General features: G+C 39.4%; 84 protein-coding genes, 6 tRNA genes, 1 riboswitch and 1 other annotated feature. Of the genes, 37 read left to right on the plus strand and 53 right to left on the minus strand.

What is annotated here, in order from left to right; translation table 11 throughout:
* Positions 1 to 104: 104 nt before the first annotated feature.
* The 7 genes from EDC37_RS07560 to EDC37_RS07590 form a co-directional block, all read right to left on the minus strand.
* Positions 105 to 1,217, minus strand: a complete 1,113-nt coding sequence (locus tag EDC37_RS07560; protein ID WP_132549853.1) for a [Fe-Fe] hydrogenase large subunit C-terminal domain-containing protein — start codon at positions 1,215 to 1,217, stop codon at positions 105 to 107.
* Between the two features lie 354 nt (positions 1,218 to 1,571).
* On the minus strand, positions 1,572 to 2,879 hold the full coding sequence (locus EDC37_RS07565; RefSeq protein ID WP_132549856.1) for an amidohydrolase: 1,308 nt from the start codon (positions 2,877 to 2,879) through the stop codon (positions 1,572 to 1,574).
* Positions 2,880 to 2,908: 29 nt separating this feature from the next.
* On the minus strand, positions 2,909 to 3,364 hold the full coding sequence (locus tag EDC37_RS07570) for a hypothetical protein (protein WP_196589807.1): 456 nt from the start codon (positions 3,362 to 3,364) through the stop codon (positions 2,909 to 2,911).
* A gap of 13 nt (positions 3,365 to 3,377) precedes the next feature.
* Positions 3,378 to 4,151, minus strand: coding sequence for a DUF3100 domain-containing protein (locus tag EDC37_RS07575; protein ID WP_132549859.1), 774 nt, complete (start codon positions 4,149 to 4,151; stop codon positions 3,378 to 3,380).
* Between the two features lie 394 nt (positions 4,152 to 4,545).
* On the minus strand, positions 4,546 to 5,829 hold the full coding sequence (larA, locus tag EDC37_RS07580; RefSeq protein WP_132549862.1) for a nickel-dependent lactate racemase: 1,284 nt from the start codon (positions 5,827 to 5,829) through the stop codon (positions 4,546 to 4,548).
* A gap of 197 nt (positions 5,830 to 6,026) precedes the next feature.
* Positions 6,027 to 7,751, minus strand: a complete 1,725-nt coding sequence (locus EDC37_RS07585; RefSeq protein ID WP_132549865.1) for a purple acid phosphatase family protein — start codon at positions 7,749 to 7,751, stop codon at positions 6,027 to 6,029.
* 102 nt (positions 7,752 to 7,853) lie between these two features.
* Positions 7,854 to 8,210: a winged helix-turn-helix transcriptional regulator gene (locus EDC37_RS07590; protein WP_132549868.1), complete on the minus strand. Its 357-nt coding sequence runs from the start codon at positions 8,208 to 8,210 to the stop codon at positions 7,854 to 7,856.
* A 140-nt stretch (positions 8,211 to 8,350) separates the two neighbouring features.
* Here EDC37_RS07590 and EDC37_RS07595 point away from each other — a divergent pair, with 140 nt between their 5' ends.
* The 4 genes from EDC37_RS07595 (at position 8,351) to gpmA (ending at position 11,640) form a co-directional block, all read left to right on the plus strand.
* Positions 8,351 to 8,884: a nitroreductase family protein gene (locus tag EDC37_RS07595; RefSeq protein WP_132549871.1), complete on the plus strand. Its 534-nt coding sequence runs from the start codon at positions 8,351 to 8,353 to the stop codon at positions 8,882 to 8,884.
* A gap of 167 nt (positions 8,885 to 9,051) precedes the next feature.
* Positions 9,052 to 9,660 carry a flavodoxin family protein gene (locus EDC37_RS07600; protein WP_132549874.1) on the plus strand — a complete coding sequence of 203 codons (609 nt, stop codon included), beginning with the start codon at positions 9,052 to 9,054 and terminating at the stop codon, positions 9,658 to 9,660.
* A 181-nt stretch (positions 9,661 to 9,841) separates the two neighbouring features.
* Positions 9,842 to 10,864 (plus strand): NADPH dehydrogenase NamA, encoded by a 1,023-nt coding sequence (namA, locus tag EDC37_RS07605; RefSeq protein ID WP_132549877.1) that lies wholly within the window; start codon positions 9,842 to 9,844, stop codon positions 10,862 to 10,864.
* 35 nt (positions 10,865 to 10,899) lie between these two features.
* Positions 10,900 to 11,640 (plus strand): 2,3-diphosphoglycerate-dependent phosphoglycerate mutase, encoded by a 741-nt coding sequence (gpmA, locus tag EDC37_RS07610; protein WP_132549880.1) that lies wholly within the window; start codon positions 10,900 to 10,902, stop codon positions 11,638 to 11,640.
* 147 nt (positions 11,641 to 11,787) lie between these two features.
* On the opposite strand, the gene EDC37_RS07615 is transcribed toward gpmA, so the two are convergent.
* The gene (locus tag EDC37_RS07615) at positions 11,788 to 13,632 is read right to left on the minus strand and encodes a carbon starvation CstA family protein (RefSeq protein ID WP_132549883.1); all 1,845 of its coding nucleotides are present in this window, start codon (positions 13,630 to 13,632) and stop codon (positions 11,788 to 11,790) included.
* A 209-nt stretch (positions 13,633 to 13,841) separates the two neighbouring features.
* On the opposite strand from EDC37_RS07615, the gene EDC37_RS07620 reads away from it, so the two are divergent.
* On the plus strand, positions 13,842 to 14,771 hold the full coding sequence (locus EDC37_RS07620; protein ID WP_132549886.1) for an NAD(P)-dependent oxidoreductase: 930 nt from the start codon (positions 13,842 to 13,844) through the stop codon (positions 14,769 to 14,771).
* Positions 14,772 to 14,902: 131 nt separating this feature from the next.
* On the opposite strand, the gene EDC37_RS07625 is transcribed toward EDC37_RS07620, so the two are convergent.
* From EDC37_RS07625 to EDC37_RS07640, 4 genes are all read right to left on the minus strand, one after another.
* Positions 14,903 to 16,900, minus strand: a complete 1,998-nt coding sequence (locus EDC37_RS07625) for a TonB-dependent copper receptor (RefSeq protein ID WP_231040005.1) — start codon at positions 16,898 to 16,900, stop codon at positions 14,903 to 14,905.
* A 526-nt stretch (positions 16,901 to 17,426) separates the two neighbouring features.
* A complete protein-coding gene (locus tag EDC37_RS07630) occupies positions 17,427 to 18,764 on the minus strand; it encodes an L-cystine transporter (protein WP_132549889.1) in 1,338 nt (445 codons plus the stop codon).
* A gap of 159 nt (positions 18,765 to 18,923) precedes the next feature.
* Positions 18,924 to 20,312 (minus strand): class II fumarate hydratase, encoded by a 1,389-nt coding sequence (gene fumC / locus EDC37_RS07635; protein ID WP_132549892.1) that lies wholly within the window; start codon positions 20,310 to 20,312, stop codon positions 18,924 to 18,926.
* 271 nt (positions 20,313 to 20,583) lie between these two features.
* The gene (locus EDC37_RS07640) at positions 20,584 to 20,943 is read right to left on the minus strand and encodes a helix-turn-helix domain-containing protein (RefSeq protein WP_132549895.1); all 360 of its coding nucleotides are present in this window, start codon (positions 20,941 to 20,943) and stop codon (positions 20,584 to 20,586) included.
* 661 nt (positions 20,944 to 21,604) lie between these two features.
* Between EDC37_RS07640 and EDC37_RS07645 the strand changes: the two genes are divergently transcribed.
* Positions 21,605 to 24,511 carry an EAL domain-containing protein gene (locus EDC37_RS07645; RefSeq protein ID WP_165874482.1) on the plus strand — a complete coding sequence of 969 codons (2,907 nt, stop codon included), beginning with the start codon at positions 21,605 to 21,607 and terminating at the stop codon, positions 24,509 to 24,511.
* 429 nt (positions 24,512 to 24,940) lie between these two features.
* On the opposite strand, the gene EDC37_RS07650 is transcribed toward EDC37_RS07645, so the two are convergent.
* The 6 genes from EDC37_RS07650 to EDC37_RS07675 form a co-directional block, all read right to left on the minus strand.
* Positions 24,941 to 26,518 (minus strand): ClC family H(+)/Cl(-) exchange transporter, encoded by a 1,578-nt coding sequence (locus EDC37_RS07650; RefSeq protein WP_132549901.1) that lies wholly within the window; start codon positions 26,516 to 26,518, stop codon positions 24,941 to 24,943.
* Between the two features lie 547 nt (positions 26,519 to 27,065).
* On the minus strand, positions 27,066 to 28,403 hold the full coding sequence (locus tag EDC37_RS07655) for a GntT/GntP/DsdX family permease (protein WP_132549904.1): 1,338 nt from the start codon (positions 28,401 to 28,403) through the stop codon (positions 27,066 to 27,068).
* 16 nt (positions 28,404 to 28,419) lie between these two features.
* Complete coding sequence (locus EDC37_RS07660) at positions 28,420 to 29,289, minus strand: class II fructose-bisphosphate aldolase (protein ID WP_132549907.1); 870 nt, start codon at positions 29,287 to 29,289, stop codon at positions 28,420 to 28,422.
* Positions 29,290 to 29,307: 18 nt separating this feature from the next.
* Entirely contained in the window at positions 29,308 to 30,732 is a 1,425-nt protein-coding gene (locus EDC37_RS07665; RefSeq protein ID WP_132549910.1) for a four-carbon acid sugar kinase family protein, read from the minus strand.
* Positions 30,733 to 30,769: 37 nt separating this feature from the next.
* Positions 30,770 to 31,663, minus strand: a complete 894-nt coding sequence (garR, locus tag EDC37_RS07670; RefSeq protein WP_132549913.1) for a 2-hydroxy-3-oxopropionate reductase — start codon at positions 31,661 to 31,663, stop codon at positions 30,770 to 30,772.
* Positions 31,664 to 31,745: 82 nt separating this feature from the next.
* Positions 31,746 to 32,420, minus strand: coding sequence for a GntR family transcriptional regulator (locus tag EDC37_RS07675; RefSeq protein WP_132549916.1), 675 nt, complete (start codon positions 32,418 to 32,420; stop codon positions 31,746 to 31,748).
* 248 nt (positions 32,421 to 32,668) lie between these two features.
* Here EDC37_RS07675 and EDC37_RS07680 point away from each other — a divergent pair, with 248 nt between their 5' ends.
* Entirely contained in the window at positions 32,669 to 32,872 is a 204-nt protein-coding gene (locus EDC37_RS07680; protein ID WP_132549919.1) for a beta/alpha barrel domain-containing protein, read from the plus strand.
* Between the two features lie 295 nt (positions 32,873 to 33,167).
* Positions 33,168 to 33,818, plus strand: coding sequence for a TerC family protein (locus tag EDC37_RS07685; RefSeq protein ID WP_132549922.1), 651 nt, complete (start codon positions 33,168 to 33,170; stop codon positions 33,816 to 33,818).
* A gap of 113 nt (positions 33,819 to 33,931) precedes the next feature.
* Here EDC37_RS07685 and EDC37_RS07690 read toward each other — a convergent pair whose 3' ends face one another.
* The 3 genes from EDC37_RS07690 to EDC37_RS07700 form a co-directional block, all read right to left on the minus strand.
* Complete coding sequence (locus EDC37_RS07690; protein ID WP_132549925.1) at positions 33,932 to 34,744, minus strand: hypothetical protein; 813 nt, start codon at positions 34,742 to 34,744, stop codon at positions 33,932 to 33,934.
* 150 nt (positions 34,745 to 34,894) lie between these two features.
* Positions 34,895 to 38,050, minus strand: coding sequence for an efflux RND transporter permease subunit (locus EDC37_RS07695; RefSeq protein ID WP_132549928.1), 3,156 nt, complete (start codon positions 38,048 to 38,050; stop codon positions 34,895 to 34,897).
* Between the two features lie 13 nt (positions 38,051 to 38,063).
* Positions 38,064 to 39,278 (minus strand): efflux RND transporter periplasmic adaptor subunit, encoded by a 1,215-nt coding sequence (locus EDC37_RS07700; protein WP_231040004.1) that lies wholly within the window; start codon positions 39,276 to 39,278, stop codon positions 38,064 to 38,066.
* 444 nt (positions 39,279 to 39,722) lie between these two features.
* Here EDC37_RS07700 and EDC37_RS07705 point away from each other — a divergent pair, with 444 nt between their 5' ends.
* Positions 39,723 to 40,154 carry a MarR family winged helix-turn-helix transcriptional regulator gene (locus tag EDC37_RS07705; RefSeq protein WP_132549931.1) on the plus strand — a complete coding sequence of 144 codons (432 nt, stop codon included), beginning with the start codon at positions 39,723 to 39,725 and terminating at the stop codon, positions 40,152 to 40,154.
* A 34-nt stretch (positions 40,155 to 40,188) separates the two neighbouring features.
* On the plus strand, positions 40,189 to 41,142 hold the full coding sequence (locus tag EDC37_RS07710; protein ID WP_132549934.1) for an L-lactate dehydrogenase: 954 nt from the start codon (positions 40,189 to 40,191) through the stop codon (positions 41,140 to 41,142).
* Positions 41,143 to 41,227: 85 nt separating this feature from the next.
* On the opposite strand, the gene EDC37_RS07715 is transcribed toward EDC37_RS07710, so the two are convergent.
* Complete coding sequence (locus tag EDC37_RS07715) at positions 41,228 to 42,097, minus strand: NAD(P)-dependent oxidoreductase (RefSeq protein WP_132549937.1); 870 nt, start codon at positions 42,095 to 42,097, stop codon at positions 41,228 to 41,230.
* A 162-nt stretch (positions 42,098 to 42,259) separates the two neighbouring features.
* On the opposite strand from EDC37_RS07715, the gene EDC37_RS07720 reads away from it, so the two are divergent.
* From EDC37_RS07720 to EDC37_RS07740, 5 genes are all read left to right on the plus strand, one after another.
* Entirely contained in the window at positions 42,260 to 43,918 is a 1,659-nt protein-coding gene (locus EDC37_RS07720) for an acetolactate synthase large subunit (protein ID WP_132549940.1), read from the plus strand.
* A 456-nt stretch (positions 43,919 to 44,374) separates the two neighbouring features.
* Positions 44,375 to 44,562, minus strand: a riboswitch (cobalamin riboswitch).
* 110 nt (positions 44,563 to 44,672) lie between these two features.
* Positions 44,673 to 44,987: a thioredoxin family protein gene (locus EDC37_RS07725; RefSeq protein ID WP_132549943.1), complete on the plus strand. Its 315-nt coding sequence runs from the start codon at positions 44,673 to 44,675 to the stop codon at positions 44,985 to 44,987.
* Between the two features lie 181 nt (positions 44,988 to 45,168).
* Positions 45,169 to 46,050, plus strand: a complete 882-nt coding sequence (locus EDC37_RS07730; protein ID WP_132549946.1) for an amidohydrolase family protein — start codon at positions 45,169 to 45,171, stop codon at positions 46,048 to 46,050.
* Positions 46,051 to 46,089: 39 nt separating this feature from the next.
* Positions 46,090 to 46,695: a DUF2284 domain-containing protein gene (locus EDC37_RS07735; protein ID WP_165874483.1), complete on the plus strand. Its 606-nt coding sequence runs from the start codon at positions 46,090 to 46,092 to the stop codon at positions 46,693 to 46,695.
* Positions 46,696 to 46,812: 117 nt separating this feature from the next.
* Positions 46,813 to 46,886, plus strand: a tRNA-Gly gene (locus EDC37_RS07740).
* Positions 46,887 to 46,947: 61 nt separating this feature from the next.
* Here EDC37_RS07740 and EDC37_RS07745 read toward each other — a convergent pair.
* The 9 genes from EDC37_RS07745 to EDC37_RS07785 all read right to left on the minus strand — a co-directional run bounded on the left by EDC37_RS07745 (position 46,948) and on the right by EDC37_RS07785 (position 56,630).
* The gene (locus EDC37_RS07745; RefSeq protein ID WP_132549952.1) at positions 46,948 to 47,622 is read right to left on the minus strand and encodes an energy-coupling factor ABC transporter ATP-binding protein; all 675 of its coding nucleotides are present in this window, start codon (positions 47,620 to 47,622) and stop codon (positions 46,948 to 46,950) included.
* On the minus strand, positions 47,610 to 48,470 hold the full coding sequence (locus EDC37_RS07750; RefSeq protein WP_132549955.1) for an energy-coupling factor transporter transmembrane component T: 861 nt from the start codon (positions 48,468 to 48,470) through the stop codon (positions 47,610 to 47,612). The genes EDC37_RS07745 and EDC37_RS07750 overlap by 13 nt, the downstream gene beginning before the upstream one ends.
* A complete protein-coding gene (cbiM, locus tag EDC37_RS07755; protein ID WP_132549958.1) occupies positions 48,448 to 49,443 on the minus strand; it encodes a cobalt transporter CbiM in 996 nt (331 codons plus the stop codon). The genes EDC37_RS07750 and cbiM overlap by 23 nt, the downstream gene beginning before the upstream one ends.
* Positions 49,444 to 49,632: 189 nt before the next feature.
* Complete coding sequence (locus EDC37_RS07760; protein WP_132549961.1) at positions 49,633 to 49,848, minus strand: DUF2905 domain-containing protein; 216 nt, start codon at positions 49,846 to 49,848, stop codon at positions 49,633 to 49,635.
* A 43-nt stretch (positions 49,849 to 49,891) separates the two neighbouring features.
* Positions 49,892 to 52,306 carry a DNA gyrase subunit A gene (gene gyrA / locus EDC37_RS07765; protein WP_279388547.1) on the minus strand — a complete coding sequence of 805 codons (2,415 nt, stop codon included), beginning with the start codon at positions 52,304 to 52,306 and terminating at the stop codon, positions 49,892 to 49,894.
* 255 nt (positions 52,307 to 52,561) lie between these two features.
* Positions 52,562 to 53,350, minus strand: a complete 789-nt coding sequence (locus tag EDC37_RS07770) for a polysaccharide deacetylase family protein (RefSeq protein ID WP_132549964.1) — start codon at positions 53,348 to 53,350, stop codon at positions 52,562 to 52,564.
* A gap of 171 nt (positions 53,351 to 53,521) precedes the next feature.
* On the minus strand, positions 53,522 to 54,817 hold the full coding sequence (locus EDC37_RS07775) for an amino acid permease (RefSeq protein ID WP_132550092.1): 1,296 nt from the start codon (positions 54,815 to 54,817) through the stop codon (positions 53,522 to 53,524).
* Positions 54,818 to 54,897: 80 nt separating this feature from the next.
* Positions 54,898 to 55,815 carry a Ppx/GppA phosphatase family protein gene (locus tag EDC37_RS07780; protein ID WP_132549967.1) on the minus strand — a complete coding sequence of 306 codons (918 nt, stop codon included), beginning with the start codon at positions 55,813 to 55,815 and terminating at the stop codon, positions 54,898 to 54,900.
* A 56-nt stretch (positions 55,816 to 55,871) separates the two neighbouring features.
* Positions 55,872 to 56,630 carry a TSUP family transporter gene (locus EDC37_RS07785; RefSeq protein ID WP_132549970.1) on the minus strand — a complete coding sequence of 253 codons (759 nt, stop codon included), beginning with the start codon at positions 56,628 to 56,630 and terminating at the stop codon, positions 55,872 to 55,874.
* Positions 56,631 to 56,862: 232 nt separating this feature from the next.
* Here EDC37_RS07785 and EDC37_RS07790 point away from each other — a divergent pair.
* Positions 56,863 to 56,939 (plus strand) — tRNA-Pro (locus EDC37_RS07790).
* A gap of 78 nt (positions 56,940 to 57,017) precedes the next feature.
* Here EDC37_RS07790 and EDC37_RS07795 read toward each other — a convergent pair.
* The 5 genes from EDC37_RS07795 to EDC37_RS07815 form a co-directional block, all read right to left on the minus strand.
* Positions 57,018 to 57,806 (minus strand): HAD-IIB family hydrolase, encoded by a 789-nt coding sequence (locus EDC37_RS07795; protein ID WP_132549973.1) that lies wholly within the window; start codon positions 57,804 to 57,806, stop codon positions 57,018 to 57,020.
* Between the two features lie 9 nt (positions 57,807 to 57,815).
* The gene (locus EDC37_RS07800; protein WP_132549976.1) at positions 57,816 to 59,075 is read right to left on the minus strand and encodes a diaminopimelate decarboxylase family protein; all 1,260 of its coding nucleotides are present in this window, start codon (positions 59,073 to 59,075) and stop codon (positions 57,816 to 57,818) included.
* A 357-nt stretch (positions 59,076 to 59,432) separates the two neighbouring features.
* Positions 59,433 to 60,755, minus strand: coding sequence for an L-fucose:H+ symporter permease (gene fucP, locus EDC37_RS07805; protein WP_132549979.1), 1,323 nt, complete (start codon positions 60,753 to 60,755; stop codon positions 59,433 to 59,435).
* A gap of 83 nt (positions 60,756 to 60,838) precedes the next feature.
* A complete protein-coding gene (locus EDC37_RS07810) occupies positions 60,839 to 61,831 on the minus strand; it encodes an aldo/keto reductase (protein ID WP_165874484.1) in 993 nt (330 codons plus the stop codon).
* Positions 61,832 to 61,920: 89 nt separating this feature from the next.
* Positions 61,921 to 62,778 carry an amidohydrolase family protein gene (locus tag EDC37_RS07815; RefSeq protein ID WP_132549985.1) on the minus strand — a complete coding sequence of 286 codons (858 nt, stop codon included), beginning with the start codon at positions 62,776 to 62,778 and terminating at the stop codon, positions 61,921 to 61,923.
* Between the two features lie 961 nt (positions 62,779 to 63,739).
* On the opposite strand from EDC37_RS07815, the gene EDC37_RS07820 reads away from it, so the two are divergent.
* The 10 genes from EDC37_RS07820 to EDC37_RS07865 all read left to right on the plus strand — a co-directional run bounded on the left by EDC37_RS07820 (position 63,740) and on the right by EDC37_RS07865 (position 69,829).
* Entirely contained in the window at positions 63,740 to 64,927 is a 1,188-nt protein-coding gene (locus EDC37_RS07820) for an LCP family protein (protein WP_231040003.1), read from the plus strand.
* A gap of 143 nt (positions 64,928 to 65,070) precedes the next feature.
* A tRNA-Glu gene (locus tag EDC37_RS07825) sits at positions 65,071 to 65,145 on the plus strand.
* Positions 65,146 to 65,151: 6 nt separating this feature from the next.
* Positions 65,152 to 65,227: transfer RNA gene (locus tag EDC37_RS07830), tRNA-Val, on the plus strand.
* Between the two features lie 8 nt (positions 65,228 to 65,235).
* A tRNA-Asp gene (locus EDC37_RS07835) sits at positions 65,236 to 65,312 on the plus strand.
* 48 nt (positions 65,313 to 65,360) lie between these two features.
* Positions 65,361 to 65,436 (plus strand) — tRNA-Phe (locus EDC37_RS07840).
* Positions 65,437 to 65,556: 120 nt separating this feature from the next.
* Entirely contained in the window at positions 65,557 to 66,849 is a 1,293-nt protein-coding gene (gene purB / locus EDC37_RS07845; RefSeq protein ID WP_132549988.1) for an adenylosuccinate lyase, read from the plus strand.
* A 79-nt stretch (positions 66,850 to 66,928) separates the two neighbouring features.
* Positions 66,929 to 68,215, plus strand: a complete 1,287-nt coding sequence (locus tag EDC37_RS07850; RefSeq protein WP_132549991.1) for an adenylosuccinate synthase — start codon at positions 66,929 to 66,931, stop codon at positions 68,213 to 68,215.
* 54 nt (positions 68,216 to 68,269) lie between these two features.
* The gene (locus tag EDC37_RS07855) at positions 68,270 to 68,785 is read left to right on the plus strand and encodes a YcxB family protein (RefSeq protein WP_132549994.1); all 516 of its coding nucleotides are present in this window, start codon (positions 68,270 to 68,272) and stop codon (positions 68,783 to 68,785) included.
* 4 nt (positions 68,786 to 68,789) lie between these two features.
* Complete coding sequence (locus EDC37_RS07860) at positions 68,790 to 69,263, plus strand: YcxB family protein (RefSeq protein ID WP_132549997.1); 474 nt, start codon at positions 68,790 to 68,792, stop codon at positions 69,261 to 69,263.
* A gap of 20 nt (positions 69,264 to 69,283) precedes the next feature.
* Positions 69,284 to 69,829 (plus strand): beta-class carbonic anhydrase, encoded by a 546-nt coding sequence (locus EDC37_RS07865; protein WP_132550000.1) that lies wholly within the window; start codon positions 69,284 to 69,286, stop codon positions 69,827 to 69,829.
* Between the two features lie 62 nt (positions 69,830 to 69,891).
* Here EDC37_RS07865 and EDC37_RS07870 read toward each other — a convergent pair whose 3' ends face one another.
* From EDC37_RS07870 to EDC37_RS07880, 3 genes are read right to left on the minus strand one after another with little or no spacing between them, the layout of a single operon-like run.
* Positions 69,892 to 71,292, minus strand: coding sequence for an FAD-binding oxidoreductase (locus EDC37_RS07870; RefSeq protein WP_132550003.1), 1,401 nt, complete (start codon positions 71,290 to 71,292; stop codon positions 69,892 to 69,894).
* Positions 71,289 to 72,485 (minus strand): electron transfer flavoprotein subunit alpha, encoded by a 1,197-nt coding sequence (locus EDC37_RS07875; protein WP_132550006.1) that lies wholly within the window; start codon positions 72,483 to 72,485, stop codon positions 71,289 to 71,291. The genes EDC37_RS07870 and EDC37_RS07875 overlap by 4 nt, the downstream gene beginning before the upstream one ends.
* 10 nt (positions 72,486 to 72,495) lie before the next feature.
* A complete protein-coding gene (locus EDC37_RS07880; protein ID WP_132550009.1) occupies positions 72,496 to 73,290 on the minus strand; it encodes an electron transfer flavoprotein subunit beta/FixA family protein in 795 nt (264 codons plus the stop codon).
* A 353-nt stretch (positions 73,291 to 73,643) separates the two neighbouring features.
* Here EDC37_RS07880 and EDC37_RS07885 point away from each other — a divergent pair, with 353 nt between their 5' ends.
* The 5 genes from EDC37_RS07885 (at position 73,644) to dnaB (ending at position 80,596) form a co-directional block, all read left to right on the plus strand.
* Positions 73,644 to 74,600, plus strand: a complete 957-nt coding sequence (locus tag EDC37_RS07885) for a YybS family protein (protein WP_132550012.1) — start codon at positions 73,644 to 73,646, stop codon at positions 74,598 to 74,600.
* Between the two features lie 15 nt (positions 74,601 to 74,615).
* Positions 74,616 to 76,649, plus strand: a complete 2,034-nt coding sequence (locus EDC37_RS07890; protein ID WP_132550015.1) for a DHH family phosphoesterase — start codon at positions 74,616 to 74,618, stop codon at positions 76,647 to 76,649.
* Entirely contained in the window at positions 76,600 to 77,046 is a 447-nt protein-coding gene (rplI, locus tag EDC37_RS07895; RefSeq protein ID WP_132550018.1) for a 50S ribosomal protein L9, read from the plus strand. Before EDC37_RS07890 ends, rplI begins: the two co-directional genes overlap by 50 nt.
* Before the next feature lie 152 nt (positions 77,047 to 77,198).
* A complete protein-coding gene (gene lonC, locus EDC37_RS07900) occupies positions 77,199 to 79,154 on the plus strand; it encodes a Lon family ATP-dependent protease (protein WP_132550021.1) in 1,956 nt (651 codons plus the stop codon).
* A 98-nt stretch (positions 79,155 to 79,252) separates the two neighbouring features.
* A complete protein-coding gene (dnaB, locus tag EDC37_RS07905; RefSeq protein WP_132550024.1) occupies positions 79,253 to 80,596 on the plus strand; it encodes a replicative DNA helicase in 1,344 nt (447 codons plus the stop codon).
* Positions 80,597 to 80,807: 211 nt separating this feature from the next.
* Here the strand turns inward: dnaB and EDC37_RS07910 are convergent, their stop codons facing one another.
* Both EDC37_RS07910 and EDC37_RS07915 read right to left on the minus strand, forming a co-directional pair.
* Positions 80,808 to 81,557 (minus strand): DeoR/GlpR family DNA-binding transcription regulator, encoded by a 750-nt coding sequence (locus tag EDC37_RS07910; protein WP_132550027.1) that lies wholly within the window; start codon positions 81,555 to 81,557, stop codon positions 80,808 to 80,810.
* 216 nt (positions 81,558 to 81,773) lie between these two features.
* Positions 81,774 to 82,112 (minus strand): PTS sugar transporter subunit IIB, encoded by a 339-nt coding sequence (locus EDC37_RS07915; RefSeq protein WP_132550030.1) that lies wholly within the window; start codon positions 82,110 to 82,112, stop codon positions 81,774 to 81,776.
* A 260-nt stretch (positions 82,113 to 82,372) separates the two neighbouring features.
* On the opposite strand from EDC37_RS07915, the gene EDC37_RS07920 reads away from it, so the two are divergent.
* Together EDC37_RS07920 and EDC37_RS07925 are read left to right on the plus strand one after the other, a co-directional pair.
* On the plus strand, positions 82,373 to 83,080 hold the full coding sequence (locus tag EDC37_RS07920) for a DUF554 domain-containing protein (RefSeq protein ID WP_279388548.1): 708 nt from the start codon (positions 82,373 to 82,375) through the stop codon (positions 83,078 to 83,080).
* 61 nt (positions 83,081 to 83,141) lie between these two features.
* On the plus strand, positions 83,142 to 83,555 hold the full coding sequence (locus EDC37_RS07925; protein ID WP_132550036.1) for a C-GCAxxG-C-C family protein: 414 nt from the start codon (positions 83,142 to 83,144) through the stop codon (positions 83,553 to 83,555).
* Positions 83,556 to 83,683: 128 nt separating this feature from the next.
* Here EDC37_RS07925 and EDC37_RS07930 read toward each other — a convergent pair whose 3' ends face one another.
* A complete protein-coding gene (locus EDC37_RS07930; protein WP_132550039.1) occupies positions 83,684 to 87,568 on the minus strand; it encodes a phosphoribosylformylglycinamidine synthase in 3,885 nt (1,294 codons plus the stop codon).
* Between the two features lie 208 nt (positions 87,569 to 87,776).
* Positions 87,777 to 87,974 (plus strand) — a binding site (T-box leader).
* A gap of 78 nt (positions 87,975 to 88,052) precedes the next feature.
* On the opposite strand from EDC37_RS07930, the gene EDC37_RS07935 reads away from it, so the two are divergent.
* Both EDC37_RS07935 and EDC37_RS07940 read left to right on the plus strand, forming a co-directional pair.
* Complete coding sequence (locus tag EDC37_RS07935) at positions 88,053 to 88,532, plus strand: Lrp/AsnC family transcriptional regulator (RefSeq protein ID WP_132550042.1); 480 nt, start codon at positions 88,053 to 88,055, stop codon at positions 88,530 to 88,532.
* Positions 88,529 to 89,698, plus strand: coding sequence for an aminotransferase class I/II-fold pyridoxal phosphate-dependent enzyme (locus tag EDC37_RS07940; RefSeq protein WP_132550045.1), 1,170 nt, complete (start codon positions 88,529 to 88,531; stop codon positions 89,696 to 89,698). Before EDC37_RS07935 ends, EDC37_RS07940 begins: the two co-directional genes overlap by 4 nt.
* 96 nt (positions 89,699 to 89,794) lie before the next feature.
* Here EDC37_RS07940 and EDC37_RS07945 read toward each other — a convergent pair whose 3' ends face one another.
* The 11 genes from EDC37_RS07945 to panC all read right to left on the minus strand — a co-directional run bounded on the left by EDC37_RS07945 (position 89,795) and on the right by panC (position 99,254).
* Positions 89,795 to 90,430 (minus strand): Fe-only nitrogenase accessory AnfO family protein, encoded by a 636-nt coding sequence (locus EDC37_RS07945; RefSeq protein ID WP_132550048.1) that lies wholly within the window; start codon positions 90,428 to 90,430, stop codon positions 89,795 to 89,797.
* A gap of 171 nt (positions 90,431 to 90,601) precedes the next feature.
* A complete protein-coding gene (locus tag EDC37_RS07950) occupies positions 90,602 to 91,132 on the minus strand; it encodes a pyridoxamine 5'-phosphate oxidase family protein (RefSeq protein ID WP_132550051.1) in 531 nt (176 codons plus the stop codon).
* On the minus strand, positions 91,129 to 91,845 hold the full coding sequence (locus EDC37_RS07955) for a type 1 glutamine amidotransferase (protein WP_132550054.1): 717 nt from the start codon (positions 91,843 to 91,845) through the stop codon (positions 91,129 to 91,131). Before EDC37_RS07955 ends, EDC37_RS07950 begins: the two co-directional genes overlap by 4 nt.
* 93 nt (positions 91,846 to 91,938) lie before the next feature.
* Positions 91,939 to 92,367 (minus strand): hypothetical protein, encoded by a 429-nt coding sequence (locus tag EDC37_RS07960; protein ID WP_132550057.1) that lies wholly within the window; start codon positions 92,365 to 92,367, stop codon positions 91,939 to 91,941.
* Between the two features lie 25 nt (positions 92,368 to 92,392).
* Complete coding sequence (anfK, locus tag EDC37_RS07965) at positions 92,393 to 93,781, minus strand: Fe-only nitrogenase subunit beta (RefSeq protein WP_132550060.1); 1,389 nt, start codon at positions 93,779 to 93,781, stop codon at positions 92,393 to 92,395.
* 131 nt (positions 93,782 to 93,912) lie between these two features.
* Positions 93,913 to 94,254, minus strand: coding sequence for a Fe-only nitrogenase subunit delta (gene anfG / locus EDC37_RS07970; RefSeq protein ID WP_132550099.1), 342 nt, complete (start codon positions 94,252 to 94,254; stop codon positions 93,913 to 93,915).
* 28 nt (positions 94,255 to 94,282) lie between these two features.
* Positions 94,283 to 95,845, minus strand: a complete 1,563-nt coding sequence (anfD, locus tag EDC37_RS07975) for a nitrogenase iron-iron protein, alpha chain (RefSeq protein ID WP_132550063.1) — start codon at positions 95,843 to 95,845, stop codon at positions 94,283 to 94,285.
* Between the two features lie 35 nt (positions 95,846 to 95,880).
* Complete coding sequence (gene nifH, locus EDC37_RS07980) at positions 95,881 to 96,705, minus strand: nitrogenase iron protein (RefSeq protein ID WP_132550066.1); 825 nt, start codon at positions 96,703 to 96,705, stop codon at positions 95,881 to 95,883.
* Between the two features lie 379 nt (positions 96,706 to 97,084).
* Positions 97,085 to 98,005 carry a bile acid:sodium symporter family protein gene (locus EDC37_RS07985; RefSeq protein WP_132550069.1) on the minus strand — a complete coding sequence of 307 codons (921 nt, stop codon included), beginning with the start codon at positions 98,003 to 98,005 and terminating at the stop codon, positions 97,085 to 97,087.
* Positions 97,998 to 98,399 (minus strand): aspartate 1-decarboxylase, encoded by a 402-nt coding sequence (gene panD, locus EDC37_RS07990; protein WP_132550072.1) that lies wholly within the window; start codon positions 98,397 to 98,399, stop codon positions 97,998 to 98,000. The genes EDC37_RS07985 and panD overlap by 8 nt, the downstream gene beginning before the upstream one ends.
* A 3-nt stretch (positions 98,400 to 98,402) precedes the next feature.
* Complete coding sequence (panC, locus tag EDC37_RS07995) at positions 98,403 to 99,254, minus strand: pantoate--beta-alanine ligase (RefSeq protein ID WP_132550075.1); 852 nt, start codon at positions 99,252 to 99,254, stop codon at positions 98,403 to 98,405.
* A gap of 587 nt (positions 99,255 to 99,841) precedes the next feature.
* Between panC and EDC37_RS08000 the strand changes: the two genes are divergently transcribed.
* Positions 99,842 to 101,299 (plus strand): DASS family sodium-coupled anion symporter, encoded by a 1,458-nt coding sequence (locus tag EDC37_RS08000; protein ID WP_132550078.1) that lies wholly within the window; start codon positions 99,842 to 99,844, stop codon positions 101,297 to 101,299.
* A 229-nt stretch (positions 101,300 to 101,528) separates the two neighbouring features.
* Positions 101,529 to 101,977 (plus strand): helix-turn-helix domain-containing protein (locus tag EDC37_RS08005; protein WP_243642176.1); only part of this gene is annotated, 449 nt, incomplete at its 3' end.

Below are 101,977 nucleotides of genomic sequence, written 5' to 3' on the forward strand. Positions count from 1 at the left end.
ATTACCTCAGGTTATATTTTTGATTAGACACCTAAATCATAACACGAGGTCACTATGGATTTTTATCTGTTCAATTTCATTTTACAATTAACCAACAAAAATTTTTATTGGATTTTTCGCACAAAGAAATCTTTATCATTGAGCAGACCTTCTAATGTATGAAAGTTTAAGCGTGTCAACAATTCTAAAACGTATGGATTATCAAGAGGTGTCTTATACACAGCAGCTTTACCATAAGCATTTACTTTATTGCGGGCGTCTTCTTTTTTTAGCAATGATTTGGGGCCGCCTACACAGCCACCTGCGCATCCCATTCCCTCAAAAAAATTGGCTTTACTGCTGCCGCTTACTAATTTATTTATCATTTCTCTGCAAGCTGGAATACCGTCTGCTTGTTGGGCAGTTAAGGCAATTTCGCGATCAGGGTGAAGGCGTGCGAGCGTGGCTTTGACAGCAGTACTTACACCACCAGTGCGGGCGTAGATACGACCTGTCCCAGAGGAAAATTCCTTTATGGAATCTGGTTGCTCCAAGAGATTGACCTGTAAAAGGTCAAAAATTTCCTGTGTTTCTTGGAAAGTTAGGACAAAATCGACTGCACCGGCAATATCCTTTTCTCTGGCTTCAGCTTTTTTGGCAATACATGGCCCTACAAATACAGTTATTGCATCTGGATGAAGTCTTTTTACAGTACGGCCGGCTGCTATCATCGGCGATACGGATGGAGGCATATGCGGGACTAAATTAGTGTACATTTTCTTTATCATTGCCAACCACATTGGGCAGCAACAGCTTGTTAACATAAAATCTTGATTAGTGTGAATATTGCGGTCAAATTCTAGAGCTTCCCTTAAGGTAAGAATATCCGCGAATACAGCTACTTCGAGCAGGCCGTCAAAGCCAATACTTTTAAATGCGGCCCTAATCATTCCCGGCTGTACTTTGTCACTGAATTGTCCTAAGAATGCCGGTGCAATCAAAACAAAAGCTGTTCTGTCTTTTTTTTCGGACAATGCCCGTAAGACAGCTGACGTGTCCCGGCTTACTGTTTTGCCGTCTTTGGTTTTATTGTCTGCGTTAATAATGTTATTAATATTCCATGTAGGAATATTTTGTTCCGGGGTAAAAAGGCAGTCAAGCTGTTGCGGGTCATATGAAAAATTCTTTTTGCCAGTGGCCTCTAATGCCTTTTGATATAAATCCTTAATTGTCTCCATAAAAAGCTCCTTCCAAGAAATACGTAATGAGTAAAAATAGTAAATAGATTAAACTGTTTTAAGGTTTTAAATTTGGTAGAAGTAGTTGGTGGGGCAATGTTTTGTTGGTGTTTCCAACATTAATGAAATTTTTTAAAAAGCGATGCTTTATAAATATATTTTATACTTTTTTTAATATATCGGCAAATGTAAAATATGCAAGGGAAAATGTTTCTATATTTTTGCAATAGAAAAACCGCTCTCTAAAATTAAATTGTCTATCCATAAGTTGGCTTTCAGAGCCGACTTATGGAAGCACTGGATTTAGAAAGCGGTTTTTATTTAAACAAATTTTTTACTGATAATAAACAAAGTCTATTTAATTGATTCCATGTATTCAAGATAAGTTTTTTTGGTCATGATAGGAGTGTTTTCTGCTAGGATTGTTTCTAGTTCGGCAGCATTGTCGTAAAGCAGGTCGATTATCGTCATTGCCATCGCTTTTGGTGATTTGCTGTACGCGGTGTTCCTGTCAAATAAGTCGTACTGTGCGCTGTGCAATGCACCATGCACGCAGCCTACCCATGCATGTACTACCGGCATCAGATGGGATACGTCGCCCATATCGGTACTGCCGGCGGAATGTGTGCCGTCGTAAACATCGGCAGGAGCAAAAAGTTTGGTGCTGTTATTGCGTAAAAGGGAACTCATACCTTTATTGTTAAAAAGTGGCAGATAACCGGGCAGGTCTTTTATGATGCATTTGGCACCGATCGCGTCGGCACCGGCCTTCAAGGCACGGTTAACTTTTGTGTTGCTTTCTTTTAAGGCGTCTACGCTGGCTGCTCTGACATAACTTTCCATTTGGACGTAGTCAGGAACTACATTTACAAGGTCGCCGCCGCTGTTTATTATTGAATGAAAACGGACACAGTCAGATTCCTTAAAGGTTTCACGCAGGGCATTGACAGCCATTATGCCAAGCATAGCAGCATTCAAGGCATTTATTCCTTCTGACGGGGAAAACGCTGCATGGGCAGCTTTACCTTTATACTCGATGATTTTAGCGATAAAGCCATTGTTGCTGCCGGCAACCTGTATTTCACCATTGGTTTTTTTGGTAGGATTGACATGCATTTGCAGGGAGGCATCGATATCATCAAAGCCGCCTTGTGCGATGATTTCTTCTTTGCCGCCGAGATATTTAATTTTACCTTTTTGGCGAAGAGTATTGCGAAAATCTATTTCTATACATTCTTCAGCGGGGACGGCAAATAATACTAGATCCCCATCAAGGTACTGCATGGCATTAGTATCTTTAAACGCCATTGCGATAGCTGCCAGATTAGCAATCTGTACATTATGACCGCAGCAGTGCATGGCACCAGTTTCTTCATCAGCGTCAGGATGATTGCGGCATACAAGGGCATCTAGTTCGCCCAGCATGGCGACAGTACGTTTTGAAGTACGGCCTTTTAGGTGTCCCTTTACGCCGGTTATACCCCAGCCGGTGGTGTAATTTATCCCCAGCTTATCAAAAACGGCCTGTACTTTCGCAGATGTCTTATGCTCTTTATAGCCAAGCTCAGGTTCAGTATAAATATTATCACCTAAAGCAGTGATATCCTTTTGACGCTTGTCAATGGCGGCACAGACAATTGCTTTTAATTCATCCTTAGTCATCAGTCTACATCTCCTAGTTTATTTTAACTTTAAAATATACCTTCTAAGTGTAACATGATTTCTGCCATTAAGGTAGCACAAACGAATGAGCCGGTAGATACTGCCAGGCATATGGGAACAATGCGCCAGGACAATTTCTTGAACCCTTCTATTTCTTTACCGAGGGCAAGCCCGGCATACGCTAAAATAGGAGTAGTGGTTGCCAAAAAGTTGATATCTTTTGTTTTGGCAACTATCCATTCGGCACCCGGGACGCCGGGGACAGATAAAACTACGGCCAGGACGGACACCCAGAAAACAATGGGCAGTTTATTTAAAAGCGGCAGCCTTGCCAGAAAAACGCCACCGGCAGCTATTACTGCGAGTAATAATGCACCTATGAGATCGCGCTGGATACTTCCACCGTAACCTACTATGTTGGAAATAAGTACGAGAACAGCTGTAGTTATAAGAATAAAAATTATATCGGCCCATGTGTCTTTCATGATGTTATGCTCCTTATTTAGTGTTTTTATTTCCAGTAATAAATTCATATACTTTAATAGTTACCGGCAGAGAAATAAACAAAGCAAAATAAACACCAATAACTGAAGTCATGAGGTTAGCGGCACCCGCATATGCTTGTATTTTTTCCACATCCGCTGGAAATGATGCTATTATTGAACCGGTCGCGGCTGCCATCATACTGGCACTGCCGATGCCGGCGCCCATAGCCAATGCATAAGGATGGAATATGCCAAGTTTGGCAATAATACCGACCAAAATAGATATCCAGAGTGCACCGAACAATGTGCCACAGATGTACATGCCCATGACACCGCGGCCTTCTGGTGAAAAGACGCCAAACTTTTCGGCAATAATGGCGACATTTGGTTCACGGTCTATTGAGTAACAAGCACCAATTGCTTCACGCTTCATTTTTAATAAGAGTGCGACAGGCAGCCCAAAGAGCAATGTACCAAAGAAATGGCCAAATTCCTGCATGATAAGGGCTAAGCCGGAATTTAAAAGCATATGCAGATTCGGTCCTATGCCAAGGCCAAGCTTTGCCATGAGGATCAGCATTGCTATAGGCATGAATTTGCCGGCTCTTTCCATATTGGCAGAGGATAATATTTTAAATTTGGGGACACTTAAAATACCGCCTAATGCCAATGCATAAAATAAGGGAAGGAAAACTACCAAACCAAATTTTTGCATACCAATTTTTTCTGCTATAATGACGAGCAATAAGGCCAGTACATGAATCTTCCAGTTTTTAATCAAGTCCATTGTTCTAACTCCTTTTTGTGTATAATGGTATCAATTATACATTATAAAAAATAATATAATTTCTGTTTAGATATAAAAAATGACACTTATCTTTAACGATAAGCGCCATTGCCTAATCTAATGAGGTATATTATAAAATCCTTTTGTCGTTGTTGTCAAGTATACATTTATTTTCATATGTCCTTCAGAAAAATACAATACAATGGTTTTGTACTGAAATATTATAAACGTATATTAATCGAATAGCGATATGCATTTGCCTTTAGAAATAAAAAGTTTATGCTGGATAAGGTTTAATTATCTTTATATAGCACTAAGATTTTTTTCAATATTACAAAAAAATGTATACCGCTATTAAGTATCATGACAAATACAATTACAAAATTTTTTTATTTTATTCAACTATTACGGAAAGCCCGTCTGGAATGACTGTTATCTGTGCATCTTTTCCCTGGAGCTCAAAGGCTCTTGCTAAAGCTTGGTCAAAAGAAGTAGCTGTTTCCATATGCAAATTGTGGATAATCTGCGGATCAATCAAATCGGATACAAGTATTACATGATGGTGGACTAGTATTCTTGCTAGAATTTGGGAAGTCCATTGTTCTGGTACTGTTTCCTGCCGCGGAGTATTGATTGACTGCTGTAAAAATGCTTCTGGGGTTTTGGCATCGGCGATATTTCGATAAAAACCTTCACCGCCATGTCCGTCGGCACAGCCTGCCACCATTATGATGACACCGCCTTCTTTATTAGTGGCTTCAGCTGCGGTCATCCCTTTAACAGCCTGGTAGATGTTCTGGTCAAGCGGATAACCACCGTTAGTGGAGATAGCTATATCAGATATCTGTTTAGGGACTCTGGCCAAATCCTGTAAAAATTTACAGCCCTGTAAATGGGCCTTGTCACAATCACCGGCAAAAGAGGCGATGATCTTTTTTTCTTCGTTGAGCACTACATTTATTATAAATTTCAATTTAGCTGCTTTGGCAGCATAAATCATATCTTCATGGATAGGGTTATTTTGCAAGTTCCCTGTACGTGCCTTGTCTGAATCAATAAATTCCCCACAATGGTTTGCCATGATCGTCTTATATGAAGCAATCCCTGGTAATACAGATTTCCGTCCACCGGAAAAACCAGCGAAGAAATGGGATTCAATAAAACCTTCGGCTATAAGCAGGTCAGCCTGTACGGCAAGCTTATTGATGATACATGGCCCGCCTGATGGCAATGTGCCGATTTGGGTCATAGCAGTATCATCGTCCGATACATGTATTACTATCTTTTCGTTGTTTACTATTTGGGCACCGTATTTGGCAAGCAATTCTTCTTTTGTTGAGGCACGGTGGAATCCCGTAGCAACTAAAATCGTTATTTGGGCATCTGGTGCTGTTTTGCGGATACGGCGCAGTAAGATGGGCATAATTATTTTTGAGGGAACAGGTCTGGTATGGTCAGAACTGATGATGACAATGTTTTTCTTACCTTTTGCTAATTCCTCGAGGCGTGCTGACGCAATAGGTGCATCAAGTGATTGTTCAACGATGTCATTTTCTGGTAAAGTGGCCTGAAAATCGGCGGCCTTGGAAGAAAGTATTCCCGCTATATTGGCCTTTTTAATTTTAGCGTCAATAATCTTTTTGTCATAAGGCAGTTTTATGTTTACATATTCATCCATCTTTGATTCAACTCCTATCATTTTTATTTTTTGGCAGCATGAGAAATAGACATTATCATTTCAATAATGCTTTTTGCTATGTACTCTATTTAATGTACACTTTTAGTATAAAGGTAGACACTTGCACTGTAAAGAAAAAAGAAAAACAGACATACCATGTGCATGCCTGTTTTGTATCGTTTATTTATAATGAAAAGTTATTTTACTAAAAATAATATGTTGAGAGAAGGATCATAGCGGTTGTCAAATTTCAGTAGACTTTTTAAATCATCAGCGGCAATCATTGGTGTATCTTTTACAAGTTTTACAGGATGCGTCAGGGAAAGGGTATTATTGTTTAAGATAGCAGCATTGCTGTCCGTCTTTAAAGTGATTTTGTCTTTTTTATAGATAAGTGCCAGCGTGTTATCCTTTATATCCATATCACCGCCTATGAAATCAATGAAACTGCTTAGTGGTAGGTACCAAACATTTTCTATTTGCTGTGGAGGAACGGGAATAAGCGGTGTTTGTAAAAGGTTTCCCCATATCGCCAGCCGGGTATAATTGGCTTTCCCCGGTAAAATCGTGCGCGGTGAATCCGTCTTGGCCACTTTGTCTATAGTATATACATCTATGCAGCTGCCGCTTTGTGTATAGGCGGAAATAACCAGCTTTGGCCCGTTTACTGTCACGACCACATAGTTGGGTTCTGCCTGTGGATCATGGAAGAAAGCATCCCATACTTTTTGTGAGAGGTCTGTATAATATTTGTTGCCGCTGCGGCCGGTAACGAGATAGACGGTACCTTTATCCGGGCTGCCCACAAATTCATCATTATAAATAGGATATGTGCGTGAATAGCCGTGGTCATGGCCATTTATTACCACGTCGACATGATGCTTATCAATGACAGGGGCAAAGGCTTTTTTTACATTTTCGTTTGACCGTTCAGCTTTATTGTAATAAGGGGTCTTATGGAAAAAGACGAGTTTCCAGGTTTGCTTGGATGATGCCAAATCTTTATCCAGCCAATCCGCTTCTTTTTTCAGCATGTTTTCGATATAGGAACCTTCTTCGTTTTCCTGGCTGTCAAGAACAGCAAAATGGACATTGCCATAATCAAAAGAATAAACTTGTCCTTTTAATTCTTCAGGGCCGTTGAGCGGTAAAGAAATTTGTTTTTTGAAATACACAGGCAGCACGGAATGGTCTTCCTTCGGTACGTCGTATGTTTCGTGGTTACCGGTTACTGCCATGCCGGGAATTTTTTCAAGCACATTTGCGGCGGCAGCATACCAGTTTTTCCAATGGGCATAATCCTGCCCTATTTCCACAAGGTCACCGATATTCATAAAAAAAGCCGCATCTGTATTTGCTGCATATGCGCTTTCTATTGTTTTTTGCCATGGTTTATATTCGGGATTGGCAGGTATACCGCTTTGCGAGTCGCCAAATATGAGAAATTTGAATTTGGATAAATTATCCGCTTCAGTTGAAAAAGACTGCGGATCGCTCCATTCGGAACCGTAGCCTACGCGGTAAGTATACGCTGTACCCGGCTTGAGCTTTTGGGCAGTAGCGTAGTGCAAGCGTACATAATCTGTATTGGCGTCGAATTCTTCTGTATCAGCCTGCACAGAAAGGGCATTTTGCCAACCAGTTTTTTTATAAGCTTGTGTATCAATATATTGCAAAGTCCCTTTGTCTGCCGCTACTGATGTAGTCCAGGCAAGGGTTTGCGTAGTTCGGGGATCAAGCGTCCATGTCAGCGTAGTATGTGCGGGCTGTCTGGAAAACGCATCGGCGGCAAAGACTTTTGTTAGATTGACCGGCATACTTGCTACAGCTAATGCCGCACCGCAGCTCTGTAAAAAAAGGCGGCGGCTTATACCATGATTTTTTTCTTTAAATAGGTCAAGAATACTTTTTTTCTCTTCCACTTAAAAATCCCCTCCAAAATAAAAACAATGTTTTAGTTTTATTTTAGATGAGTGGCTGGTACATACTGTTATGCCTTTATTAATTTTATGTTATTTTTTAAATTATGATTGTGCCCTATGTACTTCTATTCTTGTTTTGCCCCATTCGTTTATGATTTCAAGGGCGGGAAGAAGTGCCTGGCAATCTGCTGTGATTGAGTATTCAACATGGGGTGGTATTTGGCCGTAATCCGTCCTATTTATTAAATGATGCTGCTCCAAAACTTGCAGTGATCGGGTTAACATAATATTGGTAATTCCGTCAATGTGGCGTTTCAATTCATTATAACGCAGGCTTTTATAGTGGGAAAGTTCCCAGATGATTGCCAAGCGCCATTTGCCCCCTAAAATTTCCAATGCTTTTATGACTGGGCATTTTTCTGAATAATACGGCCTTATAATATTGGCATTTCCCTTCATAAAAACTCCTTCTCCTATGGGCACAAAAATGTGCGTACTTAAATTTTTAATCCTTATTACTTATAATAACATAGTAGGAAAGAAAGAGAAAAGTAATTACCATATTGTTTTAGGGGAAAATATTGTCTGGAGGAAAAGCAATGGACTATGAAGGACTCATTAACTCAAGGTATTCCGTTCGGAATTACAGCGGCCAACAGGTAGAAAAGGAGAAACTGGACAAAATATTAGAAGCCGGCAGGATTGCGCCCACGGCGGGAAATAGGCAGCCGCAACGAATTGTTGTTATTCAGGATGAAAATGCACGGGCAAAGATAAAGCAGTGCACGCCCTGTCATTTTGATGCGCCATTAGTATTTTTGGTGTGTTATGACAAATCCGTAGAAAACAATAACCATTATGGCGATAAACGGCCATACGGGCGGGTCGATGCCAGTATCGTCTTGACACATATGATGCTGGAAGCACATAACTTAGGGCTTGGTGCTGTTTGGGTAGGGCTTTTTAATCCCGAATTGTTAAAAAAGAATTTTAGCATTCCGGATAATTATGAAATTTTGGGTTTGATGCCGCTGGGATATCCATCCACCCAGGCGAAACCAAGTAAAATGCATAGTGAAAAATTCCCAATTGAACATACAGTATGGTATAATTCCTTCGCAACGGAAGGATAATTACTATAAAATTGCAGGGTTAATTTTTATATATGATATACAAGTTTTTGCATATTAAAGAGAGTTAGAAAACCAATAATTGACGCAGTTGATAGCAGAAAATTTTACTAAGCAATATTTTCTGTGATAGATGTGCATATAAAAGGGTATAAAAGGGGAGTATATTCATGAAAGTTTTATTAATTAATGGCAGTCCACATAAAGAAGGTTGCACCTATACAGCGTTAAACGAAGTTGCAGGGCAACTGGCAAAAGAAAAGATTGAGACAGAAATTTTTCATATAGGTAATAAACCGGTACATGGGTGTATAGACTGCCGGCGCTGTTTTTCGTTAGAAAAATGCGTATTTGATGATGATGCGGCTAATAGTATTTTGGCAAAGATGAAAACGGCGGATGGAATTGTCGTCGGCTCACCAGTATATTATGCAGCACCTAATGGTGCCTTATGCGCGCTTTTGGATCGGGTATTTTATGCGGGCGGTAAGTTTATTGCAGGCAAACCGGCTGCTGCTGTCGTAAGCTGCCGCCGTGGTGGTGCGAGTGCTGCCTTTGACCGGCTTAATAAATATTTTACGATTAACCAGATGCCAGTGGTTACATCACAGTACTGGAATTCTGTGCATGGTTTTACACCGGCAGACGTGAAAAAAGATTTGGAAGGCTTGCAGACAATGCGGGTGCTGGGACATAATATGGCATGGCTGTTGCGCAGCACGGCCAATTCTTTTTCGGCATTACAGGAAGAACGTATCATGACAAATTTTGTCCGTTAAATATAAGCAATTTTTTGTTAGCTGTCGTCGCAAAAGCCAATGATAATTGGCGTATTGAATTTTAAATATCATAGATATATAATAGGAACGAGCAGCTAATTGAGAGCTTTTTTCAAAAGGCTGAAAATTTTGCATTCTGTTTTATGCTTTGGAAACAAATATTGTGAAAGTGGTGATGTGTGTGAAGTTGTTTACCGAATTTGCTCTCAAAAATATGCCCCTGAAAAACAGAATAGTAATGCCGCCAATGTGTATGTATTCCGCTGCATCTGATGGTAAGGCCAACGATTTTCATCTCGTCCATTATGCTTCAAGGGCTGTTGGGGGAGCTGGGCTTATAATTGTAGAGGCAACAGGAGTCAGCCCGATAGGACGTATTTCCGATAATGATTTGGGCCTTTGGGATGATGCACAGATTCCTGGCTTGAAAAAAGTAGTTGATGGCTGCCATCTTGGGGGAGCAAAAATAGCATTGCAAATAAGCCACGCGGGGCGCAAGAGCCAATCTGTCAGCGGGCAGCCTTTAGCACCGAGCGCATTGCAATTTAGCAGTGAGTACAGACAGCCTGCACAGCTGACTAAAGAACAATTGGCCGATGTTATAGAAGCTTTTAAGCAAGCGGCGGTTCGCGCTGATAAAGCCGGCTTTGATGGATTAGAGGTACATGCGGCGCATGGTTATCTGCTTCACGAATTTTTATCACCGCTTACTAATAAACGCACTGATGAATACGGCGGCAGCCTGAACAATCGTGTCCGTTTTTTGCGGGAAGTTTTAGAGAAGGTGCGCACGGTCTGGCCGGCACAAAAACCTATATGGATAAGGGTATCCGCATCTGATTACAATGAAGGCGGCATCGATGAAAATATGATGGTAGAAATAATCAATTCTATAAAACCGCTTATTGATATGGTACATGTCAGCTCCGGTGGTTTGCTCCCTTCCCCGGTCACATCTTATCCGGGATATCAGGTTCCGTTTGCGAAGGTAATAAAAGAAAAATGCCAGATACCGGTAGTTGCTGTCGGACTTTTAAATGATGCCGATATAGCGGAAGCTGCATTGCGAAATGATGATATAGATCTCATTGCTTTTGGCAGGGAACTTTTACGTAATCCATATTTTGCTCTTCAGGCAGCATTGCGCTACAATATAGACGGATGTATTCCCAAAGCTTATGAAAGGGCATATCATCACCACTGATTGCTATAATAAAATTTATGAAAAGAAGGGATACAATGAAATTAGTATTAATAAGACATGGTGAAAGTGAATGGAACCAGAAGAATCTTTTTACGGGTTGGACAGATGTAGAACTTACGGAAAAAGGGCGTAAAGAAGCGCATACGGCAGGTGTATGGCTCAAGGAAAAAGGGTTTGATTTTGATGTATGCTATACATCGTATTTGAAAAGAGCCATACATACACTCGACATCGTGTTGAGTGAACTCGATAGAGTATGGCTGCCTGTTACTAAAACATGGAAACTCAATGAACGTCATTATGGTGCTTTACAGGGCTTAAATAAATCAGAAACAGCTGCGAAATATGGCGAAGCCCAGGTTAAGATCTGGCGTCGTTCTTTTGATGTGCAGCCGCCCTTGCTCAAAGCAACAGATGAAAGAAATCCGGCACTGCTCTCTGCTTATAGAAAAGTTGATAAAAATGAACTGCCTTTGGGAGAAAGCTTAAAAGATACTATCGCCAGAGTAGTTCCTTATTATCAGGATAATATCCTGCGTGATATGAAGGCTGGTAAAAAGGTAGTTGTTGCTGCTCATGGTAATTCACTCAGAGCATTGGTAAAGATTCTTGATAATCTGTCTGCCGAAGAAATTGTAGGTGTTAATATTCCAACAGGTGTACCGCTTGTTTATGAATTTGATGAAAAATGGCAGGTTAAAAACAAGTATTATTTAGGGGACGAAGCTGCTATTAAAGCTAAAATTAATAGTGTTGCCGCACAAGGGAAAGCTTAAACCGATAATATTTTCTGGAAGGCATAGGCTTTTAACATGTGCGTGCGTTGACTGTAAATACAGAGTTTGAATGATAGGCTTATCTTAATTAAGCTAAAAAAGGTACGATGCAGATATCTCCGCATCGTACCTTTTTTAGCATTGTTTTTATTTGACTGTAGCTATTTGTCCTTCTTTTTGCAGTTCAGCTTTCGTTTCGGCTTCTAATTCTGCCTGTGTACGATAATCCTGTTTTACTGTTTGCGCGTAACGAATCCAGCTGCGTATAGCTTCTACCATTACGACGGCAACCAATACAAACATGATCGTACTAATGGCTACAAGCAGCCATTTTCCGCTTGGTACATAACTGCCAAAGATATTTAAATAGTCGGCATAACAGGTGATGAAGGCCATAAATATACAGGGAACCATTGTTACCCATGCATAGCGGCCGCGGCCTGTATGGTAAATATACGATGTCCCTATTGCTAAAGTAACAGTACCTAAAAGCTGGTTGGATACACCGAATAGCGGCCATATTTCACCGATATTCCCTTGCAGTACAAGGTAACCCCAGCATATACTGATCAGGGCACTGCAGAAAATAATTCCCGGCCACCATTCTGTATCGCTGAATGGTTTATAGACTCTGCCCAGAAGTTCCTGAAGAAGATAACGACCTACGCGTGAACCAGCATCAATTAATGTTAAAATAAACAAGGCTTCAAACATTATGCAGAAATGGTACCAGAAGCCCATGAATTGCGCCATAAAAGGAATTTTCGAGAAAACATCGGCCATGCCAACAGCAAGTGAAACTGCACCGCCTGGTCTGTGCATAAGACTTTCACCGACCATACTGGACAGCATCGGTAAGTCTTGTACATTAATTCCCAGTGCACTAAATGCCTGCTGTGTTGAATTTATGGCAAAATAGTCGGATGGATGCAGGCTTGTTGCGGCAATAAGTGCCATCATGGAGATAAATGCTTCGGTAAGCATGGCACCATACCCTATAGGGAGAATCTGGCGTTCATTGACAAGCATTTTGGGTGTGGTTCCTGTAGCGATAATTGTGTGGAAACCAGATAAAGCACCGCAAGCGATAGTAATAAAGACAAAGGGAATTACCGAGCCTGTGATTACAGGGCCGCCTCCCCAGAGAAATTGGGATGTGGCTGGCATACGGATTGCCGGTGCAACAATAAGTATACCAAGAGCCAATGCTGCGATAGTGCCTATTTTCATATAGGTGCTTAAATAGTCACGTGGAGCAAGCAAAAGCCATACGGGCAATACGGAAGCAAAGAAACCGTAAACGGCAATCGCTATTTCTATTTGTACTACGCTAAATGTAAAATATGGTGCCAGTGTGGTAGAAGCTTTTATGTAAGGACCGACACCAACGGCTAATAATATTAAACCAACACCTATGATAGTGGCTTCGCGGATTTTACCGGGACGTAAGAATTTAAGATAAAGACCAATAAATATTGCGATAGGAATAGTAGAACCTACAGTAAAGGCACCCCAAGGGCTGTTAAAAAGGGAATTAGCCACGACAACGGCCATGCCTGCTTCAGTTATAATCAGTAAGAATAATGTTGCCCATAAGGCACTTGTTCCGGCTAACTTACTTATTTCGGCTTTCGCTATTTCAGCGATGGATTTGCCGTTGTGTCTGACAGAGGCTAAGAGGATTACCATATCATGGACTGCTCCGGCAAATACTGAACCGAATAAAATCCACATCATGCCTGGCAAATAACCGAATTGGGCGGCAATAACCGGACCTACCAGAGGACCGGCACCGGCGATAGCAGCAAAATGGTGCCCAAATACTACCCATTTATTAGTAGGTACATAATCGTGGCCATCCTCTAAGCGAATAGACGGTGGTACTTTAAATTCATTTAAAGTGAGCACCTTCGCGGCAATAAAGGCGCCGTAAAACCGATAGGCCAAAATGAGAAAACAAGCTGTAATAATAACAAGATATACTCCGTTCATAAATACAGGTCCCTCCTTTTTATACCACTAATTTAGCACAAATATTCTTAATTGTCTAGAATAAATTAAACATTATGCAAATTATTATACAATAAGTATAGATTATTAAAAGTAATTATATTTAATAATTTGCAAATAAAAAAAGTGTTTGCGGATATTTCGGCGAATTATGATATATTGCCCAGAAAATAGATCAGGGAGGCGCTTATATGCTAGCGTGTATCTTTTTAGATGAAGTCGATGAATTAACTGAGCGGCTTGTCCGCCAGGCTGCGCCTAAAAATGCGCAAGTCTTATTTTTGAGCGAAATAGAAGAAAACAAACGAGCTGAATATCTTGAAAAGGCAGATGCTCTTCTAACGGCAACATATATTGTTGATGAAAAATTGCTCAGACAATGTAAGAATTTGAAAATAGTCCAAAAGACCGGTGTAGGTACAGATAACATTGATAAGAAAGCAGCGGCTGCACTTGATATAAAAGTGGACAATGTTCCCGGTGGTAATGCCAATGGTGTGGCTGAACTGACAATGGGGCTTATTTTAGCCATTTATCGCAACCTTATTCCCTTGGCGGCACTGGGACACCGTGGCAAATGGGCCATGTGGGAATATCGCGGCGCATCCTTTGAAATACGGGGCAAGGTACATGGTATTGTCGGTTTTGGACATATAGGGAAAAGGACGGCACAACTATCTAGGGTTTTTGGTGCAAAGCTTATTTATTACAATCGGACAAGGCAGGCGGAGGACATTGAACGCGAATATGCTGTTAAATATGTACCGCTTGATGTTTTATTACAAAAAGCCGATATTATAAGCATTCATCTGCCGCTGACCAAGGAAACAAAAAATCTCATTGATGCAAAGCGGCTTAAATTGCTTAAGGATAATGCCGTAATTGTCAATGTGGGACGCGGTGGTATTATCAACGAAGAGGCACTTTATGAAGAAATGAAAAAAGGACGGTTTGCAGGGGCTGGCATTGATGTGTGGGCTAAAGAACCTTTTGATTCGCAGAATAAACTCATAACCCTGCCTAATGTTATTGCTACACCGCATGTCGGTGCCGGCACATTGGATACTATGCGGGAAGTATATAGACTGTGTTTTGAGAAAATAATAGCAGCATGTGATTAGCAGCATTGAATCAAATAAAGTTATCAGCATTTAAAAGTACATATACAAAGAGCGTATATGTACTTTTAAATTAAAGGAAATATTGTATTGTAAGATGGCAAAGAATATTATCTAGTAAAAATTTAATCTATTTAAAAATTATAATTTGCTTTTAGCCAAAAAGTTCTGCCTGGTTCGTTGACCCGTACCGTTGCAGGCTGATCGACGGTAGTTATATCCACGCCGCCGCGGCTTACAAATTCAGCATAATTTTTATTGAGAATGTTGTCTACGCCAGCAGCAATGGTCCAGTCCTTATTGGGGCGGTATGAAGTATTGAGTGATAAAATACCGAAGCCTCCTGACGGACCTATATCAGTACCGATTTCATTGCCTTCACCTACTGAATATCTTGTTTGGGATGCTACGAGGCGCCACAGTAATCCTGCTTCCCATTTGTCAGTGAACTTTGAGTTTAGGCTGAAGGTCGCTTCAAAAGGCGCTATTTGCGGCAACGGCCGGCCATTTGTTTTATTGCGGCCATACGTATAGGCTAAAGATGTTCCTGCTGACCATTTATCCGAAAATTTGTAAGTGTAGTTAGCTTCGCCGCCGTATAAAGCAGCATCAATATTTTTTACTGCATTTCCGGCATCAGTAACTAAAATAAAATCATCTATATTTGAATAAAAAAGTGATACATCGGCATGTGTTTTGTTCTTATGGTAAAGCCAGCCTACGTCTAACTGTGTGTTTTTTTCTGGGGATGCGGACATTCCGCCTGTCTTTTTGCGTTCCCACCAATCAGCCGGCCGTTCTGCATGACCGATTCCCACGTACGAAGTAACAGGTATATGTTTAGAATCATGTTCATACCGGAGGAAAGCGGCATATGTTTTATCATGGTCATCTTTTCCGGGATATTTTGCATATTTAACAGTAAGGTCATCAAAACGCACACCGCTTAAAAGTCGGCTGTTAGCGTCAACATAAGTTTTAAAATCAGCAAAAACACCATAGTTGGTAAATGTCATATCTGGGGTCAATGGTTGGGCAGAATAATCTTTAACGCCCATGATCATGTTTCCCGAATGTTTATTTTTTTGGTAATCCAGCCCAAATACTGCTGAAGATTTGGGGGACATATTAAATTCAAATGCCATCCGCCCACTTGTAGTAGTCCTCTTTACTTCCATAGAAGCCGGCATGGTTCCCGGTTCTAAAGGACGCAATGTATAATTGTCCATAATATGGTCAATTTTGTTGTGGGAAAAATTAATTTTTATATTTTTCAATACATTGGAAATATTCCTTTTTTCAAACCGTACATTATAGCTGTCACGATCAAATTGGGTACCATCAACAGTGCGGTCCGCATAGTCGGCTTTACCCGAACTTGTGTCGAAAGAGAATTCCAATAATGTATTTTCATCTGGCGTAAAACCAATTATACCGGTCGTACTATTACGTAGATAGGCAGAATGGACATAATTGCCATTGCCGTCTCTATAGTCACCGGCTTTGTTTTTGGTCCTGATTACACGCACGTAACCTTTTTTGTCACCTTGGGTAATATCGAATAATTGATCTCTACGGTTATCACTGCCAAAGAGGAGACTGGTATTCAGTCTTGTCCCGGCTTCGGCAAAAGGAGCGGTATCCCGTTCAAATAAAATTGACCCTGCCACACTGCTGCCGTATTCTACACTTTCTGGTCCTTTCAAGACCGTAATTTTGCTGAAAGTTTCGGGAAAGATGTAAGCAGTGGTTGGGTCCATGCGATTGGGGCAGCCTCCTAAAATATAACCGCCATTCATAACTATATTCAGCCGGCTGCCACCTAGTCCCCTAAAAATAGGGTCGCCGCCTGTTCCACCTTTTCTGACCATAGAAAAGCCTGGAATGTTTTTTAAATAGCCTGCACCGTCTGCCGCTGGGACAGGCTGTCGCGGATGCTTTGGATCCGTTTCCACTTTTAACGGTTCCTTTGTTTTGGGAGCAGTTACAACTACTTCTTCTAAAGTGAAGTTTTGTTCCTTTTCCGGTTTTGCTGGTTTATCTTCTGCTTTATCGGCTGCAGCTGCTGTAGAGATAGAGGATAAAAAGAATAAGAGAGTATAGATCGATACATGTTTAAAGCACTTTCGCAAGATAAAGACGCCCCCCTGTATAAAATAAAATATAATGATAATAATTATCATTAGCATTACTGACTCATTATATATGACGGATTGAAAATATGTCAAGTTATGCTTTTTCGGTACTGCCTTGAAAACAAACGGGGATATTCAGGCTCAATACCTGAATATCCCTGTCTGCAGTGTTCTGCTCAACGTAGTATTTAATTGATGAAACATAGTATATTATAATTCAGCTTTAGTGTAAGTCGTTTTGGTGACAATAAAAAAAGTGATTAATATAGATTTAAAATGGCAAAATAGATTAATTTTGCATTTCCTCAATTTTTTTGTCTTCTTATCTAATGACATTCAACAGCTTTTGCTGTCATTCTAAATGGAATGTTAATGAGTAGATAAAGACTGCCTACCATAAAATACATATTAAATACTTGCTGAATAAAAACGCCCTTTTCCCTTGTTATAAGAGCAGCAAGAAAAAGGGCGCCGGTTTGGTATTTTTGCAATAAAGGGCAATACCATATAAAAATCCGTTTATTTATAGATTGGGTTTTTGGATTATCCGTTCAGTGATAATGGCAGTTACCATGGCATCACTTACGTTGAGTGCTGTACGGCCCATATCAATCAAAGGTTCAATTGCTATAAGCAGGCCGACAAGACCGACTGGCAGTCCCATGGTGGATAGGACAATTAGTGCGGCAAACGTGGCACCACCACCGACACCGGCAATCCCTAAGGAACCAAGCGCAGTAACGAAAACAAGCTTTACTAAAAATGGTAGCGTAAAAGGGTCAATACCAACAGTAGGTGCTATCATGACAGCAAGCATAGCTGGATAGACACCGGCACAACCGTTCTGGCCTATGCTTATGCCAAAGGAAGCTGCCAGATTGGCGATACCTTTTGATACACCCATCTTATTTTCCAGTGCATTGACTGTGAGCGGCAGAGTGCCGGCACTAGTTCTTGAGATGAAAGCAAAAGACAATACTGGAAAAGCATCCTGTATATAGTGTAATGGATTGTATTTTGCCAGAGCCAGCAGCAAGAGGTGAATAATGAACATCACGATAATTGCTGTATAAGAGGCAGCCACAAAGGAAAGCAATTTGAGAATACTGCCAAAATCACTTGTGGCAATAAATTTAACAATAAGGGCTAAAATACCATAAGGAGTGATGCGCAAAATAAAATCGACCACTTCCATGACTATATCTTGTACAGCCAGTATAAATTTTTCTAAAAGGGCGGCGGAATCTGGTTTGTATTGACGGATTTTTAGGATGCTTATGCCAATAAGAGCCGCGATAAAGACTACAGATAGCGTGTCAGCACTGTTTTGCCCTGTGAATGCATAAAATATATTGGTCGGAATGATTTCAACGAGTTGTTCCTGGACGGGTTTAGTTTGAAAGCTGTCAAGCTTTGTTTCTATCTTTTGGCCGGCGGTGATTTCATTGTCACCGACAGGCATACCCACTGCTGATAAATTATAACCAAGTGCTGAAAATGCACCGACCGAAGCAGCTATAACAGTAGTGCATAATAATATACCAATGATGAGAAGACCTGTCGTGCGAAAAGTTTTCAGATCTTTTATTTTGAGGATAGAAGATGCGATAGAAACCAAGACTAAAGGAATGACAATCAACTGGAGCATTCTTATATAGCCATTACCAACTATATTCGTCCAACTGAGAGTAGCTTTTACTATGGGGGATTGGATACCATAGGCCATTTGGTATACTGTACCGATGACGATACCTATACACAGCGCTAGTAGAACGCGTTTGCCGAAGGATACTTTTTTGCGTTCTAAGTAAAATAACAAAATAAACATTAATATAATGAAGAGTAGATTAAACAATACCATAATTGTGATACCTGCCTTTCTGGTGTAATTCCTAGCGTATTGATAGGCATTGATAATGGGTATACTGTAACATAAATAGAATAGATAATCAATAAAAATCCGCGAGACTGTATATACTGTCCCGCGGATTTTCCAGTAAATATTGTATTATAAAATGATTTATGCTTCTGGTTTTATGAGGCGTTCAGGATTCATATAGAAATCAAAATCTTTTTCCGATACATAGCCAGACGCAAGTGCGGCTTCTTTAAGGGTAATGTTTTGTTTGGCTGCTTTTTTGCCAATTTCTGCGGCTTTGTCATAACCAATTAAAGGAACTAATCCAGTAACGAGTATCAGACAATTTTTTAAATGTTCCTTGATTCTGGGCAGATTAGGCTGGATGCCAACAACACATTTATGGTTAAAGGAAGTTATGGCATCAGATAGCAAGCGTATGCTTTGTACCATATTATAAGCTATGACGGGCATGAATACATTCAGCTGGAAATTCCCCTGGCTGGCAGCAAATCCTATTGTCGCGTCGTTGCCCATTATTTGTACAGCTACCATGGTCAGTGCTTCTGCTTGGGTCGGGTTAACTTTGGAGGGCATTATCGAACTGCCGGGTTCATTGGCAGGAATTGTTATTTCACCAATACCGCAGCGTGGGCCACTGGCAAGCCAGCGAGTATCATTTGCTATCTTCATGAGATCTGCGGCTAATGCTTTTAATAATCCATGGACAGCAGCAAGTTCGGCTTTACTTGACAGGGCTTGGAACTTATTAGGTGCCGTTTCAAATTTTTCACCAGTAAGTTCGCTTATAGCAGCTGCTACGCGCACTGCAAATTCTGGATGTGTATTTATACCGGTACCCACTGCGGTACCACCCATTGCCAAATAATGAATGTATTCTAATCCTTGCTGTAAAATGGCACGGTCTCTTTTTATCATACCAGCCCAGCCGCTTATTTCCTGACCAAGTGTAAGCGGTGTAGCATCCATCAAATGTGTGCGGCCAATTTTTATTATATCTTTAAAAGCATCCACTTTTTTGTCTAATTCAATGATGAAATCATCCATCGCAGGAAACAATTCTTTCTTTAACAAAGTCGTTGTCAGTACATGTAATGATGTCGGGAAAATATCATTTGAACTCTGCGAATGGTTAACATGGTCATTAGGATGAACTTTTATGTCTTTGCCGGCTTCGTGCAAAATCTGTGTAGCACGATGGGCAATTACTTCGTTCATGTTCATATTAAATTGGGTACCGCTGCCGGTCTGCCAAACAGCGAGGGGAAAGTTGTCATCCCACTTGCCCGCATATATTTCATCGCATGCCTTTGTAATAGCTTCAGCACGTTCAGGGTCAATCAGTTTTAAATCCAGATTTACTTTAGCAGCAGCTTTTTTCAGGCGGGAAAAGACTCTGACCATTTCTATAGGAATTTTCTCCGTTCCTATTTTAAAATTTTCATAGCTTCGTTGTGTCTGCGCTCCCCACAGTTTATCACATGGAACCTTTATTTCTCCTATAGAATCCTTTTCAATACGATATTGCATGTAAATCCCTCCTGTTAATGTTTCGATCGGTGATACTTTAAAATCGAAGAAAATTTGTGATTTATCACTCACTATTAAATATTTCTATATAAATGGTAAAACTCCTTGCATATTTGAAACTAAGTTTACAAAAAAGTGCATAAATTATGTATATAATACTCTTTAATAATATATAATAGTACAAAATAATAGTATAAGTGATAAATAAATCTCTGGGGAATTGCAGCATTGGCAAAATGTCTTATCTTATTTCTCGAAGTAAGATAATGGGTTACTTCTTTTGGGGAGAAGTTTTCTTTGTTTTTAAATAGTCGAGATATTGTCTGATTTCGATATTTATTTCATCGTCAGCAGAAATTATTTCATGAATGAGGGTTTTCTTTAGCAACGAGAGTTTATGGGATTTAGGGGTATTTATTGAGATATCATCATTACCCATTAAATAATCAGTACTTACATTATAAAACCTTGCAAGTAGAATTATGGTGTCTATATCTGGTTCATTCCTTCCTGTTTCGTAATGATTGTATTTTGTATAGCCGATATGCAATCTTTTGGCAGCCTCTCTTTGTGTTAAACCTTTACGCTCACGAACCTCTCTAAGCCTTGATGTAAATAGGCATTTTAGCATAAAATCCCTCCCTACACCAAAAAGTTTAATCTACGTATTATGGAAAAACAATTGAATCTAGTAAATGTATACTTTGAATTGACGAAGTTATATATATAAGCTATTATTTAAATAATAAATATACATTGTGTAGATATAGATATGGCAAAAATATGTAAATTCTGTTTTGCATGTTTATTTTTTTTAGGAGGGTATTTTATAAGATAAATGACAAATTTTTTTTAAAATGAATAAGCTTAATAAGCAAACTAGGCAGGTATTTTTTTTGTTTTAGATAATAAAATAATATATAGTAATTTAGCGTTACAGTGTTTTATAGATAGACAGCACTGTAACTATTGATGTGTTTTTATATGTACTAAGTGTTTTATAAGCTGAACTGGATACCATTTGTAAAATATTTAGAAAATAATGCAACATAGGGTAAGTGATGATGGGGAAGAATATAAAGTAAATATGCTATTTTATGTTTTAAAAATATATTTTAAAAATTAGAGAGAAACAGCGGCTTGATGGAATTATAGTACTTGCCCGCGTCTTTTTTACAGCATTATTATGTGGATATAGGGTTGAAGTATCTAAGCATTTTTACAGATTGTAGTATGGCAAAATTCATATGGATAGTATTGCCATATTTTAGATGGAAAAGTGGAGGTATTTTATGAAATCAGATCAGCTGCTTATTTTGACAGAAAAACTTATAACCGGATTTTACAATTTGGGCAGAGTGGAAGATATTGTATCATTGTTGGCATGTCCAGTAGCAGAGCTTTCCAGTTGTCATTCTTCCCGGTATGCACTTGGGAAAAAAGCAGTTTCTGATTTGCTGCGTAAGGAATATGATTGTGTAAAACCGTGTAAAATAGTTGATATACGTTTTTATGAAGAAAATATTAGTGCGAAAGATACCACGGTCAGAAGTGATCTTGTTTTATATATGCATGACAATTTAGTTCCCCAAGATTATCATATCTTTTTTAAGTATGATACGGTACAGCCACAGATCGCGATAAGGGGATTACGTATTGTTGCAGCAAGCAATGAAATAAATGCATGTTTTAGTCATGTATGTGAGACGGTTGGAGATACGCATATAGCATATGATAAAAATTTTGAGCCAAACAGTATTAGGCAGGGACATGTTATCTATGCTATTGGTGATAAAAATGACATCCATTATCATGATAAGACATTTGCCAATATTTTAGGGTATAACCGTTCGCTTAAACTGTCGGCCATAGATGATTTGATAGCTGCTGGAGATATTGCTGCTATACGCAATGAACAGAAAGCACAGCTGCGGAAAAACAATACTTATCAGTTGCGGTACAAACTAAAAGATAGAAATAATAAACCTATTTCTGTAATAGAGTCCGGTTACTGCATGTTAAAAAAGGAAAATTATTTTATTCTCAACAGTATAATTATTGATATTAGTCCATTACAGAAAATTAATGAATATTTTCTGACCAGTTTGTTTTATGATGATTTGACGGGTATTTATAATAATGAAACATTTTACAAAAAAGCACGTATACTCATAACGGAAAATAGTGATACAGTATTTGAAATTATGTGTGTGGATGTAGAACGATTTAAAATAATAAACGAAATTTTTGGCAAAGAGGCAGGCAACCAACTGCTTCGTCAAATAGGCAGATGTTTGGGCGATTGTCTGATAAAACCATTAGTTTATGGAAGATTGTATGCAGATAAATTTGCTTTATGTTATCCGTCAAGTAAAGAAAACAGGCAGCAGGTAATGGCGTCACTTAATAAAGTGGCCGCAGAATTCAAACATAATTACAAGGTCATATTATCTTTTGGGGTATACGTTGTCAGTGATAAGAATATACACATAAGTGCAATGTGTGATAAAGCTAATCTCGCATTGAAAAAAGTAAAAGGCCATTATTTGGTAGCCTGCGGTGAATATGACGAAAGTATGCACCAGCGTTTACTGGATGAGCAGTCTTTTATAAATGGCATGAATGAGGCCTTGAAAAATAGGGAATTCTTATTTTACCTTCAGCCTAAATACGAATTGGCTGGTGGTAAAATAATTGGAGCGGAGGCACTTGTTCGCTGGCTTCATCCACAAAAAGGCTTTATCGGGCCAAATCGATTTATCCCCATTTTTGAACAAAATGGTTTTATTTTAAATCTTGATAAATATATATGGGAAGAAGTATGTAAATTATTGCGCAGCTGGATGGATGAAGGCAGGCAAATCCAGCCGATATCAGTAAATATTTCGCGTGTAGATCTTTATGATAATGACCTTGTCGGTTTTTTTGCCAGACTTGTTAAAAAATATGATGTTCCACCGCGTCTTTTGGAACTTGAACTTACTGAAAGTGCTTATATCGATAATCCTGAGAAAATTGTTGAGATTACCCAGAGATTACAGGAAATGGGTTTTATAATTCTTATGGATGATTTTGGTAGTGGTTATTCTTCCCTAAACATGCTTAAGGACGTAAATGTAAATGTCCTAAAAGTAGATCTGAAATTTCTGCAAAATACGAACCATAATAATCGCAGCGGCCAAATACTCAATTCAGTAGTGCATATGGCGAAATGTCTTGAGCTGCCGATTATTGTAGAGGGAGTAGAAACATTACAACAGTCGGAGTTCCTACGGTCTATCGGCTGTAATTGGGTACAGGGCTATTACTATTCTAAACCTGTGCCTATAGAGACGTATGAGAAACTTATTGAACAAATGGACGGCGCAAAAGATGTGGAAGAAAGTGCAGAAATTTGTCATTCGCAACGAAGGGTGCAGATAGAAGACTTCTTTAATCCCAATGCCAAATTTAATATATTGTTTAATAGCATGACATGTTGCATAGGTATTTATGAATTTAGCAAAGAAAATCTAAAACTCTTGCGGGCTAATGCTAGTTATTTTAACGTATTTAGGCATGATGTGGAACATTTTTATGCCACTAACAAAAATATTTTTGAGTATGTACATAGAGATGATAGAGCCAATTTGCGGCAAACTATCACTAAAGCATGCCAGGATGGAAGCGTAATGGATTGCTCAATACGCCGGTATACGGCGGAAGGTCAATTGCTGCATCTATTGGTACATGTTAATTGCATTGTCAAGGAAGATGATTGCTATATTGTTTATTTAGCCTTAGAAAGAATTGTACACCAAAACGATATATGTGGGGAAGTGCAGAACGTATTTAACAATATGCCTGTGGCATTAGGCATATTTGAACTATGCGATGGTGAGGTATGGGTAAGACAGATAAGCAAGGAGTTTAGTAAGCTGACAGATTATTCACCAGAACTGTTTATGAAGCTCACTGGGGGGAATATGAAAAACTTTTTGGATAAGAAAAATTTGGCTGCGTTGAAAAAAGCAATTTTAAGTGCCTATAGAGAAAAAAATACGATAACGTTGACAGAAATACTCACAACCCGTATGCACAAAAGACTTATTATTAAAGCTGCGATTAATGTAGTAAAATCAAATACGGGAACGTTGTTGTGTTATATGCATGTATGCGGCAAATTTTATAAATTAAGGAAAAGTAATTATATAAGTTGAGTAGCTTAGTCGATATAAGCTAAAGCAGCTCTTTGGTCTGTAGTTATAAATGTATATTGCACATTGGTGTGTTATAAAATATATTTCTTCCAATGAATATATGAATATATAATCTGGTTTATAAAGAATATAGTCGTAAAGGGGATAAGAAATCTATAAAATTAACAATTGTATATTATTTTAGTAAGCATAAAACATCAATCTTTTCTTTTGTTACAGAAACTTTAATTGTAACAGATTCCTTGTTTTGTGCTTATTTTTTTACATATTTTAAGATAAAACGCTAATATAAGATTTCTGCAGCGGTTGCATTGCAAAGAAAAGCTCACCTTAATTTTGTGGGAGGTACATTAATGTAATATATCATTTTAAGGGAAAAATAAGATTTTGCTTTTGCGGGCAAGTGATAGGAATTAATTCGAAGAAAAATTAATTAGTATTTTTTTCAGCCAGTATATTTTGCAAGGATTCGATTTGATTTTCATGGATCAATATATACATATAATCACCAGACTGAAGCCGTGTTTGGCCGTCTGGAATAATTTCTGTTTCGCCGCGTTTTAGGCTGACGATAAGACTGTGGGCAGGCCATTCAATGGAATGGATGAGTTTGCCATCGGCAGAGCTGCCATTGCCGACAACCCTTTCTAAGAGGACGCGCTTATAATGCAGATGTGCTTTAATCTTGGGATGATTGCGCAGTGAGCGGTTTAAGAGGGCATCATAAACAGGTTTTCCTTTTAATAAATCGGTTACGACATAAGCTGTCATAGACACACAGATTAATGCCAGCATATGTTGGAAAGAGCCGGTCATTTCCATAATTAATATGCTGCCTGTTATGGGTGCTTTGACTACAGCTGCAAAATATGCGGCCATACCAAAAACAATAAAATTAGTTGCATAAAAAGCAGCGTTAGCGTTCAGGATTATTGCAAAATGATTGAAAATGCCACCCCCAATAGCACCAAGTACAAGCATGGGGAGAAAAATTCCGCCAGGCACACCAGAACCAAATGACATAGCAGTGAATAGAAGCTTACCAATATAGAGTATACATAAAAATGCCAGTCCGTAATTTTCTTTTATTAAAATATCTACTAAATGGTTTCCACCACCCAATATCTGAGGAAGAATAAAACCGAGAATGACTGCCGTAAATAACGGCAGGGCTGGTTTCCACATTTTTTTCAGCAAGGTCTGTTTTTCGAAACAGTCCATAGCTTTAAAGAGTGAAGTGTTGAAACATATGCCTAGAAGGGCAACAAAAGCACCCAATAAAAATAAAAAACCATACATGTTCATTGGTAGTACTTGAAGGCTGCCAGTATGAAATACAGGTGTATTCCCAAAAAATATATCCGTAACAGCGGCTGCTGTCACGGAAGCTGCTGCTGTGCCCATGAGCACTAATGGAGAAAAATTTTTGTATAATTCTTCAAAACCGAAAATAATTCCAGCAAGCGGTGCGTTAAATGCAGCAGACAGACCGGCGCAGGCACCGCTAGTCAATAAAAAGCGTTCTTCCATGCGTGAGCGTTTCCTGCTGCGACTGACACCCTGTGCGAGTGCTGCGCCTAATTGTACACTGGGGCCTTCGCGGCCTAAGGACAGGCCTGCACCTATGGCAATAACACCGCCGATAAATTTACAGATTAATACCCTTAGCCAATTCATGTGCATTTTCCCTAAAAGAATGCCTTTTATTTGCGGGATACCACTGCCGGTACAAAGTGGTTCTTTTTTTATTAACCAGTAAAGGAAAAATGAAAAGAATAGAATAAGGGCACAATAGGCCACAAAAAAAGGCCAATGAGGTAAAGTGAAGTAGCTGTATAACCATGGCCGTAAAATCTCTGAACCTTCCAGTAACCCTCTATAGGCAGATATAACTAGGCCGGTAAGTGCACCAATAATGATTCCTTCGATGCAAAGCTGTAAACGGAAATAACGACTGCGATTACCTTCTAAAGTGTTTAAAACATTTACTATTTTTGTTTGTTTCATAACGTATTCCTTAGGGAAGGATTTTCTCCTTATAATGATATTTTTAATTATTTTGTTCCTTTTTTATATGTAACCATATTATTTTTATCTTCAAAAGTCAATTAGAAAACTGGTATTAAATAATTGCACTCAGAATTAAGAAGACTGCAGATGGAAGTTTTTTGTATAAAAAGATTATTAATAATTAAATCCTGTACAATAGAATTATAAACACTACTGTACAGGATGAAGTTAGGTATTACTACTGAGGAGTATATTAAGAAATTCAGCATATGTATTTTAGGGATATTTGAATTATGTATAATTTTTGCTAGTAAAAATTAGAATTACATTAACAAGTCCAGAAACGTATCATTTATGAGCTAGAACATAAATAGTAATTTTACTACCTAAAAATACGAGCAAATCATTTTTATAATAAAATTATCGTTAATGTGTGATTATAAAATAAACATTAAAATATAGAGAACTTAAGATTAACTAAAAAGTAGAAGAAAAGGAATTACTTTTCTTCTACTTTGGTAAACCAAAATACATATATAATTATTTAAAAACTGATTTTAGATAAGAGTGTAGTGATAATGATTGCTGTTACAGAAGCTATGCAAGTGGCTAATGTATATGATTTTAGTGCACCTTCTACAGTAAGGTTAAAATACTCTTTAACTATCCAAAAACCTGAATCTGTAACATGTGAAAAACAGATAGCACCAGAACCAACTGCTAGTGCAACTATGGCAGGATCAAGCCCCGGATATTGTGCGAGCATGGGGGAGACAATACCTGCTGCAGTCATCATGGCAACTGTAGCAGAACCAACAGAAAATCGCATGACAGCAGCTACTACCCAAGCCAAAAGCAAAGGGCTCATGTCTAGGGATGTTAGTATATCACCTAGTTTTATACCTAGACCGCTATCGATAAGAACCTTATTAAAAGCTCCACCGGCACCGATAACTAATAATATTCCAGCCACAGGGGCAAAAGATTGGTCAGTGAATTTGAGCAGGTCACGCATAGAAAAACCTCTATTTAGACCAAGTGACCAATAGGCAAAGAATGCTGATATTAAAAGAGCTACTATAGGATTGCCGATAAAGTTTACAAGTTCAGTATATTGAGAATTTTCAGTAGCACTTAAATCAAATAAAGTTTTTGAAACCATAATAAGCATTGGTAATAGAACGGTAAATAAAGTTATTCCAAAATGTGGTAGATCTGCGTCGGCAGTCTGTTTTCTTGTTCTTGATAATGAGGCCATGTCTGTTTTAACATATTTTTTAATAAAACTTGTCCAAATAGGGCCGGCGACTGTTGCGGCAATTATACAGACAATAAGGCCTAAAATAATTACTTTACCTATATCTGCATGTAAAGTTGCAGCAATAGCCATTGCTGCTGGATGGGGAGGTAACATACAGTGTACAATTTGGAGGGATACACCTATTGGAACACCAATTGCGACAATAGAAAGACCAGTTGCTCTGGCTACACTTATAATGAGTGGGATGAGTAGGACAAGGCCAACCTGAAAAAATACAGGTATGCCAGTAATCAAACCTACTACCATCATTGCCCAATTGGCACGCCGTTTACCAAATGCGTTAATAAGTGTGCGGGCAAGTCTTTCTGCCCCACCAGAAGTTTCCAACATTTTCCCTAAAATACTGCCAAGTCCGAGTACTGTAGCTAAAAAACCGAGGGTGCTACCCATGCCAGCCTCTATAGAAGCACATATTTTTGATAAAGGCATACTTGTTATGAGACCAACATACAGACAGGCAACAATGAGACTGATAAAGGCATGTAGACGGATCTTCATGATTAAAAATACAACTAATAGAATTGCACTAAACAGAGTGCCAACTAAAAAGGCAGTTTCCATTTATTTTCCTCCTGAATTATTTCCTAATAAAATTACATTTTGTAAAAGTAAACCAATCAATATATCGTTCTACTACAGCAGTCATTCTTTCTTCGGAAAATTTTGTCATTGTTTCAAATCTTGTATTTGGATCAGTATGTTGTGCTAAAAATTCTCTTGCTGCTTTTATACCAGTGGTAGATATTTCTGTGTTAATGTTTATTTTTCGAATTCCTAGATGGATTGCTTCTTGCAAAGCATTTTTTGATATTCCTGAACTACCGTGTAACACAAGTGGGAGTTTTACGGCAGCATGTATTTCCTGCAAACGCGTAAAATCAAGTAAGGGGACTCCTTTGTAAATACCATGTGCATTTCCTATAGCTATTGCCAAGGCATCTGCATCTGATTCAGTAGCATACGTTTTTGCTGATGATACAGTTGTATAATCATGTTGGCGTACTTCTTTTTTGGCATCAGAACCGTCTTCTTCATTCATGTACCCCAGTTCACCTTCGACACTGGCGCCGATGGTATGTGCTAAAGAACAGATTGCTTTGGTTTGAGCTATATTATTCTGTAATGTTTCAGCGGAGCCATCATACATTACGGAAGTGAAGCCGCATTTAAGTGCTCTTTCTATGGTTTCTATATGTCGACTATGATCAAGATGCAGCACGAATTGTCGATCTTTATCTTTGGTATAAAATTTTACTAGTTCAGCCATTGCCTCTAGTGGCATATGTTTATCGTAGGCTTCACCAAATGCAAGTATTGTTGGTGCAATTGTTTTTGTAGAACCCTGCATTACAGCTTGCAGGGATTCTACGTTATAAACATTAAATGAACCTATAGCAATATTTTGTTCTTCAGCAAAATGAAGAGCTTGTTTTAAATTGATCAGCATATTTTCACCTAAAACCTTTCAGTGAGTACTGAGCATATCAACAACTTGGCGCAGGGTATCTACAGCACCTACATTACCAGGGAAAATGATATATGACATACCGGGGAATTTACTTTCCTTGCCTGTTTTCCATACAGGAATACCAGGAGCTACCTGCCCGAGAACAAGCGCTCTTTTAACGGATAAGCCTTTGGTTCCAACATCACTTGATGTGATGCCGCCCTTTGCGATAAGAAAACTTGGTTGAACAGATAAACGACCTACAATACTTGTAATAGCTTCTGAAATTTTTACAGAAATACGCAAGGATTCTTCTTCCGATCCAGCATCAAAACGTTTCCGGCCTGTAAAAACAGTGACCGTTTCCCCTTTTTTGATGAAATCTTCAGTGCTTTTAATAATTTTGGTAAGTTCTGTTGCTAATTTTGTGGGATTGAGTACTAAGAGATGATTGAATTCAATAAATTTTATATGGGGATTTTTCATTAATTCATTAAGTTGATCAGTAGTTTTTTGTACATGTGAGCCAACAATAATAAGACCACCATTTTTATTTTCAGTAGCAACTAGTTCACTTCGACGTAAGAGTGGTTTGTCAGGTATGTTACCAATCACTTTTGTAAAAGCTGCTGCCGTACGAAACATAAAGTTTTTTCCAGCTTTCATTGCTTGTATAAGTGCAGCTGCAAATATCTTAACATCTACATAATCAACAGCATTGACGATAATTTTATTAAAATTATTAACTTGCATGAGTTGATTACAAATAGAATCTATTTTAAGATTACGTAAATCATCAAGAGAAATACATGTTGTGTCTGCTGCTTTATATTCACCGTGTGTCTTTTCTTCAACATATGCGCACATGTCTGAAGCATTATAAGCAAAAGTTTTATCTTTAGCAAATTCTGTTTCACCAGCAGGAATAAGATAATCACCTTCCTGTACGTAATGAATATTTCCAATGGTGAAACGCCCACCTTCTTTAAAGAAGGGCATAAGTATTTCTCCATCAATTTTTGTTTTTGTATTTTTCTCAAGAGTATTTCGCAGTGTTTTTGTTTCGAGTGGATAATGTCCGCGTAAAGTGGAATCACTACGGCTGATAATCATGAAATCCTTACCACAACGCTGGCTTTCTTTTACTATGCGTGATGCTATTTCTTCATGGACTTTTTCAGTATATTCGGCAGAAAAAGCACGTGAATTGGTTAAAATAAAAAACATGGAGCGATTTTCTGCAAACCCTGCAGCTATACTCTTATCAGACCAGTCTGTATATACAGAAATATCATGTATAGTTTGTACTCCGGTCGGATCATCATCGAGGACAATAATTTTTTTGTTAAATCCGTGAAATGCTTTAGCAAGGAGTTTATCAACTTCTGGCTCACTAACTAATGGAATCTCTTTAAAAATATTATTTTTCAGTATTTTCACCATAATGAAATTCTTCTCCTATTTTTCCAAATATTTTCAGTCATTCTTGGGATTTTACTATAACATCAGATATTTTTTCATAAAATTGAACTATACCGCTATGGTCATCCATAATATGACCATTAGCTTTCAAACTGAGCATAATCTGTTGTAAAGAACTTGTAAGGATTAATGGGACATTCAGACTTTTGGCGGTGTCCATAACATTGGTAATATCTTTGAGATTGATAGCGAGAGTTCCGCCTGGTTTAAAATTGCGACTATACATCATTGGGGCTTTGGCGTCTAGTACAGTGCTGCCGGCTAAACCACCACGAACTGCTTCATATACTTTTTTGGGATCAGCACCTGCTTTTTGGGCTAATACTAGTGCTTCCGATACTGCAGCAATATTGAGATTTACCATGATTTGATTTGCTAATTTTGCAACTGAACCACTACCATTAGGTCCTACAACTGTTATAGATTTACCCATTGCTTCAAAAATATATTTGATTTTTTCAACAGTTTTTTCTTCTCCGCCAATCATGAAGGCTAATGTTCCATCAATAGCACCTGGTTCTCCACCACTTACTGGTGAGTCGAGGAAAGGACAATTTTTTTCAGCAGCAAGTTTGGCAAATTCTTGCGAAGCCACAGGAGATACCGAACTCATATCGACAATTACTGTTCCTGGACATGCACCAGCAAGAATACCATCTTGACCTTCTAAAAGACTCTTAACAATGGCCGCATTTGGCACCATCGTAATCACTACGTCTTTATTAGAAGCTACTTCTTTTGGTGAAGTGGCTGTTTTTGCGCCCTCTTTTGCTAATATTGCCATAGCATTTTCACTGATATCGTAAACAGTGGTATCAATGCCAGCTTGCAGTAAATTTTTTACCATTGGTTTTCCCATAATTCCTAATCCAATAAATCCTACTTTTGACATATTAAGTCCTCCTTAAAATAATATATTGCATGTAGCATGTTACATACTAGTTAATGCAAAATCAATGGCATATTAAAATCAATTAATATGCCATTGATTTTGCATTAAAACATGTTTTTAGAATATTTCCTGTTATTAGCATGTGCTCATTGAAAATGCTTTCAGCTTTTTGTCCATCACCACTACAAATACCTTGAAAAATTTTTTGATGTTCAGCCAATGCATCTTTATGGCGATTTTTGAAAGTTAATGAATTTACAGTAATTTGTTCCAATTTACTTCTCATTTGATCAACAGTCTTGATAAAATACGTATTTTGAGTGAAATGAACAATAATACCATGAAATTCAATATCAGCTTTCATGTATTTATAATGACTAGCATTGTCGGCAAGAAAATTTTTAGTTTCATTTAAACAATTCTGCATTTGTTGAAGTGCTTTTTGACCTTCAACGGTATGGATATGTTCTGTGAGGTATTTAACGCTATAACCTTCTATTGCTGTTCGAGCTTGTAAGATTTGATTTATATCATCAAGTGAGATTGGTTTTACGCTGATACCTCGATTGTTATAAATTTCAACAAAGCCTTCATGTTTGAGTTGAAGGATGGCTTCTCTTACCGGAGTACGTGAAACTTCTAGTTGATTAGCAAACATTTGTTCAGAGTAGATTTCTCCAGGATTAAGGTCACCTTTGACAATTAACTGTTTTAAATGTTGATAAACTTGATCTTTATATGAAATTTTTTTTATCATTTAAAATTCCTTTCTCCCTGATATGTAGCATACTATTCTTATTTTCAAAAGTCAATTAAAAATTTAATTCTAGTATGATAATTAAACTAAAAAATGTAAATTATTATGAGCTTGTTTTTAAAAATGAAGAAAAGATATGAATTAAGTGAGCTTTTTTTCAAAACTGAAAAAGAAGATACTGACAAATATTCTCTATATTAATATATTATAATTATCAAAGGTGAAAGGAATTTTTAAAATGCAATGGTTTGATATTAATATTGGCTGCCAGTTTTAAAAACGCGCAGCAAGTACAGGCACTTTGTGAATATGGAATCGGTGCGGCTACTGTTGCACCAGTTGTTTTACATGGACTTTTGCAAAATGATTCTGTTTCTGCGGCGGTAAAGGCATTTACAGCTGATTTTACGAAACTCTGTGGTGAAGGAAGCACTATGGCAAATTGTAAATAAAATAATGTAACCGTTAAATTGATTTTGATTGTAATATTTTTTTAGTGCTCTATGAAGTGTTATGTTATTAAATATATTACTTGACAGGTATTATATTGATCAGTTATAATTTAAATGTAATTAAAAGGGAGTAACTTTAACATCGTTGTCAACAACACTGATGCAATTGTATTATGCGTCTGGCAGCGGCGTCGTGAATAGCGAAAGTGAGACTTTTAATGTGTATTTTATGCGCATTGAAAGTCTTTTTTTTGTGCATAAATAAAAATTTAGTGAGAGTGAAAAGGGGAAAATAATGGATTTTATTACTGCATTAGGAACAATAATAATTTTGGATCTCGTTTTGGCTGGAGACAACGCTGTAGTGATTGCCTTGGCTTCACGTAATTTACCACAGAATATGCGGCAAAAAGCAATCTATGTAGGAACTGCAGGGGCAATAGGCATAAGAATAGTGATGACTGTTTTAGCGGCATATTTGTTGACAATTTCTTATATACAGGCTATTGGTGGACTGTTGCTGTTGCCAATTGCGATAAAGTTGCTTAAGCCGTCTGAAGGAACAGGCGAAATAAGTGTTGCGGCTAATTTTAGCAGCGCAGTAAAGACGATAATAGTTGCTGATGCTGCCATGGGGATAGATAATGTCTTAGCTATAGCGGGAGCCGCGCATGGTAATCTTACCTTGGTGGTAGTAGGACTTTTGATAAGCGTGCCTATAATTATCTGGGGCAGCAGCTTGATAGCAAAATGTATGGATAAATTTCCCATGCTTATTACCTTGGGAGCGGCCATTTTAGCTTACACTTCAGCGACTATGATAATTGGTGATAAGGTGATAGGCAGTCTGCTTTTAGATTTGAATGAATATATACGGTATATACTGCCTGTAATTTTTGTAGTTGGTGTAGTTTCTTCCCCTTATTTCTTTAGGAAAAAGGCATAAATTGCTTATGTATAACTGATTATTTTTGGATATCATAAGTGTTGCATTAATAAAAGCCCGCTTCAATTTTGAAGCGGGCTTTTATTAAAAAGGATATCAATTACACAGAAAAATTAATTATTATTTTCGGCAGGAGCATCGGCATTTGCATCGGCAGGTGCTTGTGCGGCATTGGTATTTGCATCAGTAGGTGCTTGTGCAGCATTAGCATTTGCATCAGTAGGTGCTACTGGTGTAGCATTAGCGTTTGCATTAGCGGGTGTTCCCTGTATGGCATTTGCATTAGCGTTTGCATTAGCGGGTGTTCCCTGTATGGCATTTGCATCAGCAGGCAATTCTTTGAAGGATATCAAACCGTTTTGATAATCGGTGCTGTCCTGAGTAGTCATTTCGCCTGACTTAAAAAATACGATGACATAATTTGTTTTTTGGCCAGGAATATAAGTTTCGATACGTTGGCTGACATTGCCTTTTACTGCATCGGCTTTTTCTTTTTTATTTGCATCAACATATACATCCTGTTGACCAACCGCATATAATACTTTATGGCCGTTTAACGGAATAAATAACACGGTCTGGTATCTGCCGTTACTATTCATTACAAAGTTAGCGGCATATTGTTGCGATTCTTTATCTGTCATTTTATCAAAATTGGGAATCTGTGATGAATCAAAAGCATTGGTAGCGATTATCCATCCTTCTAGGATATTATACCCGTCATTTTTAAAAACGAGTACTTCACCTTTTTGGTTAGGATCTATGAGCGGGATAACCCCAAGTGGTTTTTGTGGACAGTCAATGCTGTAGCCATAATCTTTACTGGTATAAGTATAGGCAGCAGATGCCTGCTTAGGCTGCATTAATCCTATAGACATGGAAACGGCAAAAATTCCCGCAAATATTTTCAACATATTTATCATTCTCATTATTGTTCCCTCCTATTACATAATGTACATTATATCGTATTTCCACAAAAAAATATAGGGATGTATTGTAATAACATCTACATCCCTATATCGAGGCAAACTATATCCATATATTAAAACATTTATTTTAGCCCATTAGAAGCATATGAATCACATGTATTCGTCAGGACTCTTCTTTTTATGACTTTGCTTTTTATTTGTAAAGAAAGCAGCAATTTTTTCTACGACTACAAACAGGACTGGAATGAGGAATATCCCAAACAGTGTAGCTATAAACATACCACCGACAACGGCGATACCCATATTATTACGTGCGCCCGCACCGGCACCAGTCGCAATAGCAAGTGGTAAACAACCGATGATGAAGGCTAGTGACGTCATCAATATAGGGCGCAGACGAAGATGTGCAGCTTCTAGTGCAGCTTTTACAATAGGCATACCTGCATCAGTTCTGACTTTAGCAAATTCAACAATAAGAATTGCATTCTTAGCAGCCAGACCGATAAGCATGATGATCCCAATCTGCATATAAACACTGTTTTGCTGACTCATTATCATTTCTGATAACAATGCACCGAAGATACCAGTTGGTACGGAAAGAAGTACCGCATAAGGTACGCTCCAGCTTTCGTAAAGAGCTGCCAAGCACAGGAAGACGAAGACTAATGCCAGGATCATTACCTGCGTTGTCGTATTGCCTGCTTTTGCTTCTTCACGGCTTTGGCTGGACCATTCTGTTTCAAACCCTGATGGAGCTGCTTGTTTAACAACTTCTTGGATGGCATCCATAGCCTGTCCAGAACTGTAACCGGCTTTTGCGCTCCCTTGGATGGTTATACTCTTGGCAGCGTTAAACCTTGTTACAATAGTAGGCGCTGATTCCAATTGAGGTTTGAGCAAGGTATTTAACGGAATCATTTCGCCCGCGGAGTTCTTTACGTAAATAAATCTTGTGGAATCGACATTACCGCGGAAGCCTGTATCAGCCTGTAGCATGACCTTGTATGTCTTACCAAATTTGTTGAAGTCATTTACAGGATAACCACCGAAATTGACCTGCAGAGCATTGAACACATCACTTAAGCTTACACCGAGTTGTTTTACTTTATCTCTATCAATATTAAATTGATAGTTAGGTGTATTTATTTGGAATGTGGTATAGACACTTTGCAGTTCAGGACGCTGGTTAGCTGTCGCAGTGATTTTTTGTGCTATTTCATTCAACTCTTCATCACTATGTCCACTCATATCCTGCAATTGCAGGTTAAACCCGCCTAATGTACCTAAACCAGGTAAGGATGGTGGATTCATCGCTATGATAGAAGCTTGTGGGAATTGCGCACCGGTTTTAATGGCGGCACCTATTTCTGCACCGATTTGTGTTTCAGCAGTTTTGCGGTCTTCCCATGGAGAGAGACCAACGAACAGAGTACCGGCACTTGATTTGCTTGCGCTTGTCAGAATATCATAACCGGTTATGGCCATTACATTTTTCATTCCCGGTAATTTCTGGATTGTATCGGCATATTCATTAACCGTTTTTTCTGTCTGGTTGGCTGACGTACCTTCCGGCATATTGACAGAAGCGATAAGAAAGCCTTGGTCTTCATCAGGAATAAAAGTCGAAGGCAATGTCTTAAACAGCCATCCCATCAGACCGATAACTACGGCTAGAAAAATAAGGCTTAGTTTAGATTTATTAATGAACCGGCTGACATTTTTTACATAACCGCGATTCATTTTATCAAAACCATTATTGAAGACGGCAAAGAATTTAGCTAGTTTGCCAGAATGAGCATTAGGATCATGCGGTTTTAAGAGTATGCCGCACAATGCCGGTGTCAGAGATAAGGCTACGAAGGCTGACAAAGCCATAGAAATAGCTATGGTCAGAGCGAACTGCCTGTACAAAATCCCTGTCATGCCGCCTAAAAAGGCTACTGGTAAAAATACTGAAGCCAAGGTGAAAGCTATGGCGACTACCGGTCCGGATACTTCATCCATAGCACGGCGGGTGGCTTCTTTAGGGTCGAGTTTGTCCTCGGTGATATGTCGTTCAACATTTTCAATAACGACAATCGCATCGTCGACAACCAGCCCTATGGCTAGCACCATAGCAAAAAGTGTAAGCGTATTTATCGAAAAGCCTAATACCACGAAGGCGGCAAATGCACCAACTAAGGATACTGGTACAGCCAGCATCGGGATAAGTGTAGCACGCCAGCTTTGCAGGAAGATAAACATGATGATCATGACTAGGACCAGTGCTTCAACGAAGGTCTTGACAACTTCAGTAACAGATTCTCTTATAAAATCGGTTTTATCTACTATCGTTGTATAAGTAAGGTCTGGTGGGAAGTCAAGGGAAGCATCTTCGAGGACTTTTTTTACACCTGCTACGGTGTCCATGGCGTTAGCAGTTTCAGTTAACTGGATTGCCATATTAACGCTGTCCCGACCATTGAAAACGCCAGACATGCTGTTATCTTTTTTGCCAGTTTCTACACGGGCTACATCTTTAAGTCTTACCAGAGAACCATCGCTGTTGACTTTGATGATTACATTCTGGAAGTCTTCTATGCTTTCAAGACGACCCTGGACTTTACCTGTATATTGGATTTCCTGGTCGTTGGAAGCTGGCCGGCCGCCAATTGTTCCTGCCGGTGCCTGTTGGTTCTGTTCCTGGATGAGCGTTATTATGTCATTGGCAGTAAGTCCAAGTTCCGATAATTTATCAGGGTTCAGCCAGATACGCATGGCATAGTCAGAGCCGAAAACCGTTACATCACCGACGCCGGCGACACGCTTGATTTTATCTGTTAAGTAAACATCTGCATAATTTTTAACGAATGTACTGTCATATGTGCCATTAGGAGAATACAAGGAAAATACCATGGCCATATCAGTTGATGATTTGGTAGTTGTAACACCATTAGTCTGGACGTTTGAAGGCAGACTGGGATTTGCTGCGGCAACTTTATTTTGAACCTTTACTGAGTCTATATCGCCGTCAGAGCCGACATTAAAGACGACCTGCAGGCTGTATGAACCATTATCGCTTGATGTGGCGGACATATAGTCCATGCCTTCAACACCGTTTACCTGTGCTTCTATTACCTGCGCAACAGTTTCGTTTATGACATTCGCACTTGCCCCGTTATAGGTGGCGCTGACGCGGATTGTCGGTGGCGATATCTGCGGGTATTGGGCTATAGGCAGGCTAAACATGGATATGAGACCCACTAGGACGATAATGATTGATATAACAATGGCGAAAATCGGCCTGTTAATAAAAAATCTTGCCAAATTGTCTCACCCCTTACTGGTTTTGTCCGGAGCTTGAAGAATCATCATTTGAACTTGCCTGTGAATCTGCTGATGAGTCGGCACTTGCATCCATCGAAAGACCTAGTTGATCACTTGTAACCATTGTCACACTGAGTGGAACACCTTCACGTAATTTTGTCAGGCCTTCGACGACAACATTATCACCAGGATTTATACCGTCTTCGATGATATAGTAACTGCCAATTTTAGGTCCTAATTTTACTACACGAGAAACAGATTTGTTATCATCACCCACGACCATAACAAAGGATTTATCTAAAAGTTGTTGTACGGCCCGCTGTGGTACAAGTACAGCATTTGGAACCGTTTCACCAGTCATTTTCACACGTGCAAACATACCTGGTAAAAGGAGGTTGTCCGGGTTATCAAAGATGGCTTTGACTGTTAGGGAACCGGAATCATTAGGCATGGAACGGTCTACCTGGTCTATTTTACCGGTGACTGGATATTCGCTGCCATCACTGAGCGTAATGTTTACTTCTTTACCGATAAAATTACCGTTAAATATTTTGTTGAAGTTCAGGTATTCGTTTTCACTTATACTGAACTGTACATAGACAGGATTGATTGCACCCAGCGAAACTAAGGTTGTATTTCCTGCTGTTGCATAAACACCAGTAGCAACATCATTGACATCAAGCCGCCCGGAAATAGGTGCGCGAACAATAGTATCGCTCAAATCTTTCTCTGCTTTGCTGACCTGTGCCAGGTTTGCTTCTACAGCTGCTTGGTAAGAAGCCACTGTCTGCTGCTGATTGGTATACTGCTGATCGGAAATGGCATTATTATTTATGAGCTGTGCATAGCGGGACAAATCCTGCTGGGCATTACTGAGCTGTGCCTGTGATTGGGCAAGTGTTGCCTTTGCTTGGTTTAATGCGCTTACATAATTGCCATCGTCAACTTTGTATAATGCCTGTCCTGCGGAGACTTCCTCACCGCCATGAATGTATTTAGTCACGACAGAGCCTGAAACGCGCGCCTGTACATTCACCTCGTTGGTGCCTTTTACTTCACCTGCATATTCAAAAGAAAGCGGCGCATCCTGTTGAATTGCGGCGATCGCTTTTACCTGCGCTTCTGCCGGAGCCTGTTGCTGTTTTGCACCACAGCCGAACAGCAGGACCGGCATCGTCAGAAGAACAGAAAAAGCACAAATCGTTTTTGTCCAGCTTTTTGCTAACAATTCGTTCTACCTCCATACGTGCGATAATGTTAAAATATCAAAATAAAAAGGGGAATTTAGAAGAAATATATCACTATTATATAGTAATCTTGAAATATATTCTACATTAAATAGGTATTCTTATGTAATGAATAAGCATTCTATGTAAGCTAATCAAACCTAGTATCAAATTGTTCGTAAATAAACATTTACTATCAATGAACATTATAGTATAGTATATTTATTGAAAAGTCAAGACTTTACTGTGTGCAATGCCTGACAAATGGATGCATGTAAAACTGGTTTTTTTAATAACAAAAAATTTTTTTTGTGGCAAAATAGCCACTTGATAATAATAAAAAGAAATTATTTTATCGAAAGTGTATATAATAAAATATAAAATGTAAAAATTGGAGATTTTTAATATATACGTTTGATGTAATTTGCAATGAAAGGAACAATAACATGTCTGATAAGAAGAAGATTTCCAATGATTTTTTAGAAGTACTTTTTTTGATGCGTCACCGCATCTTTCGCCATATTTCCATGCCGATACCGATTAACCAATTTGCAGTGATGGTACTCCTCAGTGATGAGGGGAGTCTGACTTTTTCTGAAATAGGAGAGCGGCTTTCCATAATAAAGCAGCAATTATCACCATTGATTGACCGGCTGGAAAACGGTGGTTTTGTTAGAAGGGTTTCAGATACGAAAGACCGTCGCCGGGTAAGAATAAAGATGACAACAAAGGGCAGACAGTTTATTAATAATCATCAACAACTGATAAAAGTCCGTTTGGAAACAACTTTAGCGACGCTTTCTGAAGAAGAAATTGTGGAATTTGGTAATTCGCTACATACTTTGGCAAAATTATTTGGTAAAATATCAATGATATAGTGTTAAATATTTATTTTCAAAAGGAGTAATTATATTGCAAAAAAATAAACTTGCGATCATTGGAATGGGCAACGTAGGCTCAGCGGTTTTGGTACAGGCTGTAGCACAGCAATTGGCGGCAGAAATAGTCTGCATTGATATTAATGAACAGAAAGCACATGGAGAAGCATTAGATATGACACATGCGACTCCGGCTGGATGCAGCCCAGATGTTAAAATATATTCCGGTGGTTTTGAAGAATGCAAGGATGCTAGTATCATAATCTGCGCAGGCGGCCCTAGCATTATGCCTGATGAAAAACATGAACGGCTTATTCTTGCCAAACGAAACATAAAAGTTATTGGCGATATTATGAAGGAAGTAACTTCGTATACGCGGGATGCGGCTTTTATAATGATAACTAATCCTTTAGATGTTACAACATACCTTGCTGTTACTAGATTTGATTATGCGCCAGGAAAGCTTTTCGGTACGGGAACCACGCTGGAAACGCTGAGATTTAAACGCATAATAGCCAATCATTATAATGTAAACGCAAAAGATGTACAGGGGTTTATGCTCGGCGAACATGGTAATTCCGCTTTTCCAGCATGGAGTACTGTCAGTATAGGCGGCGTGCGTCTTAATGAGCTTGATAAATATTATGACTACAATGAACCCTTTGATAAGGAAAAGATTGCTAATACGGTTGTAAAGACGGCGTATGATGTGCTTGAATCCAAAGGCTGGACTAATACCGGTATCGCTATGGGTGCCTGCTACCTTGCTAAAGCAGTTTTACTGAATACACGTTGCGTGACGCCGGTATCAATACCATTGACGGGTGAATACGGATTGAACGATGTGGCGTTAAGCCTGCCAAGTATAATAGGTGAAAATGGCGTAGAAAAGCGTCTGGCTATTCAGTTCCCTGATAGTGAACTGGAAGCGTTGCACAAAAGTGCTGAAAGTATAAAATCAATACTGCGCGCTAATTCGCTTATTTAAGATAGTTACATAATAACGTGCCCCCAGCATGAGCAAATATATGCGCTCTGTCTGGGGGCAATTTATTGTAAGCAGAAGATAAAGGTTAAGCATTATCTTTATAATATTTTATTAAACTTTGAGTTCCTTTTTCTGACAGTCCTTTTTCTGCAAGTTCCTTCGCTTCGAGCAGCACCTGTTTTAAAACTGGCATGTCTACGGAAAAGGCTTCGCCGGTTTGGACACCAATTTGCATATCTTTGATGAAATGTTTGAGCATAAAACCAGGTTCAAAATTACCTTTGAGCGCATTGGCAACCACATTTGTCATCTGGAAACTGCCGGCAGCCCCTTGGGAAATGGCAGAAAAGACTTTGCTGACATCAAGCCCTGCTGCTTTGGCGTACGAAAAGGCTTCACATGCTCCAGCCAGTGCACCAGCTATGGCAATCTGGTTGCAGGCCTTTGTTTTTTGCCCTGCGCCTGCGCTGCCTTCATATATAATATTGCTGCCCATTTTTTCTAAAAGTGGTTTTACTGCAGAAAAAGCATCTTCATCACCACCAACCAATATACAGAGTGTACCTTTTTGGGCACCGATATCACCACCGGTTACAGGCGCGTCGATGGCATAAATGCCCTTCTTTTTTGCTGTTGCGTATATTTCTTGGGCGAGTATAGGAGAAGAAGTAGTCATATCTATGACATAAGCTCCTTTTTTGGCATTAGCCAAAATGCCATCAGCGCCAAGGTATGTTTCTTCCACATCTTTAGGATAGCCGACTATACTTATGATCGCATCTTGTCCGCGGGCACACGCACCGGCATTGTCGCACCATTTTGCGCCTTTAGCCAACAGGGCAGTGGCCTTTTCTTTGGTTCTGTTATAGACGCTCAGTTCGTATCCGGCAGCGAGCAGGTGTTCTGCCATCGCACTACCCATTATTCCTGTACCAATAAACCCGATTTTTTTCATTTCTTTCCTCCTACACAAATTTTTTTACTTAATTATAGCATGAATGAAATCGTATAATTCATTATTTATTTACAAATTTATTGTAATTTTTTATTGATAAATTTTTGTTTAATGGGTATCATTGAACATGATATCAATTATATTTTTGCAGGAGTTAATAACATGAGTGAAAAAAGTAAGCGGTGTACCGCTGATTTATTAGTAGAATGTCTTGAAGAAGAAGGGGTAAAGTATATTTTTGGGATTCCCGGTGAAGAAAATCTAGCTATTATGAATGCACTTGAAAACTCAAAAATACAGTTTATAACTGTTCGGCATGAACAAGGCGCAGCTTTTATGGCTGATGTTTATGGCAGACTTACAGGAAGAGCTGGTGTATGTCTAGCAACATTGGGACCGGGCGCGACAAATCTCGTAACAGGTGTTGCCGATGCTGACAGCGATGGTGCACCGCTTGTTGCCATAACGGGACAGGTAGGTACTGACCGGATGCATATTACTTCGCATCAATTCCTCGACTTGACGAAAATGTTTGAACCGATAACACGCCGCACTAAAATGGTAGTAAGACCTGATACCGTGAATGAAATAGTCCGTTTAGCCTTTAAGTATGCTGAACGGGAAAAACCAGGCGCATGCCATATTGATTTACCTGTTAATATAGGATTGATGCCTATTGCAGCTTCGGAACGTCCCTTGCAAAAACAGTATCCGATCAGTGAATATGCTTCTGTTCATACAATAGATGAAGCCGCAGAAATGATTTCTTATGCTAAAAGTCCGGTCATTCTTGCTGGCAGCGGAGTTATCCGGTCACATGCGGCGAAGGAATTGACGGCTTTTGCGGAAAAACTTAAAATACCGGTAATAAATACCATGATGGCAAAAGGTGCCATTCCGTTTGATAATAAATATGCGATGTGGACTGTAGGAATACCTTTCCCTGATTATCAGAATAAGTTACTGGAAAAGGCAAGCCTTGTAATAGCAGTTGGCTATGATATAATTGAATATGCACCATCTAAATGGAACAAAAGCGGTGACGTGGATATAATCCATATAGATGCGTCTCCTGCTGACATCAATAAGCTGTATCAGGCTAATATAGAAGTAGTCGGCGATATACCTGACTCGTTGAAACGCATTAAACAAAAAGCCGCACGTCTCCAGGAACCTAAGGAAGCACTGGCAATGCGTAAAAAAATGGTGGCTGAACATGAAAGTTATGCTGCTGATGATGCTTTCCCGATGAAACCACAGCGCATTCTCAATGATGTACGTAAAATCATGGGACCGGATGATATAGTCATTTCAGATGTTGGAGCTAATAAAGTTTGGATAGCGCGCCACTATAACTGCTATAAACCGAATACCTGCATTATTTCTAATGGATTCGCCACAATGGGGATAGCAGTACCGGGGGCTATCGCGGCAAAACTTGTTAATCCTGATAAAAAGATATTGGCAATAACGGGTGATGGCGGTTTTATGATGAATTGCCAGGAATTTGAAACGGCAACTCGTCTGGGAACGAATTTTGTGACATTGATATTTAATGACAGCAGCTATGGACTTATAAAATGGAAACAGCAAGCTCAATATAACCATACTTATGGTGTTGATTTTACAAATCCTGATTTTGTGAAATTTGCTGAAAGCGTGCATGCTGTCGGTTTCCGCATCAAAAAAGCAGATGAACTGATCCCTACCTTGAAAAAAGCGTTTAGTTTGGATACACCGGCAATTATTGATTGCCAGGTAGATTACAGTGAAAATATGAAACTCACAGAACATCTGCAAAAAATTATGAATGAAATTTGAGTTAAAAATATCGTTGGACTGAAATCGTTATAAAACAGGGAATACATATACTGCGAGAAAACGATTTGGTTTTGCCTATTTTAGGTGGGGTATTTTAATTCTAGTAAGCTGTATTGTATTGAAAGAATATGGACAAGGTCAATTTTAAAGCCTTGTCCATTATATAAAACTGTAAGATTTGTAAAAAGTATAGTGATGAAGCTGCACAGGGATATAGAGATAAAAAAAGATAAAAAAAAACCTTGCTATAAAAGCAAGGCCCTGCTATTGCAGTGTTTAAGAGGAAGTAAAACTCTATGAGCAATCCCCTATGTATTAGCTGAAGATACAAAGGGGCTGAAAACAAAATAAAACCCTTTTCAAGGCGAACGCCAAGAAAAGGGTAAACTATACTAAAATTATTTATTCAATAATCTCCTTCCCATCGCTCGCAGGTACTATACAAATTAATGTATAACGGTGACTGTCAATCAGGTAGTTCTCCTGGCTTCACATCATTGCCTTACCGCTCCTTCTCAGAATAAAAATTCCAATGGAAAAACTGCGGGGTTGCTTCGTGTTACAGTGGCGGGACCGCACCGGACTAAAAAAAATACCGGTTTCCCTATTAAGTCATTGCTGACGCCTGATTCTTCAATATTTAATTGTATATTATGATAACACTCAAAAAAATTTTTGTCAACCTTGCAATAATCTTTGATAAAGGGTATATTAAATACATATCGCAACAGCTATTGCTAAAAAGGAGGAAAACATGCCGCAGTTATATACTGAGCAGAATTTTGAAAAGGAAGTTCTGCAATCGTCAGTGCCTGTGCTTGTGCATTTTAGAGCTGACTGGTGTGTGCCGTGCCAAAAGTTTGCGCCTATAATAAACGAGATGGAAGCTAATGCCTTGGGAAAATATAAGGTGGGAAGCGTGGATGTCGATAAATCACGCGAATTAATAAAGCGTTATAACGTGAATACGATTCCTACTATTATCATATTTAAAAACGGCCGGTCGGCAGCCCAAATAACCGGAGCCGTTTCAAGAGAAGACTTGTGTCATATGATGCTCAATGATTAATCCTGTACGTGATGTTAGGAATACAGCAGGGCTTGCAATGAAAAATTATGCAAATGCGCGAACACTGCTATGTTAGCTTTGGAATAAACTGCACTGTCCAAAATGAGAACTCTATTGATGAAATAGAGTCTTATTTTATTTGGCAGATTGTTCAGATTAAATATAAAGGGGTGCGGTTGTCATGAAAATAATTGACGCACATATGCATTTTTCGGTTATAGGTAATTTTGTGGAAACAGCGGCAAACATAAACTGCGAATGCGATATTCCTACGTTGAAAAGAGAATTTGACAAATGTGGAGTCGTTTTGGGAGTGGGAATGGGAGTAGATCCGTCCAATATGGTTGAAGGCAGCATAAATCCGCAAATAATAACGCATGGATTTACTAAATTTCCACCGTATCTGGCGCAATGCCTTGGCATCGCAACAGACATGATAACTGCTGAAAACCGTGAACAAACACTTGCTGCCTATGAAAAATTACTACAGGAACCGTCTAGCCTAGGCTTTAAAATTTACGCTGGCTACCAACATTATTTTGTCGACGACGAGATCTATCATCCGTTTTTTAAAATGGCAGAAAAGTATGATGTACCTGTCGTGATCCACACAGGAGATACAGCCAGCAGCCATGGTAAGCTCAAATATGCCCATCCGCTCACAGTTGATGAAGCAGCCGTTGATTTTCCCAAGGTTCGTTTCGTAATAGCCCATTGTGGGAACCCGTGGATAATAGATGCAACTGAAGTAGCTATGAAAAATCCAAATGTTTATCTTGATATGTCAGGTTTGATAGAAGGGCTTGTTGATTCGACTGAATTTTTGCGTGAAAGGGCAGGCTACATAGAACATTTGAAAACATGGCTTAATTATATGGATCGTTATGATAAGGTTATGTACGGTTCCGATTGGCCGCTTGCTGATATGAAAAATTATATTGAAATAATAAAAGCCGTTATTCCCAAAAAATATCATCAGGCTGTATTTTATGATAATGCTTTGAATGTTTTTCGTAAATTAAAAGATTATTTACCACGTGAAAAGGCAGTAAGGATAGATTAATTTAAAAAACATTTTATACCGAGGAAAATGAGGGACAAAATGTATACGTTGAAGATTACTGGCAGGGATGCTTTTTTGGATGATGTGTTGGCGCATTACCAAAATAGGGAAAAATTCTTAAAATACTGCATGGCTTGTAAAAAATATAATACATGCTGGTCATGTCCGCCGTTAAACTTTAATATAGACGAATATCTCCATGCTTATAAATATATATACTTTTGGGGTATCCAAATTTTTTATGCGAAGGAAATAATAGCAAATGTCACTGAAAAGGGAAAAATTTGGGGAATATCCATGCGGACAACGGAAACGGTGAAAAAACAAGTGAATAATATCTTGCTTTCGGCCGAGAAAAAAATACCGGATACGCTGTCATTATCTTCGGGAGGATGCAGCTTTTGCCGCAAGTGCTCCAGAATAAATAATGAGGTGTGTTGTAAACCAGAGAAGATGCGGTATTCGTTAGATGCTTTTGGTATTGATTTGGGAGGCCTTTCGGAAGACTTTTTGCGAATAAAATTACTTTGGAGTAAGGATAGACTGCCGCAATATCATACGCTTATTCATGCATTGCTCAGTAAAGATAAAATAAGTGAACAGGCAATGCAAACTGTTTTCAATGAATTGCAGGCACTTTCGTGAGAGCATAAATTTCCACCAATGAATAATACCAATAAAAAAAGGGATAAGCTATTTTATCCCAGGTGTAAAAAAGAATTGCATATAGAAAACTATTGTGGTAAAATTATTGAGTGTTCTGCGGGCGTAGTTCATTGGTAGAATATGAGCTTCCCAAGCTTAAGAGGTGGGTTCGATTCCCATCGCCCGCTCCAGAATAGAAATGTTTGAGCTGCTTAAAAGGCAGCTCTTTTTAGTTTGTAAAATTAGCTGGAGTCATAAAACAAGCTGGTGTTTTTCGTTAAATTTAAGCATTTTTATATGCTGTCTGGCCAGTAGTTCCTTTTCGTGGCTTGCGATCAACATCGTTTTCCCCGCAGACGAAAAATCTGTTATAAAATTTTCTATCCAGATTCTTGCTTTTTCGTCGAGGCCGTTTAACGGTTCATCCATCATTAAAATATCAGGATTAAGTGCCAATACCGCGGCGATGGAAACTTTTTTCTTTTCACCACCGCTAAGGTGGTAAGGTGCTCTGTCACGCAGATTTTCAATTTGCAGGAAATCCAGCAACGATTCTACACGTTCATTTACAGCCGCTTCGCTAAATTGCAGCTGTCTTGGCCCAAAAGCGATTTCATCATAAACCGTAGGATTAAAGAGCTGGGCGTCTGGGTTTTGAAATACATAGCCTATTCTTTTATGGAATTTTTTAGCTTCGCTATTATTTTTTAACAGCTGCGGTGTAATTTCTTGTTCGTCAAAAATATATTTTCCTTTTGATGGGAAAATAAGGCCATTGAGTAATTTGAAAAGGGTGGATTTGCCACAGCCATTAGGCCCTACCAGCAGGATGAGCTCACCAGTATTTATCTTAAAGGAGATATCCTGTAAGGCTATAACACCATCATAACCATATTCTACATGGGAAAGTTCTATTAATGGAACCATGTCGCTAAATATCCTTCTGTATATAAAAATATAATAAGTAAAAATAATGTTACCAATACATACAATACGTGTTTTTTCTGGAAGTGATGGTGTTGAGCCACATGATATTCACCAGTGAAACATCGGCACAACATCGCGTTATATGTTTCAGCAGCATATTCTTGGGATTTTATAAATGTCATTCCCATTATACCGCCAAGACTTTGGTATTTTCGCTTATTTTTACCGACTGATCGCAGTTTTAAGGCGATCAGCAGGTCATAAGCTGTATTACCGAGCAGAGCGATATATCTTACAGCTATATCTATTGCCATTATAAACAATCCGGGAATATGCATACCTCCCATCGCCTTTGTAAGCAGGTAAAAGGGAGTATTGTATGCCAAGAGGGCAACTATTACAGTGGTTAGAAAAACTTTAAAGGGCAGTACCCATAAGCTGGACATACCCCAAAAAGCAGCCGGCAGCATAATCAACAAACAAAACAATGCAGCTGCTAGTGCCGGTTTTAATATAGCTAAAAGGCGATGCCCGCTTAAAAAGCATAGATAAATAAGCACAACAGCCAAGACTATCAGCAGGAAAAGCAGCGATCTTGCCAGCGATATCAAAAAAATCAGTAATAGTACAAAAAAGAATTTAAAAGATGCACTTACGAAACTTTTCTTTGAACCAATCGCATTTTCTCGAAAAATTATCATTTTGGCGATGATGGATAATAGGGTCTTATTGAGAAAATTTTCTGTGCTATGTCCAGGTTGGTAGTAGTCTTTTTGCAATAACCATGCGGGCATTTTGTTACGTCCTTGTCCTGCTGGACAATGCTTAAGCTGTTTTATTCGCTCCACCTAGCATACTTCCTATTATTTTAAATATTATTATCAAAAGTGCTGTACCTATCACTGCTGATAAAATATATCCGGCGGCATCAGGAATGCCACTGACCGCATAGTCAGGGAAAAGTGCATCATAGCTAAAGCCGTTAGCCATTTTATCAGGTATATAGCCCAACATCATGCCCAGTGAATTGTCTGCGGCTATTTCATCAGCACCCCATTCACCCCAGGCTGTTCCGCTCGCAAGCAAGCCTAAAGGTGAAGCCAAAATTAATACTAAGATAAGCGCAAAAATCGGATTAAGTTTCATCTTTTTACTGTTATGAACGATTCCTGGTGATACTTTGATAATGAATTCATATATTGCTAAAGTGAAAACAGCTTCAGCGATACCGGCGATTAGCAGATGCGCCATAAGCATTGCGGGCACCGAAACATTCAGTGGATATGGGCAGTAAAGGGCATGTCCTGCGGCATCGGTAAACAGCAAAGGCTGTATGCCAAACTCTACAGCTGCGAAAAGGGCAGCCATATTGATACCTATATAGGCACCTATTAATATAGCTATTTTATTTCCTAATGCAGAAGGCCAAATATTTTTTATAAGGCGGAAAATATAATATCCGGTGAAAGGGAGAATAAATGCCATGTTAAAGGCATTGGCGGCAAATGCCAAAAGCCCTCCATCACCAAAAACGACGGCTTGTATCAGCAATGCTACACTGATGGCTATGCAGGCTGCATAAGGCCCCAGTAGAATGGCTATCAGTGTTCCACCCACAGCATGGGCAGTTGTACCTCCTGGGATGGGTAGGTTAAACATCATCATCAGAAAGGAAAAGGCTGCACCTACACCAATGAGCGGTATTTTATCTTTAGGCAGTTCTTCTTTTACTTTTTTTATTGAATAATACCATAAGGGAAGCATCGCGACAGCAAATACGCCGCAGGTAGAAGGACTTAAATAGTTATCAGGAATATGCATGACAAAACCTCCTTTTATAATGGGCTTATTATAGCATCTATTTATATTTAGAAGAAGCCTGTACCTGGGGATAAACGATACAGACTGATAATACAGTATTGTACGAAATTGGTATATGGGGGGGATAGGGGAATTAGCACCATTAAAATGCCCGGCAGTCTTTATAGGCTGCCGGGCATTTTTATCAGTTTAACGTCGAAAAAACACGTTTATTAGCACAGTAAGCAATATGCTTATTATTATGGATGAAGCTAAGGGAAAATAGATACCGAATCCACTGGTTTCCCATTTAAAATCACCAGGCAGACGACCCAATGGTATAAACTTTCCACCAAAATACAACAGGCAGCCAATTACTGTCAATACGATACCTGCGTATATCATCATTTTACCAAGTTCATTCATATGCCATTCCTCTTCGAAAGAATATCAGTATTTTTCTAAAATACTATTCTTCACCCGCATCATGGTCAAAAACCGCCATTGCTGCAACACTGTCATTAATTTCTGTTTTCATGAGTTTTACGCCTTGGGTATTGCGGCTAATGATCGAAATACCGCTGACGTCCGAACGTATTACAATGCCGTCATTGGTAATCAGCATAAATTCCTGATCTTCACGGACTACCTTAATACCGACGACTTCGCCGGTCTTCGGTGTCACTTTAATATTGATAATGCCTTTACCGCCACGTGCCTGTCTGCGGTATTCGCCGACAGCAGTGCGTTTGCCATAACCATTTTGTGTTGCTGTAAGTACAGTCGCACCGCGGTGCAAATTATCCATACCCACAACTTCATCGTCTTTGCGCAGAGAAATGCCTCTGACGCCGCGTGTGTTACGGCCCATAGAACGGACATCGCTTTCTTTAAAAGAAATGGCCAGTCCCTTTTTAGTACCGATGATTACCTGCCGGTCACCGTCTGTAAGTTTTACAGCGATGAGTTCATCGTCATCATCAAGTGACAACGCAATAAGGCCTGTCTTTTTGCGGGCTGTATCATATTCCGGCAATGCAGTCTTTTTCACGACACCTTTTTTAGTAGTCATAAACAAGTATTTGTTATCGTCAAATTTATCAATTGGGATAACTGCGGTAATTTTTTCGCCCTGTTCTACCGGTAAGAGATTGACAACAGCAGTCCCCTTGGCAGTGCGTCCTGACTCAGGTATTTCGTAACCTATAAGCTGATAAACACGGCCTCTGTTTGTAAAGAAAAGCATTGTTTTATGGGTAGAAGTGATTATCATGTTTTCCACAAAATCTTCTTCTTTTGTTCCCATGCCCGTTATCCCGCGGCCACCACGTTTTTGGCTTCTATAAACATCAACAGGCTGCCGTTTCACATAATTATTGTGGGTCATAGTCACAACAATATCTTCTTCGGCAATCAAATCTGCCATATTTAATTCGGAGGTATCCTGTGTTATCTGGGTGCGGCGTTCATCGTTGAATTTACGTTTAACTTCCGTAAGTTCTTCTTTTATGATGTTAAGTATCTTTTTTTCATCAGCTAAAATATCTGTTAAATCTTTGATTGTTTGCAGTACCTGCTGATATTCATTTTCAATTTTTTCCTGTTCTAAGCCTGTCAACCGTTGCAGACGCAGATCTAAGATTGCTTGAGCCTGCTTGTCTGACAAACCGTAGTTTGTAGTCAGCGCTTCTTTAGCAATATCTGCTGTACGTGAACCTCTGATTGCGGCAATGACTGCATCAAGATTTTCCAAAGCGATGGTCAGACCTTCTAGGATATGTGCCCGTGCTTTAGCTTTTTCAAGATCATATTTAGTACGTCGTGTTACAACATCTTCTTGATGCTTTATATAATAGTTGAGTATCTGCGGCAATGTCAGAATACGTGGCTGCCCGTCAACCAAGGCAAGCATAATTACACCAAATGTATCCTGTAATTGTGTATGCCGATAAAGCTGGTTTAAAATGACATCCGGATTTACGTCTCTGCGCAAGTCAATAACGACGCTCATTCCCTTACGGTCAGATTCATCGTTTAATCCGGTTATTCCTTCAATTGTTTTATCGCGGACAAGCTGGGCTATTTTTTCTACTAATCTAGCTTTATTTACTTGGTAAGGCAGTTCAGTAACGATAATGCGTGATTTGCCGTTCGCTTTTTCTTCGACATGTGCACAGGCCCGCATCTTTACCGCACCACGACCTGTAGTATATGCAGAGATAATTCCTTCCCTGCCCATAATAAGTCCCCCAGTAGGGAAATCAGGTCCTTTTATAACTGTCATCAGTTCATCTACTGTGACTTCCGGGTTATCAATCATCATTAAAATACCATCGATAACTTCACCTAGATTATGCGGAGGGATGTTTGTTGCCATTCCTACGGCGATACCAGCTGAACCATTGACAAGGAGGTTAGGCATCTTTGCAGGAAGGACTGTAGGTTCTTTTAACGATTCATCATAGTTAGGCATGAACTCTACAGTATCTTTATCTATGTCAGAGAGCATTATTTCTGCAATCTTCGACATGCGCACTTCGGTATAACGCATTGCTGCCGCTGAATCGCCGTCGACGGAACCAAAGTTCCCATGTCCGTCAGCAAGCATATAGCGATAAGAGAAATTCTGTGCCATGCGCACTATAGTATCATATACGGAAGTATCACCATGGGGGTGATATTTACCTAAAACTTCCCCAACGATACGTGCCGATTTTTTATACGGCTTATTGGATGCCATACCGGCTTCCTGCATCGCATAAAGTATACGGCGGTGCACAGGCTTCAACCCGTCGCGGACGTCAGGCAGCGCTCTCATAACAATTACGCTCATTGCATAATCAATATAAGAGTTTTTCATTTCTTCTTCAAGCTTTACAGGGATAACTTTGCCTAAATTACCGAGCTGCCATGAACCGTTCTGCCCGGAATTTTTAGCATCATCCTTTTTATCAAAATCGTCTGCCACTTTCTCACCTCAAATATATAATAAACGGTGTAAAAACCGTCTGAAAGCATAGATATACACATACATATTAACATTTTTCGGTTTAAAAGTCCAATTTTGGACAAGTATGTTTATACAAGCCAATTTTATCATTAATAATTCAAGTAATTGTGTAAAGTAAAATACGCTTTATCAGAATATAGGTCTATGCAGTAACTGCTTTGCACGCATCAAATAAGGAAAATGAAGATTTAACCAAAATTTGAAGAATGTGTGCTTGCGTATTTGGAAAACAGGTACCCTGTTTAAGGTATACACGTCATCGCTTGCTGCATCATCGCCTAAATTTACGGTGAACGCTGCCCGGTAGCCATATTCTTTTACTAATGAAATTACGTGTTGGTCATAATCGCCATATGGGTATGCAAGGTAGTCTACTTGATAACTAAGATGATTTTGTAAGTCGATCTTAGAATCGTGCAGTTGTCTTTTTAGTTCATTGTCGTCTTTTACTTTGCTTAACTGTGGATGGTCGTAAGTATGTCCTTCAAATGTAATGTTGTTATTTTGCATTTCGTTTATTTCCGGCCATGTAAGGTAGCCTTGCCAACCAATATAATGAGATATCAGGAAAATAGTAGCATTGAGGCCATACTGTTTTAATACCGGATACGCGTTAGTGTAATTGTCTACGTACCCATCGTCAAAGGTTATTAAAACTGGATTGTCAGGAAGTGGTTTTCCCTTCTGCATATAATCCAATAATTGATCAGGGGTAATAGAATTATAATTATGTTCCTTAAGATATTTCATCTGCGCGGTAAATTCATCAGTAGTTACTGCTAATGGTGAATGCTTATCATTATTGATCTCATGGTAATTTAAAACAGGAATTTCTTTTTTGTTGATTATTTTTATGGCAGAAAAACTGCAAAGCAATAGTAAAACTATGATGATGTAAAATTTTTTATTTTTCAGCATTTAATACCAGAATCTCCTTATCTTAAATAATATGTATAGGATACATGTATAATATGAAATTTTTCTGATAAAATGCCGTATTATTTATTGTGCGTTTATGAGTGAACAACTTTTATAGCTATGGCTCTGCCAAGCTGTTTTGGGCACCTAAATTTAGTAAAAGAGGTTAGCTCAGTGTCTGCTTTTTTTCACCCTATAGCCGGCATAAATACATAAAAGCCAAATTGGGCACAGGTATACAGCCAACCGATAATCAGGCATGGCAGCCATTGTTATGCCAATTGAAAGGAAATATATTATTCCTGCGTAATTTAGTAGAGGAAATAAAGGCATTTTGTAAGATAACTTTTTTGCCTTTAAGCCTATTTTTTGTCGGAATTTTATCTGTGTATATAAAATCATTATCCAATTTATGAGCGCCGCTATTGTAGCGATGGACATTACGTAATTAAAAACTTCTTTAGGGGCAAGATATGTGATAATAACAACTATCCCTACAAATAGTGAAGAAAACAATACAGCTGCTCTTGGCACACCATCAGATGAGAGTTTCTTTAAAAACGCCGGCGCGTTGTTTTGTAAGGCAAGTCCATGCAGCATCCTGGCATTGCTGTATAAGCAGCTGTTGTAAGCTGAAAAAACACCTGTCAATACTATTATGTTGAGTATTGAAGCAGCCGCAGGAAACCCAATCGCTGAAAAAATTTCTACAAACGGGCTGCCATTCATTCCTACCTTATCCCAAGGGTATATGGTCACTAAGACAAACATTGAACCTACATAAAATATTAAGATACGGCCTATGATCAGGTTTATCGCCTTAGGGATGGTTTTTACTGGGTTTTCAGCCTCACCTGCTGTTATACCAATTAATTCAGTTCCACCAAAAGAAAAGGTAACGACAACAAAAGAGAGCATCATACCTGTTAGACCTTTAGGGAAAAAACCACCGTTGTCGAAAAGATTTTTAAGTCCGATAGGAGCGTCAGCACCTACCCCAAAAAAGATCATCAAGATACCGAAAATTATCATAAGTAAGATGGCAACGACTTTTACTATCGCACCCCAAAATTCGATTTCGCCAAATGAACGCACATTAACGAGGTTTATGATATTGACGATTACAAATAAAACTAAACCGGATACCCACATTGGCAGCGTAGGAAACCAATGCTGCATATAAATGCCTATTACTGAAACCTCTACCATCGATACAGCTACATAATTGAACCAGTAGTTCCAGCCTGATAGAAATCCGGGGAATTCACCCCAATAATCGTAAGCATAAGCACTAAAGGAACCAGATATAGGATTATCGACGGACATCTCGCCCAAAGCCCTGACGACAAAGTAAATGAATATACCGCCTATCAAATAGGACAGCATAACAGCGGGACCAACCATCTTAATCGTACTAGCTGAGCCGTAAAAAAGTCCTGTGCCGATAGCACAGCCCAGCGCTATCATTTGAATATGGCGGTCTTTAAGACGGCGTTGTAATTTTTTATCTTCTTCCAAAATAATTAATCCATTTCTTTAATATGTTTCTATTTTTTTCCATTGTCGATAATCTGGTCATAAATAAAACCTTCACGCATCCCTGTATCACTATAAGTCAAACATTCAGCGCTAAAATGCTGGCAGATAGTATTGATCAGTACTATTCCTGGTATTATTGTTTGTAATCTGTCTGGTGCGGTTTTCAACAGCATAATAATGTCTTTTTCCGTTGGTTGATTATCGCGTACATAACGCTGTATCAGTTCAGAAAATTCTTTTACCTGCATGTGCATATTATCAGCAGGGCAGGCGAAGAGCTTATTGTATAGTAGCCGTAGGCTTTTAGCAGTGCCGCCTATACCACAAATATTAGCGGTTTTTATATTGGTAAAATCTTTTGCTGAATCCAAGAAAGAGTTTATTTCTTTTTTCATGTCGGTAATTTCATCATTGCTAGGCAGAAAATCTTCCACATATTTCGTATGCAGCAAAAGCGCACCGAGCGGTATGCTGGTTTTTTTTATGATGGTTGAATTTTCGTAGTGAATAATTTCGGTACTACCGCCGCCTACATCGATAATAATGCCTGTTTTTGAATCGATTTCCCGCATGACGCCGATAAAGTCAAACTTGGCTTCTTCTTCACCGGTTATAATCCGTATGGGAATATGTGTGCGCCGCTGTAATTCTTCGATAACTGCATTACTGTTTTTAGCATTGCGGATAGCAGCCGTGGTGAAGGCGGATACATTTTCTATCTTGAAATCGTGTAGAAAATCCCGAAATTCATTTAAAATAGTACAGGTTTTATCTATTCCCTGTTGCTTGAGAATGCCGTTTTCCACATATGCGGCCAGTCCCAGCGTATGCTTTTTTTTCATGAGCATTTCTATTTTGCCGTAGTTTATATTGTATATAGCCATTCGTACTGTACTTGAGCCAATATCAATTATTGCATAAAGCATCTACTTATTCCTCCAAATTCCCAATTGATGTGTAGTTATGACAAATTTACGATATCTTATTTAAATAAATCCCATACTTGTTTGCCAATAAGCAGCACGGTCATTAGGACAAAGAGCGGTTTGACATAGGAAGCACCATGTGACATAGCTGTCCGTGTTCCACAGTAAGCGCCCAATACCATAGCTAATCCCATGGGGATAGCATAATGAAAATAAATCTGGCCCAGATAGGCAAAAGTCACTACAGCAGCCAAATTGCTGGCGAAATTGAGAACTCTGGCATTTGCGGCAGAACCGACAAAATCAAACCCCATACATAAAAAAGCAAACATGAGAAATGATCCGGCTCCCGGGCCGAAGAAACCATCGTAAAAACCAATACCCAAAGCAAGGCCAATACCGCCTATAAGGATTTTAGGCGTTCTTCCTTTATATACTGCTGCTTGTCCCCAATTTTTTCTACATAAAGTATAAATAGTAATAAGCACAAGCAATACGACTACAAGGGGCCGTAAAAAATCGGCAGGTATCCGGTGCACAACAATTACGCCTACAAATGAGCCTATTAGCGATAACGGAAATAAATATTTGACAAGATTAATGTCTACCTTTTTATTTCGTATAAAAGTAAATGAACTGGTAAAAGATCCCATGACCGAAGCCATCTTGTTGGTTGCTAAGGCCGCTACAGGATTAATACCGGTAAAAAGAATAACTGGCAGCGAGATTATTCCACCTCCACCAGCTATGGAATCAACAAAGCCAGAAATAAATCCGCCGCAAATTAAAAAAAGTATGGTAAAAATATCATCCAAAAAATATAGGCCTCCAATATTATCTTTTTAAAATAAAAATACATCCTTTGTATATTGTAATCAAGCCTCTTTAAAAATAAAAGTGTTTTATTAAAAAAATATTAAATCGCTTTATTAATAATGATTTTTTAAGTAAATAAACACCTTTTTTTAGATGAAAAGCTTTATTTATATATTTTTTTTTAAAATGCATTTGACAAATCGCTTTATTTTCTGTATACTATTTAACGTTCGGGGCATGGCTCAGTTTGGTAGAGCACCTGGCTTGGGACCAGGGGGTCGCAGGTTCGAATCCTGCTGCTCCGACCAATTAAAAAAATAAGCTGTCTTTTGTGACAGCATTTCTTTTTACCCTCTTATCTGTTAGATAAGAGGGTTTTTCTTATTTTATTTAAGATTGTCTAACAACATCTCAGCAACGCTGCCATATATCTTGTTGGCACATTGCTTCACCTCTGCACAGGCAGAAGTGATTGTAAAACCTTCAAATCCTTTTATCATAGGTAAATCGTTCAAACCGTCGCCAATGGTTAAGACTTCATTGTCCGCCCATTTATTAGCTTGTAAGATGCTATTTAAACCAGCCGCTTTATTTACATCGGTCCTGACTATGTCAATCGCTTGGACATTACGGTAAGCAGTAACACCAAGTTGTAAATTATTTATTTCGTTGACAGCGGCTGCCGCTGTTTCTTCATCTTCATATTGCAAACTGATTTGGCAGATCCCCTTTAGGCATTGTGCAGTGAAAAAATCAATCTGCGTGAAGGCTATTGGTTTGGCAAGCGTTCTAAACCATGAGGTTTCTGACTGCACACAGATATACGCTGCGTAGGCTGTAAGGCAGGCAATGTGACAGCTATGCTGTAAAATTGGCAGAGAAATCACTTTCCTGCTAATGGTATTATCTATAGCGCTTTGTGATATTAAACCACCAGTTTTATCATATATTGCCGCGCCTGTAAGACAAACCGCGAAATCATAATGCAGCGGGCTGTCCTTTACACCATGTAACAGCATCTGATAACTTCTGCCCGTAACGATACCAAAATGGTGACCTGCCGCGTGCCATGTGTCAACAGCAGCCATATCTGTTTGGGCGATACCGTTTTTATCTGGAAAATGTTCTTTGGGGAAAAATAAAGTACGGTCAAAATCACTTGCTGCAATTTTCATTTTATGCCTCTAAATTATGCTTCCTTTAAAACCCCTGAGTGTAGCGAAATAATCATCAATCGTTTCCGCTCTGCGTATAAGTTCGACGGAGCCGTCTTCTTTTAGTAAAAGTTCCGCACTGCGCAGCTTTCCGTTATAATTGAAACCCATTGAATGCCCATGTGCGCCCGTATCGAAGATTATTACTCTATCACCAATAGCAATTTTCGGCAATTTCCGGTCAACCGCAAATTTATCACAGTTTTCGCATAGGGAGCCCGTCACGTCATAGGTATATGTAGATGGTTCATTTTCTTTTCCGGCGATGACAAGGTGATGATATGCCCCGTACATTCCTGGACGCATCAAATTGGCCATTGAGGCATCAAGTCCAATATAGTCTTTATAGGTCTTTTTTTCATGTAATACAGTGGCTACTAGATAACCGTATGGGCCTGTTATCGCCCTGCCGGATTCAAAAGCTATTTCTGTCTTGTTAAGGCCTGCCGGTAACATGATTTTTTCATAAAGTTTTTTAATATTTGCACTGATTGCTTCTAAATTAACTTCGTTTTCCTCTGGTCTGTATGGAATACCGATACCGCCGCCTAAATTTATAAATTCCATAGCGATACCCAATTTTTCTTTTAGTTCTACGGCTAATTTGAACATCATTTCCGCTGTGGTGGAAAATGCATTTTCATGGAGCTCATTTGATATGACCATAGTATGTAAACCGAAACGTTTGATCCCTTTTTCCTTCATAATTGCATAAGCTGCAAACATTTGTTCACGTGTCAAACCATATTTTGCTTCTTCTGGTTTGCCGATTATGTCATTGCCTTCTATTACCGAACCGGGATTGTAACGAAACGAAATCACCTTAGGCAATCCGGCATTTGCTTCCAAGTAATCTATGTGGGAAATGTCATCCAGATTTATTATTGCGCCTAGTTCGATAGCTTTTTGAAATTCATCTGCTGGGGTGTCGTTTGAAGTCAGCATAATTTTTTCACCAGTTATACCTGTCTTCGCCGCAAGAATAAGTTCAGGCAGGGAACTACAGTCAGCTCCGGCACCTTCTGATTTTAATATTTGCAGTAAGCGCGGATTGGGTGCTGCCTTTACAGCGTAATATTCACGAAAACCAGGAGCCCAGGCAAAAGCTTTAAACAATCGTTTCATGTTGGCACGGATAGCCTTTTCATCATAAATATGGAAAGGTGTAGGATATTTTTCAATAATTTTTTCAAGTTCATCAGCCTGCAACGGAAAAATTTTCTTTGACATTAAACTATTCCTCCAATTAATCAATCTCCGATGATGAAGTTCCTGATTCAGGAGGAACCTATCGCAGCCGGGATTTAAAATCATCAGCTATAGCGCCAAACAACAGTATAACCAATATGTGGATAATTATACCATTGTATAAAAAAATATGTCAATTCCGAACAATGTTATCTTGTAAATATAGAAAGTGGCCAATAAACTGTACACTCGTTGAATTATGGGGTAAACCACATGATTTTTCATATAAAAAGCAGCAGGACAAAGTCTCTGCTGCTTGAACCGCTTTTATTGATAATAAATATTAACAGTAAACGAATTTATTAAAAAAAATTACTGTAATTTGGAGAGGAATATTTATTATATAGTGCCTAGCTTGCGGTCTTCCTGAATTTCGGTATAAAAGAACCAGGCTATAACTGCAAAACAAATTAAAGGGATTATGAAAGCTATATGCATAATACCCGTTATATCGATGGCTAAGCCTAAAATTGCAGGGAATATAGCGCCACCGATTATAGACATAACCATCGCTGCGGCGGCAGCTTCACGATAAGATGGGGCAACGTTTTGCAGAGATTTTGCATAAATGGTTGGATAACCAGGCCCCATGCACGCACTAGATAAAACCACTGCATACATTACAGAAAAGTTGGGAATAAATACAACATATGCTAAACATAAACAACCGCATAATGAATACCACCATAAAACCTTGCTTGATGATATTTTACTTAACAATGCACTGGCTAATATTCTGCCCACGAAAAATATAATAAAACTTGCTATCATATAATTTGCTGCTGTACGTTCGTTAATAGAAGCATCCATTGATAAGGCTAATCTGATAGTAAAGGACCATATTGCCGTTTGCATACCATTATAAAGAAACATGGCTAAAAGACCACGTCTGAATCTTTTTACACTGAACATGTACTTTATTGTATTTAGTGAAAATAATTTTACTGGTTTTTCTTCGCTATTGTTATTTGCATTTATGATTGGTTTACATTTTGGAAATTTAACGAATACGAATAATAAAAATAATACTAATAAAATGCATACAATAATTTTATATGGAGTCAACGTGTATTGTAACATGTCCAATCGAAAAGCATGTATCTGCTCTGTTGACATTTGCGCCATTTTAGTAGAAAGACTATCACCTTCTTGGAAAATAAGATATTTTCCCAACAGTATTCCGCAAATATTGCCAATAGGTGTAAATGTCTGGCTTAAATTAATTCGAAAAGTTGAATATTTTTCTGGACCAAGCAACGTGCTATAAGTGTTAGCTGATGTTTCCAGAAAGCTTAGTCCAAGAGCAATAGCAAATATTGCTACTAAAAACATGTTATACGTAGCCATATGCGAAGCAGGGAAAAATAAAATACAGCCAATAATATAAAAGATTAATCCTGCTAAAATTGCAGATACGTATGATTTTTTCTTCATTAGCATTGCCGCAGGAATTGCCATGATAAAATATCCACCGAAAAATGCACTTTGCACTAATGCACTAGCGAAGTTGCTTAGCTCAAAAACACTTTTAAATTGCGTTATCAATACATCATTTAATGCATTTGCAATACTCCATAAGGGAAATAGCATCGTCATTAAAATAAATTGCATAATAGGAGTACTGGTTAAATAACCATTAGATAATTGTTTCCATTTTGCCATTGTTTTAACGTCCTTTCATTACGTACTATTTACGACGTTTTGAAAATTTATTCAATATAAAATGAATTTGGTAAATTATTTTATTAATATATATCAATAGCTGCTAAATCTTGCCAAAGTTCATCGGGAATATCCCATTGAGCCCATTCATAATTCTTTTTTACCTGTGAAGTAGACGTTACACCGCAAACAACAGAAACAACGTTTTTATTTCTAAGTGGAAATTGCAAGGCAGCCGCTCCAATAGGAACGCCGTGATTATCACAGATTTTAGAGATTTCTTGAATCCTTTTAAAGACTTGGGGAGTAATTTTCCCATATTCATAATGACCTTCTGTAATGCTTTTTTTCACCAATGCTCCAGATGCAAATACTGCTGCCGCTGCAACAGAAACATTATATTTTGCACACTTTGCAAAAAATTCCTCTTTCCGTGGTTCGAGTAAGTTGTAGCGTTGTGCCAACAATACTATATCCAAATTGGCATAATCCATTGCTTCTAACATAATTTCTGTTTCATTAGCACCTATTCCATAGGCTTTTATTTGTCCGTTTTTCTTGAGTTCTTCTAAGGCTTTAAAACCAGATTCACATAATGTTTTAAAATATTTTCTTTCTTCTGGTGTTGCACCATGTGCATATTTACCAATATCATGTACATATAATATATCAATGCGGCGAGTTCCCAAACGACGTATTGAATCTTCATAAGAACGCATTATGCCGTCGTATGAATAATCATAAACACGATTAAAAGGATTTTCGTCATAAAATTCATTACCGTTTTGTAGACCGTCTTCAGTACGAGGCATTAAAAGACGACCGACCTTTGTGGATAAAATAAAATCGTTTCTTTTGAGATTACGTAGAGCGAGTCCCAATCTGAGTTCTGCTAAACTACTGCCATAATGCGGAGCAACATCAAAGGAACGCCAACCCATTTTTATGGCTTCTTCTACGACATTTATGGCTTCCGTATTGGACAGCCGATGATATAAATTACCTATACCAGAGCAGCCAAGTGTTAATGATGGAATATTAGTCCCAGTGCTTTTGATTATGTTTGTTTTTATCATGGAATATTTCCTCCAATTTTTATGCATATCATATCTCATAAATAAATTTTTGTTATATCTGTTATAATTGTAATGTATAGATAAATTTCTTAATAAAGATGGTAGACTTTTATCGCGTTTTCGAAAAAAAGTTTATCAGGATTTACTTCTTGATGCCTAGATAACCAGTTGTGCAAAATATTAACTACTTGTGAATATTTTGCAGCTGTTAAAGAAACAGGCCAATCGGAGCCAAACATGATTCTATTTTCACCAAAGAATTTATAAATAGTATCTATATATGGGTCAAAATCAGCTTGCTGCCAATTATGCCAGTCGGCTTCTGTGACCATACCGGATATTTTACAGTATATTTTGTCGGAAACAGCAGCTAATTTTTTTATGTTTTTCTGCCATAAAGAAATGTCATGTTTTTTAATAGCAGGTTTTGCGATATGTTCTAGTACGAATGTAACATCAGGGCATTTTTCAACTAAGCGGATAGCATAGGGAAGCTGATCAGTGGTTACAAGTAACTCATAAACAAGATTATTTCTACCGACCGTACGACACCCAGCTATAAAATTTGGTTCTAGTAAGTGATTGCCAGGTAATCCTTGTGACATAAAACGTATGCCCTTTAAAAATGTTCCTTTGCTTTTTAAATTATCTATAGACATCTGGACAATTTCAGGACCTTTGCTTATATCACACCAACCGATAACACCTTTTATTAATTCTTCTTTTTGCGCCAATGCCAATAATTTTTCCGATTCTTCTGTTACAGCGATAGCTTGCACTAATATAGAACCAGAAATATCATTAGCAGCTAATACTTTTTGTAAATCTTGAAAACCAAAATCTCTTCTTAGACAATCCATACCTTCTTTTATCCAGGAAAAATTATCATTATTCTCAAACTTCCATAGATGATTATGCGTGTCAATTATTTTTTGAACTACAGCCACCTTTTACACCTCGAATTATTTTTTTATTGCATGTGGTTTGTCGTGCCAATTGATGGTGATTTCAGAGTTAACTTGTAAAAATGGTACTAAGCTTGAGAAATGAGGATAATTGTATGCTAAATGCACCTAAATGATTTCACAAAATACTAATGGAATATTAAAAAAATTTTGGATTTTGCTCTCGATAGGTTTGTTTAGGCATAGAATACCCATCAAATGCCTCCCTTGCTTAATGGATTTTATAATTGGCTTGTTATAAACATATTGCTTAAAGTGAACAAATATTAATTATTGTTATCTGCAGATGGAATGTAATGTGTTCAAGCAGATGAAATCAATTGTTTGAATTCTTAGGAATTGTCATGAATTTGATGGATCACTATCAACTCGACACGCATGCACATACTCTTTTATTGCAATTCTTGTGCCAATAATTAATTACTTTCGTAAATGTGCTTAAATATCAACTTGCATTAGGGTTACATTGATTAATTATATAATTTTTTTTAAAATATTGTAGTCAATATTTTTTCAATATTGCATTTCATAAATTTCTATTATGAAACAATAAAAACACTACATAAAGTGAACTTTTTATTTACCGTTAGTTTTTTGCTAATAAGTATATTTTTAAGGTTACTTTTCCAGAAAGTAAATGTATAAATTTTAAATTTACTAATAAGCTTTTAAATTTATGGAGCGATTTAAATTTAAAAATGTCTTTTTTATTACGTATAATTTGCATATAGTTTAAAACTTAAGCGTTCTGCTGGTAGGTATTTCTTATTGTGTTATCTTGTAAATTTAAAAGTCTAAATAATATCTTTACACTATTTACAGTTTCTTGCCTATTTACAGTCATTGCATAAAAAGATTGCACTAAAGAAAAACAGAATTTATAATATAAGATAGTTTTTTTATGGGCATTAAACTAAATTATATGATTATTGGAGTATTCACTATGCATAAAAAGAAAAGAAAGTATTTACCAATAGTAATACTGTTGCTGGTCTTTCTGGTTGCAGCCGGGTGCGGCGCCATATTCGCCGGCTTTTTGGACGATGATAAAACAACTGAGGTCAATCAGGACAGCGGCATGCTGGATTCAGCAGATAAAGCCACTGTTATGATTATGGGTGTCGATGCCAGGCATGACGACGTAGGCAGAAGTGATACACTAATGATCGCAACAATTGATCCGAAGAAAAATCAGGCTGCACTTTTATCTGTACCGCGTGATACACGTGTAAAAATAAATGGCTATGGTTGGGATAAGATCAATGCAGCTTATGCTTATGGTGGCTATAATTTAACGCGGAAAACAGTAGAACAGCTCCTCGCGGTACCTATGGATCATTACATTATAGTAAATATGGAAGGCTTCCAAAAGATAATAGACGCAATCGGCGGCGTTGATATTGATGTGGAAAAACGTATGGTTTATGATGATCCATGGGATGATGAAGGCGGCCTTAGTATAAATCTTTATCCTGGAATGCAGCATATGGACGGCAAAACTGCTGTGACCTATGTCCGTTATCGTGATGAGGAAGGCGATATTGGGCGTATAAGCCGGCAGCAAAAGTTTATGAAGGCCGTAATGGATAGAATTCTTTCGCCATCAATAATACCCCGGATTCCTTCTATAATAGCGGAAGTATTTGACGCGGTGAAAACGGATATGTCCATCAGACAACTCCTAGCATTTTTCGGCTCATTAAAGGAAGCGCATGATAATGGCTTGAAAACTGATATGGTTCCTGGTACACCTATGTATATAGAAGGGATAAGCTATTGGATCCCCGATATTACCAAATTACGCCAAGCTATGTCCGATACGCTCGGCATTGAAATGACATCATCAATGCGTGCCGCGATGGAAAGAACTGCCGCTGAATATAAAGATGCTATTCCTTCCACTGCCGAAGAAGCACCTACTAGTGATTCTTCAGTTAGCCACATTCAGGTACCGCGGAAGACACCAGTAAAAACGGAAACTAATAAAGATAAAATAACTGATAAGAGTAAAAGCAGCACTACTACAGTGCCAAAAAGCGAATTGAGAGAACCGTCTGCCGGCCCGCAGGGACAGCCTGCACCAGCAAATGATGTTCCTTCGCGAGGAAATCAATCAATAGGGAAAAACTAGAGTTTATTGAAATCCCATTCAAGTGGTTATATGTTGCCGTTGGGATGGGATTTTCCCTTTTTGAAAAATTTACTTGCAATTAATTTTTAAATATGATAAAATATCTTTGCTCATGACTGATAGATAATTAGTCAAGCAAATGTGGCGCCTTCGTCAAGCGGTTAAGACACCGCCCTTTCACGGCGGGTTCATGGGTTCGAATCCCATAGGCGTCACCACAATATGGGCGATTAGCTCAGCTGGGAGAGCGCTTGCCTTACAAGCAAGATGTCAGCAGTTCGATCCTGTTATCGCCCACCAAAATCAATGGCCCGGTAGTTTAGTTGGTTAGAATGCCGCCCTGTCACGGCGGAGGTCAGGGGTTCAACTCCCCTTCGGGTCGCCATTTGCTTATAATAACATGGAATGCCATGTTATTTTTTTGTCTGTTGATGCCTCGGTAGCTCAGTCGGTAGAGCAGGGGACTGAAAATCCCCGTGTCAGTGGTTCGATTCCGCTCTGAGGCACCATCTTATTTTAGACATAATCCGGTTATCGGTTTAAATTGACATGACAGCTGGTCAATGCTATGATATACGGGGGTAGAAAGTACCCCCGTATATTTTTTTTGTCTAGGAGGACACCGCCAGATGATTGAACGTTATACAAATCCTGAAATGGGTAATATATGGACACTTCAGCACGAATTTGAAGTAATCCTCGAGGTAGAAATAACCGCATGTGAAGCTATGGCTGAGCTTGGCCAGATTCCTAAAGAAGCTGCCAAAAATATTCGTGCCAAAGCGAAATTTGATTTACCGCGTGTTAAAGAAATTGAAAAAGTCACCAATCATGACATTATTGCCTTCCTTACGAATGTTGCCGAATACGTTGGCGAAGATTCAAAATATATACATAAAGGTCTCACTTCAAGTGATGTAAAAGATACAGCACTTGGTATTATGATGAAAAAATCTGCGGATATAATTATTAAAGATATAAAAAAATTGCGTGAAGTCTTGTTACGCCGTGCTGACGAATTTCGTCATACACCGTGCATAGGCCGCACTCATGGAATACATGCTGAACCAATGACATTGGGATTGAAATTTGCCCTTTGGTATTCGGAATTAGGACGCGATTTAAAGCGTATTGAAAATGCACGTGAAAGTGTTGCTGTTGGCAAGCTGTCTGGTGCTGTCGGCACATATTCAAATATAGACCCACGTATTGAACAATTGGTTTGCAAAAAGCTTGGTTTGACACCTGTTCCGCTTGCTACACAGGTAGTACAGCGCGACCGTCATGCTGAGTATATGACTATGCTTGCTATTACGGCAAGTTCTCTCGAAAGATTTGCAACAGAAGTACGTAATTGGCAGCGTACTGATATTCGGGAAGCAGAAGAATATTTCAGCCCTGGCCAAAAAGGCTCTTCTGCTATGCCACATAAGAGAAATCCTATAACCTGTGAAAGAATTTCTGGGCTCGCACGTCTTGTCCGTGGTAATGCATTAGCTTCGCTTGAAGATATTACCTTGTGGCATGAACGTGATATTTCCCATTCCTCTGTAGAACGTGTAATTTTACCTGACAGTACGATAATTGTTGATTATTGTTTAGGTAAATTCACCAATATTGTGGATAAACTGCTGGTTTATCCTGATGCTATGATGGAAAATATGAATAAAACTGGCGGTTTGATTTATAGCCAGCGTATTATGCTTGCAATTGTAAGTAAGGGTGTTTTACGTGAAGATGCATATAAATGGGTACAAAGAAATGCAATGAAACGGTGGATGAAGGGTGAAGATTTCCGTAGTAATATAGAAAAAGATCCTGACATCATGAAATATCTTAGCAAAGAAGATGTTGACAATTGTTTTGACTATAAATGGTACCTGCGCAATGTCGACATGATACTGGCTCGTTTCGGTATTTGATTTGGCCAGTAGCGGACACCCGAAGCTCTAAATATATTTACCGTGGCGGTTTCCGTCACAGAAAGAAGGTTGCATATATATGTCAACAGTTGTTGTTACAGGTACACAGTGGGGCGATGAAGGAAAAGGGAAAATCGTTGATTATCTTGCTGAACAGGCCGACATTGTTGTCCGTTATCAGGGCGGTAGTAATGCCGGGCATACTGTGAGTGTTGACGGCAAGGAATTTAAATTGCGTCTCATGCCATCTGGTATTTTATATAAAGGGAAGAAATGTGTTATCGGCGACGGTGTTGTTTTCGATCCGGAAGTTCTTTTAGCTGAAATAGAAGGATTGAAAAAAGAAGGCATCGAAATGGCCGATTACCTGATTTCTAATCGGGCGCAGGTTGTAATGCCTTATCATCGCCTTATGGATGGACTGGAAGAAGATTCCCGTGGACAATCGAAAATTGGCACAACTAAAAGGGGAATCGGGCCTTGCTATATGGATCGTGACAGGCGTATAGGTATTCGCATGTGTGATCTTATCGATGATGAAGTATTTGCTAGTAAATTAAAAAATATATTAGAAATAAAGAATAGAGAACTTGAATTACTGTACAATCAACCACCGCTCAATTATGAAAAGATTCTTGCAGAATATCGTGAATATGCAAACAAACTTCGGCCTTTCGTTCTGGATACACCTTCTTATTTGAATAAAGCCGTAAAAAATAAGAAAAAGGTTCTTTTTGAAGGTGCACAGGCGACTATGCTGGATATTGACTATGGTACATATCCTTATGTAACCGCTTCTCATCCGATTGCCGGTGGTGTTTGCGTCGGAGCAGGTATCGGACCAAGAAGAATAGATGCTGCGGTCGGTGTCGTTAAGGCGTATTGTACACGTGTAGGAGAAGGACCTTTTCCTACTGAACAACTTAATGAGATCGGTAATAAAATCCGTAATGTTGGCCATGAATTTGGTACGGTTACTGGTAGACCCCGCCGTACAGGTTGGCTGGATGGCTGTGTGGTCAAATATGCCGGTTATCTTGGCAGTCTTGATTATCTTGCAGTCACCCGCCTTGATATTTTAGATCATTTCGATGAAATAAAAATGTGTGTCGCATATAAACACAAGGGAAAAATAATAGATGAAATGCCTGCTAATCTTCGTGTCTTTGGCGAAGTGGAACCCGTTTATGAAACTTTTAAGGGTTGGAATACAGATATTTCTTCTATTAGAAAATATGAGGATTTGCCTGAACAGGCTAAAACGTATTTAAAACGCCTTGCCGAAGTTGCTGATGTTAAGATTGGTTTTGTTTCCGTTGGTCCTAACCGTGATCAAACTATAGTCTGCACACAAAATATATTTTAAGGAAAAAACGGCAATGCATCTTATGCATGTGCCGTTTTTTTACAAGGTTTATATATGAAAACAAAAATTTCTGTTGAATCAGTTTTGACTAAACAGCTTTGTATAGATACTGCTAAATACATGATATGGCATAATGTTATTTTCATGTTCTTTTTATGTATCGGCATAGTGCTGACCTTGACCTTCCCTGTGTTTATTGCCATGGGGTATTCCGCTGGGGGGGCATTTGTTGCCAATGTAGGTTTTATACCGGGGCTTGCCCTGACCATTATTATTTTAGGGGCACCATGGTATATGGGTAAAAGTATGTATAAAAAAAATGGCAACCAGCTCATAAAAATGACTTTTGAAGATATGCAGATTACGGTCAATACAAAGGGGAAAGTAATTGAACTTGCCTATAATGAAATAAAAAAAATCAAATATACTGATAAATATTTATTTATATCCACTAAAGGACCTGATTCCGTTGTATATGTTTTGCCCAAAAAGAATTTCGCGAAGATGGATTTTGATTGCTTTCTAGCATTTTTAAACGAAAAGATTTCAAATTTATCAGACAGGATTTAATTATATGAATGAAAAATTTATTACAAGAACCAATTTCAATAAATCTCTTTGCCGGGATTTTGTCAGTTATATCAACCTGCATAGGCAAATTTGGTTGTATGTGGTAGTGCTTGTTGTCATTGGCATTTTAGAATATGTAAATAATCGTTCCGCTGAACGTGTAATGATGTTTGTCCTTGTCATGATAGGTATGTATTTTATATCCAGCTATATAAGTTCTCTTATTCTAACAAAACGAAATGGTAAATTTTTAAAGATTCGTTTTTATGAACATCATATGTTTGCGGAAACAGAGCACAAACGTGAAAAAATCACTTATGAATTATTGAACAGGATTGTGGAAAGGGATAAATGTTTTTATTTATTCTTTACCAAAAATAGAGGTGCTTTTATCATCGAGAAAGCAGGTTTTGAAAAGGGTTCCGTTGATAAATTTTATGATTTTATTAAATCTCATTTACCTGTTAAAAGGAAATAAGGAGGTTATCTGTTTATATTATGGATATAGTTGATAAAATACTTCAGGCTAATGATAAGTTTTTGGGCGATTTTTCTCCCACTGAATACAGTAAAATTCCTCGCTGGAAAACAGCTATCGTGACATGTATGGACACACGGCTGGTAAATCTTTTGGAAGCAGCTGCCGGCATAAAACGCGGCGATGTAAAAATGATTAAGACAGCTGGTAATATCGTAGACAAAAATTTCAATGATGTCATAAAATCTTTGATGGTGTGCGTTTACGAATTACAAGTAAAAAAAGTAGTAGTTATTGGCCACTATAAGTGTGGTATGGAAAAGACATCTTCGGAAAGTATGGAAAAACATATGCTTGAACGCGGTATTGAAGGTGATGTCATCGCTGAGATAGAACCACTGTTGAAAAAATGGGCAGATGCATTTTGCCAGCCAAAACAAAATGTGATTGATTCTGTAAATAATATCAAGGCTTGTAAATATTTGCCCGCAGACATAGCAGTATGCGGCTTTGTGATAGATCCTCTCACCGGTAAATTAACACTTGTTACTGATGGACGTGCATAAATAAAAGAAAGATACAGCTTTGCAGATTAAATGCAAGGCTGTATCTTTTTTTATGGCAAATTTTATTGACAGACTTTACAAGGATTTAAAATATTATGCGGATCAAATGCTTTTTTTATGCCTTGCATAATCTGTAATGCTTCTGCTGGCATGGATTGTTTCAAATATTCTTTTTTGGCATAGCCTATGCCGTGTTCACCAGAAACACTGCCTTTAAGGGTACGCGCTTTCTGGTACATTTTCCCCATTGTTACAGACAAGGCGTTTTTCCATTGTTCGTCTGTCATATTATCTTTGAGAATATAGGCATGTAAATTGCCGTCGCCTGCATGGCCGAAACATTTTATTCTTGTGCCTGTTTGTTTTTGCAGGTTATGGATATATTCAACAAGGTCATTGATGTTGCTGCGCGGCACTACTACGTCGACTTCATCCATGGCGGTAGTGGAGCTTTTTATTGCTTCGAGGAATGCCCCTCTTGCCTTCCAAATGGATTCGGCTCTTTCATCAGTGTCCGCGATAAGCAGGTCTATTGCCCCTTGTTTGAGACAAATTTGTGCTACTGAATCATAGTAGGAGGCTATTTCATCTGTTGTGCTGCCGTCAAATCTAAGCAGCAGGTACGCATCTGCCTGATTGTCCGGGAATTTTCTGCCGAGGTATTTTTCGGCGTCCATGATTACTTCTTTTTCCATGAATTCTATTGCCGTAGGGATTGCCTTTGATTTTATGATCGGCGGTACTGCCCTTATTGCTTGTTCCAGTGTCGGGAACGGTACGAGCAGGCTGACATTTTTCTTCGGCAGCGGTAAAAGCCGCAGGATTGCCTTAGTGATAATGGCAAGTGTTCCTTCTGAGCCCACGATAAGGTCTTTTAAGGCATAGCCAGAGCTGTTTTTTACTGTTTTACCGCCGAGTGTCATTATGGTCCCATCGGCAAGAACGACTTCAAGGCCACGGATGTAGTCACGGGTAACACCAAATTTTACGGCTCTCATGCCGCCTGCATTGGTACTGATGTTGCCACCGATTGTTGCGGATTTTTCACCAGGATCAGGCGGATAGAAGTAACCTCTTTTTTCTACGTATTCGGCAAGTTCCATGAGCAGTACGCCCGGTTCTACGGTCAAGGTGAGGTTTTGTTCATCAAGTTCCAGAAAATGGTTCATCAAGGTCGTGTCTATCATGATGCCTTGTTCAACAGCAACTGCTGCACCGACAAGTCCGGTGCCTGCTCCTCTTGGGGTAACAGGGATATTGTTCTTATTTGCGTAGGCGAGAATTTTCGAAACTTCTTCTGCACTGGTGACTCTCACTACGATGTCCGGATAATGCTGTCCGGCACTCAGTTCATCGTGGCTGTATTCTTCGTTTATTTCTTTTTTCCAGAGAATTCTTTCCCTGTCTATTATTTTAGCGAGGTTTTTAAGGTCTTCTTCAGTTATTTGCTTATAGGGTTTCATAGTACTTTTCCCCCTGTTTTTATTTTTTCGATCAGTTTGGGAATGACGTCATAGAGGTCTGCCTTTACAGCATAGTTGGCTGTCTTGAAGATAGATGCCTTCGGGTCGCTGTTTATGGCAAAGATCGTGTCGGCATGGTTCATGCCTGCCACGAATTGGACTGATCCCGATACGCCGCAGGTGATTATTAATTTTGGTCTTACTGTACGTCCGCTCAACCCTATCTGTTTTTTCGGGTCCATCCAGCCCGCTTCTACGAGAGGTCTCGTTGCTGCTGTTTGGCCACCGAGAAGGTCTGCCAGTTCTTCAAGCATTTTAAGATCTGTTCTTTTTTTGACGCCTCTGCCAGCAACGACAATGACATCAGCCCCGTCTATTGTTTGTTCTTTTTTCTTTTTAGTTACGCCTAAGACTTCAATATGGCTCTTGAGCTTATCATCGCTGATGGGCAGTGCTTCTATTGTACCCGTCACTGTGTCATTCCATTTAGGCGCATCCATTATCTTATAACGGACGGTAGCCATCTGTGGTCTGGTGTTCGGTGTGAGAATTTCGGCCATGATGTTGCCGCCGAAGGCCGGACGGATCTGGACGAGATCGGTGTTTTCTTTTATATCAAGGATAGTACAGTCGGCAGTGAGCCCTGTACCAAATCGCGCAGCTACTCTCGGTGCCAGCTGTCTGCCTACTGGCGTAGCGCCAACAAGGATAGCCGCCGGTTTTATCTTCTTGATGAATTCTGCAAAAACACTGGTATAAGCTTCTATTTTGAAGTATTCCAACTGCGGTTTATCACAGGTGTATACTTTATCTGCTCCATAATGTAATAATTCTTCGGCTTTGTGTGTGATACCGCTGCCGATGAAGAGTGCATATACCGGCTGCTTTATCTTGGCTGCCAGTTCTTTTGCTTTTCCCAGAAGTTCGTATGTTACGGGATGGATTACACCATCTACATGATCTACATAAACTGTTATGCCGCGCCATTTTGTCTTGTCAATCTGTGCTTTTTTCTGTCCTTCTACATATTCTATTGCCCCTTTAGGGCCTTTTCTTACACACATCCGGCACATCCGGCAGGCTGCGCTTATTGATATCTTTCCATCTTTTTCCTGTATGGCGCCAAACGGACAAATCGCTGCCAATGCTTTAGCGTCTGTTATCTTTTCTTGATGGATTACTAGTTTTGCCATGTTTCTCCCTCTATCCTGCTATGAATTTTTTCTGCTTCAGGGTACCATAAATCTTTGCCGCCAGTTCGTCGCTCGTTCCTTCCAGGTATTCCTGTACTTTATCGCTTACCGGTGGAAAGATTCTCTGTACGTTTGTCGGTGAACCATTCAGTCCGTATTTCATTTCATCCTGGTCCTGCATATCGCTGAAGGTATATATATCAATATCTTTTTTCATAGTTTCCTTTTTTCTCAGATATGAGGGAAGCCTCGGCTGATAGATGTCTTTTTGCACTGTCAGCAGGCAGGGAAAGGATGCTTTTACTGTTTCTATGTCATGCGGCATATCCATATCTACGACAATACCGTCTTTTTCTACTCTTTCTATTTTCTGCACGTTGCAGACATTCGGGACATCCAGCATTTCAGCCACTTCCGGGCCTACCTGCGCTGTATCTCCATCTGTCGTCTGTAAACCGCATAAGATAATGTCGAATTTGCCAAACTTCTTTATGCCCTGTGACAGGGTTCTGCTTGTCGCCAGCACGTCAGCGCCGCCAAATTTCCTGTCTGTTATGAGCGCACCGTCATCCGCACCCATAGAGAATGCTTCATACAAAACAGTTTTTGCCTGTGGCGGTCCCATTGTGATAACGCTTACTGTTCCGCCATATTTTTCTTTCAGTCTCAGTCCTGTTTCCAGCGCATAAAGGTCGTACGGATTCATTTTGCTGTCTGCGCCATTTCTTTTTAATACCCCGGTTTTCTCGTCTACTTCTACCTTATTTGTTCCGGGGACTTGTTTTATGCATACCAGTATTTTCATTTTTCTTCTCTCCATAAATGAATTTTACTTTACAACACTGTAATGTTATGCCTTATCTATGGCAATTGTAACAAGTTAGTAAAAAATTGTAAATATAGTGAAAAACATAACTAGTTAAGCTTTTATTATGGAAAGAAAGTAGGTAAATTTTCCTTTTAAAATGATGAAAAATATATTATTTTGCATAAGTTTTAAAAGTATATTATAATAGATATTTGAATATGTCTTCTTAACTTTATTTTTAATTTAGTGACTAAAGATTCCTATTAGAAATTTTGTACTTTCAGGCATTTTTGTCTTGTCAATAAAAAAATTGCTTTATATTCGAAATTCTTATCCGAAAGGTTTAATTAATGACAAATTATACAACCCGTCCCCTTATTGAAGGTGCGATGCTGACTGCTGTCACGGTCATTATGGCAATAATGGGAACAGCGTTGCCAATGTTCTTTTTTCTGGTATATATTCTTCCCGTTCCTATAGCGATAAATATTTTTCGGCATGGTCTGCGTTGGGGACTTATTTCAATCGTTGCCTCCAGCCTGATAGCTGGTACTGTGTTTGGCGTTTATTCCGCTTTGTCAATAGTGACTGTTACACTATTTGTCAGTCCTGCACTTGGTATCGGGTTCAAACGTTTTTCACCTACTAAGAATCTTATTGTGGCAATGGCTGCTTCCGTCGTTTCGGTAGTTCTTGCACTTTGCGTAGCATTTTTCTTAATGCAGATAGATTTTCTAAAAGATATGCAGGATATACTTAATTCTGCTACGGAATCATCAATTGAGATGTATAAGGTAATGGGACTTGCCGACACTGACATCCAGACAAATGCAGAGCAATTGAGAAATATCATGAAGCTAATTATTTTGTCATTGCCTGCCGGGATAGCTCTCTCTGCCGTTGGCAGTGCCCTTATCAATTTCCTTTTAACCCTTCGTCTTTTAAAAAGGCTGGGGGCAAAAGATCTTACAGGACTTCCTCCTTTTGAGTGTTGGCGGATGCCAATAATTTTCCTGTTTTTGTATGGATTTTCGTTAATTGGCATGTATTGGGGGAATACCCGGAGTATTGAATTGTTATACAATATTTCGTTTAATATAAATTATTTTGCTTCTATGTTCTGCCGTTTGCAGGGTTTATCACTTTTATATTGTGCCTTGCAGCATTTTAAGCTACCCGTTCTTCCTAAAATCTTAATAATGTTTTTCGTTATCTTTACTCCCTTTATGGAAATTCTTATGTACGCCGGGTTGTTCGACATGATTTTCGATTACAGGGCCCGTCTTTCTAAAAGGGGCAGTAATTAGTTAAGGAGTGTAAATATGCCGCGCAGGTTATCTTCATGGATAGACATTTGCATAACACTTGTTATTATCGCTGGACTTCTTTTAACTCTTTTATGCTATAATATCTATCTGGCAGCAGCAGGGCTTTTATTGCTGATATGCCTTTTATTTTTTCTGAGGGAACGCAATCATGACCGGCAGGAAGCCTTGGCTGATTATTATCAAAACGTAGTAAAAAATATAAATGAATTATCTAATTTGGCGCTTGATAAACTTCCCCAGGTTATTCTTATTGTCGATCATGACAGCCGTTTGGAATGGCATAATAATGAACTTGTAAGATGGCTTGGCAAGAAACCTGAATTGGGAACCGTTATCCACGAGTTTTGGCCCAGCCTTAATCTCGATCCGGTTTGGGGCCAAATCGGTGAAACCATTTTCAGCAACAATAATAAGTTTTATCTTCTCAAATACCGTCCGGTTTCCACTAATACAGATCTAAACGGTCTTATGGCACTTTATGTTACCGATGTGACAAAATCAGAAGAATTCAAGCGCAATGCTGCTTCCCATGCTATTTTATTCGGTTATATCCAGATTGATAATTATGATGATGCGTTGCAAGGCCTCAGTGAGGCACAGCGTACTTCTATTCTCTTTGAAACAAACAGCATTCTTGATAAATGGGCACATTCGTTGAAAGCCTTTTTACGCCGGCTTGATGATGACCTTTATATAATAGTGTTTGAACAACAGGCACTTGATTTGGCGATTGCCGATAAATTTGATGTGTTGGATCGTGTCCGCAGTATGCGCGGCCCCAACAAATTCCCGATTACTTTAAGTATCAGTATTGTCAAAAATCGTGAGAATATTCCCATCGAAGATCTTGGCGCCCTTGTCCAATCAAATCTTGATTTGGTGCTTGGCCGTGGTGGTGATCAGGTTGCTATAAACATCGACGGTAAAATCAAGTTTTTCGGCGGAAAAACAAAGGCTGTAGAAAAGCATACACGGGTGAAATCACGTGTTGTTGCCCATGCTGTAAGTGATATAATTGAAAAAACGGATATGGTCTTTATTATGGGTCACCATAACGAAGATTTTGACAGTCTTGGTGCGTCTATTGGCGTTGCTGCTATGGCGAAATTCCGGGAAAAAGAAGTACATATCATTCTTAGTGATATGAACGAAGGTATCGATAAATTCGCTGAACTTGTCAAGGATAGTCCTGATTATGCGGGCATGTTTATCACCGAGGCAGAAGCCTTGAACCTGCCTGCCGTGAATCCGGTGCTCTTTGTTGTGGATACGCATATTCCACATCTTGTTGCCGGACCAAAGCTGCTGGAAAATGTTAAAAACGTCGTGGTTATTGACCACCATCGCCGTTCGGAAAGTGTTATCCAGAATCCTCTTTTAATCTATATAGAGCCATCGTCGTCTTCTACTAGTGAGCTTGTGACAGAACTGCTCATGTACTTTAGTGAAGATCCGTTGATTTCCCGTATTGATGCTACTGCGCTATATGCAGGTATTCTCGTAGATACGAAGAACTTTCAGATACAGACAGGAGTACGTACTTTTGATGCTGTCGCGTATCTGCGCCGCAATGGTGCTGACCCGCAGCTTGTCAGCCAGTTATTCCGTACCGATTACACGACAAATCTCGTCAAGGCCAAGGCTGTGTCCAATTCTAAGTTCTTTGAAGGTGGATTGGTCACTTCGGTTTGCCCTGATGATGCACCTAATATCCAAATAATTTCTGCACAGGTAGCTGATTTCCTACTCAGTATTGACCAAGCACGTATGAGTTTGGTATTCTTTAAACTGGCACCAGATTCTATAGGCATTTGTGCCCGTTCATTTGGTGAGCTAAATGTCCAAGTCCTCATGGAAGCTTTTGGCGGCGGTGGACACATTAACGTGGCCGGAGCACAGGTGAAGCATGGTAATCTCCAGGAAATAGAAGAAAAAGCTATTGAATTAGCAAAAAAAATAATAAAAGAGGTTGATAACAATGAAAGTAATCCTCGAACAGGATCTGAAAAAAGTAGGGAAGAAGGGTGATATTGTCGAAGTATCAGAAGGATACGCGAAAAATTTCCTCTTCCCCAAAAATATTGCTATTGAAGCTACCGTTAATAATATAAATGTCGCCAAGGCCAAGAAGGGTTCTGCTGAAAGAAAACAGCAGCAGGCCCTTGATGAAGCACGGCTTATGGCTGCCCAACTGGCAAAAGTGGAAGTCAGTATTCCCGTACGCACAGGAGATGGCGGCAAACTGTTTGGCTCGGTGACGGGCAAGGATATTGCTGATGTATTGAAGAAGGACTTCAATATTGATGTCGATAAAAGAAAAATCTATGTAAAGAATGAAATAAAAAGTATCGGTGATTATGATGCTGTGATCAAGGTGCATCCGACAATAACTGCAACTATAAAAGTCCACATCATTAACGAATAGGCAGCTTCTTGTTGTGCATCAATTATGTACTACACGACCCGCTCTGAAAAGCCTTGCGCTTACGAAAGCGTCACGCTCAGAGCGGGTTAGTCATCATGCTGGAAGAATGAACTTCTGCAGCTAGAAATCATACTCTTAATAAAGGAATTATTATGTCACTCAAAAAATTTCTGCAAAAATATTTGCAAAAAAAAGGTAATGCGCCGGCTGCCCATGAAGTTGAGGCTCCATTGCCGCCAACCAGCACATATTCTTTAAATCCCATTGCCAAGGATGTAGATGCTGTCTACAATATTCTGGTCGATATAATCGGCTCAGAAAAATTAGTTTTAAAGGCGGGTAAACTTGACGCAATTAATCTGCTTCGCTCGGCAAAATATCCCGAAAGAGTGCTTGCTCTCCAGAAAATTATTTATGAAGACCCAACACTTGAAACGCTTCCCACTGATAAAGAAATTCCAGACATTTTAACGGCAATGACTGAAAAAATTGCCGATATAGTTGCCCGCCGCAATATGGAAGAAAAAATTGAAAAACGTATAGCCGAAAAAATGGAAGAAAACCATCAGGATTATCTTGAAGATATACGTATGCAGGTGTTAAAGGACGAACAACCGGAAGAAGATTCTCCACAGGCGAAATCGAAACTACAGAAACTGGAAGAATTAGAAAAGATAAATCTGACACAATCTGTTATGGAGCTTCTACGCCCGCAAACACTTGAGGAAATAGTGGGGCAGGAACGGGCTGTTTATGCTTTGAAAGCAAAACTGACCTCACCGTATCCACAACATCTTATTCTCTACGGGCCGCCTGGGGTAGGGAAGACAACAGCGGCGAGGCTTGTCCTTGCTGCTGCCTGCAAAGAAAAATACACTCCTTTTGGGGAAAATGCGCCTTTTATTGAAACAGATGGGACAACGCTTCGCTGGGACCCGCGTGATATGACTAATCCACTCTTGGGCTCAGTGCATGACCCTATTTATCAGGGAGCCCGTAAAGATCTCGCTGATGGTGGTATTCCTGAACCAAAACCGGGACTTGTTACAGATGCGCATGGTGGTATTTTATTCATAGATGAAATCGGTGAAATGGACGAAATGCTGCAAAATAAACTTTTAAAGGTTTTGGAAGATAAAAGGGCTTATTTTGAATCAGCTTACTATGATCCCAGCGACCCTGCCATCCCACAATATATACGCAGACTTTTTGAAAAAGGGGCACCTGCTGATTTTGTTTTGATTGGCGCTACTACACGTGACGCTGCATATATAAATCCGGCACTGCGTTCACGCTGTGCTGAAATATATTTTGAACCGCTGACACCTAAACATATAGAGAAAATAGTATACAATGCGGCTGAAAAACTCAAAGTAAATCTTGCCGACGGTGTAGCGGAAACTATTAGTGAATATACCATTGAAGGGCGCAAGGCCATTAATATACTTGCAGATGCCTATAGCCTTTCTTTGCAAAATAAAAAAGATGCTGCCAGAGATACGATTATTACCTTGCAGGATATTTATCAGGTAGCCCAGGTTAGCCGGCTGTCCCCCTTTGTTACTAAAAAGGCTTCGGATGTACCACAAGCGGGCAAAATCTTCGGCCTTGGCGTAGCAGGCTTTATTGGTTCGGTTATTGAAATTGAAGCAGTCGCTTTTGAGACACTTCGAAAAGGACGCGGTACTGTACGCTTTAATGATACCGCGGGCAGCATGGCTAAGGATTCAGTTTTTAATGCCGCTGCTGTTGTCCGTAAACTTACAGGAAAAGATATCCATGATTATGATATTCATATAAATGTTATTGGCGGTGGTAATATTGACGGCCCTTCAGCAGGAACAGCTATTCTTACAGTGCTGGTTTCCGCATTAACGGGTAAAAAAATTCGTCAAGATACGGCTGTTACCGGCGAAATATCTATACAGGGAAAAGTGATGCCTGTCGGTGGTGTTTTTGAAAAAGCTTATGGTGCGCGTCAAGCAGGCATGAGCCGACTCATTATTCCAAAGGAAAACGAGAAGGATATTCCTGATGATCTGCTTGGATTGAAAATTTTTACAGTAGAAACTGCGCAAGAAGCTTTAGATCTTCTTTTAACCGAGTAGTGCAAAATAGATGCACGAGCTTTCTATAAAGGGCAGCATTTACAATACCTTTTATATTCCTGTTGAAGCAGTAGTTTCATAGAGAGGAGCCATGAATTTTGATTGACAGAGTCCCCCCGCAAAATATTGAAGCTGAGCAGTCAGTACTTGGCGCTATGATCATATCCCGTGATGCGATCACAGAAGCCGCACAGCTTCTTGTTGATACGGATTTCTATCGGGAGGCGCACCGCATCACCTTCTCAGTGATGATAGATATTTTTAACCGCAACGACCCAGTTGACTTGATAACTGTAACGGAACAACTGCGGAAAACAAATCAATTGGAAAAAGTGGGCGGTATAACGTTCTTGACTGCTTTGGCCAATAGCGTCCCTACCGCGGCCAATATAGCCTATCATGCCAAAATTGTAAAAGAAAAAGCCCAATTGCGTGCACTTATCAATACGGCTACAACGATAGCAGCTATGGGCTATGAAGATGATGAAAATGTAGATACCATTCTCGATAAATCAGAAAAAATGGTTTTGGAAGTTGCTGCTAATCGTACTGTTGGCGACTTTATGCCAATAAAAACGATCCTTCTTGATACGTTTAGTAAAATTGAACAAATGCATGAAGCAAAAGGTGGCATAACGGGTTTGTCCACAGGTTTTAAGGATCTGGACAAGTTAACGTCAGGATTCCAGCCATCTGACCTGATCCTTGTGGCAGCTAGACCGAGTATGGGCAAGACGGCATTTACGTTGAATATTGCTACCCATGCAGCTGTCCGCAAAAAAGAACCTGTTGCTTTTTTCTCTCTGGAAATGTCGAAGGAACAACTTGTCCAGCGTATGCTTTGTTCTGAAGGAACCATTGATTCACAGCGTATGCGTACTGGCGGGCTGGTTGATGATGATTGGCAGCGCCTTATCAGCGCGGCAGACAGACTTTCATCTGCGCCTATTTTTATTGATGATACGCCAGGTATAACGATAATGGAACTTCGCTCGAAAGCACGTCGCTTGAAAATTGAAAAGGGACTGTCGCTGGTAATAATCGATTATCTGCAATTGATGCAGGGAAGAGGCGGCAGCAGAGGAGATAACAGGCAACAGGAAATTTCTGAAATTTCCCGTTCACTCAAAGCTTTGGCGCGTGAACTCAATGTTCCGGTTGTGGCATTGTCACAGCTGAGCCGCAGCGTGGAATCCCGTCAAATAAAAAAACCTATGCTCAGCGATTTGCGGGAATCCGGTTCTTTGGAACAAGATGCTGATATTGTTATGTTTTTATATAGGGAAGATTATTATGATCCGGATACTGAAAATAAAAATATAACTGATGTCATTATTGCTAAACACCGCAACGGTCCTGTCGATACCATCCAGCTTTACTTTCAAAAGGAATTTACCAGGTTTGGCAATTTGGCGCGTGAGCAAATGCCACCTGCTCCATAATAGAAAAGTAATTAAAAAAGGCGAACCTGTTCAAAAGGTTCGCCTTAGCAATTGCCATAATAATTATGTATCTTATATAAAATTTATTCATCCGAAATACAAACCATATTTGTTGACAAAATCATGCCATGTATTTAGAATGAATAACTGCAAGGATTTATCATCTTACTTATCCCTTAACTTTTATAGTTAAGGGCTTTTTTTATCTTTATCAATAGGCAACCGTCACGTCAATATGATTTTTTTCTAGAAGTTTTTTTACTTCATCACTGACGCCGCTGTCTGTTACAATTTTACTTACTTCAGAAAATCTGAATTGTAGGACTACTCCCTGTTTTTGGAATTTGCTGGAATCAGTTAAAATAATTACTTGGCGGGCTGATTCAGCCATATTGTGGACAGCTTCCATGCGCATCATTTCTCCACTTGTAAAACCAACCTTAGGAATAAAACCATCGGTGCCAATAAACAGCTTATCTACAAAAAATTCGTTGGCAAATTTCTTCAGCAACGGACCAACCATTGCTTGCGTTTCCCGCTGATATTCGCCACCAAGCAATATGATCCGCACATTTCCCTTATCTCGTATATAAGACGCTATAAAGGCTGAATTTGTAATAATGGTAATATCTTTTTTTGTTTTTGCTACCTGTTCAGCTAAGAGTGTGCAGCTTGACCCGGATTCTACCATTATCGTTTCACCGTCAGAAACCATCTCAGCAGCAGCCACAGCTATTTTCATTTTGCTCTCATAGCGGACGGCAAGTTTATTATTCACATCATCTGCTTTCCGGCATAAGGCATAACCATGTTCTCTGTCTAACAAGCCCCTTTCGGCTAAGATGTCCAAATCTTTACGAATCGTAACTTGTGATACATCCAGCATTTCGGCTAGACGATTAACCTCGACTTTTTTGTATTCGTTTACGACATCAAGAATTTGTGCATGTCTGTCATTCATACAATTACCCCCTTTTACAAGTATAACATATACATCTTTCGTATGCAAAAAAAATATTATGATTGTTATTAATCTTTATTTTCATATTTATTTATTATTCATATGAAACAAAAAATCCGCTTATTCAAAAGCGGATTTTTTGTTTGAAGATAAATAAATTATTTTTTTTAGAAAAAAGGAAATATCTTATTTAGTAAACTAGCAGCTTTATAATAATTAAACTGCTGTCAAGCTTCTGCTTTGGACATCGACATGTTTTATGGCGGCAGAGAGCACTGCAGCCGGATCGGCAAATATTCTATTGGTAAGTGTCCGCCAAACAGGTATACCGCTGAAGCGTTCTACGCCAGTAAGCGGTGTATCGCCTGTCAAAATTGCCACATCACACAAAGATATTTCCGCTTCAGTGAGATGCCTATGGGTTAAAGGATATTCTTGTATTTCTATTTTCAGGTCGATACCTTTACTTCCAGCAGCTTTGCTCAAAGCATTAGCAGCCCTGTAAAGTTCAAGTTCATTTTGTGTATTTGCCAAAACTGCAACAATTTTGTACATTGGTCAACGCCTCCATCTTTTCATATGTAATTTAATTATTTACGAATGAGTATATTTAAAATATATAACATAATTATATATTTGTCAATAAGACTCGTATAAATTTCAAAAGAAATATGCGGAAATTTACCCATTATATATTTTATTGCCTAAGTCATATATTGGGCTATTGTATTATGTTTTTCAATTATATAAAAATATGATACAATTATGTACATATAAAATGCTTTAGGAAGTGGATAATTATTTTTACCGGAACAATCGTTAATACGGCGGCAATAATAGGCGGTGGCATCGTTGGCCTGACAATAAAAAAGGGACTTACTGCCAATATGCAGGAGACTTTGATGAAGGCATTGGGGGTAGCTACCTTGTTCATTGGTTTGAGCGGTGCGTTAGCTAAATTGTTAATCATTGAAAATGACCGTCTCCAGACTACAGGTCTTATGCTTATGGTCTTTTCTCTTGTATTGGGTACTATAGTTGGTGAATTAATAGACATTGAAAAGCTTTTGGCCTCTATGGGTGACCGGCTCAAGAAATTGTTGCACATAAAACAAAATAATAACTTTGCTGAATCTTTTGTGACGGTCACCATTGTTGTCTGTGTCGGGGCAATGGCAATAATAGGTTCGCTGGAGGATGGCATTCATAATGACTCGACTATTCTTTTCACAAAATCAATTTTGGATGGCGTAATAGTCATGATTTTTGCGTCAACGATGGGGGTTGGGGCAGTATTTTCCGCTGTACCGCTTTTTTTTTATCAGGCCGGTTTATCCCTTGCAGCAGTTTCAATCGCGCCTTATTTGAGTAATAATATGCTGGATGGGTTGTCGGCAGTCGGTTCGGTACTCATCTTTATTGTCGGCATTAATCTGATATTTGGTAAAAGGATGCATATCCGTGTGGGCAATATGCTGCCTTCAGTGCTGATTCCCATAATTTATTACGCATTGAATGTGTAAGCAGTCCCATATGATACATATTAATAAAATATAAAAAACATAAACTTTAGGAGAGAGTAAAATGGACAGAGTAGAAAGGGCAGCGATGCTACATCATAAGGGATATAACTGTGCGCAAGCCGTAGCTTGCAGCTTCAGCGATAAAATCAATGTGGACGAAAAAACAATGTTTAAGCTTACAGAAGGATATGGCCTGGGAATGGGAGATACCTATGGAACCTGTGGCGCTATTACTGGGGCAGTCGCCATATTGGGTTTTCTCAATAGTAATGGTAATTTGGATGGACCTTATTCCAAAGCTGAAACCTATAAGCTTGTAAAGAAAATGACGGCTCTTTTTCGCAATAAAAACGGTGCGACAATATGCCGTGATTTAAAGGGAATTGATACTAAGAATGTGTTGCGGTCGTGTGACGGCTGTATAGAAGATGCTGTGACCATCTTAGAAACAATGCTTGCGGATACCGCAAAATAATAGACTGATCTAAAATTTGGCACATGAATAAGCTGCCCCCCATAAGTTAGATTTTTTGATCTAATTTATGGGGGGCAGCTTTTATATTAATATTTGTGGTAAAAGTAATCTTGCCGCAGCCTTGCTAATTATTTATAGTATGCGACGCCTGCTTCAAACAACAACTGGTCTTTTTCGCCTGGTATATTTATGGCCAAATCAGTTGTTATTCGTTCAGAGTGTCCCATTTTTCCTAGGATACGTCCATCAGGGCTGGTTATTCCTTCAACCGCATCAATAGAACCGTTCGGATTGTAAGCAATATCCATAGAGGTGTTGCCTTCGTAATCAACGTATTGTGTTGCTATTTGGCCTTTCTTGCGAAGCTGGCCGATGATCTGCTTAGAAGCATAGAATTTACCTTCTCCATGGGAAACAGCCATCGTATGGATCGCACCCAGTGACGTCTTGGCAAACCAAGGGGATAGGTTGGAAACCACTTTGGTCTGAACCATCCTTGATACGTGGCGGCCAATTTGGTTATAAGTAAGTGTAGGGGTATCGATATCGAGTTCACAAATTTTGCCATATGGTAAGAGCCCCAGTTTGATAAGGGCCTGAAAACCATTACAAATTCCCAGCATTAAACCATCGCGCTGATAAAGCAGTTTATTTATCGCGTCAGCAATTCGTGGGTTCCTGAATGTGGCGGCAATAAATTTACCGCTGCCGTCTGGTTCGTCTCCGCCGGAAAAACCACCTGGTAGAAATACTATTTGTGACATCCGTATTGCTTTTTCTATTGCTAGGACAGATTCTTCAACAGCTGCTGGTGTGAGATTGCGGATGATGAGTGTCTGTACATCTGCACCGGCGCGTTGAAAAGCGGCGGCAGACTCATATTCACAGTTAGTACCAGGGAATACAGGTATAAAAACTTTTGGCCGGGCAATAGGAGTTATACGTTTTATCGTACTCTTTGTTTTATAGAAAAGGCTTATTGTTTTAGAGAAGTTTCTATTGCTGGCAAAAGAGATGTTATTGCTTGTGTCAGCAAACATTTTTTCTGCTTCAAAGCCGATTGAAGGGTCAAATCTTTCGAATTTGTTTTCATCGCGTTTGAGTAGTGCTTTGACCTGTGTAGGGAATATGTTTTCTAGCGGGGCATCAAAAGCCTTCGCTATATTATCAAGTGCTATTACAACATCACCGTATACGATGCTTGGTGTACTACTGGTTTCACCTAAAAGATAAAAATTAGTATCTTGTAGTTCGGCCAAAGTTATGTTTTTTGATACTTCAATAATTAATGTGCCATATGCACTGCCAAACATTTTTGGGATATCATAGGCAGTATCAGCTGTGAATTTAAAGCCAATATTTTCGCCTAGACACATTTTGCTTACGGCTGATGCTATTCCGCCTTTACCTACGCTCATAGCGGAAAATATTTTGCGTTCCTTTACCAACTTATGGACTACCGCAAAATTTTTCTTTAATTTTGCAAATATCGGTAAATCATTTTTATCTTTTTCTAACGGGAGGACATAAACTTTATTTCCGGCCAATTTGAATTCAGATGATATCACGTTTTCACTGAGTACAGGGCAGACGGCAAAAGCAATCAATGAAGGCGGTACTGTAAGATCCATAAATGTTCCTGACATAGAGTCTTTCCCACCAATGGCAGCCGTACCAAATTCATGTTGCGCACGCAAGGCACCTAAAAGCGCAGCAAATGGTTTACCCCATTTTACGGGATCTTTTCCGAGACTTTCGAAGTATTCCTGGAAAGTAAGTCGTGCCCTTGTAAAATCACCGCCCATTGCTGCGATTTTAGCTAATGCGGCAGTTACGGCATAAATAGCTCCGTGGTATGGACTCCATTCCATGAAATATGGGTCAAAACCAAAGGACATCAAGGTGCTGGTATCTGTATCACCGCCTAGAACTGGCAGTTTTGCAGCCATTCCTTCTGCGGGAGTCCTTTGCGTAAAACCACCGTATGGCATTAAAATGGTTCCCGCTCCTACGGTGGAGTCAAATTGTTCAACAAGCCCTTTTTGGTTGCAGACATTGAGATCCTGTAAATTTTCGAGCCAGAATTTTTCAACTGCATTTTTACCACAGTTTAATTTTGGCAAACGTGCAAAATATGCATTCTTTTCATCCGGTGCCGTTATTTTTACGTTAACGTGCTGCTGAATGCCATTAGTTTGTAAAAAAGCCCTGCTTATATTGACGATAGTTTTATTCCGCCAAACCATGCGCAGACGGTTATCATCAGTCACAGCTGCGACGACAGTGGCTTCAAGGTTTTCTTCGTCTGCATAGCTTATAAATGCTTTAGCATCGTTTTCATCAACGACAACGGCCATTCTTTCCTGCGATTCAGAAATAGCCAGTTCGGTACCGTCAAGTCCTTCATACTTTTTCTTTACTTTGTCCAAATCTATATAAAGCCCGTCTGAAAGTTCGCCTATAGCTACAGCCACACCACCGGCACCAAAGTCGTTGCAGCGTTTGATCAGACTGCTTACCTTCTTTTTGCGGAACAGCCGCTGAAGCTTGCGTTCCGTTGGCGCATTCCCTTTTTGTACTTCAGCGCCGCATGTTTCAAGGGATTCTATCGTATGTTCTTTTGAAGAGCCTGTCGCCCCGCCGATGCCGTCTCGGCCAGTCCGGCCACCTACCAAAATTATCAAGTCGCCTAACTGTGGCTGTTGTCTTACTACGTTTTCCTGTGGAACGGCACCGATCACGGCGCCAACTTCCAGACGTTTTGCTATAAAACCTTCGTGATAAACTTCATGCACCTGTCCTGTGGCAAGACCAATCTGGTTTCCGTAAGAACTATAGCCCAGCGCCGCATCACGTGTGATTTTCCGTTGCGGTAGTTTGCCCTCTGTGGTTTCTGCCAGACTGCGCCGCGGATCAGCGGCACCAGTGACACGCATTGCTTGATAAACATACGCACGTCCGGAAAGTGGGTCACGGATTGCACCGCCGAGACAAGTGGCAGCTCCCCCAAATGGTTCTATTTCCGTGGGGTGGTTATGTGTTTCATTTTTAAACATGACGAGCCAGTTTTCTCTTTTTCCATTTATCATGGCTGGTACGATAATACTGCATGCGTTTATTTCTTCCGATACATCCAAATCGTCCAGTTTGCCGAGCTTCTTTAATTCTTTCATGCCGATGACGGCAAGATCCATGAGGGTCATTGTCCGTTCCTTGGTATAAACGTCAGCCCGATCTTTTTTGTATAGGTCATAGGCTGCTTTGATGTCATCCGTATAGCGGCTGTTTTCTATTTCCACCTTGTCTATGGCTGTAGTAAATGTGGTATGACGGCAATGGTCTGACCAATATGTATCAATTACGCGGATTTCAGTTATTGTGGGATCGCGTTTTTCTTCTTCGTTAAAATATTTGCGGCAAAATAAAAAGTCTTCATAGCTCATTGCCAAGCCCAACTTATCATGCAATGCATTTATTTCACTGTCAGTCATTGTAATAAATTTTTCTATGTTTGCTACATCAGCAGGCTGCTGTATCTGCATAGCAAGCGTCTGTGGTTTTGCCATAGATGCTTCTCTGCATTCGACTTCATTTATGCAGTATTTTTTTATTTTAGCAAAGGATTCATCATCAATATCACCAATGAGCACTATTATTTTGGCGGTTCGCACAAGCGGGCGTTCCTTTTGTGTTATGAGCTGGACGCATTGCGCTGCTGAATCAGCCGTTTGATCAAATTGTCCCGGTAGAAATTCCACGGCGAATATATGGGCATTTTTCATCTGCGGTAAGTTTTCGTCATAGATAACATCTACAGGTGCTTCGGCAAAAATTACATTTTTGGCTTGGTTAAATTCTTCATCGGTTATATTTTCTATATCATAACGGCGAAAAATACGGACAACTCTCAAATCCGGCACAGTAAACATGCTTTTTAGATCGGCGCAAAGTTTTTGCGCCGGAATATCAAAAAATCCAGGACGCTTCTCCACATAAATTCTCTTAACTGACATTATCCAGCCTCCATAATGAAATACTACATACATAAAATGATATAAAATTACTCTTATTAGCTTTACACACTAACATTTTACCTTAGAAATATCTTGTTGTCTATTACCCAGTAGAATATTTGGGAATGAGGGCAGGCCACGTTTTTTATAGACGGATAAATTTTTCTTGCAAAAACAACTTTATCTATGCTATTATAAAAACAATATATATTGAGCAATGAACAAGACAGTATGCTGTATCGATTTTTCAGAGAAGCGGCGGGTGGTGCAAGCCGTAAAAACGATCTGGCAGAAAGCTACTTGTGAGCTGTCAATGAAAATTGACCGTCCTGTCCTCGATACCGGACATGAAGTGAGCAGATGCTAACTAAGGTGGTACCACGGGAACAATGTCCTCGTCCTTTTCGGACGGGGACTTTTTTTATCTATTTTTAGCAATTTGCTTGTAAAATGTTGTAATTAAAACGATTAAAGGGAGATTGTTATGAGAGAATTACTTGAACTTTTGGAGCATGATGCCCGCCGGCCTGTTAAAGAACTGGCCGCAATGCTCGATAAATCTGAATTTGAAATTGAAGAAGCATTAAAGAAACTTGAAAGCAATAAAGTGATCATGGGCTATAATACACTCATCGATTGGGAAAAGTTTGGCGACCACAATGTCACCTCCGTAATCGAAGTAAATGTCGCACCGCAAAGAGAAGTGGGATTTGATGCCATCGCTGAACGTATTTACCGTTTTGATGAGGTTAAATCTGTCTATCTGATGTCGGGCAGTTTTGACCTTCTCGTTATAATTGAAGGCCGGTCGCTCAATAAAGTCGCTGATTTTGTAGCACGCAGATTGTCGACTATAGAGGGAGTTACTTCCACACGCAGCCATTTTATGCTCAAGGCATATAAAAAAGACGGTATAATAATTGATGACAAAGAAAGTGACCGCAGGCTGGTGATGACTCCATGAGTAATTGGGAAAAAAGCTTATCCGACGCAGTCAAGCAAGTGCCTCCTTCAGGCATAAGAAAATTTTTTGATGTCGCGGCCAAAATGGATGATGTCATAACATTAGGCATAGGTGAACCAGATTTTGTAACGCCGTGGCATATCCGGGAAAGCTGTGTTTACGGTCTTGAAAAGGGGTATACTTCCTATTCCACCAATAAAGGGATGCCGCTTTTACGCCAAGAGATAGCAGCTCTTTATAAGAGAACTTATAAAATTAATTATGATCCTGCGGAAGAAATCATCGTCACCGTAGGCGTCAGTGAAGCGGTAGATTTAGCATTGCGTGCTATTTTAAATCCTGGCGATGAAGTCCTTATTCCTGAACCGTGTTATGTTTCCTATAAAGCCTGCGTCATTCTTGCGGGCGGTACGCCAATCCCGGTACCGACCAGTGTGGAAAAAGAATTCCGCGTTACGGCGGATGATTTGGAAAAATATGTTACAGCAAAGACAAAAGTGCTTTTAATCGGTTATCCTAACAATCCCACAGGTACTATCCTTACTACTGATGAATTGAGAGGAATTGCCGCCTTTGCCCAGAAACATGATCTGATCGTTCTTTCTGATGAAATATACGGAGATCTGACATACGGTGGATTAGAACACATTTGTTTTTCTTCGTTGCCTGGAATGAAAGATCGGACAATCCTGTTCAACGGTTTTTCTAAAGCTTATGCAATGACCGGCTGGCGGCTTGGTTATGCGCTTGCTAATCCTGTCTTTATTGAAGCAATGAATAAAATACATCAATATACAATGCTCTGCGCACCTGTCACAGCGCAGGTCGCTGGCATAGAGGCGTTGCAAAACGGGGAAGGCAATATGCATAAAATGATCAATGAATATGACCGGCGCCGTCATTTCATTTATGAAGGATTCTGTCATATGGGGTTGAAAACTTTTGAACCGAAAGGTGCTTTTTATATATTCCCCAATATTGAAAGTACAGGCATGACTTCAGAAGAATTTGTCGAAAAATTGTTGGAGCGTGAACATGTGGCTGTAATACCGGGTAATGCTTTTGGCGAATGTGGGGAAGGGTTTATCCGCTGTTCGTATGCGACTTCGATAGATAAAATAGCAGGCGCATTAAACCGTATCGAAAATTTTCTAAAAAATATCTGATATAAAGAAAAGAAGCCGAAGACTGATATTAAGAAAGTCTTCGGCTTTGAATATTTTTGGATGGAATAGGATTATTGTGTGGTGTTTTGATAATTATTACTTATTTTGGCGTGCAGGAGATTTTGTTATAAAAATTTTTAATATACCTGAATCGGTATACTGGTCTTGAATTTTTAAATGTAGTGGTCCGAGTATATCATTGAACCAACGAGGCATATGATTGCAGTCAAGTTCAAGTGTTTTAAAATTACCACTTTTAAGAAAGGGCATGAGGACAGCACTGGAATGGATGCCTTTGTCTGACATTATTTTACGGATGTCCATATAATAATATCCGGTATCTTTTTCCAAAGGCTGATAATTTGTCATTGCTTTTATCTTTATTTCTTTACTCTTTTTGTGGTAGAGATAGTCATATTCTGCTATTTTTTCAAATACCATCTTGGCTGGACCATCAAAGCGCCAAATGTGATAGCCTGCATTTTCAAATAGCATACGGTATATGGTTCTACCATCTTTTACCAGAAGATTATGACAGTCACTGAGAATGCGAATGTGTTCTTTCAATGACTTGCGTATTTGCTCCGCATCAATGATATTTTCTAAAGAATATTTCTGCTGTTGTATTTTTATCCATTGTTCATCCTTCTGCCGCTCATATAAAAGTAATAAACCTGATTCATTCATAGATATAGTTCTACCGCAATTATTAATCAATGCCGCTATTTTCAAAATAACCCTCCAGCTTTTATAAATATATGGTCAAGTTTTCATAGCTTATCAGTAAAAAGTTTATGTTACGGGTAGAAATGTAATTCTTCTACATTAGGACTAATGATGACACTTAATTATTATTAGGTTGTCTTTGCGTATACAGTACTGTTATGGAGTTTTATCTATTCATTATGACATTGGGGCAAAGAGAAATTTGGGATCAGCGCAGTTCCTTTTTGCAGTAAGCACATCAATGGTAAGCTTATGAACCTGTACTGCATGTCCATCATGGTCTGATTTATAGTTTTTTATAAAATCTTCCGTAAAACGTGTTTTATAATATCCTGGCATGTATTTTTCGACTAATTGTTTAAGTATGAAGGCTTTTTCTTTATTATCTTCGAGCAAAGTTACCTTGCCGAATAGAATGACGCTGAAATAAGCAGTATCGGCATGGCACGGCATGTCGTCCTTTACAGTGCCATATTCACGATAAACGGTAAAGCAGCATTGCGGACTACTGCTTAAAGCCTCTTGTCTGCGTCCTGAGGTAAGACCATGAAAGTAAACTGCACCATCCAGCCATATATAATTGAGCGGTACGGCATAGGGAACGCCCTCGCTGATCATGGCCAGCGTGCCGGTCCTCATGCTTTTCATGAATTTGTCAATCTTTTCTTTATCCTCGCAAATTCTCTGTTTATAGCGGATAGCTTTCATTGTATTTCTCCTATTTTGCTGATGCTTTCTAAACGATCCAAAAATTTTTTCATGTATTTATGCATTTGTTTAAGATAAGGAAGATTATTCAGAATAGCTTTGGGCGTTTGGCTATAATCTCCGGTAGTCATTTCATCAGAACAATGAAGCAGCAGATCCTTTATGGTACTTTCGGCAATTTCCAGATGGAACTGAAAGGCATAGACATTCTGCCCGTGGGTAAAGGCTTGCTGCCGGCAACCTTCACTGCCGGCCAGATTACGCGTATTAGGTGGCAGTTCGCTGAAGGTGTCGCCGTGCCACTGGAATACTATCATTTGCCGGGGAAAATCGGAAAATGCCGGTATTTTCTGCAGATCTTCAGCGAAACTTACGGGTAGCCAACCTATCTCCTTTTCTCTATTCGTGGTTACTTTTCCGCCAAGAACATCAGCAATCAGCTGAGCACCAAGGCATATACCGATCACTATTTTGCCGGCTGCAATGCTCTGAGAAATAAAAACCTTTTCCTGCTTCAGCCAGGGATATTTATCCTCTTCATATATATTCATAGGGCCACCCATTACGATCAACCAGTCGAAATCCTCCTGTGAGGGAAGGGGATATCCCTGATAAATCTGAGTATCGCTTAATACATGATTGTGTTCCTGCGCCCATTCTAGGATTATGCCAGGATGCTCAAATGGAACATGTTGAATATAATGCAGTCTCATTTATTAGTTCCTCTCAGCAAAATATGGTGTTTGATAAACCGCGAATCTGATTCAGGCAGAGCAAATACATCAGGATTAAACTGTCTGCCGGTGTCAGTGTGTGGCTGTCTGCGGTTTGAAATAATATTTTTCTTTTAATACATCAGATAAATAGCGGCATAAATGTAGCACCTGTAAAATCTCAGCTTCGGTGAATTTTGTTTTGCGCTGATAATTTTCCAGTGAACATATACCGTAGGCACTGTCTAGCATCCTTATCTGTCTGGTTATCTCTGCCGACAGGGTTATATCTGCGATTTGTTCCACTGTATCCATGAGCGATTGGTAATTGTGTGTCCTCGGCTCGGTCTTGTAGAGTTCGCATATAGCTATAAGATAATTTTCCACCGCTATGGATGCCACGTCAAAAACCACAGTATGGGATTGTTGGGCATCCATAAATTGTTCGGCTCGGCGATGATACATCATTGCACTGCGGTATCTTTTTTCAAATGCCGCCATATCTGTAAAATATCCTTTCATTGTCTGCCGCCTTTTTAAAATCACTTTACCACATATTGAGGAGCCATTCCTTGTTCTTGGTATACTCCATATCGGTGAACCATACATTAGCCATTTTTTCTGCCAGCAGCATGGCACCTTCATAGCCAACTGTCGGATCTCTGTAGTAGCCAGCCCTGTCAAATACGGGAAAGCCGACACGTACGAGAGGTACTTTATTATCCATGGCGATAAAGCGGCCCTTGGAATGGCCGAGTATAAGATCAAGTTTCAGCCCTTGATTCTGCAGGCGGTCGCCCAGAGTCCACAAATCTGCGTTTGTAACTACTTCCATATCGTAATCAACATTTTCCTGCAGAGCTTTTATGCGCGGATCATTACCATAGGTGGTGTTATCATCACCTAAAAGCAGCAGAACCGGTTTCATTTCCAGATCAAGGCAGAATTCGGCAAGACCTATGACAAGATCAGGATTGCCATATATAGCAACGCGTTTATCGGCCAGAAACATATGGGCTACATCTGTAATGGCATCAAGAGCGATACCTCGTTCCTTCACCAGTGATGGAGGAATAGCTTTACCCGTGAGCTTTTTCACATTTTGTAGAAAGGTGTCGGTATTGCGTATGCCGATGGGGGAAGGGCCTATTATAGTGGGAATGGCAAACTCTTCTTTAAGGTAAGAAGCTGCTTTGCCCACTTCATAGCGGTTGAGTGCTATGGTGCCGATCGCACTGCCGGTATTTTCCAGATCCTCAACAGTCGTGCTGCCGTGCGCTATATGATTGCCATCGGGCATCAGTGGGGCATCAAATTCCTCAATATCGAAAATGACATTGGCATCTACCTTCATTTCCGACAGCAGATGTTTCAGTGTGTGCACATCACCAGGATTCTGCCAACCGGTCAGCAGGTTAAGCTTTTTTTGTGGTTTGTTTTTTTGGGCAAAATACTTTATGATTGCTTCCACGCCGACATCATAACCCGTTACATGGCTCCCTTTGAAGCTGGGAGTATGGATGGGAATAAGATGCACTTCGCGGCCTGCGTATTTTTCTTTCAGTAATCCTTCATTGAGCTTATTGACTACCCCGTCAACGTCATCACCAATTACTTCTGTTGAGCAAGTGGTGATTATCGGTACAACCTTGACATGTGGATAACGCATCAGAAGGACGTCAACCGCCTCTTCGACACGATGAATACCGCCGAATATAGCCGCATCCTCATGCAGTGATGAAGATGCCAGTTCAAAGCTTTCCTTGTAGTGCTGAGAAAACCACAGCCGTACAAACATTACGCAGCCCTGTCCGCCGTGTACGATACCAATGCAGTCTTTTATACCAATGCTGGCATATTGTGCACCTGCTGGCTGGCAGGTAAAAATAGGATTGATTACACCCGTACGCTCTTTTTCTTTTAATTTACAAGGCATTGCTGCGCACCCCTTTTTGTTTTAATTATATTTTTTAAATAGAATAAATCTACCATGTACAATAAAGGCTCTCCTACACTTATCCACTGTTTACTGCAGTGGGTAGGTGCAGGAGGCTCACTGAGTAGAACTCAATAATTGGGATTTTTTAGCTCTTCGTTGAGCGAATTTGTGATCAGCTGGTAATCAAGTGTTTCTTTTAATTTGCACATCATGGTTTTGATATCGCTAGTATTCATTTTTTTCAGCCAAGGAAAACACTCCCAGTCATTTACCAGTTGTTGTGCCTCAGCCCAGTAGCAACGGTCAGCCAGAGTTTTTCTGACAGTTGTTTCCTTGCAGAGTATCTGCGTGGCTTTTCCTATGATGTTTTCATTTTGTGTTTGCCTGTCCCAACCGCGGGAATTGAACTGCCACAAACAGTTTTTCATAATATAACTCATTAAAGTATCTTTTCCGGATTCTATTGTCATTTCCACGACCATTGCCTCCTTTATCTAATTAAATCGCTGCCAGTTTTCCCTTCATCGGATACTGAGGGTATTTCCTGCCACGCAGTCTTTTCAGACTGTCGAATTCACCAGTATATTCATGAAGCTCTTTGGAGTTCAAGATTGATTCATCCAGTTGGCTGTCTGAGAGCATTTGGCGTGTTACAAAGCTTTTATCAGTGACAATTTTATCTTTGCTGATATCTACAAGCGACAGCTTGTGAATGGGAGAATAAACAGCGTTATAAATATCCCTGGCAAAGCGGACCCAGCCTTCAAAACCTTTGTATGGACCGTTGTGATAAGCATGAGCATTAATGTAGGGGACGCGGATCTTTTTTGCTACTTCACCGGGACGTTTTCCCGTGACGATCAGATCCGGTTTTAGTTTATACATCGCTTCAAGGCTTTCAAGTTCGTTGGGATCGTCAATGGCTAAGGCACCTGCTTCACAGCGAGATATGCCTTTTTCCATATCGCCTTGATGCCCAAATTTAGTATAGACGGAAACGACTTCCAGACCCATTTCCTCGTGGATAACATGAGCCCAGTGCCATAATTTTGAGCCTCCCGGCCACAAGCATATCTTTTTGCCCTTTAAACGGGCAGCGTACCAGTCCAGTTCTGGTTTCCAGCGCTTGGTTTCTTCTTCAATGATAGCGTTGGCACGATCCTCAATGCCGAAAAAGAGTCCTATTTTACGGAGTGAAGATGATAGAGGCTTGAAACCGAATCCGTCTATGTCCATACGCGGTATCCCATAACGTTTGCGCAATTCATCACAGATATATTCAGCTGAACGAGCGCATTCTAGGACATTGAGATGTGCCCGATGCATTGCCCGTAGGTCGTCATAGGAACCGTTTCCCGTGAACGTTGATAGTATTTGTATGCCCATTCTTTTGAAATAATCCTGCATTACCTGCTGATCACCTTGGATGTTGTATTCACCAACATAATTGATTACGTAATCGCTGGTGATTTTCGGCTCTACTTGACCAACCTTGTCATTTACCCAAGCTAGATTTATTTTATGATGGCCGCCTGACTGGCTAGGTCCGGCAAATCCGGGAGAATTGCAGACAAAAATATCCACGTCCGGCATTTCTTCCATTATTTCATTGGCAATTGCACCGATATCATCGCCGATCAGTGCTGAAGCGCATGTCTGATAAATTGTCATTCTCTTAATTTTAGGAAATGCTTTGAATGCTTCAAGGATATTATTCTTCAATACTTTTTCTGCACCGAAGACAATGTTTTTTTCTTTCATATCAGATGCAAATGTATATTTGATCTGAAAATTATCATTATCGCTTATATATCTTTTTGTCTGCCACGTATCATAGGTGCAACCGATAGGTCCATGGCTTAGATGAATAACATCCTTCATCGGTGTGCCGATAACATGTTTGGCACCGCAGTAAGCGCAGCCGCGCTCGGATAATGTACCCGGGATAGTGTTAAGATAACCTAAGGGCAGTGCCTCAGTCAGGTCATTCTTTGTTTTATCCACAGCGTGTTTGATTCTTTCGGGAATGCATTGGCTGCATTCAAATTCATGATATGGCATTTTTTATTCCTCCCTATGCTGGATAATAAGCACTTTTAGTCAGATATTCCATATTTTACAACCATGGCTTCCAGATCATCCATTTTTAAAGGATGGGGTATGACAAAGTCTTTATTGTCTATAATTTTTTGAGCCAGAGTTTTATATTCGTTTGCCTGATTGCATTCGGCATCGTATTCGACAACAGTTTTTTTATTAAATTCAGCTTTTTGGACAACATTGTCGCGTGGTACAAAATGTATCATTTTAGTGCCTATGGCTGACGTGAATTCTTCAAGAAATTCTTTTTCCTTGTCAACATTGCGGCTGTTGCAGATTATTCCTCCAAGACGAACACCGCTTTGTTTGGCGTATTTGAGCAACCCTTTGCAGATATTGTTAGCAGCATAGATTGCCATCATTTCACCGGAAGCTACTATATATACTTCCTGAGCTTTGCCTTCGCGTATCGGCATAGCAAAACCACCACAGACAACGTCACCCAGCACATCAAAGAATACAAAATCGAGATCATCAGTATAGGCACCGTTTTTTTCCATTAAATCTATTGCGGTTATTACACCTCTTCCGGCGCAGCCGACACCCGGTTCAGGACCACCAGATTCAACGCAGCGGATACCACCGTAGCCTTCCTTTACAACACGATCAACGGTTATTTTTTCTTCACCTTCGTCGCGTAACATATCCATCAGGGTTTTTTGATTCATTCCACCCAGAATCATACGGGTAGAATCTGCCTTTGGATCACAACCATGTATAAATACCTTTTTACCGAAAAAATGAGCCATAGCTCCCGCAGTATTTTGCTGGGTTGTTGATTTACCAATACCGCCTTTTCCGTAAATTGCAATTTTTCTCATTTCCTAACTACTCCCCTCAAGTTTACAAGATTACCTAAATTTCCCAACCTATTCCCTTGAAAAGTTTTTTCTCTTTTGATATACTATAAATGGGCATATCAAATAATCCTCATGTCAGTGGAATAGGCGAATACCCATGCTCTATGAATATGGTAGTATTCATAGAGCATTTTTCGTTAATAGATTTATGTGTCTTATTTTTTATGTTCCTCCTTTAAAAATACAAAAAGGTGCTTTTGGTATTATTTCAAAATTAATGAAAATACCAAAAGCACCTTTGCTCTCAATTTATAAGCATGATTCACTTTAACATATTTTTTTAATGAAGTCAATACAAATATATTAAAAATTATTGCTTATTGTACAGCTGATAGAATATTCAAACTTTATTCTTCCTGATATAAGCAGCCAGCAATGAACCGGATATATTATGCCATACGCTGAAAATAGCGGCGGGGATTCCACCTGCTGCTGTAAAATGGAGGACAGCTAATGATGCTGCTAATCCTGAATTTTTCATACCAACATTTATGGCAATGGTTTTGATAGCTGCTTTATCAGTAATAAACAGCTTAGCAGCCCAATAACCTAGAAGTAGTCCACAAAGATTATGGATTACGACAACAGCAAATATGAGCAATCCTGAGTTCAGTAAAACATCAGCACTGAGTGATACCACTGTTCCCACTAAGATAATAATTGTGAGAGCAGAGATTGCCGGCATGGCTATTTTTATTTTTGTGCAATAAGCAGCAAAGAATCTATTGAATAATATACCGATACTTATTGGTATAATTACAATTTCGATGATGCTGATCATTATCGACAAAAAATTTATTTCTACCCATGTACCAGCGATAATGAGCAGGAGAAAAGGCGTAATAATTGGCGCGACCAGTGTAGTGACCATTGTCAATGCCACTGATAGTGCTACATTTCCCTTGGCAAGATAAGTGATGACTGATGTGGCGGTGGCGCCGGGGCAGGCACCTAGTAATATGACGCCTATTGCAACGTCAGCGGGTAAAGGGAATATCTTTATCAAGGCATAGGCTAAGATGGGCATGATCGTAAATTGCAGAACCGTCCCAACGATGATCAACCGAGGATTTTTTAGCACTGTCTTGAAATCAGTTGTCGTCAGGCTCATTCCCATCCCCAGCATAATTACACCAAGAAAATAAGCAATTTTATCCGCGAACCAAAAGAATAGCTGGGGCTCTATAATCCCCAGCACACCTGCAAGTATTACACCAAACGGCATACCGCTGGTAATCAATTTACTTATTTGTTTAAGCATTTGTTCCCTCGTCTGCCAGCTGGTAGGGTTTTTCGCTGCCAGTTGTTGTGAGAGGGCGGTTATGCTTGTCGACCATAACTACTTTAGGTGTAAAGGAGCGGGCTTCTTTTTCATCCATAAGTGCATAAGCAATGATAATTACAGTATCCCCGACGACTGCCTTTCTTGCTGCTGCTCCGTTCAGGCAGATGACACCGCTGCCCTTTTCTCCCGCTATTACATACGTTTCGAGCCTGTTCCCATTATTATTATTTACAATCTGGACTCGTTCGCCAGGAAGAATACCAGATGCTTCTAAAAGAGCCTTATCAATAGTAATGCTGCCCATATATGCCAGGTCAGCTTCAGTGACGGTAGCACGGTGGATTTTTCCGTGAAATATATTATACAGCATTGCTCATTCCCCCAAAACCACATTATCTATTAAGCGTGTTGTGCCAAACTTGACTGCAACAGCGACAAGAATTTTGTTTTTGATTTTTGCGCCTATTGGTTTGAGACCTGGCAATGAGTACGCTTCGATATAGTCTATGTTACTCAATGGTTCTGCTGAAATCACGTTCCGTACTGCCTCACAGATGGCTTGAGGGTTTCGTTCACCATGCGTGTAAAGGTCTTGTGCGTGGGTTAAGCTTTTATAGAGGCATAGTGCGGCTTGCCGTTCTTTGGCATTCAAATAAACATTGCGTGAGCTTTTGGCTAAGCCGTCTTTTTCCCGTACAATTGGCATAATGCGAAGCTCTGTGGGGAAAAATAAATCTTTGACCATTTTTTTCAATACTTCCACTTGTTGGGCATCTTTTTGGCCAAAATAAGCTTTATCAGGCGTAATTAGATGAAAAAGCTTTGTAATGATTGTGGTCACACCGCGAAAATGAATCGGCCGAGTGCGCCCGCACAAAACTTTAACAATATCACCTGTAACTTCAACCCATGTCATATCCTTATCAGGATATAGCGCGGCGGCCTCTGGTGCAAAGATAATATCAGCACCGGCATTTTCTGCTTGTTGGCAATCTTTTTTCAGACTGCGCGGGTATTGTTTGTAGTCCTCTTTAGGCCCAAATTGTGTAGGATTAACAAAAATGCTTACGATTGTTAGATCGTTTTCCTTATGGCATGCATTAATTAATGACGTGTGCCCTTCGTGTAAGGCACCCATCGTTGGCACCAACCCAATTGTCTGGTTGGCGCTTTTGGCAGCCTTTACCAGCTCCTGTAGTTTTTTAACTTCAGTACATAAAACCATTGTTAGATCTCTCCTTGTTCTTTTTTTGCAACAAACAAAAAGAAAAGAGAATGCAATAAAAAAACGCACTCCGACACGGAAGTGCGCAAAATACCCTATTGCGTTCGTCTCGGTCATAATGATCCAAGCGATATAAAAATAACAAAACAGCTTATATCGTGATACAGTTCAATATGATACTGTTCATTCAAATGTTTGTTACGCGTTTATAATAGCATAGATAATAAAGCAATACAATAAAACTTATTTATTTGCAGTTAATTTATTGCATTATAACAGCTTTCATGGTTATGGTATATTTATTAATGATACTTAGATATATTTTAACATTGTATGTATTATTCTTTCTACTAATTGTCCAATCTACAATATTATTAACGACTTTTGAAAATTCATAAAAAGTAATATTGAAACTACGCAGGTTTTATACTATAATTAAGTAAATTTGAGGGCAGCGTAGCTCCAAAACATAGTGTTTTGGAGTCTTTTATGTTTTAATAGGTAATTTTGCATTTTCATCTGCAAAATTATGTATTTTTTATATTTATCCATTAATATGATTTGGTAATTATTTAAGGAGGATGGTTATGGGAAAAAAATATGGTCTTATATTAGGCGCATTAATTCTATTAATTATAATTATGCTCCCGACGCCGGAAGGACTCTCTACATCGGGGCAGAGGATGATCGGCATACTTATTTTTTCTGTAATAATTTGGATAACTGAGGCCGTATCTTATTCAGTGAGTTCGGTGCTGATAGTATCCTTGATGGCTATTTTACTGGGTTTCGCTCCTGATCCGGTACATCCAGAAAAGCTGCTCGGTACAGAAGGTGCTTTGAAATTTGCTTTGTCAGGTTTTAGTACAAGTGCTTTGGCGTTGGTCGGTGGTGCTATGTTTATCGCTGTTGCCATGGTCAAAACGAAGCTTGACGCGCGGATTGCACTTGTAATCTTATCGAAGATAGGGACAAAAACGAACCGTGTTTTAATTGGGGTTATTGCGGTCGGGTTCATTCTCAGCTTTTTTGTCCCCAGTACGACAGCAAGAGTATCATGTATGGTGCCAATTATTCTAGGTATTATTAATTCCTTTGGTGTTTCGATGAAGAGCCGGTTCGCCGCAGTGATGATGATCGCCGTGGCACAAGCCGATAGTATTTGGAACGTTGGGATAAAGACGGCAGCAGCACAAAATATGATTGCACTGAATTTTATTGAAAAGCAATTGGGATATTATATCAGTTGGGGTGAATGGTTTATTGCTGCGGCACCGTTTGCAGCCATAATGTCAGTGGTCCTTTATTTTATCATACTGAAAATCATACCGCCTGAAACTGAAGAAATCGCTGGTGGGAAAGAAGCTGTAGCCAAAGCTTTGAAAGAACTTGGCCCTATGTCTACGGCAGAAAAAAAACTTATGGTTATTTCCGTTATTCTTTTGTTTTTATGGTCAACAGAAAAAATTGTTCATCCGCTGGATACGACTACCACGACGTTATCAGCTATAACGATTATGCTTTTACCTAAAATAGGTATCATGGATTGGAAATATGTACAAAGTCGCGTGAGTTGGGGAACACTGATGCTCTTTGGTACGGGTATTAGCTTGGGGTCTACGATTTTATCTACCAAGGCCGCTGATTGGATTGCCTCTTATATCGTGGGGAAATTTGATTTATATACTATGTCGGCGTTTGGTATTCTGGCGGTGCTAAGTCTTTTCCTCATAGTAATTCATCTTGGTTTTGCCAGCGCCACGGCCTTGTCTGCCGCTATGATCCCGATTGTGATATCCATTCTGCAAGGAGCAGCACAGCTTAACCCACTCAATGTAATCGGGATGACGATGGTTTTGCAGTATGTAATCTGTTTTGGTTTTATTCTTCCTGTTAATGCACCACAAAATATGGTTGTTTTCAGTACGGAAACAGTAACAGCACGTGATTTTATCCGCACAGGCATTCCTATCACTATAGCTGCATATTTGCTTATCCTCTTGATGGCTTCAACATATTGGAAATGGTTAGGCATAATTTTGTAAAAAACTGCTAGGCATTACTTGCAAATGTCATAAAATGGCATAAATTTTAAGAGTGCCGGATAAATAGGTGAACAAAATAAAAAAATAATTTTAACCTAACCCGCAAGAAGTCCGCTACCTCTTAGGTGGTGGATGAAGGCGGGGGGGTGAATTTACGCAAGTAATTGAGTCACACGATTGCTTTTTGTCTTATTCGGAAATACATAGAAAATCAAGGCAGGTGATTATTGTGAATAAGGCATACCGATACAGACTTTATCCAACCACTGAACAAAAAATAATGTTTGCTAAGACTTTCGGCTGTGCCAGATTCATCTATAACAAAATGCTTGGCGACCGCCTTGACCACTACAAAGGAACCGGTAAAAAACTGAATAATACACCAGCACAATACAAGTCTGAATTTCCTTGGCTAAAGGAAGTTGACAGTTTGGCTCTTGCGAATGCCCAACTAAATCTGAATAAAGCTTACAATAATTTTTGGACTAATCGTAAGCACTTTGGAAAACCTCGTTTCAAGTCCAAGAAAACAGGACATTTCTCTTACTCTACGAATAATCAGAAAGATTCTGTCCGATTAGAGGGAAATACAGTCAAACTGCCTAAGATCGGCTGGGTAAAACTATGTCTGCATCGTCCACTTATGGAGAATAGCACGATAAAGACTGTTACCATTCG

Origin of the sequence: Pectinatus cerevisiiphilus, from assembly GCF_004341685.1 — a bacterium.
GTDB lineage: Bacteria > Bacillota > Negativicutes > Selenomonadales > Selenomonadaceae > Pectinatus > Pectinatus cerevisiiphilus.

Coding starts and splice junctions, on each gene's coding strand:
- EDC37_RS07560 (WP_132549853.1), bottom strand. CDS start 1,217: ATGGAGACAATTAAGGATTTATATCAAAAGGCATTAGAGGCCACTGGC.
- EDC37_RS07565 (WP_132549856.1), bottom strand. CDS start 2,879: ATGACTAAGGATGAATTAAAAGCAATTGTCTGTGCCGCCATTGACAAG.
- EDC37_RS07570 (WP_196589807.1), bottom strand. CDS start 3,364: ATGAAAGACACATGGGCCGATATAATTTTTATTCTTATAACTACAGCT.
- EDC37_RS07575 (WP_132549859.1), bottom strand. CDS start 4,151: ATGGACTTGATTAAAAACTGGAAGATTCATGTACTGGCCTTATTGCTC.
- larA (WP_132549862.1), bottom strand. CDS start 5,829: ATGGATGAATATGTAAACATAAAACTGCCTTATGACAAAAAGATTATT.
- EDC37_RS07590 (WP_132549868.1), bottom strand. CDS start 8,210: ATGAAGGGAAATGCCAATATTATAAGGCCGTATTATTCAGAAAAATGC.
- EDC37_RS07595 (WP_132549871.1), top strand. CDS start 8,351: ATGGACTATGAAGGACTCATTAACTCAAGGTATTCCGTTCGGAATTAC.
- EDC37_RS07600 (WP_132549874.1), top strand. CDS start 9,052: ATGAAAGTTTTATTAATTAATGGCAGTCCACATAAAGAAGGTTGCACC.
- gpmA (WP_132549880.1), top strand. CDS start 10,900: ATGAAATTAGTATTAATAAGACATGGTGAAAGTGAATGGAACCAGAAG.
- EDC37_RS07615 (WP_132549883.1), bottom strand. CDS start 13,632: ATGAACGGAGTATATCTTGTTATTATTACAGCTTGTTTTCTCATTTTG.
- EDC37_RS07620 (WP_132549886.1), top strand. CDS start 13,842: ATGCTAGCGTGTATCTTTTTAGATGAAGTCGATGAATTAACTGAGCGG.
- EDC37_RS07630 (WP_132549889.1), bottom strand. CDS start 18,764: ATGGTATTGTTTAATCTACTCTTCATTATATTAATGTTTATTTTGTTA.
- fumC (WP_132549892.1), bottom strand. CDS start 20,312: ATGCAATATCGTATTGAAAAGGATTCTATAGGAGAAATAAAGGTTCCA.
- EDC37_RS07640 (WP_132549895.1), bottom strand. CDS start 20,943: ATGCTAAAATGCCTATTTACATCAAGGCTTAGAGAGGTTCGTGAGCGT.
- EDC37_RS07645 (WP_165874482.1), top strand. CDS start 21,605: ATGAAATCAGATCAGCTGCTTATTTTGACAGAAAAACTTATAACCGGA.
- EDC37_RS07650 (WP_132549901.1), bottom strand. CDS start 26,518: ATGAAACAAACAAAAATAGTAAATGTTTTAAACACTTTAGAAGGTAAT.
- EDC37_RS07655 (WP_132549904.1), bottom strand. CDS start 28,403: ATGGAAACTGCCTTTTTAGTTGGCACTCTGTTTAGTGCAATTCTATTA.
- EDC37_RS07660 (WP_132549907.1), bottom strand. CDS start 29,289: ATGCTGATCAATTTAAAACAAGCTCTTCATTTTGCTGAAGAACAAAAT.
- EDC37_RS07665 (WP_132549910.1), bottom strand. CDS start 30,732: ATGGTGAAAATACTGAAAAATAATATTTTTAAAGAGATTCCATTAGTT.
- garR (WP_132549913.1), bottom strand. CDS start 31,663: ATGTCAAAAGTAGGATTTATTGGATTAGGAATTATGGGAAAACCAATG.
- EDC37_RS07675 (WP_132549916.1), bottom strand. CDS start 32,420: ATGATAAAAAAAATTTCATATAAAGATCAAGTTTATCAACATTTAAAA.
- EDC37_RS07685 (WP_132549922.1), top strand. CDS start 33,168: ATGGATTTTATTACTGCATTAGGAACAATAATAATTTTGGATCTCGTT.
- EDC37_RS07690 (WP_132549925.1), bottom strand. CDS start 34,744: ATGAGAATGATAAATATGTTGAAAATATTTGCGGGAATTTTTGCCGTT.
- EDC37_RS07705 (WP_132549931.1), top strand. CDS start 39,723: ATGTCTGATAAGAAGAAGATTTCCAATGATTTTTTAGAAGTACTTTTT.
- EDC37_RS07715 (WP_132549937.1), bottom strand. CDS start 42,097: ATGAAAAAAATCGGGTTTATTGGTACAGGAATAATGGGTAGTGCGATG.
- EDC37_RS07720 (WP_132549940.1), top strand. CDS start 42,260: ATGAGTGAAAAAAGTAAGCGGTGTACCGCTGATTTATTAGTAGAATGT.
- EDC37_RS07725 (WP_132549943.1), top strand. CDS start 44,673: ATGCCGCAGTTATATACTGAGCAGAATTTTGAAAAGGAAGTTCTGCAA.
- EDC37_RS07730 (WP_132549946.1), top strand. CDS start 45,169: ATGAAAATAATTGACGCACATATGCATTTTTCGGTTATAGGTAATTTT.
- EDC37_RS07735 (WP_165874483.1), top strand. CDS start 46,090: ATGTATACGTTGAAGATTACTGGCAGGGATGCTTTTTTGGATGATGTG.
- EDC37_RS07745 (WP_132549952.1), bottom strand. CDS start 47,622: ATGGTTCCATTAATAGAACTTTCCCATGTAGAATATGGTTATGATGGT.
- cbiM (WP_132549958.1), bottom strand. CDS start 49,443: ATGCATATTCCTGATAACTATTTAAGTCCTTCTACCTGCGGCGTATTT.
- EDC37_RS07760 (WP_132549961.1), bottom strand. CDS start 49,848: ATGAATGAACTTGGTAAAATGATGATATACGCAGGTATCGTATTGACA.
- EDC37_RS07770 (WP_132549964.1), bottom strand. CDS start 53,350: ATGCTGAAAAATAAAAAATTTTACATCATCATAGTTTTACTATTGCTT.
- EDC37_RS07775 (WP_132550092.1), bottom strand. CDS start 54,817: ATGATAGCGCTGGGCTGTGCTATCGGCACAGGACTTTTTTACGGCTCA.
- EDC37_RS07780 (WP_132549967.1), bottom strand. CDS start 55,815: ATGCTTTATGCAATAATTGATATTGGCTCAAGTACAGTACGAATGGCT.
- EDC37_RS07795 (WP_132549973.1), bottom strand. CDS start 57,806: ATGAAAATTGCAGCAAGTGATTTTGACCGTACTTTATTTTTCCCCAAA.
- EDC37_RS07800 (WP_132549976.1), bottom strand. CDS start 59,075: ATGTCAAAGAAAATTTTTCCGTTGCAGGCTGATGAACTTGAAAAAATT.
- fucP (WP_132549979.1), bottom strand. CDS start 60,755: ATGGCAAAATGGAAACAATTATCTAATGGTTATTTAACCAGTACTCCT.
- EDC37_RS07810 (WP_165874484.1), bottom strand. CDS start 61,831: ATGATAAAAACAAACATAATCAAAAGCACTGGGACTAATATTCCATCA.
- EDC37_RS07820 (WP_231040003.1), top strand. CDS start 63,740: ATGCATAAAAAGAAAAGAAAGTATTTACCAATAGTAATACTGTTGCTG.
- purB (WP_132549988.1), top strand. CDS start 65,557: ATGATTGAACGTTATACAAATCCTGAAATGGGTAATATATGGACACTT.
- EDC37_RS07850 (WP_132549991.1), top strand. CDS start 66,929: ATGTCAACAGTTGTTGTTACAGGTACACAGTGGGGCGATGAAGGAAAA.
- EDC37_RS07855 (WP_132549994.1), top strand. CDS start 68,270: ATGAAAACAAAAATTTCTGTTGAATCAGTTTTGACTAAACAGCTTTGT.
- EDC37_RS07860 (WP_132549997.1), top strand. CDS start 68,790: ATGAATGAAAAATTTATTACAAGAACCAATTTCAATAAATCTCTTTGC.
- EDC37_RS07865 (WP_132550000.1), top strand. CDS start 69,284: ATGGATATAGTTGATAAAATACTTCAGGCTAATGATAAGTTTTTGGGC.
- EDC37_RS07870 (WP_132550003.1), bottom strand. CDS start 71,292: ATGAAACCCTATAAGCAAATAACTGAAGAAGACCTTAAAAACCTCGCT.
- EDC37_RS07875 (WP_132550006.1), bottom strand. CDS start 72,485: ATGGCAAAACTAGTAATCCATCAAGAAAAGATAACAGACGCTAAAGCA.
- EDC37_RS07880 (WP_132550009.1), bottom strand. CDS start 73,290: ATGAAAATACTGGTATGCATAAAACAAGTCCCCGGAACAAATAAGGTA.
- EDC37_RS07885 (WP_132550012.1), top strand. CDS start 73,644: ATGACAAATTATACAACCCGTCCCCTTATTGAAGGTGCGATGCTGACT.
- EDC37_RS07890 (WP_132550015.1), top strand. CDS start 74,616: ATGCCGCGCAGGTTATCTTCATGGATAGACATTTGCATAACACTTGTT.
- rplI (WP_132550018.1), top strand. CDS start 76,600: ATGAAAGTAATCCTCGAACAGGATCTGAAAAAAGTAGGGAAGAAGGGT.
- lonC (WP_132550021.1), top strand. CDS start 77,199: ATGTCACTCAAAAAATTTCTGCAAAAATATTTGCAAAAAAAAGGTAAT.
- EDC37_RS07910 (WP_132550027.1), bottom strand. CDS start 81,557: ATGAATGACAGACATGCACAAATTCTTGATGTCGTAAACGAATACAAA.
- EDC37_RS07915 (WP_132550030.1), bottom strand. CDS start 82,112: ATGTACAAAATTGTTGCAGTTTTGGCAAATACACAAAATGAACTTGAA.
- EDC37_RS07925 (WP_132550036.1), top strand. CDS start 83,142: ATGGACAGAGTAGAAAGGGCAGCGATGCTACATCATAAGGGATATAAC.
- EDC37_RS07930 (WP_132550039.1), bottom strand. CDS start 87,568: ATGTCAGTTAAGAGAATTTATGTGGAGAAGCGTCCTGGATTTTTTGAT.
- EDC37_RS07935 (WP_132550042.1), top strand. CDS start 88,053: ATGAGAGAATTACTTGAACTTTTGGAGCATGATGCCCGCCGGCCTGTT.
- EDC37_RS07940 (WP_132550045.1), top strand. CDS start 88,529: ATGAGTAATTGGGAAAAAAGCTTATCCGACGCAGTCAAGCAAGTGCCT.
- EDC37_RS07950 (WP_132550051.1), bottom strand. CDS start 91,132: ATGAAAGCTATCCGCTATAAACAGAGAATTTGCGAGGATAAAGAAAAG.
- EDC37_RS07955 (WP_132550054.1), bottom strand. CDS start 91,845: ATGAGACTGCATTATATTCAACATGTTCCATTTGAGCATCCTGGCATA.
- EDC37_RS07960 (WP_132550057.1), bottom strand. CDS start 92,367: ATGAAAGGATATTTTACAGATATGGCGGCATTTGAAAAAAGATACCGC.
- anfK (WP_132550060.1), bottom strand. CDS start 93,781: ATGCCTTGTAAATTAAAAGAAAAAGAGCGTACGGGTGTAATCAATCCT.
- anfG (WP_132550099.1), bottom strand. CDS start 94,254: ATGACAATAGAATCCGGAAAAGATACTTTAATGAGTTATATTATGAAA.
- anfD (WP_132550063.1), bottom strand. CDS start 95,845: ATGCCATATCATGAATTTGAATGCAGCCAATGCATTCCCGAAAGAATC.
- nifH (WP_132550066.1), bottom strand. CDS start 96,705: ATGAGAAAAATTGCAATTTACGGAAAAGGCGGTATTGGTAAATCAACA.
- EDC37_RS07985 (WP_132550069.1), bottom strand. CDS start 98,005: ATGCTTAAACAAATAAGTAAATTGATTACCAGCGGTATGCCGTTTGGT.
- panD (WP_132550072.1), bottom strand. CDS start 98,399: ATGCTGTATAATATATTTCACGGAAAAATCCACCGTGCTACCGTCACT.
- panC (WP_132550075.1), bottom strand. CDS start 99,254: ATGGTTTTATGTACTGAAGTTAAAAAACTACAGGAGCTGGTAAAGGCT.
- EDC37_RS08000 (WP_132550078.1), top strand. CDS start 99,842: ATGGGAAAAAAATATGGTCTTATATTAGGCGCATTAATTCTATTAATT.